This window comes from Rhodococcus sp. NPDC058532 (assembly GCF_042719255.1).
Taxonomy (GTDB): domain Bacteria; phylum Actinomycetota; class Actinomycetes; order Mycobacteriales; family Mycobacteriaceae; genus Rhodococcus_G.
The window spans coordinates 57,672-173,014 of record NZ_JBHXNU010000005.1 but is presented as its reverse complement, the minus strand read 5'-3'; the positions used below and the strand labels follow the sequence as shown (position 1 = coordinate 173,014).

The 115,343-nt window shown below is 71.8% G+C and carries 92 protein-coding genes, 1 pseudogene and 1 riboswitch (2 of these 94 cut by a window edge); of the genes and pseudogenes, 42 read left to right on the top strand and 51 right to left on the bottom strand.

All coding sequences use genetic code 11. The annotated features are described in order from the left end of the window. The 6 genes from ACFWQG_RS08620 to ACFWQG_RS08595 all read left to right on the top strand — a co-directional run. Nucleotides 1-800, top strand: partial view of a flavin-containing monooxygenase gene (locus ACFWQG_RS08620; protein ID WP_378507177.1) — the 3' portion only. It extends 646 nt beyond the left edge of the window; 800 of the gene's 1,446 nt are visible here — the last part of the coding sequence; the start codon falls outside the window, past its left edge; the stop codon is at nt 798-800. After that, nucleotides 793-1,590, top strand: a complete 798-nt coding sequence (locus tag ACFWQG_RS08615; protein WP_378507176.1) for an MBL fold metallo-hydrolase — start codon at nt 793-795, stop codon at nt 1,588-1,590. Before ACFWQG_RS08620 ends, ACFWQG_RS08615 begins: the two co-directional genes overlap by 8 nt. Nucleotides 1,591-1,713: 123 nt before the next feature. Beyond that, complete coding sequence (locus tag ACFWQG_RS08610; protein ID WP_378507175.1) at nt 1,714-2,067, top strand: chorismate mutase family protein; 354 nt, start codon at nt 1,714-1,716, stop codon at nt 2,065-2,067. Between the two features lie 9 nt (nt 2,068-2,076). Then, nucleotides 2,077-4,152, top strand: a complete 2,076-nt coding sequence (gene pabB, locus ACFWQG_RS08605; RefSeq protein ID WP_378507174.1) for an aminodeoxychorismate synthase component I — start codon at nt 2,077-2,079, stop codon at nt 4,150-4,152. Next, the gene (locus tag ACFWQG_RS08600; protein WP_378507173.1) at nt 4,149-5,021 is read left to right on the top strand and encodes a prephenate dehydrogenase dimerization domain-containing protein; all 873 of its coding nucleotides are present in this window, start codon (nt 4,149-4,151) and stop codon (nt 5,019-5,021) included. Before pabB ends, ACFWQG_RS08600 begins: the two co-directional genes overlap by 4 nt. Continuing rightward, on the top strand, nt 5,018-5,962 hold the full coding sequence (locus ACFWQG_RS08595) for a diiron oxygenase (protein ID WP_378507172.1): 945 nt from the start codon (nt 5,018-5,020) through the stop codon (nt 5,960-5,962). The genes ACFWQG_RS08600 and ACFWQG_RS08595 overlap by 4 nt, the downstream gene beginning before the upstream one ends. A 9-nt stretch (nt 5,963-5,971) precedes the next feature. On the opposite strand, the gene ACFWQG_RS08590 is transcribed toward ACFWQG_RS08595, so the two are convergent. The 8 genes from ACFWQG_RS08590 to ACFWQG_RS08555 all read right to left on the bottom strand — a co-directional run bounded on the left by ACFWQG_RS08590 (nt 5,972) and on the right by ACFWQG_RS08555 (nt 36,708). Further along, on the bottom strand, nt 5,972-6,424 hold the full coding sequence (locus tag ACFWQG_RS08590) for a VOC family protein (protein ID WP_378507171.1): 453 nt from the start codon (nt 6,422-6,424) through the stop codon (nt 5,972-5,974). Between the two features lie 78 nt (nt 6,425-6,502). Then, entirely contained in the window at nt 6,503-6,859 is a 357-nt protein-coding gene (locus tag ACFWQG_RS08585; RefSeq protein WP_378507170.1) for a hypothetical protein, read from the bottom strand. Beyond that, on the bottom strand, nt 6,856-7,335 hold the full coding sequence (locus ACFWQG_RS08580) for a hypothetical protein (protein WP_378507169.1): 480 nt from the start codon (nt 7,333-7,335) through the stop codon (nt 6,856-6,858). The genes ACFWQG_RS08585 and ACFWQG_RS08580 overlap by 4 nt, the downstream gene beginning before the upstream one ends. A gap of 58 nt (nt 7,336-7,393) precedes the next feature. After that, nucleotides 7,394-7,933: a hypothetical protein gene (locus ACFWQG_RS08575; RefSeq protein ID WP_378507168.1), complete on the bottom strand. Its 540-nt coding sequence runs from the start codon at nt 7,931-7,933 to the stop codon at nt 7,394-7,396. A 72-nt stretch (nt 7,934-8,005) separates the two neighbouring features. Further along, nucleotides 8,006-8,644: an RES family NAD+ phosphorylase gene (locus ACFWQG_RS08570; RefSeq protein WP_378507167.1), complete on the bottom strand. Its 639-nt coding sequence runs from the start codon at nt 8,642-8,644 to the stop codon at nt 8,006-8,008. Nucleotides 8,645-8,652: 8 nt separating this feature from the next. Then, nucleotides 8,653-9,249 carry a hypothetical protein gene (locus ACFWQG_RS08565; protein WP_378507166.1) on the bottom strand — a complete coding sequence of 199 codons (597 nt, stop codon included), beginning with the start codon at nt 9,247-9,249 and terminating at the stop codon, nt 8,653-8,655. Between the two features lie 47 nt (nt 9,250-9,296). Beyond that, a complete protein-coding gene (locus tag ACFWQG_RS08560; RefSeq protein ID WP_378507165.1) occupies nt 9,297-36,194 on the bottom strand; it encodes a non-ribosomal peptide synthase/polyketide synthase in 26,898 nt (8,965 codons plus the stop codon). Between the two features lie 190 nt (nt 36,195-36,384). Then, on the bottom strand, nt 36,385-36,708 hold the full coding sequence (locus ACFWQG_RS08555) for a hypothetical protein (protein WP_378507284.1): 324 nt from the start codon (nt 36,706-36,708) through the stop codon (nt 36,385-36,387). Nucleotides 36,709-37,023: 315 nt separating this feature from the next. On the opposite strand from ACFWQG_RS08555, the gene ACFWQG_RS08550 reads away from it, so the two are divergent. After that, nucleotides 37,024-37,362, top strand: a complete 339-nt coding sequence (locus tag ACFWQG_RS08550) for an RNA polymerase-binding protein RbpA (RefSeq protein ID WP_378507164.1) — start codon at nt 37,024-37,026, stop codon at nt 37,360-37,362. A gap of 62 nt (nt 37,363-37,424) precedes the next feature. On the opposite strand, the gene ACFWQG_RS08545 is transcribed toward ACFWQG_RS08550, so the two are convergent. The 5 genes from ACFWQG_RS08545 to ACFWQG_RS08525 form a co-directional block, all read right to left on the bottom strand. Further along, nucleotides 37,425-38,201, bottom strand: a complete 777-nt coding sequence (locus ACFWQG_RS08545; RefSeq protein ID WP_378507163.1) for a polyprenol monophosphomannose synthase — start codon at nt 38,199-38,201, stop codon at nt 37,425-37,427. After that, nucleotides 38,198-39,880 (bottom strand): apolipoprotein N-acyltransferase, encoded by a 1,683-nt coding sequence (gene lnt, locus ACFWQG_RS08540; RefSeq protein ID WP_378507162.1) that lies wholly within the window; start codon nt 39,878-39,880, stop codon nt 38,198-38,200. Before lnt ends, ACFWQG_RS08545 begins: the two co-directional genes overlap by 4 nt. Next, the gene (locus ACFWQG_RS08535; protein ID WP_378507161.1) at nt 39,870-41,447 is read right to left on the bottom strand and encodes an amidohydrolase; all 1,578 of its coding nucleotides are present in this window, start codon (nt 41,445-41,447) and stop codon (nt 39,870-39,872) included. Before ACFWQG_RS08535 ends, lnt begins: the two co-directional genes overlap by 11 nt. A 6-nt stretch (nt 41,448-41,453) precedes the next feature. Then, entirely contained in the window at nt 41,454-42,014 is a 561-nt protein-coding gene (locus ACFWQG_RS08530; protein ID WP_378507160.1) for an FxsA family protein, read from the bottom strand. 187 nt (nt 42,015-42,201) lie between these two features. Next, nucleotides 42,202-42,561, bottom strand: coding sequence for an Rv2640c family ArsR-like transcriptional regulator (locus tag ACFWQG_RS08525; RefSeq protein ID WP_378507159.1), 360 nt, complete (start codon nt 42,559-42,561; stop codon nt 42,202-42,204). Nucleotides 42,562-42,655: 94 nt separating this feature from the next. Here ACFWQG_RS08525 and ACFWQG_RS08520 point away from each other — a divergent pair, with 94 nt between their 5' ends. After that, nucleotides 42,656-43,150 carry an ArsI/CadI family heavy metal resistance metalloenzyme gene (locus ACFWQG_RS08520; protein WP_378507158.1) on the top strand — a complete coding sequence of 165 codons (495 nt, stop codon included), beginning with the start codon at nt 42,656-42,658 and terminating at the stop codon, nt 43,148-43,150. Nucleotides 43,151-43,199: 49 nt separating this feature from the next. Here ACFWQG_RS08520 and ACFWQG_RS08515 read toward each other — a convergent pair whose 3' ends face one another. The 8 genes from ACFWQG_RS08515 to ACFWQG_RS08480 form a co-directional block, all read right to left on the bottom strand. Continuing rightward, on the bottom strand, nt 43,200-43,613 hold the full coding sequence (locus tag ACFWQG_RS08515) for an arsenate reductase ArsC (protein WP_378507157.1): 414 nt from the start codon (nt 43,611-43,613) through the stop codon (nt 43,200-43,202). Between the two features lie 4 nt (nt 43,614-43,617). After that, nucleotides 43,618-44,718, bottom strand: a complete 1,101-nt coding sequence (arsB, locus tag ACFWQG_RS08510) for an ACR3 family arsenite efflux transporter (RefSeq protein WP_378507156.1) — start codon at nt 44,716-44,718, stop codon at nt 43,618-43,620. Then, complete coding sequence (locus tag ACFWQG_RS08505) at nt 44,715-45,104, bottom strand: ArsR/SmtB family transcription factor (RefSeq protein WP_378507155.1); 390 nt, start codon at nt 45,102-45,104, stop codon at nt 44,715-44,717. Before ACFWQG_RS08505 ends, arsB begins: the two co-directional genes overlap by 4 nt. 61 nt (nt 45,105-45,165) lie before the next feature. Next, on the bottom strand, nt 45,166-46,239 hold the full coding sequence (locus tag ACFWQG_RS08500; protein WP_378507154.1) for a hypothetical protein: 1,074 nt from the start codon (nt 46,237-46,239) through the stop codon (nt 45,166-45,168). Nucleotides 46,240-46,736: 497 nt separating this feature from the next. After that, nucleotides 46,737-47,498: an alpha/beta hydrolase gene (locus ACFWQG_RS08495; protein ID WP_378507283.1), complete on the bottom strand. Its 762-nt coding sequence runs from the start codon at nt 47,496-47,498 to the stop codon at nt 46,737-46,739. 231 nt (nt 47,499-47,729) lie between these two features. Further along, nucleotides 47,730-48,341, bottom strand: coding sequence for an AAA family ATPase (locus ACFWQG_RS08490; protein ID WP_378507153.1), 612 nt, complete (start codon nt 48,339-48,341; stop codon nt 47,730-47,732). Between the two features lie 49 nt (nt 48,342-48,390). Further along, nucleotides 48,391-49,239 carry a trypsin-like serine protease gene (locus ACFWQG_RS08485; RefSeq protein WP_378507152.1) on the bottom strand — a complete coding sequence of 283 codons (849 nt, stop codon included), beginning with the start codon at nt 49,237-49,239 and terminating at the stop codon, nt 48,391-48,393. Nucleotides 49,240-49,324: 85 nt separating this feature from the next. Next, nucleotides 49,325-50,410 carry a heparan-alpha-glucosaminide N-acetyltransferase domain-containing protein gene (locus ACFWQG_RS08480; protein WP_378507151.1) on the bottom strand — a complete coding sequence of 362 codons (1,086 nt, stop codon included), beginning with the start codon at nt 50,408-50,410 and terminating at the stop codon, nt 49,325-49,327. 103 nt (nt 50,411-50,513) lie between these two features. Here ACFWQG_RS08480 and ACFWQG_RS08475 point away from each other — a divergent pair, with 103 nt between their 5' ends. From ACFWQG_RS08475 to ACFWQG_RS08450, 6 genes are all read left to right on the top strand, one after another. Then, nucleotides 50,514-51,185, top strand: coding sequence for a response regulator transcription factor (locus ACFWQG_RS08475; protein WP_378507282.1), 672 nt, complete (start codon nt 50,514-50,516; stop codon nt 51,183-51,185). A gap of 4 nt (nt 51,186-51,189) precedes the next feature. Further along, on the top strand, nt 51,190-52,341 hold the full coding sequence (locus ACFWQG_RS08470) for a sensor histidine kinase (protein WP_378507150.1): 1,152 nt from the start codon (nt 51,190-51,192) through the stop codon (nt 52,339-52,341). Nucleotides 52,342-52,538: 197 nt separating this feature from the next. Then, nucleotides 52,539-53,603 (top strand): integrase, encoded by a 1,065-nt coding sequence (locus tag ACFWQG_RS08465; RefSeq protein ID WP_378507281.1) that lies wholly within the window; start codon nt 52,539-52,541, stop codon nt 53,601-53,603. Nucleotides 53,604-53,742: 139 nt separating this feature from the next. Further along, nucleotides 53,743-54,042, top strand: a complete 300-nt coding sequence (locus ACFWQG_RS08460; protein WP_378507149.1) for a hypothetical protein — start codon at nt 53,743-53,745, stop codon at nt 54,040-54,042. A gap of 37 nt (nt 54,043-54,079) precedes the next feature. Further along, nucleotides 54,080-54,775, top strand: a complete 696-nt coding sequence (locus ACFWQG_RS08455) for a response regulator transcription factor (protein WP_378507148.1) — start codon at nt 54,080-54,082, stop codon at nt 54,773-54,775. Beyond that, a complete protein-coding gene (locus tag ACFWQG_RS08450) occupies nt 54,772-56,187 on the top strand; it encodes a sensor histidine kinase (protein WP_378507147.1) in 1,416 nt (471 codons plus the stop codon). The genes ACFWQG_RS08455 and ACFWQG_RS08450 overlap by 4 nt, the downstream gene beginning before the upstream one ends. Here the strand turns inward: ACFWQG_RS08450 and ACFWQG_RS08445 are convergent. Then, nucleotides 56,146-57,198: an alpha/beta hydrolase gene (locus ACFWQG_RS08445; protein WP_378507146.1), complete on the bottom strand. Its 1,053-nt coding sequence runs from the start codon at nt 57,196-57,198 to the stop codon at nt 56,146-56,148. The two genes, ACFWQG_RS08450 and ACFWQG_RS08445, sit on opposite strands and share 42 nt — an antisense overlap. 148 nt (nt 57,199-57,346) lie before the next feature. On the opposite strand from ACFWQG_RS08445, the gene ACFWQG_RS08440 reads away from it, so the two are divergent. After that, entirely contained in the window at nt 57,347-57,934 is a 588-nt protein-coding gene (locus ACFWQG_RS08440; protein ID WP_378507145.1) for a dihydrofolate reductase family protein, read from the top strand. Between the two features lie 13 nt (nt 57,935-57,947). On the opposite strand, the gene ACFWQG_RS08435 is transcribed toward ACFWQG_RS08440, so the two are convergent. Further along, nucleotides 57,948-59,975 (bottom strand): TerD family protein, encoded by a 2,028-nt coding sequence (locus tag ACFWQG_RS08435; RefSeq protein ID WP_378507144.1) that lies wholly within the window; start codon nt 59,973-59,975, stop codon nt 57,948-57,950. Between the two features lie 234 nt (nt 59,976-60,209). Between ACFWQG_RS08435 and ACFWQG_RS08430 the strand changes: the two genes are divergently transcribed. From ACFWQG_RS08430 to ACFWQG_RS08395, 8 genes are all read left to right on the top strand, one after another. Next, a complete protein-coding gene (locus tag ACFWQG_RS08430) occupies nt 60,210-60,983 on the top strand; it encodes a TSUP family transporter (protein WP_378507143.1) in 774 nt (257 codons plus the stop codon). 21 nt (nt 60,984-61,004) lie between these two features. Continuing rightward, complete coding sequence (locus ACFWQG_RS08425; protein ID WP_378507142.1) at nt 61,005-62,519, top strand: TldD/PmbA family protein; 1,515 nt, start codon at nt 61,005-61,007, stop codon at nt 62,517-62,519. Then, a complete protein-coding gene (locus ACFWQG_RS08420; protein WP_378507141.1) occupies nt 62,516-63,901 on the top strand; it encodes a metallopeptidase TldD-related protein in 1,386 nt (461 codons plus the stop codon). The genes ACFWQG_RS08425 and ACFWQG_RS08420 overlap by 4 nt, the downstream gene beginning before the upstream one ends. Then, nucleotides 63,898-64,299 (top strand): YchJ family protein, encoded by a 402-nt coding sequence (locus ACFWQG_RS08415; RefSeq protein ID WP_378507140.1) that lies wholly within the window; start codon nt 63,898-63,900, stop codon nt 64,297-64,299. The genes ACFWQG_RS08420 and ACFWQG_RS08415 overlap by 4 nt, the downstream gene beginning before the upstream one ends. A 73-nt stretch (nt 64,300-64,372) precedes the next feature. Continuing rightward, nucleotides 64,373-65,245, top strand: a complete 873-nt coding sequence (locus tag ACFWQG_RS08410) for an SGNH/GDSL hydrolase family protein (protein WP_378507139.1) — start codon at nt 64,373-64,375, stop codon at nt 65,243-65,245. Nucleotides 65,246-65,311: 66 nt separating this feature from the next. Then, nucleotides 65,312-66,742 carry a lipase maturation factor family protein gene (locus ACFWQG_RS08405; RefSeq protein ID WP_378507138.1) on the top strand — a complete coding sequence of 477 codons (1,431 nt, stop codon included), beginning with the start codon at nt 65,312-65,314 and terminating at the stop codon, nt 66,740-66,742. A 21-nt stretch (nt 66,743-66,763) separates the two neighbouring features. Then, nucleotides 66,764-67,144: an RNA-binding S4 domain-containing protein gene (locus ACFWQG_RS08400; protein WP_378507137.1), complete on the top strand. Its 381-nt coding sequence runs from the start codon at nt 66,764-66,766 to the stop codon at nt 67,142-67,144. A 120-nt stretch (nt 67,145-67,264) separates the two neighbouring features. Further along, nucleotides 67,265-68,140, top strand: a complete 876-nt coding sequence (locus ACFWQG_RS08395) for a hypothetical protein (protein WP_378507136.1) — start codon at nt 67,265-67,267, stop codon at nt 68,138-68,140. A 72-nt stretch (nt 68,141-68,212) separates the two neighbouring features. On the opposite strand, the gene ACFWQG_RS08390 is transcribed toward ACFWQG_RS08395, so the two are convergent. Continuing rightward, entirely contained in the window at nt 68,213-68,593 is a 381-nt protein-coding gene (locus tag ACFWQG_RS08390; RefSeq protein WP_378507135.1) for a PPOX class F420-dependent oxidoreductase, read from the bottom strand. Between the two features lie 227 nt (nt 68,594-68,820). Between ACFWQG_RS08390 and ACFWQG_RS08385 the strand changes: the two genes are divergently transcribed. Next, nucleotides 68,821-70,185, top strand: coding sequence for an MFS transporter (locus ACFWQG_RS08385; RefSeq protein ID WP_378507280.1), 1,365 nt, complete (start codon nt 68,821-68,823; stop codon nt 70,183-70,185). A gap of 71 nt (nt 70,186-70,256) precedes the next feature. Here ACFWQG_RS08385 and ACFWQG_RS08380 read toward each other — a convergent pair whose 3' ends face one another. Then, complete coding sequence (locus ACFWQG_RS08380) at nt 70,257-73,907, bottom strand: cobaltochelatase subunit CobN (RefSeq protein WP_378507134.1); 3,651 nt, start codon at nt 73,905-73,907, stop codon at nt 70,257-70,259. A gap of 66 nt (nt 73,908-73,973) precedes the next feature. After that, a riboswitch (cobalamin riboswitch) is annotated at nt 73,974-74,039 on the bottom strand. An 81-nt stretch (nt 74,040-74,120) separates the two neighbouring features. Between ACFWQG_RS08380 and cobG the strand changes: the two genes are divergently transcribed. From cobG to ACFWQG_RS08355, 5 genes are all read left to right on the top strand, one after another. Next, nucleotides 74,121-75,269, top strand: coding sequence for a precorrin-3B synthase (cobG, locus tag ACFWQG_RS08375; protein ID WP_378507133.1), 1,149 nt, complete (start codon nt 74,121-74,123; stop codon nt 75,267-75,269). Nucleotides 75,270-75,287: 18 nt separating this feature from the next. Next, nucleotides 75,288-75,914: a precorrin-8X methylmutase gene (locus ACFWQG_RS08370; RefSeq protein WP_378507132.1), complete on the top strand. Its 627-nt coding sequence runs from the start codon at nt 75,288-75,290 to the stop codon at nt 75,912-75,914. Then, entirely contained in the window at nt 75,914-77,401 is a 1,488-nt protein-coding gene (gene cobJ, locus ACFWQG_RS08365) for a precorrin-3B C(17)-methyltransferase (protein ID WP_378507131.1), read from the top strand. Before ACFWQG_RS08370 ends, cobJ begins: the two co-directional genes overlap by 1 nt. A gap of 128 nt (nt 77,402-77,529) precedes the next feature. Continuing rightward, nucleotides 77,530-77,886 (top strand): YciI family protein, encoded by a 357-nt coding sequence (locus tag ACFWQG_RS08360; protein WP_378507130.1) that lies wholly within the window; start codon nt 77,530-77,532, stop codon nt 77,884-77,886. Nucleotides 77,887-78,016: 130 nt separating this feature from the next. Continuing rightward, complete coding sequence (locus ACFWQG_RS08355) at nt 78,017-79,297, top strand: RNA polymerase sigma factor (RefSeq protein WP_378507279.1); 1,281 nt, start codon at nt 78,017-78,019, stop codon at nt 79,295-79,297. 1 nt (nt 79,298) lies between these two features. On the opposite strand, the gene ACFWQG_RS08350 is transcribed toward ACFWQG_RS08355, so the two are convergent. Beyond that, on the bottom strand, nt 79,299-79,967 hold the full coding sequence (locus ACFWQG_RS08350; RefSeq protein ID WP_378507129.1) for a TetR/AcrR family transcriptional regulator: 669 nt from the start codon (nt 79,965-79,967) through the stop codon (nt 79,299-79,301). 116 nt (nt 79,968-80,083) lie between these two features. Here ACFWQG_RS08350 and ACFWQG_RS08345 point away from each other — a divergent pair, with 116 nt between their 5' ends. The 3 genes from ACFWQG_RS08345 to ACFWQG_RS08335 are packed head-to-tail and all read left to right on the top strand — an operon-like array spanning nt 80,084 to nt 83,012. After that, entirely contained in the window at nt 80,084-80,932 is an 849-nt protein-coding gene (locus ACFWQG_RS08345) for an SDR family oxidoreductase (RefSeq protein WP_378507128.1), read from the top strand. After that, on the top strand, nt 80,929-82,062 hold the full coding sequence (locus tag ACFWQG_RS08340) for a hypothetical protein (protein WP_378507127.1): 1,134 nt from the start codon (nt 80,929-80,931) through the stop codon (nt 82,060-82,062). Before ACFWQG_RS08345 ends, ACFWQG_RS08340 begins: the two co-directional genes overlap by 4 nt. Further along, nucleotides 82,059-83,012 (top strand): alpha/beta hydrolase, encoded by a 954-nt coding sequence (locus ACFWQG_RS08335; protein WP_378507126.1) that lies wholly within the window; start codon nt 82,059-82,061, stop codon nt 83,010-83,012. The genes ACFWQG_RS08340 and ACFWQG_RS08335 overlap by 4 nt, the downstream gene beginning before the upstream one ends. Nucleotides 83,013-83,042: 30 nt before the next feature. Here ACFWQG_RS08335 and ACFWQG_RS08330 read toward each other — a convergent pair whose 3' ends face one another. Further along, nucleotides 83,043-83,201 carry a hypothetical protein gene (locus tag ACFWQG_RS08330; RefSeq protein ID WP_378507125.1) on the bottom strand — a complete coding sequence of 53 codons (159 nt, stop codon included), beginning with the start codon at nt 83,199-83,201 and terminating at the stop codon, nt 83,043-83,045. Nucleotides 83,202-83,255: 54 nt separating this feature from the next. On the opposite strand from ACFWQG_RS08330, the gene ACFWQG_RS08325 reads away from it, so the two are divergent. Both ACFWQG_RS08325 and ACFWQG_RS08320 read left to right on the top strand, forming a co-directional pair. Beyond that, nucleotides 83,256-83,663, top strand: coding sequence for a MerR family transcriptional regulator (locus ACFWQG_RS08325; RefSeq protein ID WP_378507124.1), 408 nt, complete (start codon nt 83,256-83,258; stop codon nt 83,661-83,663). 56 nt (nt 83,664-83,719) lie between these two features. Then, complete coding sequence (locus tag ACFWQG_RS08320; RefSeq protein WP_378507123.1) at nt 83,720-84,973, top strand: erythromycin esterase family protein; 1,254 nt, start codon at nt 83,720-83,722, stop codon at nt 84,971-84,973. 105 nt (nt 84,974-85,078) lie between these two features. Here ACFWQG_RS08320 and ACFWQG_RS08315 read toward each other — a convergent pair. From ACFWQG_RS08315 to ACFWQG_RS08285, 7 genes and pseudogenes are all read right to left on the bottom strand, one after another. Beyond that, nucleotides 85,079-85,984: pseudogene (locus ACFWQG_RS08315) on the bottom strand (alpha/beta hydrolase fold domain-containing protein); the annotation flags it as partial. A 6-nt stretch (nt 85,985-85,990) separates the two neighbouring features. Continuing rightward, the gene (locus ACFWQG_RS08310; RefSeq protein WP_378507122.1) at nt 85,991-86,203 is read right to left on the bottom strand and encodes a DUF4287 domain-containing protein; all 213 of its coding nucleotides are present in this window, start codon (nt 86,201-86,203) and stop codon (nt 85,991-85,993) included. A gap of 68 nt (nt 86,204-86,271) precedes the next feature. Continuing rightward, nucleotides 86,272-86,853, bottom strand: coding sequence for a dihydrofolate reductase family protein (locus tag ACFWQG_RS08305; protein ID WP_378507121.1), 582 nt, complete (start codon nt 86,851-86,853; stop codon nt 86,272-86,274). A gap of 34 nt (nt 86,854-86,887) precedes the next feature. Next, nucleotides 86,888-87,658 carry a cobalt-precorrin-6A reductase gene (locus tag ACFWQG_RS08300; RefSeq protein ID WP_378507120.1) on the bottom strand — a complete coding sequence of 257 codons (771 nt, stop codon included), beginning with the start codon at nt 87,656-87,658 and terminating at the stop codon, nt 86,888-86,890. A gap of 27 nt (nt 87,659-87,685) precedes the next feature. Beyond that, nucleotides 87,686-88,435 (bottom strand): precorrin-4 C(11)-methyltransferase, encoded by a 750-nt coding sequence (cobM, locus tag ACFWQG_RS08295; RefSeq protein WP_378507119.1) that lies wholly within the window; start codon nt 88,433-88,435, stop codon nt 87,686-87,688. Further along, nucleotides 88,432-89,646: a precorrin-6y C5,15-methyltransferase (decarboxylating) subunit CbiE gene (gene cbiE, locus ACFWQG_RS08290; protein WP_378507278.1), complete on the bottom strand. Its 1,215-nt coding sequence runs from the start codon at nt 89,644-89,646 to the stop codon at nt 88,432-88,434. The genes cobM and cbiE overlap by 4 nt, the downstream gene beginning before the upstream one ends. Then, nucleotides 89,646-90,383: an SDR family NAD(P)-dependent oxidoreductase gene (locus ACFWQG_RS08285; RefSeq protein ID WP_378507118.1), complete on the bottom strand. Its 738-nt coding sequence runs from the start codon at nt 90,381-90,383 to the stop codon at nt 89,646-89,648. The genes cbiE and ACFWQG_RS08285 overlap by 1 nt, the downstream gene beginning before the upstream one ends. 45 nt (nt 90,384-90,428) lie before the next feature. On the opposite strand from ACFWQG_RS08285, the gene ACFWQG_RS08280 reads away from it, so the two are divergent. After that, nucleotides 90,429-90,842 carry a pyridoxamine 5'-phosphate oxidase family protein gene (locus tag ACFWQG_RS08280; RefSeq protein ID WP_378507117.1) on the top strand — a complete coding sequence of 138 codons (414 nt, stop codon included), beginning with the start codon at nt 90,429-90,431 and terminating at the stop codon, nt 90,840-90,842. An 88-nt stretch (nt 90,843-90,930) separates the two neighbouring features. Beyond that, entirely contained in the window at nt 90,931-91,377 is a 447-nt protein-coding gene (locus tag ACFWQG_RS08275; protein WP_378507116.1) for a hypothetical protein, read from the top strand. A gap of 6 nt (nt 91,378-91,383) precedes the next feature. Here the strand turns inward: ACFWQG_RS08275 and ACFWQG_RS08270 are convergent, their stop codons facing one another. Further along, nucleotides 91,384-92,340 carry a R2-like ligand-binding oxidase gene (locus tag ACFWQG_RS08270; protein WP_378507115.1) on the bottom strand — a complete coding sequence of 319 codons (957 nt, stop codon included), beginning with the start codon at nt 92,338-92,340 and terminating at the stop codon, nt 91,384-91,386. 75 nt (nt 92,341-92,415) lie between these two features. Then, nucleotides 92,416-93,552 (bottom strand): M24 family metallopeptidase, encoded by a 1,137-nt coding sequence (locus ACFWQG_RS08265; protein WP_378507114.1) that lies wholly within the window; start codon nt 93,550-93,552, stop codon nt 92,416-92,418. A 38-nt stretch (nt 93,553-93,590) separates the two neighbouring features. On the opposite strand from ACFWQG_RS08265, the gene ACFWQG_RS08260 reads away from it, so the two are divergent. After that, nucleotides 93,591-94,544 carry a 5'-3' exonuclease H3TH domain-containing protein gene (locus tag ACFWQG_RS08260; protein ID WP_378507113.1) on the top strand — a complete coding sequence of 318 codons (954 nt, stop codon included), beginning with the start codon at nt 93,591-93,593 and terminating at the stop codon, nt 94,542-94,544. A gap of 12 nt (nt 94,545-94,556) precedes the next feature. Here ACFWQG_RS08260 and ACFWQG_RS08255 read toward each other — a convergent pair whose 3' ends face one another. Continuing rightward, nucleotides 94,557-95,252 carry a MerR family transcriptional regulator gene (locus tag ACFWQG_RS08255; protein ID WP_378507112.1) on the bottom strand — a complete coding sequence of 232 codons (696 nt, stop codon included), beginning with the start codon at nt 95,250-95,252 and terminating at the stop codon, nt 94,557-94,559. 114 nt (nt 95,253-95,366) lie between these two features. Here ACFWQG_RS08255 and ACFWQG_RS08250 point away from each other — a divergent pair, with 114 nt between their 5' ends. Next, nucleotides 95,367-96,569 (top strand): erythromycin esterase family protein, encoded by a 1,203-nt coding sequence (locus tag ACFWQG_RS08250; RefSeq protein ID WP_378507111.1) that lies wholly within the window; start codon nt 95,367-95,369, stop codon nt 96,567-96,569. Nucleotides 96,570-96,575: 6 nt separating this feature from the next. Here the strand turns inward: ACFWQG_RS08250 and ACFWQG_RS08245 are convergent, their stop codons facing one another. The 7 genes from ACFWQG_RS08245 to pafA all read right to left on the bottom strand — a co-directional run bounded on the left by ACFWQG_RS08245 (nt 96,576) and on the right by pafA (nt 104,968). Further along, entirely contained in the window at nt 96,576-97,394 is an 819-nt protein-coding gene (locus ACFWQG_RS08245; protein WP_378507110.1) for a DUF4333 domain-containing protein, read from the bottom strand. A gap of 130 nt (nt 97,395-97,524) precedes the next feature. Further along, nucleotides 97,525-100,227, bottom strand: a complete 2,703-nt coding sequence (locus ACFWQG_RS08240) for a DEAD/DEAH box helicase (RefSeq protein ID WP_378507109.1) — start codon at nt 100,225-100,227, stop codon at nt 97,525-97,527. 79 nt (nt 100,228-100,306) lie between these two features. Continuing rightward, complete coding sequence (tatC, locus tag ACFWQG_RS08235) at nt 100,307-101,227, bottom strand: twin-arginine translocase subunit TatC (protein ID WP_378507108.1); 921 nt, start codon at nt 101,225-101,227, stop codon at nt 100,307-100,309. A 65-nt stretch (nt 101,228-101,292) separates the two neighbouring features. Beyond that, complete coding sequence (tatA, locus tag ACFWQG_RS08230) at nt 101,293-101,550, bottom strand: Sec-independent protein translocase subunit TatA (protein ID WP_378507107.1); 258 nt, start codon at nt 101,548-101,550, stop codon at nt 101,293-101,295. A 72-nt stretch (nt 101,551-101,622) separates the two neighbouring features. After that, the gene (locus ACFWQG_RS08225) at nt 101,623-102,591 is read right to left on the bottom strand and encodes a helix-turn-helix transcriptional regulator (protein WP_378507106.1); all 969 of its coding nucleotides are present in this window, start codon (nt 102,589-102,591) and stop codon (nt 101,623-101,625) included. Then, nucleotides 102,588-103,574, bottom strand: coding sequence for a helix-turn-helix transcriptional regulator (locus ACFWQG_RS08220; RefSeq protein WP_378507105.1), 987 nt, complete (start codon nt 103,572-103,574; stop codon nt 102,588-102,590). The genes ACFWQG_RS08225 and ACFWQG_RS08220 overlap by 4 nt, the downstream gene beginning before the upstream one ends. A gap of 35 nt (nt 103,575-103,609) precedes the next feature. Continuing rightward, nucleotides 103,610-104,968 carry a Pup--protein ligase gene (pafA, locus tag ACFWQG_RS08215; protein ID WP_378507104.1) on the bottom strand — a complete coding sequence of 453 codons (1,359 nt, stop codon included), beginning with the start codon at nt 104,966-104,968 and terminating at the stop codon, nt 103,610-103,612. A gap of 72 nt (nt 104,969-105,040) precedes the next feature. On the opposite strand from pafA, the gene ACFWQG_RS08210 reads away from it, so the two are divergent. Next, nucleotides 105,041-106,510, top strand: a complete 1,470-nt coding sequence (locus tag ACFWQG_RS08210) for a phosphatase PAP2 family protein (protein WP_378507103.1) — start codon at nt 105,041-105,043, stop codon at nt 106,508-106,510. A 31-nt stretch (nt 106,511-106,541) separates the two neighbouring features. On the opposite strand, the gene prcA is transcribed toward ACFWQG_RS08210, so the two are convergent. The 6 genes from prcA to ACFWQG_RS08180 all read right to left on the bottom strand — a co-directional run bounded on the left by prcA (nt 106,542) and on the right by ACFWQG_RS08180 (nt 111,841). Then, nucleotides 106,542-107,312, bottom strand: a complete 771-nt coding sequence (gene prcA / locus ACFWQG_RS08205) for a proteasome subunit alpha (RefSeq protein WP_378507102.1) — start codon at nt 107,310-107,312, stop codon at nt 106,542-106,544. After that, nucleotides 107,309-108,193: a proteasome subunit beta gene (gene prcB / locus ACFWQG_RS08200; protein ID WP_378507101.1), complete on the bottom strand. Its 885-nt coding sequence runs from the start codon at nt 108,191-108,193 to the stop codon at nt 107,309-107,311. The genes prcA and prcB overlap by 4 nt, the downstream gene beginning before the upstream one ends. Further along, a complete protein-coding gene (locus ACFWQG_RS08195) occupies nt 108,190-108,384 on the bottom strand; it encodes a ubiquitin-like protein Pup (protein WP_378507100.1) in 195 nt (64 codons plus the stop codon). The genes prcB and ACFWQG_RS08195 overlap by 4 nt, the downstream gene beginning before the upstream one ends. A gap of 134 nt (nt 108,385-108,518) precedes the next feature. Continuing rightward, nucleotides 108,519-110,018, bottom strand: coding sequence for a depupylase/deamidase Dop (dop, locus tag ACFWQG_RS08190; RefSeq protein ID WP_378507099.1), 1,500 nt, complete (start codon nt 110,016-110,018; stop codon nt 108,519-108,521). A 177-nt stretch (nt 110,019-110,195) separates the two neighbouring features. Further along, entirely contained in the window at nt 110,196-111,443 is a 1,248-nt protein-coding gene (locus ACFWQG_RS08185; RefSeq protein WP_378507098.1) for a hypothetical protein, read from the bottom strand. Beyond that, on the bottom strand, nt 111,440-111,841 hold the full coding sequence (locus ACFWQG_RS08180) for a nitroreductase family deazaflavin-dependent oxidoreductase (RefSeq protein WP_378507097.1): 402 nt from the start codon (nt 111,839-111,841) through the stop codon (nt 111,440-111,442). The genes ACFWQG_RS08185 and ACFWQG_RS08180 overlap by 4 nt, the downstream gene beginning before the upstream one ends. 34 nt (nt 111,842-111,875) lie before the next feature. Here ACFWQG_RS08180 and ACFWQG_RS08175 point away from each other — a divergent pair, with 34 nt between their 5' ends. Together ACFWQG_RS08175 and ACFWQG_RS08170 are read left to right on the top strand one after the other, a co-directional pair. Next, nucleotides 111,876-112,421 carry an NUDIX domain-containing protein gene (locus ACFWQG_RS08175; protein WP_378507096.1) on the top strand — a complete coding sequence of 182 codons (546 nt, stop codon included), beginning with the start codon at nt 111,876-111,878 and terminating at the stop codon, nt 112,419-112,421. A gap of 120 nt (nt 112,422-112,541) precedes the next feature. After that, nucleotides 112,542-113,195, top strand: a complete 654-nt coding sequence (locus ACFWQG_RS08170; RefSeq protein ID WP_378507095.1) for a TetR/AcrR family transcriptional regulator — start codon at nt 112,542-112,544, stop codon at nt 113,193-113,195. Between the two features lie 65 nt (nt 113,196-113,260). Here ACFWQG_RS08170 and arc read toward each other — a convergent pair whose 3' ends face one another. Next, complete coding sequence (gene arc, locus ACFWQG_RS08165) at nt 113,261-115,036, bottom strand: proteasome ATPase (RefSeq protein WP_378507094.1); 1,776 nt, start codon at nt 115,034-115,036, stop codon at nt 113,261-113,263. A 185-nt stretch (nt 115,037-115,221) separates the two neighbouring features. Here arc and ACFWQG_RS08160 point away from each other — a divergent pair, with 185 nt between their 5' ends. After that, a protein-coding gene (locus tag ACFWQG_RS08160; protein ID WP_378507093.1) for a nuclear transport factor 2 family protein crosses the window boundary here: on the top strand, nt 115,222-115,343 show its 5' end (the start). The gene runs 376 nt beyond the window's last position; the window shows 122 of its 498 coding nt (coding positions 1-122); the start codon lies at nt 115,222-115,224; the stop codon falls past the right edge of the window.

Sequence of the window (115,343 nt, the reverse complement as noted above, 5' to 3'; positions counted from 1 at the left end):
CGCGGGACACGCTGGCGCGGCGGCTGCGGACGGTGCTGCCGGACAGGTGGGTCTACCCGCTGATCCGGTGGAAGAACGTGCTGCGGATGGCGGTGTTCTACGAGCTGAGCAGGCGCAGGCCGGAGGTGGTGAAGGGGCTGCTGCGCAGGGGGGTGCGGTCGGCGCTCGGACCCGGCTTCGACCTGCGGCACTTCACGCCGCGATACGACCCGTGGGATCAGCGGATGTGCTTCGTCCCGGACGGGGACCTGTTCGCGGCCCTCCGGTCGGGGTCGGCGTCGGTGGTCACCGACACCGTCAAGTCGTTCACCGAGACTGGGATCCGGCTGGGGTCGGGTGCGGAGCTGCCCGCGGACGTGGTGGTGACCGCGACCGGGCTCGACCTGTTGCCGCTCGGCGGCCTCACCCTGACCGTCGACGGGGCGGAGGTGGCGTTGTCGTCGACGGTGGCCTACAAGGGCATGATGATCGGCGGGGTGCCCAACCTGGCGTTCTGCATCGGGTACACCAACGCGTCGTGGACCCTCAAATGCGATCTGACGGCCACCTACGTCTGCCGGCTGCTGGCCCACATGAGTGAGCACGGGTATCGGCGCTGCACGCCCGGCACCGGGGATCCCGCGATGCGGCGCCTGCCCGCGATCGACTTCAGCTCCGGGTACATCCGGCGCGGCATCGACCGGTTCCCCCGCCAGGGCGACCGCGCGCCGTGGCGGCTGCACCAGAACTATCCGCTCGACGTGCTGGCGTTGCGGTACGGCCCGGTGACAGACGAGGCGATGGTGTTTTCGCGTGACTGACCGCGCGGCGGGAGCGTCCGCGCGCGGTCCGTCGGCCGCGGTCCGGTGGGTCGGGCACGCGACGGTCCTGCTCGAGGACGGGCCGACGACGCTGCTGACCGACCCGGTGCTCACCTCCCGCGTCGGGCATCTGCGGCGGCGCCGCGGACCGGACCCGCTGCGCGGGGCGGATCCCCCGACCCGGCCGGACGCGGTGCTGCTCTCCCACCTGCACGCCGACCACACCCACGTTCCGTCGCTGCGGCTGCTCGACGGGCGGGTCCCGATCGTGGTGCCGCGCGGGGCGGTGGACGCGTTTGCCGGACTGCGCCGATTCGGGGATCGGCTGGTCGAGTTGGCGCCGGGCGAGCAGGCGACGGTGGGCACGGTCACGGTGCGGGCGGTGCCCGCCGACCACGACGGGCGGCGGTGGCCGCGGGGTCCGCGGGTCCGGGCGGTCGGGTACGTGATCGAGGGGGCGGTGACCACCTATTTTGCCGGCGACACCGCGCTCGATCCGGGGATCGCGGCGTGGGTGCCCGCCTGCGATCTCGCGCTGCTGCCGGTGGGCGGGTGGGGGCCGAATCTCGGTCCGGGACATCTGGATCCGGCGTCGGCGTCCCGGGCGGCGCGGCTGGTGTCCGCGGCGTTGACGGTGCCGGTGCACTTCGGGACGCTGTGGCCGATCGGGATGGACGCGGTTCGGCCGCGCCGGTTCACCGAGCCGGGCGGCGACCTGGTCCGCCGGGTCGCCGCCGAGGGCATGAGGGCGGTGGAGTTGGCGCCGGGGCAGCGCCTGCGGGTGCGGTGACCGCGCGCAGGGTTTGCGAATCGTGACCTGGGGGTAACCGGCTCGGGCCGCGGCCACCGGGAAACGGTGGCAGCATCGAACTGGTCGGGAATCTGTTTCGGACAGCGCAAGGTGGTACCGAGCATGAGTGATTCGGCCGGTGTGAATGCTCGTCCCGGAGACGGTGAGCTGGCGGGCCTGCGGGCCGAACTGGACGGCGTCGACGACCGACTCCTCGACACGATCCGGGAGCGAATCGAGATCTGCACCCGGATCGCCCTGGTGAAACGGCGGCATTCGATCCCGGTGGTGCAGCCGCACCGGATGGGGGCGGTGCACGAGCACGCGCGCAGCTACGCAGCGCGCCACGACCTGTCGCCCCAGTTTCTTCGAGCGGTGTACGACCTGCTGATCGCGGAGACCTGCCGGGTCGAGGACCGGGTGATCGCCGAGGCGGCACCCGGCTCGGTCCTGGTGCCGGAGTCCGATCGGGACTGAGGGGGCGCGATGCGGACCTTGCTGATCGACAACTACGACTCGTTCACCTACAACCTCTACGCGCTGCTGGCCGAGGTGAACGGGCAACCGCCGACGGTGCTCACAAACGACGCGTCCTGGGCGTCGGTGCGGCTGTCGGACTTCGACAATGTGGTGATCTCGCCGGGGCCGGGCCGGCCGGACCGATTCCGGGACTTCGGGATCAGCGCGCAGGCGCTGCGGGAGAGCGGCCTGCCGGTGCTCGGGGTGTGCCTCGGGCATCAGGGGCTGGTGCACCTGTTCGGGGGGCGGGTGATCGCGGCGCCGGAGCCGCGGCACGGGCGGATCAGCGTGATCCGGCACGACGGTAGCGACCTGTTCGCTGGCCTCCCGTCGCCGTTCCGTGCGGTGCGCTACCACTCGTTGGCGGCGGTCGACCTGCCGCCGGACCTCGCGCCGACGGCGTGGGCGGAGGACGGCGTGCTGATGGGCGTGCGGCACCGGGAGCGACCGCTGTGGGGGGTGCAGTTCCATCCGGAGTCGATCTGCACCGAGCACGGACGCGCCCTGCTCGGCAACTTCGCGGCGCTGACACCGATCCGGTCGCGGCCGCCAGCCCGCCCGCCCGATCCCGAGCCCGCCGCCGCGGTGCCCGATCACCGGTACCGGGTGCGCAGCGTCCGCGTCGACCGGGCCGTCGACGCGGAGGCGCTGTACGCGCGGCTCTTCGCGGCGGGGCCCAACGGATTCTGGCTCGACGGGTCCGCCGCGGCCTCCGCCGACGGCCGGTTCTCCGTGCTGGGCGATGCCTCCGGACCGCGCGCCGAGTACGTCACCTACCGGGTGACGGAAACGACGGTGCGGGTGCATCGTTCGGACGGATCGACGGAGGAGGTGCGGAGCACCCTGTTCGACTACCTCGAGGAGCAGTTGCGGGTGCGCGCGGTCCCGCCCCGGTCGGACCTGCCGTTCGGCTTCTGCCTCGGCTACGTCGGCTATCTCGGGTACGAGCTGAAGGCCGACACCTGCGGTCAGCTGGCGCACGCCTCCGAACGGGACGACGCCGCCGTCGTGTTCGCGGACCGGGCGGTGGTCGTCGACCACGACGGTGGGTGCGTGCACCTGCTGGCCCTCGACGACGGGACCGCCGACCCCGACACCGACCGCTGGCTGCGGAAGACGGCCGCGACCGTCGTCGACGTCGCCGACGGCGGCGGTGCGGGCGGTGCCCCCGCGGCCGCTCCCCCGCTGGTGCCCGCGGCCGCGGACGTGCCGATCGTGTTCCGGCACGACCGGGACACCTACCTGCGGTTGATCGAGCAGTGCATGTCGGAGATCCGGTCCGGCGAGACGTACGAGGTGTGCCTGACCAACGCGGCGACCGTGCACCGCGCCCTCGACCCGCTGGCCGGGTACTCGTGCCTGCGGGAGATCAGCCCCATGCCGTACGGGGCGTTGCTGCAGTTCGCGGGCGCGTCCGTGCTCAGCGCGTCCCCGGAACGCTTCCTGCGGGTGCGGGCGGACCGGACGGTGGAGTCGAAACCGATCAAGGGCACCCGCCCCCGCTCGGCCGACCCGGACCTGGATCGCGCGCTGCGCCGCGACCTGCTGCTCAGCGAGAAGGACCGGGCCGAGAACCTGATGATCGTCGACCTGGTTCGCAACGACCTGTCCCGGGTGTGTGTTCCGGGGTCGGTGCACGTGCCGTCGCTGTTCGACGTCGAGACGTACACCCCGGTGCATCAGCTGGTGTCGACGGTGCGCGGCACCCTGCGCGCGGGGACGTCGACGGTGGCGTGCGTGCGGGCCGCGTTCCCCGGCGGGTCGATGACCGGGGCGCCGAAGGTGCGGACGATGGAGATCATCGACAAGCTCGAGGCGGGCCCGCGCGGGGTGTACTCCGGTGCGATCGGCTACTTCTCGCTGTCCGGGACCGCGGACTTCTCGATCGTGATCCGCACGATGGTCGCCGCGGGCGCGACGGTGACGTTCGGGGTCGGCGGCGCGATCGTCGCGCTGTCGGACCCGGAGGACGAGTTCGAGGAGACGATGGTGAAGGCGCTGTCGATGCGGCGGTGCCTGTCCGTGGCCGGCGAGGGGCCGTGACCGGTCCGGCCGCGGGCAGGACCGTGGTCGTCGCCGGCGGTGCGGGTGCGGTCGGGGCGCTGCTGGCGCGCTCGTGGACCGGGGACGGCGCGTCGGTGGTCGCGGTCGACGTCCGGGACGGTCCCGGCGGCGACATCCGTCGCCCGCCGCCACCGGTGCAGCGGCTGATCCGCTCGGCGGACGTGCTGGTCCTCGCGGTCCCGGAGGGGGTGGCGCTGGCGGCGGCCGCATCGGTGGCCCCGCTGCTGCGGCCCGGGTCGGTGCTGGTGGAGACCCTGTCGGTGAAGTCCCGGTTCGCCGACCGGGTCGATTCCCTCCCCTGGGGCGACGGGGTCGCGGTGCTCGGGATCAACCCGATGTTCGCGCCGTCGTTGGCGATGCCGGGACGCCCGGTCGCGGCCGTGATCCACCGCGGCGGCGGCGCGGCGGACACGGTGCTCGCGGAGCTGCGGTCGTGGGGCGCGCGGGTGCGGCCGACGACCGCGGACCGGCACGATCGGGTGTGCGCGGCGATGCAGGCCCTCACCCACGCCGCGGTGCTCTCGTTCGGGTTGGCGCTGGCCGACCTCGGGGTGGACGCCGACGAGACGGCCGCGTTGGCGCCGCCGCCGTTCGCGGTGCTGTCGGCGCTGCTCGCGCGGATCACCGGCGGCACCGCAGAGGTGTACCGGGACGTGCAGGTCGCGAACCCGGGCGCGGCGGCGGCGCGGGAGGCGTTGGCGCGGGCGGTGTCCCGGCTGTCGGCCGCCGCGGCGGCCGACCCGGGCGACTTCGCCGGCCTGCTCGCCGACGCGGGCGCACCCCTCGCCGACCACGCCGCCGGGTACGCCGACCTGTGCGCGCGCCTGTTCGAGGGGACGGTCCGATGACCGGCAGGCTGCCCGCCCACGATCCGGCCGATCCGGTGGAGACGGCGGTGATCCGCGGCCTGGTCCGGAGCTGGCCGCGGCGGGCGACGGTGCGGCGCACCGAACCCGACCTGGACGGGCCGACGATGGACGACCTGTTCGACCCGGCCCGCGCCGACTACCCGGCGGCGCTGCTGCCGTTCACCGGGCATCCGGTGTACGAGGGGCTCGACGGGACCGCGCGGGCGCGGATCCGGTCGTGGGCGTGGATCGCCTACAACAAGAACGTGATGGACGTCGAGCAGGACGTGGTGACACCGGGTTTCGGGTTGCTGTTCCGGGATGCGTTCGGCACCGGCCTGTCCGACACGGCGCGGGCATCGGTGCTGCAGGCGATGGTCGACGAGGAGTATCACACGCTGATGCACCTGAACGGGTCCGCGCTGGTCCGGCGCAGGCGCGGATGGCCGCTCCCGGACGCGGCGCTCCCCGACGCGCTGCTGGTGCGCAGGCACCGGGACGCGGTCGCCGCGGCGGACACGCCCCGCGCCGCCGCGTTGACCACACTGGCGTACGCGACGGTCGCGGAGACGTCGATCGGCGACTACCTGGCGTTGATTGCCGACGACGACACGGTCCAGCCGGTGCACCGGGCGACCATCGCGCTGCACCGCCGCGACGAGTGCGCGCACGCGTCGGTGGCGGCGGAGCTGCTCGTGCTGGTGCACGCGGGGCTCGACGCCCGCGACCGGGGCACGCTGATCGCGGCGCTGCGCGCCGGTGTCGACGCGTTCACCGCCACCGACCTGTCGGTGTGGTCGGCGATCCTGCACGCCGAGAACGTGACCGGCGCCGACGCGATGCTGCGCGAGGTCGCCGCCGACCCCGACCGGCGCCGATTCCTGCAGGACTGCACCGCGATTGACCGCCTGCTTGACCGGTTCGCCGTGCCAGGTCCGTGATCGGCACGCTCAGGAGTCGCGGGCGGCGCTGCGCGTCAGGTCCTCGGCGAGCATCACGATGATGCCGCTGGGGCCGCGGACGTAGGTCAGCCGGTAGAGATCCCGGTAGGTTGCGACGCCGCGCAGGGGGTGGCAGCCGTGCCGGGCGGCGGTCGCGAGGGCGGCGTCGAGGTCGTCGACGGCGAACGCGACGCGGTGCATGCCGATCTCGTTGGGGCGGGTGGGTGTCGTCTCGATCGGATCGGGGTGCAGGTACTCGAAGAGTTCGAGGCGTCCGGTGCCGTCGGGGGTGTGGAGCATCGCGATGCGGGCGTGGTTGCCGTCGAGGCCGACGGCGGTGTCGGTCCACTCGCCGCTGACCGTGTCCCGCCCGAGGACGGTCAGGCCGAGGTCGGTGAAGAAGCCGACCGCCTCGTCGAGGTCCCGGACCGCGATGCCGACGTTCTCGAGTCGAATGGGCATACCTGTAGGCTAACGCGTCTGTGCTGCTTGCGTTCCCGGCATGCCGTGGGCGCCGTGCCCCACGGCCTGGAGATCGTCCTACTCCGTGGCCTTGGGGTGTCCGGTGCCCGCGGCCTTGAACCACAGGGTGCGCCGACCGGGATCGACGAGATACCACAAGCGGCCGCCGGCAGTGACCTCGTACTGCCACTGCTCCATCACCGACCCACCGTGCACGGCGGTCGCCAGCGAGCCCTTGAGCTGATGGTGTCGCGAGGTCGGGGCGGGAGTGTCCGGACGCGACCGCAGCTCGCGCCAGCAGGCGAGGGTGTTCGCCTGCGCCTGCTGACACAGCGCCTCCCAGCCCTTGACCGCGTCGGTGGTGGCGAACCGCAGCTCCCACCCGCCGGCCGGGTCCGCTGGCGGGGCGACCCGGTCGCCGCGTTTCGGGCTCACGCAGCGTCGCCGGGCGCGGGAACCTCGCCGAGGTCGTCGCCGGTGTCCGCGGCCAGGATCGCGGCCAGCTCTGGGTCGGCGAACGCTTCGGCGGTGTGCCGCCAGGCGTCGATCACGTGCACCACCGGGGTCGGGTTGTCGAGCGACTCGGCCGCCCGCAAAGTGGCGACCAGCTCGACGATGAACTCCTGCACGTCGTCGCGGGGCAGGAACGCCACCCACGGGAACACCTCGGGCAGCACATCGGTCACCACCTCCCGTGCCCGCGGGTCACGTTGCATCACCGCCACGAACATCCGCGTCGTCACCGACGCCGCGGTGTGCTCGAGCTCGGCCCGCGCCGCCGTGGTCAGTACCAGGTCCTCGGCGTCGCGACGGCGCACCAGCAGCGACTGGGCGGTCGAACGCCGCAACCGTTCGACCGTCGCCTTCCCTCGCAGTTGCAGGTCGGAGAACGACACTTCATCCACCGTCATGCATCTAAACTACTTCTAAAGTCTGCGGAAGTCGAGCTTCCGACAGGATCGGCCATGGTCAGCCGCGCCCCGGCACCACCGCGATCGTGCCGGTGCACACCGCGTTCTGCGGATTGACGAACCACCAGCCCGCGCCGGTCTGCACGGTGACGGTGAAGTCGACGGTCCCGACGCCGGTCCAGGTGCGGTTGATCGGGATGCCCGGCTTCTGCTGCCAGGCGGCCTCGTCGCTGACGCTGCGGCCGGACGCGCCGGTGGTGGTGTTGCGCCAGTCGACGAGGACGCGGGTGCCGTACCAGTTGGGGCCGATGCTCGGGATCAGGCCGCCGGGCGGCGTCGGCAGTTCGTTGCCGCCGCTGAGCAGGATCGCCGGTTCCAGTTCGCCGCCCGGCGGGCGGGACTCCCCCGACGCGGCGTGCACGGTCCAGGTGAACGGCGGCGCCCAGAACAGCGGATTGGCGCTGGAGCAGGTCATCGTCGTCGAGGTCGGTGCCGGGTCCGCGGCCGCAACCCCGCCACCCCCGACGACGGTCGCGGTGGCCAGCCCGGCAGTGACGGCGGCCGCGGCGGCCGCCCGGCGCACGAGTCGAGTACTCATCATGTCCTCCCCTTGGTCATGAAGCATGGTCCTGCCAGGTTATTCGTTCGCGCAACGGAATTCATTACGGCGTCAGGGTGCGAGCGCGGCGTTGTGCGGGGTGAGCAGGGCGCCGAGCAGGTGGTGGCCGTCGGCCGAGTCCAACGGGATGACGCCGCCGACCGCGACGACGGCCGGATGCGAGGGCACGTCCGGGGGTGCGGCGAGCATCCAGGACAGCGTGTTCTCGTCGTGTCGGGGCCGGAACCCGATGCCGTCGGCGTCCGGGTTGGCGGCGAGAATGGCCGCAGCCCATCGCCGGGTGTGGAGGTAGCCGGACGGATCGCATTTGGTGAGCCACACTTCGGCGTTGATCCGGGCGGCTCCGGTCCCGGTCAGGTCGACCACCCGCACCGCGCGGGTGGTCTGCAGTTCGCTCAGCACCCGGCCCGCGATCCGCACGCGCGGGATCAGTCGGGGTGACTGGCCGACGGGCAGGCTCCGGCACAGCGTCTCGGCGACGGCGGCCGCCGGACTGTCGCCCACGTACAGGTAGGCATACGAGCCGTCGAGACTGTCGTACCGGCCTCCGACGCGTGGTCGCGGCCGGGGGGCGGGATTCAGGTCGGCCGCGCCGCGGGCGGCGCTGTGAATCCGCCAGAGGGAGGTACCCGCCGCGATCGTCGTGATCCGGGCGGCGGGAAGCGGTACGGGTGGATCCGGGTAGGTCACGCCGCGGCTCAGTCTGCGGTCAGGTCGTCGGCCATGTCGCGCAGGTCCTCGTCGTGCCCGCCGGCGGCGGCGAGCTCGGCGGGCGGGCGGGGGTCATCGGCGAACGCGGTCGGGGTCAGCCACCAGGAGGCGACGCCCCACGGGTCATCCTTCGCGCCGAGGCGGGCATTGATCTCGGCGACGATCGGCAGCACCCGCTTGCGCGCGGCATCGAATTGGAAGGCCGGATAGAGCTTCTGCCCGCCGACGGGCAGCGCGACGACGGTGCCCGACGCGGCAAGGCGACTTGCGGTGTTGCGGCTGGTGGCGGATCGGCCGAGCACCCGGCTGACGGTCGTGGAGTCGAGCATCTCGTTGGCGTCGACGATCGCGCCGAGGGCGTCGGTGACGATTCGGGTGCGGGCGACGGCCGCGGCCGCGGGATTGGTCACCACCCGCTCGTGGTGGAGCGCGAGCGTCGGGCTCATCGCGAGCAGCGCCGTGACGTCGTCGCGGACCGGTCGCAGGGTCGGCCGCCGGGAGATCTCCGCGGCAACGAGCTCGACGAGGTCCTCGTCGGACAGGGCGTGGATGGAGTCGCGGACGCGATCCTTGTTGGCGAGCATGGCGGCCTCCTCGGGTGCCACCACTGTATCGCGTACCTTCCGTGTCGTCACGGCGCGTGGTGCGTCGCCAGATACTCGTCGAGCACGGGCCCGACGACGGCGAGGACCTCCGGTTCGATCATCTGGTTGTGCTCGCAGTCCACCTCGACCTCCCGGATGCCGCCGGTGACGGCGCCGCGCCACTCCTGCGGCGAGTGGTCCCCGGTCGCGGACCGGCTCGCGCGGAAGAACAGCAGGTCGCCGTCGAACACGTCGGGCCGGAACGCCCGCATCAGGCGCGTCGAGTCGGTGAATCCGGCGTTGATCCGCTGCAGGTGCTCCGCGGTCAGGCCGGTGTCCTGGCCGAACGATTCGTCGAGCAGCTCGACCGCCCGCTCGTAGGTCAGGTCGTCGTCGCCCGCGGGCAGGTCCTCGATGCCGAGGCCGTGCAGCAGTTCCCCGACGGTGAGGGTGTCGGGGGTGTCGTCGTCGGCCTCGACGTAGCTGTCCATGATCGCCAGCGTCGCCACCTCCTCGCCGCGCGAGCGGAGTTCGACCGCGACCGCGTGCGCGATCACCCCGCCGAGGGACCAGCCGAGCAGGTGGTACGGCCCGTGCGGCTGCACCGCCTGCAGCTCCCGCACGTAGCGGGCCGCGAGGTCGGTGACCGAGGTGATGTGCGGGCCGCCGCTGAGGACGGGCAGCTGCAACCCGTACGCGGGGCGGTCCGCGGACAGGTGCCGCATCAGCCCGGAGTAGCCCCAGGACAGCCCGATCCCGGGATGGATGCAGAACAGCGGCGCCTTGCTGCCCTGGGTGCGCAGCGGAATCAGCACGCTGAGGGCCCGGTCGACGGGAGCGGAACCGCCGGGTTCGTCGACGGCGAGCGCGATCCCGCGCGGCGTCGGGTCCAGGAAGACCGCCTGCAGCGGCAACCGCACACCGAGCCGGGACTGGATCTCCGCGACCAGGCGGGTCGCGACGATCGAGTTGCCACCGAGGTCGAAGAAGCTGTCCACCGCCCCCACCCGCTCGACCTCAAGAACCTCCTCGAAGATCCGGACGACGGCGCGTTCGGTTGCGGTGGCGGGCGGCTGGTACAGGTCGGTGCGGGAGCCGAACTCCGGCGCGGGCAGCGCGCGACGGTCCAGCTTGCCGACCGGGGTCATCGGGACCCGGTCCAGGACGGTGACGGCGGCGGGCACCATGTGCGCGGGCAGCCGCGCCGCGGTGTAGGCGCGCAGCTCCCCCGGGTCCGGGCGCAGGCCGTCGACGCCGACGACGTACGCGGCGAGCATCGTCGCGCCGGACGGTCCGGTGTAGCCGAGGGTGGCGGCGAAGCCGACCGCCGGATGCCCGGACAGGACGGTGTCGATCTCGCCGAGCTCGATCCGGAACCCGCGCACCTTCACCTGGAAGTCGCTGCGGCCCAGATACTCCACCACGTACCTCGTCGCCCCGTCGGCCCCGGCCGTGCCGTCGGTCGCCGGGCGGTCGGGCACGGCCCGCCACCGGACGACGTCGCCGGTGCGGTACATCCCGGTGCCGGGTTCGCCGAACGGGTTGGCGACGAACCGGCCCGCGGTCAGCCCGGGGCGATGGTGGTAGCCGCGGGCCAGGCCCGGCCCGGCGATGTACAGCTCGCCGGGCACCCCCACCGGGACCGGGTGCAGCCGGGTGTCGAGGATCATCTCCTCGAACCCGATCGCGGGGCGGCCGATGTCGACGGCCCGGTCGGCGCTCATCGGTTCGCTGACGCTGGCCTGAATGGTGGTCTCGGTGGGGCCGTAGCCGTTGAACATGTGCCGGTTCCGGGCCCACTTGGCGACCAGTTCGGGCGGGCAGGCCTCGCCGGCGACGGCGAGCACGGCGAGGTCGTCGAGCCCGTCGTCGTCCATCGACGCCAGCGCGGTCGGGGTGATGAACGCGTGCGTGACCCGTTCGCGGCGCAGCAGGTCCGCCAGCTCGGTGCCGCCGAACACGGTGGGCGGCACGATCACCACGTGCGCGCCAGCACCGAACGCCATCATCAACTCGAACACGGAGGCGTCGAAGCTGGGCGAGGCGAGGTGCGAGACCCGGGAGTCCGGTGTCACCCGGAACCGGTCGTGTTCCTCGGCCGTCAGGTTGGCGATGCCGCGGTGGGTGACGATGACACCCTTGGGCAGGCCGGTGGACCCGGACGTGTAGATCAGGTACGCCGGGTGCGCCAGGTGCAGCGGGGCGACGCGGTCGGCGTCGGTGACCGGGTCCGCGGAGAGGGCGCCCAGCTCCCGGCGCAGCGCGTCGTCGTGGACCAGCCACGACACCGTGTCGGGGAGCCCGTCGCGGTGGTCGGGGACGGTCAGGCCGAGGACCGCGGCGGAGTCCCGCAGCATGTACTCGATCCGGTCCGTCGGGTACGTCGGGTCCACCGGGACGAAGCCAGCACCGGCCTTCGCGACCGCCCAGATCGCGAGCACCTCCTCCAGCGACCGGGACAGCCCGAGCGCGACGAAGGTCTCCGGCCCGACGCCGCGGGCGATCAGGGCCCGGGCGAGACGGTTGGACCGCTCGTCGAGTTCCCGGTAGCTGACCCGGCGGTCCCGGAACGTCAACGCAACGGCGTCGGGGTCGACGGCGGCCGCGTCGGCGAGCAGGTCCGGCCACAGCCGGGGGGTGCCGCCGGTCCGCCCGTGCGCGGGCGCGTACTCGGCCAGTTCGACGGCGCCGAGCAGGCCGACGTCGCCGACCGGGCAGGCCGGGTCGGCGGTGACCGCGCGCAGGATCCGCAGGAACCGGTCCGCGAGCGCGCGTACCGTCGCCGGGTCGAACAGGTCGGTGGCGTAGTCGAACGCCGCGGTCATGCCGTCCGGGGTGCCGTCGTCGTCGAACCGTTCGGCGAGGATCAGCTCCAGGTCCTCCTTCGCGACCCGGGTGGACAGGTCCATCGCCTCCGCGGTCAGCCCGGGCAGCTCCAGGTGCGGGGTCTCGGCGTTCTGGAACTCGAGGGACACCTGGAACAGCGGCGAATAGGACGTGGACCGGGGTGGGTTCAGCTTCTCCACCAGCAGCTCGAAGGGCAGGTCCGCGTTGGCGAACGCGTCGAGGTCGAAGTCCTTGACGCGGGCGAGGAAGTCGGTGAACGACTCCGCAGCGTCGATCCGGGAGCGCAGCACGAGGGTGCCGACGAACATGCCGATCATCTCGTCGAGCGCGGCGTCGCCGCGGCCCGCGATCGGGGTCCCGATCGCGATGTCGTCGGTGTCGCCGAGCCGGGCCAGCATCAGCGCGTAGGCGGCGTGCACGGCCATGAACACGGTCGCGCCCTCGCCGCGGGCCAGGTCGGTGACCGCGCGGTGCAGGTCGGCGGGCACCGCGAACTCGACCCGGTCCCCGCGCATCGTCTGCTGCAGCGGCCGCGGCCGGTCCGTGGGCAACGCGATCACGTCCGGCAGGCCGTCGAGCGCGTCCCGCCAGAACCGCCACTGCCGGGCGAGCAGCGACTGCTCGTCGTCCTCGGAGCCGAGGACGCGATGCTGCCAGAGCGTGTAGTCGGCGTACTGCGCGGGCAGCGGCGCCCACGCCGGGGCCCGGCCCGCGCTGCGGGCGACGTACGCGGACATCACGTCCCGGGCCAGGGTGGCGAGCGAGACGCCGTCGGCGCTGATGTGGTGCACCACCACGACCAGGGCGTGGTCGTGCGGGGCGAGGGTGTACAGCGCGGCGCGGACCGGGACCGCGGCACCGACGTCGAAGCCCCTGGCCGCGAATTCGGTGATCCGCGACGGGAGGTCGCCCGGTGTCGAGTGCTCCAGGCTGAACTCGGTCAGCGCCGCATCGGTCCCGACGATGCGTTGCGTCGGCCTGCCGTCGACGACCGGAAACAGGGTGCGCAGCGACTCGTGCCGGTCCAGCACGTCGGTGACCGCCGCGCGCAGCGCCGCGACGTCGAGGGTGCCGGTCAACCGGACGGCGAGCGGAATGTTGTACGCCGGTGAGGTGGTGTCGAACTGGTTGAGGAACCACATCCGCTGCTGCGCGAGGGAGATCGGGATGTGGTCGGGGCGGGGGCCCGCGGTCAGCGCGGGCCGGGCGCGGTCGCGGTCGCCCGCCTCGATATGGGCGGCGAGGGCCCGGACGGTGGGCGCCTCGAACAGGGCCCGGACCCCGACCGTGGCGCCGACGGCGCTCGCGAGGCGGGCGGTGACCCGCGTCGCGATCAGGGAGTTGCCGCCGACCTCGAAGAAGTCGTCGTCGATGCCGACCCGGTCCACGCCGAGGACGTCGGCAAACACGTCCGCGATGGACCGCTCAAGGGGGGTGGTCGGGGCGACGTACCCGCCGGTGGTGGTCGTGAATTCCGGCCGGGGCAGCGCCGCCCGGTCCAGCTTGCCGACCGGGGTCAGCGGGATCTCGTCGAGGACGGTGATCGCGGCGGGCACCAGGTGCGCGGGCAGGCGGTGCGCGAGTCCGGCGGTCAGGTCGGCGGGGTCGAGGCGGTGCCCGGTCGCGGGCATCACGTAGCTGGCGAGGGCGGTGTCCCCGGACGGGCCGGGCACCGCGACGGTTACCGCGAACCCGACGCCCGGGTGCGCCATGATCGCGGCGTCGATTTCGCCGAGTTCGATCCGGAAGCCGCGGATCTTCACCTGGAAGTCGCTGCGGCCCAGGTATTCGAGGGTGTAGTCGCCGGTGCCGACGCTGCGCGTCCAGCGGACGATGTCGCCGGTGCGGTACATCCGCTCGCCGGGGGCGTACGGGTTGGCGACGAACCGTCCCGCGGTGAACCCGGGCCGGTCGTGGTAGCCGCGGGCCAGCCCGAGTCCGCAGATGTACAGCTCGCCCGGCGCGCCCACCGGCACCGGTTGCAGGTGCGCGCCGAGCACCAGTTCCTGCACGCCGCGGATCGGGCCGCCGAGGGTGATCGGCCGATCCGGGGACATCGGGTCGCTGATGTTCGACATCACCGTCGTCTCGGTGGGGCCGTACGCGTTGTGCAGCAACCGCTCCGGTGCCCAGCGGGTGACCAGGTCCGGCGGGCAGGCCTCGCCGCCGAACACCACGTGCGTGAACTCGCCGAGCCCGTCGGGGTCGACGGTGGCCAGGGCGGCGGTGGTGACGAACGCGTGGGTGATCCGTTCCGCCTTGATCAGCTGCGCGAGCTCGGTGCCGCCGTAGACGGTCGGCGGGGCGAGGACCATCGTCGCGCCCGCCCCGAACGCCTGCAGGTACTCGAACACGGAGCCGTCGAAGCTCGGCGTCGAGAAGTGCAGGGTCCTCGATCCCGGCGCCGCGGCGAACCGGTCGAGCTGGTCGCGGGCGAAGTTGTCGAGGCCAGTGTGGGTGACCACGACACCCTTCGGGGTGCCGGTCGAGCCGGACGTGTACACCAGGTAGGCGGCGTTCGCGAGGGCGATCGGGGCGCGCCGGTCGGCGTCGGTGACCGGGGCGTCGGACTCGGCGGCGCACCGGTCCGCGACCGCGTCGGAGTCGAGGTACAGCCACGGCACCGACTCGGGCAGGGTGCCGCGGTGCGCGGTCAGCGCGAGGCCGACGGTGGCACCGGAGTCGGTGAGCATGTGGGTGATCCGCTCCGGCGGATAGTTCGGGTCCACCGGCACGAACGCGGCGCCGGTCTTCGCGACCGCCCACATGCACAGCACCGACGACGGGGACCGCGCGATGCCGACCGCGACGAACGACTCCGGTCCGGCGCCGAGCCCGATCAGGACCCGCGCCAACCGGTTCGACTCGAGGTCGAGGTCGCGGTAGGTGGTGGTGTGCCCCTCGTAGCTCAGGGCGGCGGCGTCCGGGTCGAGGGCCGCCGCGTCGGCGAGGATCTGCGGCAGGGTGCGCACCGAGCGGCCGGTCGGCCCGGACACCGGCAGCAGTTCGGCGAGCTCGACCGCGTCGAGGGCGTGGGCCTGCGCGACGCCGGTGTCGGGGTGCAGCGCGAACAGTCGCAGCACCCGGTGCACCCGGTCCGCGATCACCGCGACCTCGCCGCGGCCGAACGCGTCGGAGTACTCGAATTTCAGGTTCAGGCTGTCGGTTTCGGAGGCGACCAGCGCCAGCGGGTAGTGCGCGGAGTCGCGGCCGTCGACGCCGGCCACCCGCATCCCGGCGATGTCGGTGTCCTCGCTCAACCCGGCCCGGTCGACGGGATACGACTCGAAGACGGTGAGGGTGTCGAACACCGACCCGGGGCCCGCGGCCTGCGCGATGGCGGGCAGCCCGAGCAGGTGGTGGTCGAGCAGGCCGGCCTGCTCGGCCTGGAGGGTCTCGAGCAGCTCGGCGAGGGTGTCGCCGGGGCGCAGGGTCACCCGCACCGGGATGGTGGTGATGAACAGGCCCACCATCTCCTCGATGCCGGGGATCTGCGGCGGCCGCCCGGAGACGGTGGCACCGAACACGACGTCGTCGCGGCCGGTCAGCGCGCCGAGCACGACGCCCCACGCGGCCTGCACGACGGTGTTGACGGTGACGCCGCAGGCGCGGGCCGTTTCGTGCAGCGCCGCGGTGTCCTCGGCGGGCAGCCGCAGGGAGTACTCGCGGGACCCGGCGGGGGCGGGCTGCCCCGGCGCGGTCGGCGCGAGCAGCGTCGGATCCCCCAGGTCGCCGAGATAGTCGCGCCACACCTGCTCGGACCCGGACCGGTCGCGGCGGGCGAGCCAGTGCAGGTAGTCCCGGTAGTGCCGCACCCGCGGCAGCACCGACGCGTCGCCGTCGGTGGCGTACAGGGTGAGCAGGTCCCGCAGGATCAGTGGGGTGGACCAGCCGTCGAGCAGGATGTGGTGATTGGTCAGGACCAGCCGGTACTCCCCCGGCGCGATGGTCACCAGCAGCATCCGCAGCAGCGGCGGCGCGGTCATGTCGAAGCCGGTGGTGCGGTCGGTGTCGAGGATCCGGACGAATTCGGCCTCGGCGACGCCGCGGCGCATCGTGGACAGGTCGACGACCCGCCACGGCAGCGCGGCCCGCGCGGGTACCACCTGGACGGCGGTGCCGTCCGGTTCCACCTCGAACGCGGCCCGCAGGTTCGGGTGCCGCTGCAGCAGCGCCTCGCCAGCGCGGCGCAGCCGGTCGGCGTCGACGGTGCCCCGCAGGTCCAGGGTCAGCTGCACGACGTAGGGGTCGACGGTGTGCTCGGTGAGCCGGGCCTGGAACAGCAGCCCGGCCTGCAGCGGCCCGAGCGACCAGATCTCCGTCAGCTGCGGGTAGCGGCGCTCGAGCCGGTCGATGGTGGGCTGGTCCAGGTCGACGAGTGGCACGTCGGACGGGGTGAGGCCGCCGGAGGCGGGGTCGGTGGCGTGCCGGGCGACGGCGGTCAGCGCCTGCACCCACAGGTCGGCGAGCAGGGTGACCTCCTCCGCCGACAGCACCCCGGACGGGAAGTCCCAGGTGGCGCGCAGGCGGGGGCCGTCGGGGCCGGCGAGGGTGACGGCGTTGACGTCGAGGACGTTCGCGACGGGCAGGGCGGGGTTCGGGGCGTCGTCCAGGTCGACGTCGGAGACCGGCATCCAGCCGTCGTCGGTGTCGGTGCTCGCGCCGCCGCCGAGCCTGCCCAGGTAGTTGAAGCCGACCTGCGGGGTCCGGGCGTCGGCCAGCGGCGAGTCGCCGGCCGCCGGGTACCGCAGCATCCCGAAGCCGATGCCATGCCCGGGGACGGCGAGCAGCTGTTCCTTGACGGCCTTGATCGCGGCGCCCGCGGCGGGGCCCGCGTCGAATGCCTCGTCCAGGTCGATGCCGGTGAGGTCGAGGCGGACCGGGAACATGGTGGTGAACCAGCCGACGGTCCTGGCCAGGTCCGCGCTGCCCGCCGACCCGGCGCCGACGGCGTCCTCCTCGCGGCCGTGGCCCTCGAGGGTGATCAGTGCGTCGGCGTGGAACTGGCCGCGGTCCGCGCGCCAGCGGGTCAACGCCAACGCGAGCCCGGTCAGCAGGCCGTCGTTGATGCTGCCGTGGAACGATTCCGGGACCGCGGTCAGCAGCGCCTCGGTGACGTCCGGCGGCACCTGCACCCGGACCCGCCGGGTGGTGGCGGCCACGTCGACGGCCGGGTCGATGGCGCGGGCACCGAGCAGCGGGTCCGGTCCGGCGAGCACCGACGCCCAGTGGTCGAGTTCGGCGCTGTGGTCGGTGCCGGCGAGGGCGTGCGCCCAGGTCCGCATCGACGTGCCGGTCGGGGCCAGGTCCGGTTCCGTCCCGGCGGCGAGCTGCGACCACGCGATCGCCAGGTCCGGGACCAGCACCCGCCACGACACACCGTCCACGGCCAGGTGGTGCACGACGAGCAGCAGCCGCCCGGCGCCGGTCGGCGGGTCGAACCACACCGCCCGCAGCACGATGCCGCGTTCCGGGTCCAGCCGCCCGGCGGCGTCGCGCAGCGCCAGCGCCGCGCCCGATTCGAAGCCGGGGCCGGTGACGGCGTCGACGGGCACCCGGGTCACCAGCGTGGCGGGGTCGACGGTCGCCGGCTCCGGCACCACGACGGTGCCGGTCGCCCGGTCGAGCCGGGCCCGCAGCATGTCGTGCCGGTCGAGCACCGCGCCGAGGACCCGCTCGAGCCGCTCCCCGGTCGCGTCCGGGGGCAGCGTCAGCAGCGCCGTCTGGGTGTACCGACCCAGATCGGCGGTGCCGCTGGCCCGGTCGAGGAACCACCGGGTGATCGGGGTCGCCGGGAACGCGCCGATCCCGCCGCCGGGCAGCTCCGCGAGCACCGCGCCGTCGTCCGCGGACGCGAGCTCCGCGACCTCCGCGAGCGCCGCCACCGTCCGGTGCTCGAACACCTGGCGCGGCGTCAACGTCAGCCCGGCGTCCTTCGCCCGGGCGACCAGCTGGATCGACATGATGCTGTCGCCGCCGAGCGCGAAGAACGAGTCGTCGACCCCGACATCCCCGGTCCCGAGGACCTCCGCGAACAGGTCGGCGAGGGTCGCCTCGGTGCCGCTGGCCGGGGCCCGGCCCGCGCCAGCGAGGGCGCCGAAGTCCGGTTCCGGCAGGGCCTTGCGGTCCAGCTTCCCGTTCGCGGTCAGCGGCAGCCGGTCCAGCGCGACGAACGCGGCGGGCACCATGTGCGACGCGAGTTCGGCGGCGAGGTGCTCGCGCAGCACGGCGCGGTCCAGGGTGGTGCCCGGCTCGGGAACCGCGTAGCCGACGAGCCGGGTCCGGCCCGCGCCGTCGTCGTGGACCGAGGCGACCGCGGCGGCGACGCCGGGGACGCGGAGCATCTCGGCCTCGATCTCCCCCAGCTCGATCCGGAAGCCACGGATCTTCACCTGCATGTCGCTGCGGCCCAGGTATTCGAGTTCGCCGCCGCGGCTCCAGCGCGCCAGGTCGCCGGTCCGGTACATCCGGGTGCCCGGCGTCCCGGCCGGGTCGGCGACGAACCGTCCCGCGGTCAGGTCCGGGCGGCCGAGATACCCGCGGGTGAGCTGATCGCCCGCGACGTACATCTCCCCGACGACGCCCGGCGGCACCGGGCGCAGCCGCCGGTCCAGGATGGTCACCCGCAGGCCGGGAATCGCGCGTCCGACGACGCTCGCCGAGGACGCCGCGGCGAGCGCCGGGGTCAGCGGCAGCCGGGTCACGTGCACGGTGGTCTCGGTGATCCCGTACATGTTCACCAGTTCCGGCTGTGCCGCTCCGTGCCGGGCGTACCAGCGGCGCAGCTGCGCGAAGTCGAGGGCCTCCCCGCCGAAGATCACGTACCGCAGGCCCGACAGCAGGTCGGCACCGCCGTCCGCCCCCGTGTCGGCGCCGCCGACGGTCCGGTCCGCCTCCGCGAGTTGGTAGAACGCGGTCGGGGTCTGGTTCAGGACCGTGACCCGTTCCCGCTCGAGCAGGTCGAGGAACCGTTCCGGGGAGCGGGCGGTGTCGTGGTCGACGACGACGAGCCTGCCGCCGTGCAGCAGCGGACCCCACAGTTCCCACACCGAGAAGTCGAAGGCGAAGGAGTGGAACATCGTCCACACGTCCGTCGGCCCGAAACCGAAGCTGTCGCGGGTGTTCTCGAACAGGGTGAGCACGGTGGCGTGCGGAACGAGGACACCCTTGGGGCGGCCGGTGGACCCGGAGGTGTAGATGACGTAGGCGATGGACTCCGGGGCCAGGGGTGCGCGGCGGTCGGCGTCGGTGACCGGGTCCGCGGACGCGGCGGCCACCCGGGCCGCCACCGCGGGGTCGTCGAGCAGCAGGGTCGGGACGTCGCCCGTGGGCAGCCGGTCCAGGTCGGTGGACGCCGTCAGGGTGCACACCGGCGCGGCGTCGGCGAGCATGAATGCCAGCCGGTCCGGCGGGTAGCTGACGTCCAGCGGCAGGTATCCGGCGCCGGACTCGATCACCGCGAGCAGCGCGACGACCAGGTCGATGCCGCGGGGCAGCGCGACCGCGACCAGGGTGTCCGGGCGGGCGCCCGCCGTGACCAGCACCCGGGCCAGCCGGTTCGCCCGTTCCCGCAGCTCCCGGTAGGTGAGGGTGTCAGAGCCTGCGGTGACGGCCGCCGCGTCCGGGTCGGCCTGCGCGGCGGCGGTGAACGCGTCGGCGAGGGTGGTCCGGGGCGTCGGCCTGCCCGGCAGGTTCCAGTCGGCGGCCATCGCGTCCCGCTCGGCGGCGGTGCGCAGGTCGATCTTGGACACGGCCCGGTCCGGGTGGGCGCGCAGCGCCGTCACCAGCCGCCCGAAGCGGTCGACGATCGACGCCGCGGTCGCCTCGTCGAAGACGTCGCTCGCGTAGGTGAGGGCGCCGGTGATGCCCGCCGGGGCGCCGTCCTCGGTGAACGTCTCGGCGAGGGTCAGCTGCAGGTCGAACTTGGCGACCGGCAGGTCGGGCTGGATCGGGGTGACGGTCAGCCCGGGCAGCGTCAGCGTCGGCAGCTCGTTGTTCTGGAACTCGAGGAGCACCTGGAACAGCGGCGTGTGGCTGGTGGAGCGGTCCGGTGCGAGCGCGTCGACGAGCACCTCGAACGGCAGATCGGTGTGCTCGAACGCGGCGACGTCGCGGGCCCGCATCTCCCCGATCAGTTCCCGGAAGGTGCGCTCGGCGGGGACCGGGCTGCGGAGCACCAGGGTGCCGACGAACATGCCGACCATCTCGTCGAGCGCCGCGTCGCCGCGGCCCGCGACGGGAGTGCCGATCGCGAGGTCGTCGGCGCCGGTGAGCTTCGCCAGCAGCACCGCAAGCGCCGCGTGCATCGTCATGAACATCGTCGCGCCGCCGGTGCGGGCCAGCTCGGCCAGCGTGCGGTGGGTGTCGGCGTCGAGGCGCAGCGGGACCCGGCCGCCGCGCAGGGTCCGCTGCGCGGGCCGCTGCCGGTCCGTCGGCAGCGCGAGCACCTCCGGCAGCCCGGCGAGTTCGGTGGTCCAGAAGTCGAGTTGGGCGGCGTGCCGCGACTGCGGGTCGGCGGGGTCGCCGAGCAGCCGCCGCTGCCACAGCGCGACGTCCGCGAACTGCACGGCGAGCGGCTGCCCGCCGGGAGCCGTTCCCGCGGCGCGGGCGCCGTACGCGGCCATCACGTCCCTGGCCAGCGGGGTCATCGAGAAGCCGTCCGCGCAGATGTGGTGCACGACGATCGCGAGGACGTGCTCGGTGGATACGTCCTCGAGCGGGGTGGGCGCGACCGCGAACAGGGCCACCCGGACGGGGACGGCCGCGGTCACGTCGAAGCCGTCGCCGACGAAGTCGGCGAGCCGCGCGGCGAGGTCCTCCTCGGTGACCGGCCGCACCGGCAGCTCGGCGGGGGCGTCGTCGACGCCGAGCACCACCTGTTCGGGCTCGCGGTCCGCCCCGAGCGGGTACACGGTGCGCAGGGTCTCGTGCCGGGCCCGCACGTCGCGCAGCGCTGCCGCGAGCGCATCGACGTCCAGGTCGCCGGACAGGCGGACGGCGAGCGGAATGTTGTATGCCGGTGAGCCGGTGTCGAACTGGTTGAGGAACCACATCCGCTGCTGCGCGGCGGACAGCGGCACTCGCTCCGGCCGGGGCCCGGCGACGAGTGCGGGGCGGTCGGCGCCGCCGGTGCTGTGCGCGATCAGGTGCGCGACCTCCCGCACCGTTCGCGCCTCGAACAGGGCCCGCACTCCGACCGGGCTGTCGAGGGTCGCGGCGAGCCGGGCCGCGACCCGGGTCGCGATCAGGGAGTTGCCGCCGAGGTCGAAGAAGTCGTCGTCGGCGCCGACCCGGTCGACGCCGAGCACGTCGGCGAAGACATCGGCGACGGTCTGTTCGATCGGGCTGGACGGCGGAACATACTGTGCGGCAGCAAAATCTGGTGCGGGGAGCGCGGAGCGGTCCAGCTTCCCGACCGGGGTGAGCGGGATCGCGTCGAGGAACGTGACGGTCTCGGGAACCATGTGCGCGGGCAGCCGGTCGCGGACGAACTCGCGCAGGGCCGCCACCGACGGCCGGGTGCCGTGCGTCGTGACGTACGCGACGAGATGGGTGGCCTCCCCCACCTGGTGGGCGAGGGTGACCGCGAAGTCGACGTCCGGGTGCGCGGCGACGGCGGAGTCGATCTCACCGAGCTCGATCCGGAAGCCGCGGATCTTCACCTGGAAGTCGGTGCGGCCCAGATACTCCAGCTGGTAGATGAGGTCCCCCGCCGTCGATGTCACCCCGACCACGTCGCCCGCCTCGGCGGGATCGGCGGGGATCCAACGCACCAGGTCCCCGGTCCGGTACATCCGCTCCCCCGGACCGCCGAACGGGTTCGCGACGAAGCGGCCCGCGGTGAACCCGAGCCGATGGTGGTAGCCGCGGGCCAGGCCGGGACCGCACAGGTACAGCTCGCCGGGCACCCCCGGCGGCACCGGCTGCAGCCGGGTCCCGAGCACCACCTCGGACACCCCGAGCAGCGGTCCGCCGATGCCGACCGGTCGGCCGGGCTGCAGCGGGCCGCTGATGTCGGCCATGACCGTCGCCTCGGTCGGCCCGTAGCCGTTGAAGAACCGTCGGGTCGGTGACGCCTCGACCCAGCGGGTCACCAGTTCCGGCGGGCAGGCCTCGCCGCCGACCACGACACCGGTGAACTCGTCGAGGCCCGCCGGGTCGACCGTCTCCAGCCCGGCGGTCGTCACGAACGAATGGGTGACGTGCTCGCTCGCGAGCAGGTCGGCGAGTTCCGCGCCGCCGTACACGGTGGGCGGGGCGATCACCATCGTCGCGCCGGGACCGAACGCGAGCAGGTAGTCCAGGACCGAGCCGTCGAAGCTCGGCGACGCGAAGTGCAGGGTGCGCCCGTGCTGGTGGGTGCGCAGCCGGTGCTGCAGTTCGCGGGTGAAGTTGTCCAGGCCGCGGTGCGGCACCACCACCCCCTTCGGGGTGCCCGTGGACCCGGAGGTGTAGATGACGTACGCGGTGTCGTCGAGGCGCAGCGGCGCCCGGCGGTCCGCGTCGGTGACCGGGGCGGCGGACACCGAGCCGAGCAGCTCGGCCGCGTCCGGGCCGTCGTTGACCAGCCAGATCACCCGGTCCGGCAGCCGGTCCACGGTGGCGGTGTCGGTGATGCCGAGGACCGCGCCGGAATCGGTGAGCATGTGGGTGACGCGGTCGGGCGGATAGTTCGGGTCCACCGGGACGAAGGCGGCACCGGACTTGGCGATCGCCCAGATCGCGGTCACCGACTCCACCGACCGGGCCAGGCCCATCGCGACGGCCGTCCCCGGGCCCGCGCCCCGCGCGATCAGCAGCCGCGCCAGCCGGTTCGATGTCGCGTCGAGGTCCCGGTAGCTGACCGAGCGGCCGCCGCCGGCGCCGGGATCGCGCAACGCGATCGCGTCGGGGTCGATCGCGGCCGCGTCGGTGAGGATCCGCGGCAGGGTGCGGTGGGGGGTCGCGGGCAGACCCCTGGCCGGGACCAGGTCGGCGTTCTCGTCGGCGGTGAGCAGCCGCAGCCGCGCCAGCGGCAGGTCGGGGGTGGCGACCAGGGTGGTGAGGATGCGTTCGACGCGGCGGCCGAGTCGTTCGACGTGTGCATGATCGAACAGTTCCGGGAAGTACTCCACCTTCAGGGTCAGCGCGTCGTCGTCGGACGCGATCAGCGCGAGCGGGTAGTGCGCGGTGTTCGCGGTGTCGTGGATGCCGGTCACGTGCATCCCGGCGATGTCGGTCGCGGCGGTCAACGCGTCCCGGTCGACGGGGTACGACTCGAAGACGGTGAGGGTGTCGAAGACGGCGCCGGGACCGGCCGCGGTCTGAATGTCGGACAGGCCGACATGATGGTGGTCGAGCAGATCGGCCTGCTCGGCCTGCAGCCGGGTGAGCAGTTCGAGCAGCGTCTCGCGTGGGTCGAGGGTCACCCGCACCGGCAGCGTGTTGATGAACAGGCCGACCATCGTCTCGATGCCCCGCACCTGCGGGGGCCGGCCCGCCACCGTGCCGCCGAAGACGACATCGTCGCGGCCGGTCAGTTCGCCGACCAGGATTCCCCATGCGGCGCGGATCATCGTCGACACGGTGGTGCCGCGGTCGCGGGCCAGGGTGCGCAGCGCGGACGCGGTGTCGGCGCCGAGGTCGATGCGCACCTCGTCGGCGGTCGGTCCGGTGGGGCGGCCCCGCCCGAGCAGGGTCGGTTCGGTGACCCCGGCCAGCGCCTCCCGCCAGGCGCGCACGGACTCCTCCCGCGGGCGGCGGGCCAGCCACCCGAGGTAGTCGCGGTAGGACGGGACCCGGGGCAGCTGCCGGTCGTCGCCGTCGGTGACGTACAGGGTCAGCAGGTCCCGCAGCACCAGCGGCATCGACCAGCCGTCGAGCAGGATGTGGTGGTTGGTGAGCACGATCCGCTGCTCGTCCGGTCCGAGCCGGATCAGCATCAGGCGCAGCAGCGGCGCGGTGTCCATGTCGAAGCCGCGGGCCCGGTCCTCGGTCATCAGCCGGTCCAGCGCCCTGGCCTGCTCGGTGGGCGGATGCCCGGTCAGGTCGATCTCCGTCCACGGCAGGTCGACGTGCCGGTGCACGATCTGCACCGCGCGGCCGGTGTCGTCGGCGACGAACGCGACCCGCAGGTTCGGGTGCCGGTCCAGCAGCGCCTGCCCGGCGCGACGCACCCGCGCCGGGTCCGCGCCGCGCACCTCGAGGGTCAGCTGCACCGTGTACGAGTCGACGGCGCGCTCGCCGGCCGCGTCCTCGCCGTCCCTGGCGCTCGCGGCGTGGAACAGCAGCCCGGATTGCAGCGGCGACAGCGACCACACGTCCTGCAGGTCCGGGGTGCGTCGTTCGAGCCGGTCGATGGCGGGCTGGTCGAGTTCGACCAGGTCCAGGTCGGTGGGGGTGAGGCCGCCCGCGTCCGGCCCGGCGACGTGGTCGGCGAGCGCGGCCAACGCGGCCGTCCACAGGTCCGCGATCTCCCGGACGTCGGCATCGTCGAGGACCCCCGACGGGTACGCCCAGGTAGCCCGCAGCACCGGGCGGTCGTCGACGAGGGTGGTGACGGCGTTGACGTCCAGCGCCGCGGCGACCGGGCGGTCGTGGTCCTGCGCCCGCTGCATGTCGACGTCCGCGGTCGGGGTCCACATCGCGTCCGCGCCGTCGTCGGTGAGGTCGGTCGCGAACCGGCCGAGATAGTTGAAGCTGACCTGCGGGGCGCGGTGCCCACGCAGCTCCGCCCCGGCCTCCCGGTCCAGGTAGCGCAGCAGCCCGTAGCCGACCCCGTTGTCGGGGACGGCGAGCACCTGCTCCTTGACGGCCTTGAGTGCGGCGCCCGCCGCGGCCGCCCCGGCGAACGCGGCGTCGAGGTCGAGGTCGGGCAGCCGCAGCCGCAGCGGGTGGATGGTGGTGAACCAGCCGACGGTCCGGGACAGGTCGGCGCCGCCGACCACCTGGTCCTCCCTGCCGTGCCCCTCCAACCCGATCAGGGTGTCGGCGTCCACGTCCCTGCCGTGCCGCCGGTGCCAGCGGGTCAGCGCCATCGCCAGTGCGGTGAGCAGTCCGTCGGTGACACTGCCCCGATAGGTGTCCGGGATCGCGGTCAGCACCGCCTCGCTGACAGCCGGGGGCACCTCGACGGTCACCCGCGCGACCGTCGACTCGACATCGACGTCGGGGTCGAGGGGCCGCGACCCGAGCAGCGGGTCGGGCCCGTCGTGCATGCCGCGCCACAACGCCAACTCGTCGCGGCGGCCGGTCGCCGCGTCGACGAGGGCGTGCGCCCACCGGCGCATCGACGTGCCGACCGGGGCCAGCGCCGGCTCCTGCCCCGCCGTCACGTGCGCCCACGCGACCGCGAGGTCCGGGACCAGGACCCGCCACGACACGCCGTCGACGACGAGGTGGTGCACGACCACCAGCAGCCGGTCCTCCCCGGTCGCCGAGTCCAGCCACACCACCTGCAGCATCACCCCGCCCGCCGGGTCGAGGCGGTCCTGCGCGGCGTCGAGGACGGCGAGGACCGTCGCCGCGTACTCGTCGGTCCCCGGTGCCGCCTGCACCGCGACGCGCCGCACGCAGGTCGCGGCGTCGACGGCGCCGACCGGCCGCACCTCGAGCACCGGGTCGCCGTCGGCGGCCCCGTCCACGATCCGCAGCCGCGCCCGCAGCATGTCGTGCCGGTCCACGACCGCCTGGACCGTGGCGATCAGCGGTTCCAGGGAGGTCAGGCCCGCCGGGGCGCGCAGCAGGGTCGGCTGCGACATCCGCTCGAAGCCGCCGCCGCGTTCGAGCAGCCACCGCACGATCGGGGTCGGCGGCATGTCCCCGACCCCGCCGCCGGGCAGTTCCTCGAGCGCGGGCGCCGGGACGTCGCCGGTCTCCGCGGCCGCGGCGAGGGCGGCGACGGTCTTGTGCTCGAACACGTCCCGCGGGGACAGATAGACGCCCGACTCCTTGGCGCGGGCGACGAGCTGGATGGACATGATGCTGTCGCCGCCGAGCGCGAAGAAGGAGTCGTCGACCCCGACCTCGTCGGCCCCGAGGACCTCGGCGAACAGCCCGGCGAGCACCGTCTCGACCGGCCCGTCCGGGGCGCGGTGCGTCGCGGCGCGGGCGGTGAAGTCGGGTGCGGGCAGCGCCCGGCGGTCGAGCTTGCCGACCGGGGTGACGGGCAGGTCGACGAGCACCATCAGCGCGGCGGGCACCATGTACGGCGCCAGCAGTGTCTCGGCGAACGCCAGCACCTCCCCCGCGTCGACGGTGGCGTCGGCCCGGGGCACCACGTAGCCGACGAGGCGGGTGCGGCCCGTGTCGTCGACGTGCGGGGTGACCACGGCCCGCGCCACCGACTCGTGCCGCATCAGCGCGGACTCGATCTCGCCGAGCTCGATCCGGAACCCGCGGACCTTCACCTGGAAGTCGCTGCGGCCCAGGTATTCCAGTTCACCGGACCGGTTCCACCGGACCAGGTCCCCGGTCCGGTACATCCGCTGTCCCGGATCGAACGGGTCGGGGAGGAACCGTTCGGCGGTGGTGCCGGGCCGGTTCCGGTAGCCGCGGGCCACGGCGGGCCCGGTGACGTACAGCTCGCCGGTCACCCCGGCGGGCACCGGGTGCAGCCGGTCGTCGAGGACGGTGACCGCGCCGCCGGTCGGGGGGCGGCCGATCGTCACCGGCCGGTCCGGGTGCATCGGGCCGGTCACCGACGCGACGACGGTCGCCTCGGTCGGGCCGTACGCGTTGAACATCGACCGGCCGGGCACTCCGTGCGGTACGGCCCACTGCCGGACCAGCTCCGGCGGGCAGTTGTCGCCGCCGGTGACGACGCACTGAAGGTCCGGCAGCGCGTCCGCGTCCACCGACCCGAGGGCGGCGGGGGTGACGAACGCGTGGGTGACGCGGCGGCGGCGCAGCAGATCGGTGAGTTCGGCGCCGCCGACGACCTGCGGCGGCGCGACGACCATCGTCGCCGCGGCACCGACCGCGAGGAACAGTTCCAGGATCGACGCGTCGAAGCTCGGGGACGAGAAGTGCAGGGTGCGGGAGTCGGGGGTGACGGCGTACCGGACGCGTTCGTCGGCGCCGAAGTCCGCCAGCCCCCGGTGGGTGACCATCACCCCCTTCGGGACGCCGGTGGATCCCGAGGTGTAGATCAGGTAGGCGGTGTGGTCGAGGCGCAGCGCGGCGGTGCGGTCGGCGTCGGTGACCGCGGCCGCGGGCCGGGCGGCGACGTCCGCGGCGGTGGCCGCGTCGTCGAGGGCGACGGCGGTCACCCCGTCGGGCACGATGCCGCGGTGGGCGTCGAGGGTGACGGTGATCGCGGCACCGGAGTCCTCGAGCATGTGCAGGATCCGGTCGTGCGGGTAGTGCGGGTCGACGGGGACGAACGCGGCCCCGGTCTTCGCGACCGCCCACACCGCGAGCACGGACCGCAGCGAGCGGGGCACCGCGACCGCCACCACCGCTTCCGGGCCCGCGCCGAGACCGATCAGCAGCCGCGCCAGCCGGTTCGATTCGGCGTCCAGGTCGCGGTAGCTGCGGGTGGTGTCGTCGGTGTCGATCACCGCGGCCCCGTCCGGGTTGGCAGCCGCCGCGGCGGCGAGGAGTTCCGGCAGGGTGCGGGCCCGCACCCCGGCGGGTCCCCGGACCGGGGCGAGCGCGGTGACGGTGTCGGGGTCGAGGACCGTGACGTCGCCGACCGGCGCGTCGGGGTCGGCGGTGACACCGTCGAGGATGCGCAGCAGCCTGCGCGCCATCTCGTCGATGGTGTCGGGGTCGAACAGGTCGGTGGCGTAGGTGAATCCGGCGTCGATGCCCGCGGGTGCGCCGTCCGAGTCGAACTGTTCGGTGCAGGTCAGTTGCAGGTCGAAGTTGGCGATCGTGACGGCCTGCTCGACCGTGCTGACCGTCAGCCCGGGCAGTTCGAGGTGCGGCCGCTCGTTGTTGCGGAACTCGAACATCACCTGGAACAGCGGCGAGTGCGCGGTGCTGCGGCCGGGGGCGAGCGCGTCGACGAGACGCTCGAACGGCAGGTCCGACTGGTGGAATGCCTCGAGATCGCGGTCCCGCACCGACGCGAGCAGGTCGGTGAACGAGCGGTCCCCCGGCACCGCGCTGCGCAGCACCAGGGTGCCGACGAACATGCCGACCATGTCGTCGAGTTCGGGTTCGCCGCGGCCGGCGATCGGGGTGCCGACGACGATGTCGGAGGTCCCCGTGGACCGGGCGAGCAGCACCGCGAGGACGGCGTGCATCGCCATGAACACGGTGGTGCCGCGGTCCCTGGCGATCGCGACGAGCCGTCGGTGCAGGTCGGCGTCGATCCGGAACGGAGCTTCGGCGCCGTGCAGGGACTGCGTCGCGGGCCGCGGCCGGTCGGTGGGCAGCGGAAGCAGATCGGGCAGGCCGTCGAGGGTGGCGGTCCAGTACTTCAGTTGCCGCGCCATCAGCGACTGCGGGTCGTCCTGGTCGCCGAGCACCCGCCGCTGCCAGGACGCGTAGTCGGCGTACTGCACCGGCAGCGGCGCCCACTGCGGGACCAGTCCCGCCGTGCGCGCGCCGTACGCGCCCATCACGTCCCGCGCCAGCGGCGCCATCGAGAAGCCGTCCGCGCAGATGTGGTGGACGACGATCACCAGCACGTGCCGGTCGGCGCCGGTGCGGAGCAGTCGGGCGCGCAGCGGCGGCGCGGCGGTGACGTCGAAGCCGACCCCGGTGAGGTCGGCGATCCGACCCTCGAGGTCGGTCTCGGCGACCGGTTCGGGTGTCAGATCCGGGGTGACGGTGTCGGTGGGGCGCACCTGCTGCACCGGCGTCCCGTCGACGAGCGGGAACCGGGTGCGCAGCGACTCGTGCCGTTCCAGCACGTCCGCGACCGCGGCCGTCAGCGCTGGCACGTCCAGGTCGCCGTCGAGGCGGATCGCCATCGCGATGTTGTAGGCGGGTGATGCGGTGTCGAACTGGTTGACGAACCACATCCGCTTCTGCGCCAACGCCACCGGGGCCGGGTCGGGGCGGGCGGTCCCCGATTCCGGCCGCAGCGGCGGGCGGTCCACCGCGGCCGCGGTCGCGGACGCGACCCGCAGCGCCAGCGTCGCCACCGTCGGCGCGTCGAACACCTCCCGCACCCCGATCCGGGCACCGAGCGCGCCGTTCACGCGGGCGACCAGACGCGCCGCGATCAGCGAGTTGCCGCCGAGGTCGAAGAAGTTGTCGTGCACCCCCACCCGGGTGGCGCCCAGCAGGTCGGCGATGGTGGCGCAGAGGATCTCCTCGACCGGGTTGCGGGGCGCGACGAACTCCGCCGACGCCAGCACAAACTCGGGTTCGGGCAGCGCCCGGCGGTCCAGCTTCCCGGAATGCCCGAGCGGGAACTCGTCGAGGACGAGGATCTGCGCGGGCACCATGTACGCGGCCAGCTCGGCGGCCGCCGCCGCCCGCACCGCCGCCGGGTCCACGTCGACGCCCGGCTCCGCGACGACGTACCCGATCAGGGAGTCGCCGGTGATGTCGTCGTGGTGGGTGACGGCCACCGCCTGCGCGACGCCGGGCGCCGCGAGGAGGGCGGCCTCGACCTCGCCGAGTTCGATGCGCTGCCCGCGCAGCTTGACCTGGAAGTCGGTGCGGCCCAGGTAGTCGAGGACGCCCGCGCTGGGGTGCCCCGGGGCGCGGCTGGGGCGTTCGAGCCAGCGCACCACGTCGCCGGTGCGGTACATCCGCTCGCCCGCGCCGCCGAACGGGTCGGCGACGAACCGGTCCGAGGTCAGGTCCGGGCGGCCGACGTAGCCGCGGGCGATCTGCACGCCCGCCAGGTACAGCTCGCCTCGCACCCCCACCGGGACCGGGTGCAGCCGCGAATCGAGCACGTACAGGCGGGTGTTCCACACCGGCGCCCCGATCGGGATGTCGGTGGTGTCGGCGGCGGACACCTCCCATGCGGTGACGTCGACCGCCGCCTCCGTCGGCCCGTACAGGTTGTGCAGGGCGGCGCCGCAGAACCGGCGGAACACCTCGGCCGTCGCGGGCGGCAGCGCCTCGCCGCTGGTGAACACCCGCAGCAGCCCCGCACATTCCTCGGGTCGGGCGGCGGACAGGAACGTCGCCAGCATCGACGGCACGAAGTGCACGGTGGTGACGTGCTCGGCGGCGATGACCCGGGACAGGTAGTCGGGGTCGCGGTGCCCGTCGGGGGCGGCGATCACCAGCCGGGCACCGGTCATCAGCGGCCAGAACAACTCCCACACCGACACGTCGAAGGTGACCGGCGTCTTCTGCAGGACCACATCGGACCCGTCGAGCGGGTAGCCGTCCTGCATCCACCGCAGCCGGTTGACGATCGCCCGGTGCGTGATGGTGACCCCCTTCGGGGTGCCGGTGGACCCGGACGTGTAGATGACGTAGGCGGCCGAGTCCGGGTGCGGCACCGGGAAGTCGGCGGCGGCGGTGTCGGGTGCGGTGAGGGTGTCGAGGTCGAGCACGTCCACGGTGTCGGGCAGAACGCCGCGGTGCTCGCCTGCGGTCAACACGCACACCGGTGCCGCGCTGTCGAGGACATGCCGGGTGCGGGCGGGCGGATGATCCGGGTCGAGCGGCACGTAGGCGGCGCCGGCCCGGATCACCGCGTGGATCGCCAGGAGCAGGTCGTCGGAACGGCGCAACGCCACCGCGACCCGGGACTCCGGCCCCACCCCGCGGGTGCGCAGCACGCTGGCGAGCGCATCGACCCGGTCCGCGAACGCGGCGTACGTCCAGGACCGGTCCCCGAAGACCACCGCGACCGCGTCGGGGGTCCGGTCTACCTGCTGCCGGAGCAGTTCGGGGAGGGTGCGGGCGCCGTCGACGGCGACGGCGGTGTCGTTCCAGTCCTGCACGACCCGACGCCGCTCGTCCGCGCCGACGGTCCGCAGGTCCCCGACCAGGGCCTCCGGGTCCGCGGCCACCTCCTCGAGGACGCGAACGAACCGGTCGGCCATCGACGACATCGTGGTGTGATCGAAAAGGTCACGGGCGTAGGCGAACTGGGTGTCGAGGGGGCCCGGTTCCCCATCGCTGCCGGTGTGCTCGGTGGCGATCACCTGCAGGTCGAACTTCGCGGTGCCGGTGTCCACATCGGTGACGTCGGCGTCGACGCCGGGCAGTTCGAGGTGCGCCTCGACCGCGCCCTGCAGCACCAGCATCACCTGGAACAGCGGCGAGTGCGCCGTGGTCCGGGTCGGGTGCATCGCGTCGACGAGGATCTCGAACGGTAGGTCGGTCCGCCCCATCGCGGCCAGGTCGCCGGCGCGGACCCGGTCCAGCAGCGCGGTGAACGGTTCGGCGGGGTCGACCTGTGCCCGCAGCACCAGGGTGCCGACGAACATGCCGACCAGGTCGTCGAGGCCCGCCTCCCCCCGCCCCGACACCGGCGATCCGATCGAGATGTCGGATTCTCCGCTGGACCGGGACAGCAGCACCGCCAGCGCCGCGTGCAGCACCATGAACAGGCTAGTGCCGTGCCGGTGCGCGAGAGCGTGCAGCCGCCGGTGCAATACCGGATCGACGGTGACGTCGACGGTGCCGCCGCGCATCGACGCCTGCGCGGGCCGCGGCCGGTCGGCGGGCAGGGACAACACCTCCGGGGCGCCGTCGAGGGCGTCGGTCCAGTACCGCAGCTGCCGGGACATCAGGCTGTCCGGGTCGTCGACGGACCCGAGCAGGGCCCGCTGCCACAGCGCGTAGTCCGCGTACTGCACCGGCAGCGGCGCCCAGTCCGGCGCCGCGCCGGCAACCCGGGCGGCGTACGCGGCGAGCACATCCCGGGACAGCGGCCCCATTGACAGGCCGTCGGCGGCGATGTGGTGCACCACCAGCACCAGCACGTGCGTGGTCGGGTCGATGCGCAGCAGCGTCGCGCGCAGCGGGGTGGCGGCGGTGACGTCGAACCCGGCGGTTGCCAACGCCCGCACCCGCGGGCGCAGCCGGTCGACCGGCACGTCCACCGGCGTCAGGTCGGGGGTCGACTCGGCAGCGGACCGGACCTGCTGCACCGGCCCGGTCGGGGTGTTCGGGAAGACGGTCCGCAGCGTCGCGTGCCGCTGCACCACGTCCCCGAGCGCGGCGGTCAGGGCGGCCACGTCCAGGTCGCCGGTCAGGCGCACCGCGATCGGGATATTGTACACCGCCGACGTCGTGTCGAGCTGGTTGACCACCCACATCCGCTGCTGCGCCATCGAGACCGGCACCGGCCCGACGTGCTCCCGCGGCACCAGTTCCGGACGGGACGCGCCGCCCGCCTCCCCGGCGCGCCGCGCGAGCAACGCGACGGTCGGCGCCTCGAACAGGTCCAGCACCCCCAGCGAACTGCCGAGAGCGGCGTTGGTCCGCGCGATCACCCTGGTGGCGATCAGGGAGTCGCCGCCGAGGTCGAAGAAGCTGTCGTCGACGCCGACCCGGGCGGCGGTGAGGACGTCGGTGAACACGGCCGCGATGCGGCGCTCGGTGTCCGTCGACGGCTCCCGGTACTCGGTGCCGGTCGCGTCGAAGCGGGGCTCCGGCAGCGCCCGTCGATCCACCTTGCCCGCCGGGGTCAGCGGCACCCGGTCGAGGACGACGATCGCCGCGGGCACCATGTGCGCGGGCAGGGCGTCCGCGGCGCGCGCCAGCAGGGCCGCGGTGTCGACCGCCGCGCCGTCGGCGGGAAGGACGTACCCGACGAGTGCCGTGTCCCCGGACGGCCGGGCGTGCCCGGCGGTGACCGCGAACGCGACGGCCGGGTCGCCGCGCAGGACCGAGTCGATCTCGCCGAGCTCGATCCGGAATCCGCGGATCTTGATCTGGAAGTCGCTGCGGCCCAGGTACTCGAGTTCCCCGAACCGGTTCCACCGCACCAGGTCCCCGGTCCGGTACATCCTGCTGCCCGGCCGGAACGGGTCGGCGACGAACCGTTCGGCGGTGGTGCCGGGCCGGTTCCGGTAGCCGCGGGCCAGGCTCGGGCCCGTCACGTACAGTTCGCCGGTCACCCCGACCGGCACCGGGTGCAGCCGCTCGTCGAGCACCATCGAGCCGCTACCGAGGGAGGGGCCGCCGATGGTGACCGGGCGGTCGGGGTCGAGCGGGGAGCTGATCCCCGCCACCACCGTCGACTCCGTCGGTCCGTACGCGTTGAACAGCACCCGGCCGGGCACTCCTCGCGGACTCGGGGTATGTGGGACAGCCCACTGCCGGACCAGTTCCGGCGGGCACACGTCGCCGCCGGTGATCACGCAGCGCAGGGCGTCGAGCCCGGTCGGGTCGACGGACGCCAGCGCGGCCGGGGTGATGAACGCGTGCGTGACCCGGTTGCGGCGCAGCAGCTCGGCGAGCTCGGCGCCGCCGTAGATGGCGGGCGGCGCGATCACCATCGTCGCGCCGGCGCCGACGGCGAGCAGCAGCTCCAGGATCGACGCGTCGAAGCTTGGGGACGAGAAGTGCAGGGTGCGGGAGTCGGGGGTGATCGTGAACCGCTCCCGGACGTCCTCGGCGAGGTTCGCCAGACCCCGGTGGGTGACCACCACGCCCTTCGGGACGCCCGTCGAGCCGGACGTGTAGATCAGGTAGGCGGCGTCGTCGAGGCGGGTCCCGTGCCGCGGTCCCGCCGCGCCGCCGTCGGGTGCGGGGCTGTCGGGTGCGGCGGCGGCGAGCCGGTCGAGGTCGTCGACGTCGAGCCAGTCGACCAGGTCGGGGACCTGCCGCCGGTGGTCCCGCGTGGTCAGTCCGAGGGCGGCGCCGGAGTCGGTGAGCATGTGCTCGATCCGGTCCGCCGGATAGTTCGGGTCCACCGGAACGAATGCGGCCCCGGTCTTCGCGACCGCCCACACCGCGGTCACCGAGTCAACGGATCGGGCGATCGACAGCGCGACGACGGAACCCGGGCCCATCCCGCGGGCGGCGAGCAGCGCGGCGAGGGAGTCGGACCGGGAGTCGAGTTCCCGGTAGTCGAGGGTGCGGTCGCCGTCGACGACGGCGACCCGGTCGGGTCCGGCGGCGACGGCGTCCGCCAGGATCCCGGCCAGGGTGCGGTCCGGGGCTGGCGCACCACCCCACACCGGGGTCAGGGCCCCGGCCTCGGTCGCGGACATCAGCGGCAGGTCGCCGCACGGCCGGTCGGGTTCGGCGACGGCGCGGGTCAGGACCCGGTCCAGGCGGGCGACGAGCGCGGCAACGACCTCGGGAACGGCCACGTCGTTGGCGTGGTGCACGACCAGCGACGGGGGCAGGTCCGGCGCGGTCGGCTCGCGGAACTGCAGCACCAGGTCGGCGTCGTCGGGCGCGGGCTCGGATTCGGGCGCGGTGATCGCGACCGGGAGGGTGGGGAGGTCGAGGTCGGCGGCGATCCGGGTGCCTGCCGTGCCGCCGTGGTCGGCGGCGCGGCGATACCGGTCGGCGACGGCGCTGACGAGGTCGGCGAACGGGGCGGCCCCATCGAGGACGGTGCGGATCGGGAGGCCACCGCCGCCCGCCGCGGCGACGTTGGTGGTGATCGCAACATCGTCGGTGCCGGTGAGGCGTCCGACGAGGACCGCAACGGCGGCGTGGCATACCGCGGCGTCGGGAACGCCCAGCGCCGCGGCGACACGGCGCACCCCGGCGACGGTGTCGGGATCGAGATCGAACTCGGTGGTGGTGTAGCCGGGTTGCCGCAGGCCGGGGTCGACGCCGGGCAGGGTGGGCGCGGTGGGCAGCCCGGCCAGCTCGGTGCGCCAGAAGTCGACGTCGGCGGCCGCCCGCATCGCCTCGGCGCCGACGGCCGCCGACTCGGGGTGGATCGTCGTGATCGGGGTGTCCCGGCCCGCGGCGAGGAACTCCTCGGTGAGGGCGACGAAGCTCTGGTGATGGTCGTGCAGTTCGTCCGATCCGTACCGGTTCGGGTTGCCGCGGAAGTCCACCAGCGTCCGGGCGGGCGATCCGCTCTGGTAGATGTTCACCAGCAGGTCCTGCACCGGGCCGGAGGTGACGATGTGGTACTCCCCGACCACCGACCCGAGGGTGATCTCCTGCCGGAACAGCATCACGTTGACCATCGGTCCGGACAGGCCCTGGCGGGCGCCGGTGAGTCCGGCGTCGCGGCGGATGTCCTCGATCGAGCATCGCTGGTGCCGCAGCGCGCCCATCAGTTCCAGCTGCACCCGCTGCACCAGGGTCCCGACGGTGTCGTCGTCGGCGACGGTGATGTTCAGCGGTGCGACGTTGACCAGCATGCCGCCGGAGCGTTGCAGCGGTGCGGTGGTCCGCGCCGACACCGGAAGGTTGACCAGCACGTCGCGGCGCCCGGTCATCCGGGACAGGTAGCACGCGAACGCGGCGATCAGCACCGCGGCCGAGGTGCCGCCGTATCGGTCGTCGGACGCGCCGAGGCGGTGCAGGCCCTCGAGTGAGAGGGCGGCACTTTCGAGGCGGCTGCGCGCGGACACCGGACCCTCCCGCCCGGCGAGGGTGGATCCGTTCTCGATGCCGCGCACGTGCTCCGCCCAGTACTCGCGGTCGGAGGCGAATCTGCCCGATTCCCGGTACTTGACGTCCAGGTCGTACACCTGACGCAGGTCCAGCGCCCGGCTCGGCTCCGGTTCGACGCCCTTCGCGGCCGCGGTGTACAGCGCGGCGATCCGGTTGACCATCGTCATGCCGCTGTAGCCGTCGAGCGCGACGTGGTGAATCCTGGTGTACCACAGGTAGTCGCGGTCGCCGACCTGGAGAATCGTCATCTCCACCAGGCGGTCCCTGGTGATCCGGATCGGCGTCACGTAGTCGGTGTCGATCCAGGCGTGCGCCGCGGCCATCGGGTCCCGTTCGCCGCGGAAGTCGAAGAACCCGATCTGGGTGTCGATCGACGGGTCCACGATCTGCCGCGGCTCGCCGTCGATCTCGACCAACGTCAGGAACGGCGATTGGAACTCGTGCGCCGCGGTGAGCGCGGCCTCCCGCAGCAGCGGTATGTCGATGTCCCCGTGCAGTTCCACGTACTGCGCGATGAATGTCGGCACGGTGGGGTTGAGCTGCTGGGAGAACCACATCGTCCGCTGGACCGCGGACAGTGGGAAGGCACCGGACGCGCCCGACACGGCGGAGTCTGCGTCGCGGCCGGGATCAACAGAGGAAGAATCCTTCATCGTAATCCTCACGCAAAGGGATAGTTGCGATGCGGTTTCGGCGTGTTCTCAGATTCAACGTTGTGTTCAGCGTAATGGGCGCCGTACACCGCCGCCTGTGTAATTGTTCGTCTGTGGCTTTGTCGAGACCACGGACACCAGCGTTACCCGAACGGGCCCCTGTACAGGGCTTTTACAGGTGACGAAAAGGTCACCGAAGCCGTTCGGCGTTCCGGGCCAACCCGACCAGGGTCGCGCACAGTCGAGCGATCTCCTCCGGATCCGCGCCCTCCGCCGCCGCGGTGGCGACGTCCTCGGCGGCGCAGCGCACCTCGAACATCCGATCCATCGCGGCCTCGGCCTCGGCGGCGGTGAGGATCGTCGAGTCCGGGGCGATCGTCGTGCCCTTCACCGCCGACCGCTGCTCATATGCGCGCTGCCGACAGGACTGCCTGCAGTAGCGGCGCCGACGGCCGACACCGGCGTCGGGAACCTCCCTGCCGCACCACACACATGATTCGAGGCGACGGGAGATGGGCACGCGTCCCACCCTACTCGCGGGTAGGAGGAGGTGCGGACGGTGCCGTCGGCACGTGTCGTCTCGGCAGTTCATGGGGGCTCCTGCGGATGCCGGTGGGGTGGCCTGTCACGGGTCGACACTGCCGCAACCGGACGCTGGCCGGGAGTCACCCTTGGGGTGGGATCCGCCCACCCCACCGGTAGGATGGCGGTTGATTCTGCGCTCAGCGCGGGAACCATTCGGGAGTACGTGTCGTTGTAGTGGAGTGAACGCCCAGGGCCCACCGGCCCAGGCGTGCTCGCGTGACGACCGAGGAGAGGAATCACCACCATGGCAGATCGCGTACTTCGGGGCAGCCGTCTCGGTGCGGTGAGCTACGAGACCGACCGTGATCACGATCTCGCGCCCCGACGGATCGCCCGGTACCGCTGCGACAACGGCGAGGAGTTTGACGTCCCGTTCGCCGACGAGGCCGAAATCCCCGGCACCTGGCTGTGCAAGAACGGGCTGGAGGGCACCCTCCTCGAGGGTGCAGCGCCCGAGGCGAAGAAGGTCAAGCCGCCGCGCACCCACTGGGACATGCTGCTCGAGCGCCGCTCCATCGAGGAGCTGGACGAGCTGCTCAAGGAGCGCCTGGAACTCCTGAAGACCAAGCGCCGCGGCGCGTAGCGGACATCGACGAGAACGGCCCCGGAGGGTGATCCTCCGGGGCCGTTTCTGTCCGCTGCGGCCTACCTGCCGACCAGGGCGCGCAGCTTGCGCCACCGGTTGGTCATGCCCCAGCCGAGGACCTTCGTGAACGCCTCGGTGATGATGTTGCCGGACATCTTCGATTCGCCGAGCTCGCGCTCGGTGAACGTGATCGGCACCTCGACCATCGTGAACCCGGCCTGCAGTGCCCGCCACCCCATGTCGATCTGGAAGCAGTAGCCCGCGGACTCGATGGCGCCGAGGTCGAGGGTCTCGAGGACGGTGCGCCGGTAGGCCCGGTAGCCGCCGGTGATGTCCTTGATCTTCACGCCGAGCGCGAGCTGGGAGTAGATGTTGCCGCCGCGGGAGAGGATCTCGCGGCGCTTGGGCCAGTTGACGACGCTGCCGCCGGGCACGTACCGCGAGCCCGCGACGACGTCGGCGCCCGCGTCGATCTTGTCGAGCAGGCGGTGCAGCTGTTCGGGGGCGTGGCTGCCGTCGGCGTCCATCTCGACGATCACCTGGTAGTCCCGTTCGAGGGCCCACCGGAAGCCGGCGATGTATGCGGCGCCGAGACCGTTCTTCTCGGTGCGGTGCATGACGTGGATGCGCCCGGCGGTGTCGTCGGCGGCGAGCTTGTCGGCGATGTCGCCGGTGCCGTCGGGGCTGCCGTCGTCGGCGACGAGGACATGGGTGCCGGGCAGCGCCGCGTGCAGCCGCCCGATGATCAGTGCGATGTTCTCCCGCTCGTTGTACGTCGGGATGATCACCAGGGTGTGGGAGCTCGGCGTGTCCCCGGTCGGCGTGCCCGCGCTCATTCGATCCTCTCCCCCAGCCGAGGCTGGTTCTTTCCGTGAACATCCACACCGTCAGTTGAGGGTGCGGCCTGCCGCGCCCGCCTCTGCGCTGCGGAGTGCAGCGCGGCGGCGAGCAGGGCCAGGGCGGCGCCGACGCACAGAGCGAACTCCGGGATCGGGCCGAACCGAGTAGCCAGCGTAGTGGAGTCGCGCAGCGGAACCTGCGCCACCAGGGTCGTCGGGGTGAAAAGTGACGAAGATTCCTGCACGGTTCCGTCGGGGCCGACGATCGCGCTGACGCCGGAGGTTGCGGCGACGACAACGGTCCGGCCGTGCTCGACCGCCCGCAGCCGCGACATCGCGAGCTGCTGGTAGGTCATCTCCGTGTCCCCGAACGTGGCGTTGTTGGTGGGGACGGCGATGAGCTGGGCGCCGCCCCGCACGGCCTCGGTCAGGGCCCGGTCGAAGGCGACCTCGTAGCAGGTGGCGACGCCGACCGGGATGGTGGTCGGCTCCCCCGAGCCCCGGCCGGTGGTCACCTGCACGACGCCGTCCCCGTCGCCGGGGACGAAGTTGCCCGCGCGGTCGGCATATTCGGAGAAGTGCCGGAAGAAGTCGCGGTACGGCAGGTACTCGCCGAACGGTTGGATGATCTTCTTGTCGTGCCGGTCGCCGGGGCCGGTGGCGGGGTCCCAGACGATGACCGAGTTGGTGGTGGTGCCGTCGCCGTTGACGAGCACTGTGCCGACGAGGATGGGGGCGCCGACGGCGCGGGCGGCGGCGGTGATCGCGGCGGCGGCATCACGGTTGCGGAGGGGGTCGATGTCGGAGGCGTTCTCCGGCCAGATGACGATGTCCGGCCGGGGCACGTCCCCGGCGTCGACGTCGGTGGCGAGGTCGAGTGTCTCGGCGACGTGGTTGTCGAGGACGGCGCGGCGCTGCGCGTTGAAGTCGAGGCCGAGGCGTGGGACGCCGCCCTGGATGGCGGCGACGGTGATCGTGCCGGTGTCGGTGAGGTCGCTGTCCGCGGCGTCCATGCCCGGCAGGGTCGGCGACAGCGCGGCCGCGAGGACCGGGGCGATCAGGGTGAGCGCGGCGGCCGGTGCCCAGCGTCGCGGCGTTCCGGTCAGCCCCGCGACCAGGGCGGCAAGGCCGGTGCCGGTCAGCGCGACCGCGAAACTGACCAGCGGCGCCCCACCGATGCTCGCGAGGGACAGCAGCAGGCCCTCGGACTGGCCGAACGCCAGCCGGCCCCAGGGGAATCCGCCGAACGGCACCGATGACCGCAGCCATTCGGTCATCGACCAGGTGCAGGCGATCCACAGCGGCGCGAGCGGCAGCCGTGCGACCGTGACCGCGAGCGCACCGAACAGCCCGACGAACAGCGCCTCGACGGCGGACAGCGCAAGCCACGGCACCGGGCCGACGTACACGCCGATCCACGGCAGCAGGGGCAGCAGGAACCCGAGCCCGGCGAGGTAGCCGTACCCGAACCCGGCCCGCATCCGGCGCGGGCCGCTCCCCCATCCGGTGAGGACGAGGACGAGCAGCCCGATGCCGACCGGGGCCAGGAACCACAGCGGCCGCGGCGGGAAGCTCGCGAACAGCAGCAGCCCGGCGACGACCGCGGCGACGGAATCCCGCAGGATCGGCGCCGCCCGCCGCAGCAGGCCGGGCGCCGCGTCGACGTCAGCGCTCATGGATGGTGACGCCGCGGTGCACGGTGCGCAGGCACACCGGGTTCGGGGCGTCGTCGTCGAGCCGCGGCATCGCGGGCACCCGGGACCGCGGGTCGGTCGACCACCGTTGCACCGTGTCCTTCGCCGCGGTGACGACCAGGTCGCCCGCCTCCCACACCGCGTACGAGGCGGGGGCGCCGGGAACCAGGGTGCCTGCCAGCCCGTCCCGCACGCCGCCGGCCCGCCACGCACCGCGGGTGGCCGCGGCGTACGCGGCACGCGGCGAGATGCCGGCGCCCTCGGTGCGGTGGTGGGCGGCCGCGCGCAGCGAGTCCCACGGGTTCAGCGGCGTGACCGGGGCATCGGAGCCGATCGCGAGCGACACCCCGGCCGCGGCCATCGCCGCGTACGGGTTCATCGCGGCCGCGCGGTCGGCGCCGAGCGCGCGGGCATACATGCCGTCCGGTCCGCCCCACTGGGCGTCGAATCCGGGCTGGACGCTGGCAACGACACCCCACGCGGCGAGCTTCGCGGACTGCTCGGCGTTGATCATCTCGACGTGTTCGAGGCGGTGCCCGCAGGACGCGACCGCGGGCCCGCCGAGTTCGGCGACGACCCGCTCGATGCCCGCGACGGCGGCGGCGACGGCGGCATCGCCGATGACGTGGAATCCGGCCTGGATCCCGGCCTCGGTGCAGGACCGCACGTGCGCGGCGATCGCGTCGACGTCGAGGTGGGCGGTGCCGGTGTGCGGCCGGTCGGCGTACGGCTGCGACAGCCACGCGGTGCGGGAGCCGATCGCGCCGTCGACGAACAGGTCGCCGCCGAGGGCGTGCGCCCCGGTCTCGGCGATCATCGCCCGCGCTTCGTCGGGGCTGGTGACGGCCTGCCCCCAGTAGGCGCGGACCTGCACGCCGTGGTCGGTGGCGAGCAGTTCGGCGAGGTCGGCTCGGCCCGCGATGTCGGGCCCGGCGCATTCATGGACCGCGACGATGCCGTAGGAGGCGGCCCTGTCGAGGGCGGCGGCCCGGGCGGCGGCCCGTTGCCCCGCGGTGAGCAGGTCGCGGGCGGCGGCCCGGACCCGATGGTGCTCGTCCGCGGTGACGGGCGTCTCGCCGGGGACGCGGGCGGCGCTGCGCAGCGGCGTCGAGCAGGCGGCGGAGTGCGCGTCGATCCGGGACAGGTAGACGGCGCGGCCGGGGGCGGCGGCGTCGAGTTCGGCGGTGGTCGGTCCGCGGTCGGCGTCGGGCCAGCCGGTCTCGTCCCAGCCCTGCCCCCAGATGACGGCGTCGTCGTGCTCGGCGGCGTGGGCCCGCAGCAGGTCGAGGCATTCGCGCAGGGACCGGGCGCCCGCCACGTCCAACCCGGTCAGGGTGAGACCGAGGGCGGTGGTGTGGACGTGCGTGTCGACGAAGCCGGGGGCGACGAACGTGCCGTCGAGGTCGACGATCTCCGCGTCCGGGTGCAGGGCCCGCCCGGGCCGGTCCTCACCGACCCAGACGACGGTGCCGTCGGTGACCGCCATGGACGTCGCATCCGGTGCCGACGGGCTGTAGATGCGGCCGCCGACCAACAGTTGGGTACTCACGGGTTCTCAGTGTGCCCGCCCGCCCGTTCCGGGGTGTCGACGGGGATCGGGAAGGACCACCTCGCCCTCGATCGCGAGCGGGTCGGTGATCCGGGTCGGGGTGTCGGCGCCGTGGTCGACCACGACGTCCTCCACGATCACGCCGTCGACGACGGTGGTGCGGCGGGTGCGGGCATACATCCCGGCGCCCGCGGCGCCACCGGCGGTGGCCATCGCGAGCCTGCGCCCCCCGAGCAACACCGCAAGCGGGCGCAGCGCCCACCGCGTCGGCGGCATCAGCATCAGCAGCCCGAGGACGCCCGTGACCAGGCCGGGCACGACAAGCAGCACGGTGCCCGCGGTGACAAGGGCGCCGTCGGCGACCGCGCCGCCGACCGCGGCGGTGTCCTGGCCGGCGTCCCGGAACTGCGCGAGCACCCGGCGGAACTGCGAGCGGACCAGCCACAGGCCGACGGCCCAGATCGCGAGGAACAGCAGAATGGTCCAGCCGACGCCGATGGCGCTGCCGATCCAGACCACCGCCGCGACCTCGACGACGAGGTACAGCACGAACAGCGCGGGGATCATGTCGGTCCTTTCGATGGAAGCGCCCGTCACGGGAGGCTCTCGTCCTGTCAACGTCCGAGGCGCCCGATTTTCTCCCGGGCCGGGGACGGAAGACGTCACACGCGAGTTGGTTGTTTTCCCGTGATTCGGCGCCGGATCGGTGGGGAAACGACCAACTCGCGAGCGGCGGGCGCCGCCGATCCCCCGGTCAGGCGCAGCAGTGCGGGTCGAGGACCAGGCGCAGGGCGTCGAGGGAGTCGGCGCGGGGGCGGTGGAAGACGTTCATGCCGCGCCGCTCGGACTCGACCATGCCTGCCCGCTTGAGCTGGCCGAGGTGGTGGCTGACGGTGGACTCGGCGAGGCCGACGCCTGCGGCGAGGTCGCACGTGCACACCTCGCCGTCGGCGGCGGTCAGCAGGATCGACATCAGCTTGATGCGGACCGGATCGGCGAGCGCCTTGAGGCGCAGTGCCAGGTGCAGGGCGTCGTCGTCGCTGATCGGCGCGGCGGACACCGGTGCGCAGCAGATCGGTGCGCTGACGTCGATGACCGGCAGGGCTTTCGGCATGACGCCGATCCTACCTAGGCTCTTGACTTATGTCGAAAAGGTGGCGCACTCTGTAGTCGGAACACTTCGACATATATAGAAAAGGTAGGCGGTCATGTCACGCGCACAACTCGCACTCAACGTCGACGACCTGCAGGAGGCGGTCACGTTCTACTCGAAACTGTTCGGCACCGCACCCGCGAAGCTGAAGCCCGGGTACGCGAACTTCGCGATCGCCGAGCCCCCGCTCAAACTCGTGCTGCTCGAGAACCCCGGTAAGGGCGGCACGATCAACCACCTCGGGGTGGAGGTCGAATCGTCGGAGCGGGTGCACGCGGAGATCGCGCGGCTGACCGAGGAGGGACTGTTCACCGACGAGGAGATCGGCACCACCTGTTGCTTCGCCACCCAGGACAAGGTGTGGGTCACCGGCCCCGCCGGTGAACGGTGGGAGGTCTACACCGTCCTCGCCGACTCGGACACCTTCGGCACCAGCCCGGCGCATCTCGACGGCCCGCGCGGCGCCGACGGGGGCGTCTGCTGCGGCACCGGCGCGCCCGCGGACGAGCGTGTGGACGAGGACGCGGCGGCAGGACGCGGCTGCTGCTGAACGCCGGCGACCCGCGTCGGCCGCCCCGGGCAGCGGCGGCCGACGCGGGTCAGTCGGTGACCGGCTGCACGGTCAGTTCCGCGACAAGGGCCTCGACCCTGCCCCGGATCGCGTCGCGGATCGGCCGCACCGCCTCGACACCCTGCCCCGCCGGGTCGTCGAGGGTCCAGTCCCGGTAGGACCTGCCGGGGAACACCGGGCAGGTGTCGCCGCACCCCATCGTGATCACCACGTCCGACGCCTCGACGGCGTCGGCGGTCAGGATCTTCGGGTTCTCGGCGGAGATGTCGATGCCGACCTCGGCCATCGCCTGCACGGCGGCCGGGTTGACCCGATCCGCGGGCGCGCTGCCCGCGGACCGGACCTCGATGCGGTCGCCGGCCAGCGCGGCGAGGAAACCGGCGGCCATCTGGGAGCGGCCGGCGTTGTGGACGCAGACGAACAGCACGGACGGTGTTGCCATCGGGTCAGGACTCCTTCACCGGCGCCGCGGCGCCGATCGTCGGTGCCGGTGCAGCGAAGCGCCGACGCAGGGCGAGTGAGACGTACACCAGCGCGACCAGGACGGGCACCTCGATCAGTGGCCCGACCACCCCGGCCAGTGCCTGCCCCGACGTGGCGCCGTAGGTGGCGATCGCGACGGCGATCGCGAGTTCGAAGTTGTTGCCCGCCGCGGTGAACGCGAGGGTGGTGGTGCGCTCGTACCCGAGACCCATCGCCGCGCCGAGCAGGTAGCCACCGCCCCACATGACCGCGAAGTACGCCAGCAGCGGGATCGCGATCCGGACCACGTCCACCGGGTTGGAGGTGATCTGCTCGCCCTGCAGGGCGAACAGGATCACGATCGTGAACAGCAGCCCGTACAGCGCCCACGGCCCGATCCGCGGCAGGAACGTCGACTCGTACCACTCGCGGCCCCTGGCCTTCTCCCCGTAGCGGCGGGTCACGAACCCGGCGAGCAGCGGGATGCCGAGGAAGATCAGCACCGACTTCGCGATCTGCCACGGCGAGGCGTCGATCGTGGTCTGCTCCAGACCCAGCCAGCCGGGCAGGACCGAGAGGTAGAACCAGCCAAGGACCGCGAACATGATCACCTGGAACACCGAGTTGATCGCGACCAGGACGGCCGCGGCCTCGCGGTCCCCGCAGGCGAGGTCGTTCCAGATGATCACCATGGCGATGCAGCGGGCCAGGCCGACGATGATCAGCCCGGTCCGGTACTCGGGCAGGTCCGCGAGGAAGATCCAGGCGAGCGCGAACATCAGGGCCGGGCCGAGGACCCAGTTGAGCGCGAGCGATCCGATCAGGAGCCTGCGGTCGCCGGTGACGGTGTCGAGGCGGTCGTAGCGGACCTTCGCGAGCACCGGGTACATCATGATCAGCAGGCCGAGGGCGATCGGCAGGGAGATGCCGTCGATCTCCACGGCGGACAGGACGTCGCCGAGGCCGGGGATTCCCCTGCCGAGCAGCAGTCCGGCAACCATCGCGACGCCGATCCATACCGGCAGGAACCGGTCCAGGGTCGAGAGCTTGCCAACAACAGCGGGGTGGGCGGCGGTATCGGTCACCGGGATGCCTCCGCGGACCCGCAGGCCGAGCCAGCGACGACGCCGGACTCGGAGGACAGCACGGCCGACAACTGCGCGAGCGCGGACGGGATCACCCGGTAGTACACCCAGGTTCCGCGCCGCTCGCAGTCGAGCAGGCCAGCCTCACGCAGCACCTTCAGGTGGTGGGAGATGGTCGGCTGGGACAGGTCGAACGCGGGCGAGATGTCGCAGACGCAGGCCTCTCCCCTCTCGTGGCTGGCGATCAGGCTCAGCATTCGCAGCCGCACCGGATCCCCGAGTGCCTTGAACATTCGGGCCAAGTCCCCGGCCCAGTCCTCGGTCAGGGGCTCGCTCGTCAGCGGTGAGCAGCAGAGCTCGCCGCCCGAACCATTGTATATCGACATACATCAATATTGACAGACGTCGAATCAGTGTTCAACGTGCGGGTGACCACTACCCCGGGGATCACCCGGCTGCCCGGTCGCGGTCACCGGTCGGTTTCCGCGGAGCGGCGGTCGCTGCGCGAAGGTCAGCCAGCTGCTCGCGGAGCGCGGACTCCGCGGTCCGCGCCTGCCCGGCGTCGACGCGGGACTGCTCGAGTTCGTCGCGGAGCGTGTCGACCCGGTGCCGGGCATCGGCGGCGGCGCCGCGTTCGTGCTCGACGGACTGCTCGAGCCGCGCGATGGTGGTGGCTGCGGCCGCGGCGGCCTTCTCGGCCGCCGACCGCAGCTCGACGATGCGCTGTTCCGACACCGCCGTGACCTGAGCGAGGTGTCGCGCGGCGGTCTCGCCGTCCTCGGCGGCCCGCTGCCGGGCGGTGTCGGCGGCCAGTTCGGCGGTCGCGGCCCGCTGGTGTGCCGCCTCCGTCCGCCCGTCGGACTCGCGCAGCCGGGTGCGCAGCGCCTCGATCTCCGCCGCTGCCGCGGCAAGTCGGGAATCCCGGTCCTCCTCGAGCGCCACGATCTGCTCGGTGGTCTCCCCCAGTTGGATCCGGTGTGCCCGTTCGAGATCGTCGACGACGCTGCGGTGGTCGGTCGTCAGCCGGTCGACCTCGGCCCGGTGGTCGGCCAGCGCCGCGGCCAGTTCGGCATCGACCGCCTCCACCGCGGCGTCCGCATTGGTTCGATCGTCGAGGGCGGTCTCGTGCCGGGCACGCAGGTCCTTCAGTTCGGTCTCGTAGGCCGCCTTCGTCTGCGCGAGTTCGATGCCCGCGCGGTGCAGGGCGCCGTCGATCGCCGCCGGATCGGTCAGCCGGTCGACCGCCGCGGTGATCTGGCGAGCGGCGAGCGTGAACTGGTCGAGCGCGGTGCCGGTGACCGTCCGCAGATCCGTCAGCGTGCGTTCGAGGGACCCGACCACCTCGTCGGGCGCCGCGGACGAGGTGGCGTCGATGTCTCCCTGCTGGTCGCGGGTCTTCTGGCGGGCGCGAAACGCGCGGACCCGGTCGGCGTCGCTGGCGTACTTGCGTGGGCGCCCCGGCCGCGCGCGAGGCGCGCTTCCGTCGGATTCGGGTGCGGATTCGGTGCCATCCTCGATCATGTTTCGTAACATTACATGACATGTTACGTAACATGTGCGGTTATGAAACGCGAGATTCTAATCGTCATAATCCCCCCTTATGGTGAGTTAGAAATCCGGCCCGGATCCGCTCCGAACCAGGCGTGATCCTGCCCTCGACGGGGGTGGCGGGCGACCCTGTGGCCCGCGAAGCCGGGATGCGAAAACTGGGATGGCCGCGGCGCCGGACCGGGAACTGCGGCATCGACACCGAGGACGCCTGTTGACGCGCGTCAACAGGCGGGGTGTTTCGCCGCCCTCGCGGCGGCCCGGCAGGATGGCGTCCTGCGCGAGCGACACTGGACCCCGGGGGCCTCGGTCAAAACGTCACTGTGACGGCAGATGTCTTGGCAACCGCGTCGTCTCACCCCGGCATCGGCGCACGGTTCAGCGCCGGAAGCCGCGTCCCGCTCCGGCCCTGACCGGCAAAAACGCGGTGGCGGTGCCCGGCACAACGCCGGACACCGCCACCGGTGACGTCAGCTCGCTGCCGGGCCTGCGCCCCGGCCGAGGTGGCGGACGAAGAGCGGCGCCGAGCAAGTGCGTTCGGGGTCGGGCACCTGATGGTGTCCACCCGAGTACGCGTGGAGGGTCTTGTCCGTCGACTCGAAGGCGTCGAACAACGACACAGCGGCCGCACGGTCGATGCCCTCGGCGTCCCACGGAATCCAGCATTCGACCGGGACCGTGACCTTCCGCCCCGCCTCGATCAGCGCGTCGTCCACGAACACCGCCCCGAGGCTGAGTGCCGCGATCCGGGAGTCGGCCGCCGCCAGCAGCATCCCGGTCACGGCCCCCAGCATGACGCCGCCGTAGCCGACCGGCGCCTCGGGACCGATCTCCGGCAGTGCCTGCAGGGCGTCGAGGGTTGCCCGCCATTCCGGTACCGCACGCTCGGCGACCGACCGGTTGAAATCGACAACGATCGGCGCGATCGGCTCGGATGCCGCCCGGGCCCGGTGGATCGCGTCGACCCACTGCTGGTCCCGTGCGTTGCGGGGGCGGTCGCCGTGCCCGGGTGCGTCGATGGCGGCGACGGTGAATCCGTGGGTGGTCACGCCGTGGAGTGCGGCGGCCACCAATCCCGGCGCCTTCTTGTGCATGCCGTCGCCGTGCCCCGACAGCAGCAGCGGTGCACCCGCGGTCCCGGCCGCCGGTGACCAGAGCACACCGGTGATGTCGCCGAGGGTGAAGTGTCGTTCGACGACGCCGTCCGCGGTCGTCTCCGACGTGACGTGCAGGTTCTCAGAGGTGAAGTGCATGGTGTTGCCTTTCGGGAGTGCCTCGTTTCGGGCGCTCCCGGCGACACCTACGTCGTTCGCCGAACCGTGAACACGAGTGGGAGCACCCACATGGTTACTGCGGTCATGGGTCTCACCTCCTGGCGTGATGTCACGGTCCCGCGCACGCTATCAACCCCGACGGAGGGGCGTCCACACAATTTCCGAGCGTGCGGGCAGGCGCGGAGGCCCTCACATCCTGATATGGCGGATCCCGACCGCCACCCGCCGGAGCCGGGAGCGGGCGCCGCTCAGGCGGGCGTGCGCGAGGTCCAGACCGGCGCGGGCCGCGATCTCCTCAACGACGTCGTCGACGGCTCGACCATCGGTCCCGACGTGTTCGTCGAAGCGCTCGGTCGCGAGTGCCCGAACGCAGCGAGGAATCTGGCGCATCGCCCAGGTGTCCTTGCGCCCGGTGGCACGGCCAGGCCAGTAGTCGCCGCGCGCCCGCAGCCTGCGGCGGAGGGTGTCCGGTGCAGCGACGAGGGCGAAGTGCCTGACCTCGACGTTCCTGTCGGAGAGTCCGGCCATGATCTCGTCGAAGTAGTCCGGATGCACGAGGGTCATCGGAACGAGGACGGGTCCGTCGTGGGCGGCCACCGCGTCGGCGAGCGTCTCGATCACCGCCGATCTCCACTGGGGTCGGTCCTGGAAGTCGCCCCGCGCCCCAGCGGGCAGCATCTTGTGGATCGCGAACCCGATGAGCTCGGGGTCGGCGACCAGCGAGTTCGGCAGGCGGCGATGCAGCTCGAACGCAGTCTGTGTCTTGCCCGCACCGAACGCACCGTTGATCCAGATGAGCATCGTGCCGAGTGTAGCGATACGCGTGCCGGGACAATCGACGCTGCGCCAGCTATCCCGCGTCGGACTTGCCGCGCCCGCGCAGGACCATGACCGACGCGCCGATCGCCACCAGCATGCCGCCACCACCGCCGACCAGCCAGGCCGCGTTGAGGTCACCGCCGCCGGACGTGCCCGCATTGGCGCCCTGCCTGCCGCCGATGGTCTCCATCACCCAGTCGTATTGCTCGGCGACGACCGCATACGCGGCAACATCGGACATCCCGTCCTTGTCGTCCCCCAGGGAGGCCGACAGCGTGCCGACCACCTTTCCGTCCACGAAAAGCGGGCCGCCGGAATCACCCGGCTGCGTCTTTCCGCCGTTGTGGGTGTCGACGTTGATCATCTGCTTGCCCTCGAACAGCGACATGTCCAAGAGTTCCGTGATCTCCCCCTCCGCGACCGGTAGCTTCGTTGTCTTGCCGCTGCCGTCCGGCGACCAGCCGTACAGCCGTGCGGCACCCACCCCGGGCACCGTGTCCGACACCGTCGGGTAGCTGGCCAACCCCATGTCCTCGACGGTGTGCAGCAGCGCGATGTCCCCCGCAGGGGCGGCCTCCCAGTGATCCACCTGCACCCGGCGCTGCTGGTCGCCCTGGCCCAACCGGACGCTGCCGCCCGGGGTCGGAAAGGGCTCGATGCAGTGCCGGGCGGTGAGCACCCAGTGCGGCGCGATCGCGGTGCCGGTGCAGTCGCCGTCGAGCGAACCGGTGTCGGCGATCTGCGCGGACACCACCGCAGCGGACTCGGCGTTGTCCGCGGCGAAGGTGTCGCTGTGCAGGGCATGCGCCGTTCCCACCGGCCCCAAGGTCGCGAGCGCGAACCCGGCGGCACCGGCGGCGAACAAACGGGAGGTGAACATGTTGATCCTTTCCATGGGCCGCGCATTCGGCGCGGCCACGAGTACGTAGCGGAATGTGATTGCGAGGGCGGATGCCGGTGGCGCGCTATCCGCGCGCGAGTGCGGGGCGTGGCGGCAACGTGCGGTCGGCGGCGCGCGCGCAGCAGCGCGCCATCACCCACTCGCACGGCCCCTGCCGGAACCAGAGCGACAGCAGGGTCGAACCGGCAAGCGCCGCCACGATGGTGGTCCACCCCAGCACCGGCAGCGATGCGGGTGCGCTCGGGGTCGAGAACGGTCCGGCGGAGACGAGGTGGGCCACGTACACCGTGAGCGACATCGAGCCCATCGCCTGCAGCGGCCGCGTCCAGCTCACCGGCCCGCGGCACACCAGCAGGCACAGCGCCAGCGCCGCGAGCGCCCCGGCGGCGACGGTGACGGTATCGAGCAGTCCCCCGCTGTGCGGGGCTGGGTCGACGAGGGCAACGCCGATGAGCCCGTTGCGATCCCGGGCGGCCCGCGTGGCCTCGTAGTCGATCGCACCGTTGCGCAGTGCCGCACCGGCGATCGCGATGGCGGCGCCGACGACGAGCGTCCACACCTGCGCCGCGGTGGAACCGAGAAGATGGCGGTACGTCAGGATGCCAGCCACGGTCAGCGCCGCCCACACGGTCACCGGGTACGGCGGCAGCAGAGGGACGGGCAGCGCCGTGACACTGGCCACCGCGTGGAGGACGGCCGAGGCCGCGACCAGCCACGCCGCAAGCACCGCAAGCGTTCTGGTGCGCCACCGCGGCGCGCAGGCCAGCGCGATGTAGCAGATGCCGATGGTCTGCAGCACCACGAAGATCGTGCCCGACACCGGGGCCACCAGTTGTTGGAGCGCGATCAACAGCACGCCGCGAACCATCAGGGCGTGGCGGCTGCCTGCGAGTTCGTCACCACCCGAACGGATGCCGCGGTCGGCCATGATCGCCAGCGAGACACCCGACAGCACGGCGAACAGTGCCGACGGGAATCCGAGGAATAGCCGCCCCCACGCGCCCTCCGGCGGCATGAGATGGGACACGATCATGCCGATGAGGGCGAGGGCGCGCGCAACATCGACGGCCACGATGCGCGCGCGACCGCCGCCGCCGGCTGTCGGCGGTGACTGTGCCGCGGCGGCGGCGAACGACTGGGTATCGAGCATGGGCACAACGCTACGAACGGCGGTGTTGTCATAGTGTTAAAGGACGTCGTCCGCTGCGACCAGCAGCCGCCGAGCTGGGCGGCCACCGTATCGAGGAGTCACCATTCGCGTCCTGGTTGTCGAAGACGAGCCCTATCTGGCGCAGGCGATCGCCACCGGCCTGCGACGTGTGTCGATGGCGGTGGACGTCAGCGGCGACGGCGCCGAGGCACTCGACCTGATCGCGTTGACCGACTACGACGTCGTGGTGTTGGATCGCGACCTGCCGACGGTGCACGGTGACGACGTCTGCAGGCACATCGCCGCCACCCACCCGGAGGTCCGTGTCCTGATGCTGACCGCCGCGCACGCGCTGGCCGAACGTGTCGAGGGTTTCGAGATCGGTGCCGACGACTATCTCGTGAAGCCGTTCGAGTTTCCCGAGCTGGTGGTGCGCCTGCGCGCGTTGGAGCGGCGCAGCCAGCCCGCGCGGGCACCCATTCTGGACGCCAACGGGGTGCGCCTGGATCCGCTGCGGCACGAGGTGTGGCGCGATGGTGAGCCGGTGCGGCTGAGCCGCAAAGAGTTTGCGGTGCTGCACACCCTGATGAAGGCCGCCGGTGACGTGCTGTCGGCGGAGACCCTGCTGGCGAAGGCGTGGGACGCGAACGCCGATCCGTTCACGGCGTCGCCGCGGGTCACCATCTCCCATTTGCGCAAGCGGCTCGGCAAACCGTGGGTGATTCAGACGGTGGTCGGCGTTGGCTACCGTTTCGGGGCGGCAGAGGAGGACTGACGCCGTGCATGTCCATGGTTTCGCCGCGGCCGCGCCGCAGACGCCGATCGGCCGGGCCCGCCGGTTGACCATTCGCGCCCGGCTCACCCTCACCTATGCCGCTCTGGTGACGGCCGTGGGCGCGGCGCTGATCGCGATCGTCTACCTATTCATGTACGTCATGTCGATCAACTTTCAGTTGGCGGTGCCCGCGACCCCCGACGGCGTTCTCGAGGTGGATGTCCCGCTCACGGCGATGACGAACTTCCTGGACACCATGCTCGTCACCTCGATCGTCACGCTGGCCATCCTGGCCTTGGCCTCCGCGGCCGTTGGCTGGTACGTGGCGGGGCGGATGCTCGCTCCGCTGGCGGCGTTGAACGCGGCCGCGACCCGCGCCGCCGCCGGCGATCTGAGCCAGCAGCTCGCGCTGAGCGGCCCGCGTGACGAGCTACGCGACCTGGCCGATACGTTCGATCGGATGCTGACCGCTCTCGCCGAGTCGATGGACTCGCACCGCCGTTTCGCGGCGAACGCGTCGCACGAGCTGCGCACGCCGCTCGCCGCGACACAGACGATGATCGACGTTGCGCTCGCGGACCCGCGGGCCACCGCGGCGGAACTGCGGACGCTCGCCGAACGCATCCGGGACATCAATCGGACGAACGCCGACACCGTGACCGCGCTGCTCGAGTTGGCCAAGTCGCAGTCCGGTCTGCTGACACGCGAGGAGGTCGATGTGACCGCCCTCGTGCGCGACAGCCTGACGGTGGTTGCGCCCGAGGCCGCCGCGGTAGGGGTTGCCCTACCGCCGCCCCCGTCGCGGCCTGCGACGGTGAACGGCGACCGGGTGCTGCTGCGGCAGGCCGTGATCAATCTGCTCCGCAACGGGATTCGGCACAACAGGCCCGGCGGTGCCGTGCAACTGGGGTGCGAGGTCGATGCGGCGGCGGTACGCATCCTGGTGCGCAATGACGGCCCACCGGTGCCGGCCGAGCTGCTGGCAACGCTGACCGAGCCGTTCGTGCGCGGCAGCGGCCGCGCCCGCACGAACGACCGCGGCCACGGGCTGGGGCTGGCGCTCGTGGCGGCGGTGGCCAGGGCGCACGCCGGCGAGTTGACCCTCACCGCGAATCCCGGCGGTGGCTTGACCGCGCTGTTGCAGGTGCCGCGCTAGCCTGCGCCCTGACCCGCCCCGCCGCGGCGGACGCACGCGCCGCCACGATGTCCCCGGCGGACCGTATCGTCACGGAGGTGGCAACCGCGGCGGGACCGGAGAAGAGGAACGAGATGGGCGATGTCGGTGAGTGGCCCGCGCGGGCGGGCGCCCTGCCCGCCCCGGTGACCCCGGTCCCCGAGGACGTCGCGGCGGCGATGCACCGGCTCCGGTTCGAGTCGGTGTCCGCGAACACCCGCGCCGCGCAGATCAGCGACTGGACGATCTTCACCCGCTGGTGCGAGCGGGTCGGGCAGCGGCCGCTCCCGGCCACCCCGGACCTGCTCGGGTGGTTCCTCACCGAGAAGTCGGCGGAGGTGCGTCCGGACGGGCGTCCCGCATACGCGCCGTCGACGATGACGCGGTGGGTGGCATCGATCAACACGATCCACTCGCTGGCCGGGCACCCCAAGCCGGGGCAGGCCGCGGCCGTCCGCGAGATCCTGCGCGGCATCGCCCGCACCCGGGCAACGCCACCCGCACGACGGGAACCGCTGCTGACCGACGACGTTCGGGTGATCGTCGAACAGATGCGCACCCGGGCCTCGGCGGCGGCGTGGCCGGATCGGGTTGCCGAACGCCGGGATTCGGCGTTGCTGCTGATCGGGTTGACCGGGGCGATGCGACGCTCCGAACTCGCCGGACTGCTGGTGTCCGACGCCCGACCGCACCGCGCAGACGGGCTTTACGTGACGATCCGCCGGTCGAAGACCGACCAGGCCGCGGCCGGGCGCACCGTGACCCTCCCCTACGGGGCCTCGCCGGTGACCTGCCCGGTCTGCGCGTACTGGCGGTGGCGGGAGGTCGTCGACGCCTGGGACGGCGGGGGCAGGCCCGCGGTCGCGGCGCTGCTGTCCGGCCCGGAGGACGGGCACCCCGAGCACCGGTGCCGGGGGGTCTCCGGATCCCCGGACTCGGAGCCGCGGCCGCTGTTCCGGCGGGTGCACCGCACCGGTGGGCTCGGCGCCACCGCGCTGTCGGGGCAGGCGATCGCGTCGATGATCCAACGCCGCGCCAGGCAGGCGGGCTACGCGGAGGAGTTTGTCGCGATGCTCGGCGGGCACAGCCTGCGGGCCGGGTTCGTCACCCAGGCCGTCCGCAATGCGGCCTCCGCCGAGCAGATCATGACGCAGAGCGGGCACACCGACCAGCGGATGATCGCCCTCTACTCCCGGCAACACGCCGGCCTGCACGGCAACGCGGTCACCGCGCTCGGCCTCTGACCGGCCGCCGCCCGACTCTCACGGAGTTCTCATTCGCCGGCAATCAATCCCCCACGCTCTCCACCTAACCTTGAGGGCATAGAGGTTTCGGGAATCGAATCCCGCTGGGAACCAGGATGTTTCGAGGATGGGAGATGTCATGTCGAGCATTCGGAGGGCTGGTCGGGAGCGGCGGTGCATCACAACGACGACCGCCGAGCTGCGCAGCAGGGGCCTCGCCGTGATCGTCGCCGCCGAGCCGCAGTGCGGTGAGGTCCTCGTCACCGAACCCGGCCGCGGATGGATGGCGTCCGTCCTTCCCGGCGCAACGCCCGACGACGAGGCCGATGTCCTGCTGTTCGCGACCGAACCGGCACAGCAGTGGACCGAGGACTACCGAGCCTGGGCCGCCGCGATGGAGTCCCTGCTGAGCCGGGGAGCGGCGGGCGAGGCGGCATGACCCGGCGGCAACCGGCGTCACCCGGCAAGATGAGGGAGTGGTCGCTGTCCACCGGGTACTGATCGTCGAGGACGACACCGACGTCCTGACCGCGCTGCGGCGCGGTCTCGAACTGTCTGGGTTCGAGACCGTCACCGCGGAGGACGGGGCGGCCGCCCTGCGTGCCGTCAACGAGCACGATCCGGACCTGATCGTGCTGGACCTGAGCCTGCCCGTCCTCGACGGGGTGGGGGTGGTGACCGCCCTGCGGGCGTTGAACAACGACGTGCCGGTATGCGTGCTGTCCGCGCGGAGCGCGGTCGGCGACCGGATCGCGGGCCTCGAGGCGGGCGCGGACGACTACATGGTGAAACCGTACGAGTTCGGTGAACTGGTCGCGCGGATCCGCGCCCTGCTGCGCCGCAGGCCTGATCCGACCGCGCAGACGCAGGCCGGGACGGTCCGCGTCGGACCGGTCACCGTCGACCTGCCCGGCCGCCGCGTCGGTGTCGCCGGCCGGGCGGTGCACCTGACCAAGCGGGAGTTCGACCTGCTCTCGGCGTTCGCCGAGAACCGCGGCATCGTGCTCACCCGCGAGGGGCTGCTCGAATCGGTGTGGGGGTACGACTTCGAGACGGAGACGAACGTGGTGGACGTGTTCGTCAGCTACCTGCGACGCAAGCTGGAGGCCGACGGCGCACCCCGGGTGCTGCACACCGTTCGCGGCGTCGGCTTCGTCCTCCGGGACCCATGACCACGCCGCGGGCGGGGACCGGGCGCCGGGGGCCGGTGTCGCTGCGGGCGCGGGTGACCGCGGCGGCGGCGCTCGGGACCGCGGTGGTCGTGCTGCTGCTCGGCGCGGTCGCCTGGATCGGGATCGAACGGCAGGTCACCGCGCAGCTCGACGCGAAACTCGACTCCGTCGCCCAGGTGACGGCCGCCAACCTGACCAGCCTGCGCGTGCTGCAGGGCCCGCTGCCGCTGCCCCCGGACTATGCGGGGACGGTGCGCGCGGGCGGGATCGTGCTGTCGACGACCGCCGCGACCCTCCCCCCGTCCCCCGAAGGCTGGAGCGACGCCACCGTGGACGGGACGCCGTATCGGGTGCGGACCGTCGTGGTGATCAGCGGGCTGGACGCGACGATCTCGGTCGGCGCGCCGACCGAGCCTGCCCGGGCGACGATCACCGGTCTGCACCGGTGGACGGTGGCGATCGGTGTCGCGGCGGTTCTCGTTGCCGCCGGGCTCGGGTGGCTGTTCGCCGGGGTCGCGGTCGCGCCGCTGCGCAGGCTCGCCGAACAGACCCGGAGGCTCGGTGCCGACCCCGCGGCGCCGCCGCCGCAGGGGTCGGGGGCGCGGGAAGCGGAAGAGCTGGCCGCGGCGCTGCGGCAGCTGCTCGCCGCCAACGCGGACGAGCGGGCCCGCACCGCGTCGGCTCTGGAGACGGCCCGCGACTTCGCGGCCGCGTCCGCGCACGAACTGCGCACCCCGCTGACCGCGATGCGCACGAACCTCGAGGTCGCGACGACGATGGACCTGCCAGCCGACACCCGCGACGAGATTCTGGCCGACACGCTGCGCACCCAGCGGCGCGCGGAGGGCACCCTCGGCGCGCTGGAACGGCTCGCGGCCGGTGACCTGACGTCGGGAGCCGACTTCGAGCCGGTCGATCTGGCCGAACTGTTGGACCGCGCCGCGCAGGACGCGGGCCGCGCCCACCCGGGGGTCGACATCCGGCTCGATGTGCCGTCCGCGCTCGCGGTCGTCGGGCTGCCCGCCGGGCTGCGGCTCGCGGTGGACAACGCCGTCACCAATGCGGTCCGGCACGGTGGGGCCCGGGTGATCGAGATCGGTGCCAGGGACGGGTGGGACGCGGTGTACATCGCGGTGACCGACGACGGTGCTGGGGTGCCCGTGGGCGAGCGCGAGGCGCTGTTCGAGCGGTTTCGGCGCGGCAGCGGCGCGGCGCCAGCCGGATCGGGTCTCGGTCTGGCGTTGATCCGTCAGCAGGCCCAGTTGCACGGGGGCACCGCATGGTTCGAGGACAGTCCGCTCGGCGGTGTCCGGTTGGTGCTTCGGCTGCCCCGCCCGCCCGCGGGATCCGGACGCCGCGCCGAGGCCGGGTCACCCGCCCGAATGCAACGCCGCCAACAGCATCGGCAGTGAACGGTGCAGTTCCCGTTCCCAGTACGGCGGGCTGTGCGTTCCCGCCGTGAAATGGGTGACCGGCTCGGCGCCAAGCGCGCGCAGCCGATCCGCAACGGCGCGACTGCTCTCGTGCATCACCGCCTCGGTCAGGTCCACCACGCCGGGCGGGAACTCCGCGGCCAACCGGTCGAGCTCGGGAAACAGCGTTTCCGCTGCCGTGCCGGGCGGGTCCAGATCGCCGACGGTGCCGTCACCGCTGGACAGATACACCGGCAGCCCGGTCAGCGCCTCGGCAAGGTGGTAGACGTCGTTCGCCTCCCACACCGCGCGGTCGCGCACCGGATCACCCCAGAGGCCGCGGTCGTCGACGCCGACGAACCGGGCCGCGGCCAGCACCACCTCGGCACGCCGCAGCGGGGCCAACCATCCGCTGTAGCTCGCGGCGGCCCGGAACATCCCCGGCCGCTGCGCCGCATACACCAGCGCACCGTATCCGCCCTGCGACAGGCCGGCGATCACCCGGTCCTGTCCGGCCCCGTAGTCGCGTTCGAGCAGCGGGACCAACTCGTCGAGATGGAATGACCGCACCGCGGGCGGCCCGCCGCGCCCCTGGTTGTACCGGTCGCTGTAGAAACCGAACATCGGCATGCCCGGCACCACCACCAGGACGTCCCGCAGTTCCGGAAGGGTCGCGATGTTGCTGTCGCTGGTCCAGCTCAGGTGATCGCCGTCGCCACCGGGCAGCAGGTAAAGCACCGGCCAGGTGCGGCCGGGCGCCCGTTCACCCCACCCGTCCGGGGTGAGCAGGCGGACCTGGGCCGGGCCGCCGAGCGCGGGCGAGTCGACGGTGAGGTCGACCACCCGATCACCGATCTGCTGTTGCTCGGTCACCGCGGCACCCGACGCACCCGCGGCGGGCGTCGGTGCAGGGTGTCCGGTGTCCGTCCCGCACCCGGCCACCAGTGATGCCGTCAGCAGCAGGCCGGCCAGGCCTGCTCCGAGCTTGTTTCCGCGTTGTCGATCAACCATGCCTCGACGCTAGGGAAGTTGGCCCGTCCCCACATCGGGGCCAACCCTGATCTGTCCCCGGACCTGCGCACCCGTTTCGCGCGGCCGATGAGTTCCACGGTCGGGGACGGTCGGTACGGAGGTCAGCACACACAGAAGGAGGTCCACGATGGGCAAGGTGTTCAGTCACATGACGATGTCACTCGACGGGTTCGTCGCGAACCCGGACGACGAGGTCGGGGAACTGTTCGAGTGGTACGAGGGCGGCGAGGTGACCGTGCCGAACCCGAACGAGACCGTCTCGTTTCGGGTCGACGATGCGGGCGCTCAGGCGCTGCGCGAGTTGACCGAGAACTGCGGAGCACTCGTCGCGGGCCGACGCCTGTTCGACATCGCGCACGGCTGGGGCGGCACCCACCCGGCGGGCGCCCCGGTCGTGGTGGTCACCCATCGTGCGCCGGAGGACGCTGCAACGGCCTGGCCGACAACGACCTTCGTTGACGGTGTCGCCGCCGCGGTCGCCCGTGCCAGGGAGATCGCGGGCGGCAGGGACGTCACCATCGCGAGCGCCGCGATCACGCAGCAGGCACTCGACCTCGGCCTGGTAGACGAGGTGTGCGTCAGCATCGTTCCGGTGCTGTTCGGCGAGGGCATCCCCTATTTCGCGGCCCTGGCCCGCGGCCATCAACTGCTCGAGGATCCGTTCGTGATTCAGGGACGCCGCGCCCTGCACCTGCGGTATCCCGTGCGCCGCTAGGTGTCCTGACGGCCTACGAGGGTTGTTCGTCGGCCGCCTCGGGAGCCGCAGGCTGGGTTTGCTTCGGTGCGGCGGGCACCCACTCGCGCAGCTTCTGGACCACCCCTCCATAGAAGGCGTCGGTCGATGAAGTGACGCTCGTGACGAAGTTCGCCGCGGTTCCCGTGCGCCGCCCACTCATCGGGAAGGTCTGTTCGAGACTGAAAGACACGATGTCGCCGGACCGATTGTCGGTCAGAACCTTCGGATTCCCGCGCACCACATCCAGGTATTCGCATGTCTCGTTGCCGCGTTCGGAGAACACCGCTTCGACCTGGACATCGCCGGGAACGTCCTTCAACTGCTTCAGAAGCCACGCCACCCTGCGGCTCGACGTTCCTTCATTCGGGGCGTCCACCGTGGTGCGGCAGCGGATCTTGCTGGTACGGACATCCGCGATCACGGTGAGATCGCCAGCGGTCTCGGGGATTCGGAGCACGGCCTCGAATACTCCATCGCCCGCCAACCGATCCACGACAGACGCGTTTCGTGCCGCAGGATCGTTGTTGTATCGACGAGCAACGATGTGCTTGACGGTGACACCGAGTTCAGCGGTCATCCGCAGGGCGAGGTGCCGCGACAGGGCCACCCACGACTCGGCCACCGTCAGCGCCTTCTGATCGCCTGAGCGGAGGGTTCCTGCCGTCACCGCGTCACGGATGGTGACCCAGTGACGACCCATGTCGACGAACTCGGTCGCACCGGACCGAGGGTGATCGAGATACCGGAGGAACTCGCTCAAAATCCAGGCATGGAGTGCATTATCGATGTCTCCGTGTGAGAGGAGCATCCGTGCCTCGTGCGCCACTTCGGCCCACGACAGATGTCGGAGGGCAACCTTGGCCAGCTTGCGCCGGTCGACCTCGACGGGGAGTTCTCCGGCACTGGCGGGGACGTCATTCGACAGGCTGACGACCACGTCGTACTTCTTCCTGCGGGCCACGTCGAGGTAGCTTTCAAGCTGCTCTCGTTTGAGCTTGCCGTTGCCGGTTTTGACCTCGAGCAGCCCGGTCCATTGACGGGTTCCGCGGGCGACCTTGAGGACGGCGTCGGGGATCACTTTCGTCTCCCCCCGTTCGTACTGAACCTCGACGTAGCCTTCGAAATTGCCAGCAGGCGCGCCCATCCGTGCACACAGTGCGCGCGCGAAGGGACGCACTGCCTGCATGGTGGCCATCAGGGCCGATGTCGCGCGGCGTTCCTGCTCCTCCCCGGCGCCGACTCCGATGACCGAGAACAGCCGCGCTGGCTGCCAGGTGTCGTGCTCGGCAAGCGTGAACTCGATCGGTTTCGACTTCTTCACCACCCGCTTCGCGGTCCGCACGCCGCGCCGGCTCGCTTTCGCCGATCGGTCCGTGGTGGGTGTGGGCGGATCCTGCGGGACCCGGCCGGAGGAACCGCTACCTGCCGACGCGGGTTCCGCGTCGGCAGAGTCGGTTTCGAGGGCGTCAGTGGGGTGAGGGTCCGCGTCGTCGTCGATGTCCACGCCGAAATCCGCGGCGAGTCCGGGCAGCCCCGATTCCCAGCCCTGGCCGACCGCCCGCACCTTCCACTCAGTGCCACGTCGATACACCTCGCCGAAGACGAATGCGGACTCGGTGGTGGCGTCGGCCGTGACGTACTCCGCGAGCGAGTGTCCCGTTCCGTCGACCAGTCGGAGGGTGAGTTTGCCGAGGTCACCGAAGCTTCCGGTGCCGACGCTACCGACGAGTGCCACGGTGCACACGTCATCGGCAATGGCGGGCAGATCGATCGCGATGCGGGCCTGAGCGCCGTCCTCGGTCGCACCCGTGCCGAGGAACCTGATCGACCCGTCGGCGGATTCCGGCTGGTTGTAGAAGACGAAATCGTCATCCGACCGAACCTTGCCATCTGTGTTGAGCAGCAACGCCGACGCATCCACGTCGATCTCCGACTCGGTCCAGCCGATGACCACGTCGACCTGCACCACGTCGGTCGGGAGGGGCAAGTTCTGCCCCTTGGACAGCATCGGAATCGTCATCGGACACCTTTGTTTGACTTGGAGACGTAGTCGCATGCACGGCCGACCACGGCTGCGGCGACCGGCGCGTCAGACGGCATCCTAGTTGGGTACGGACCCCGGTCATGACCTGTCCTTCAGGTGAACGACACAGGCGGACAGGCGAAAACGACTTCTTCGGCCGCTCCCGGACGGCCCGAACATGAAGACGAGGCCGACACCCGCGGGGCAATACGTCTGCCATGTGGTTGGGTCATGTTCGTGGTGTGGACCGACTGGGGTGTCCTGATGGCTGCCGCGCTCGCGGCGGGCTGGGTGGACGCCGTGGTCGGGGGCGGAGGGCTGATCCTGCTGCCGGTGATCCTGCTGACGATGCCGCAGATGTCGCCGCAGGAAGCGTTGGCCACCAACAAGTTGACCGCCGTCAACGGCACCGCCGCCGCCGTCGTCACCTTCGCGCGGAAGGTTCGCCTCGAATGGCGGCTGATGGTGCCTGCCGCACTGCTCGCCGCGGCGCTGTCCGCGGCGGGGGCGGCGACCGTGTCCCTGATCGACAAGGACCTGTTCATCCCGATCATCATGGGGTTGCTGATCGCGGTGGCGGTGTTCGTCACCGTACGCCCTACCGTGGGCACCACCCTCGCCCGGCACCGGCCGTCCCGGCCGAGGATCGTCACCACCGTCCTCGTCGCCGCGGGCGCTCTCGGCTTCTACGACGGACTGTTCGGCCCCGGGACCGGCACGTTCCTGATCATCACGTTCGCGGTGCTGCTCGGCACCGAATTCGTGCGCAGCGCCGCGATGGCGAAGGTGATCAACCTCGGCTCGAATGTCGGTGCGCTCGCCTACTTCGCGGCCACCGGCCACGTGTGGTGGGCGCTCGGCCTTGCGATGGCGGTATGCAACGTGATCGGTGCGGTCCTCGGTGCCCGCACCGCGCTGGCGCGGGGCGCGGGGTTCATCCGGATCGTGCTGCTCGTCGTCGTGGTGGTGATGGTGGTCCGGCTCGGGTGGCAGCAGTTCGGGTGAGAGTTCGGATAGGTTGACCGGGTGGCCGCACACGACGTCGATCCGGACTTCCTCACCCTGCCGTTGTCGGCACTCACCGACGCGGCGCTGACGGCGGCGCGGGCCGCGGGCGCCACCCACGCCGACCTGCGGGTGCATCGGCTGCGCACCCAGTCGATCCGGCTGCGCGACGGCGCCGTTCAGTCGGTGTCCGACGCGGACGAACTCGGGCTGGCGGTCCGCGTGATCATCGACGGCACCTGGGGTTTCGCGTCGCACGCCGAGCTCACCGCGGACACCGCGGCCCGGACGGCGAGGCGGGCGGTGGAGGTCGCGCTGGCGCTGCGATCCCTGAACCGGGACCCCGTCGACCTCGCAGACGAACCGGTGTACCGGGACGCCGTGTGGGTGTCGGAGTACGACGTCGACCCGTTCGCGGTGCCGACCGCCGACAAGGTGGCCCTGCTGGCCGACTACTCGGGGCGACTGTCCGCCGCCGCGGGCGTCGACCACGTCACCGCCAGCGTGTTGCAGGTCAAGGAGCAGACCTACTACGCGGACCTGGCCGGCTCGCGGATCACGCAGCAGCGGGTGCGGCTGCACCCGGAACTGGAGGCGACCGCGGTCGACGCGGCGGCGGGTAGCTTCGAGACGATGCGCACCCTCGCTCCCCCGGTCGGCCGCGGGTGGGAGGCCCTCACCGGCACCGGCTGGGACTGGGACGACGAGCTCGCCCGGATCCCGGAGTGGCTGGCGGAGAAGGTGACGGCGCCGACCGTGACGGCGGGGCCGACGGACCTGGTGATCGACCCCAGCAACCTGTGGCTGACCATCCACGAATCCATCGGGCACGCCACCGAATACGACCGGGCAATCGGCTACGAGGCCGCCTACGCGGGCACCTCCTTCGCGACCCCCGACCTGCTCGGCACGCTGCGGTACGGAACCCCGGTGATGCAGGTGACCGCGGACCGCACCGAGGCGCACGGGCTGGCCACCGTCGGCTACGACGACGACGGTGTGGCCGGGCAGCGTTGGGACCTGGTCCGGGACGGTGTCCTCGTCGGCTACCAGCTGGACCGGGTGTTCGCGCCGCGGCTCGGGTTGTCCCGGTCCAACGGCTGCTCCTACGCCGACTCCCCGCATCACGTGCCGATCCAGCGGATGGCGAACGTGTCGCTGCGACCCGACCCCGACCGGGACACCAGCACCGCGGATCTGATCGCCCGCGTCGAGGACGGCATCTACGTCGTCGGCGACAAGAGCTGGTCGATCGACATGCAGCGCTACAACTTCCAGTTCACCGGCCAGCGGTTCTACCGGATCCGTGACGGCAGGCTGGACGGGCAGCTGCGCGACGTCGCCTACCAGGCGACGACCACCGACTTCTGGGGGTCGATGGAGGCGGTCGGCGGGCCGTCGACGTGGCGGCTCGGCGGCGCCTTCAACTGCGGCAAGGCGCAGCCCGGACAGGTGGCCGCCGTCAGCCACGGCTGCCCGGCCGCGCTGTTCCGCGGCGTCAACGTGCTCAACACCCGAACCGAGGGGGGCCAGTGATCGCCGCACAGGAGCTGATCGAGCAGGCGTTGGCCCTGGTCACCGTCGACGAGGCGATCGTCCTCGTCACCGACGCCGCCGAAACCTCGCTGCGGTGGGCGGGCAGTTCGATGACCACCAACGGGGACGCACGCTTCCGCAGCTGGACCGTCGTCGCGATCGTCCGCGACGGCGGCACGGCCCGCGTCGGGTCCGTCACCTCGTCCAGCGTCGACGCCGACGCCGTCGCAGCGGTCGTGCGGTCCGCGGAGGAGGCCGCCCGCACGGCCCGGCCGGCCGAGGACGCGATGGACCTGATCGGCCCGTCCGGCACCCCCGACCCCGGCTGGGCCGACGGACCTGCCGTCACCGGGGTCGAGGTGTTCGGTGGGCTCGCGGACGCGTTGGCCGCGGGATTCGACCGCGGGACAGCCGGATCCGATGCGGCCGACCGCCTGTACGGCTTCGCGCACCACCAGCTGCACTCCACCTGGCTGGGCACCACCACCGGGCTGCGGCGCCGGTTCACGCAGCCGACCGGGTCGGTGGAGATCAACGGCAAACGCGGCGACGCCAGCGCCTGGGTCGGGGCGGGCACCGTCGACTTCACCGACATCGACGTGCCGAACCTGTTGGCGCAGTTGAGCACCCGCCTCGACTGGGCGGGCAGCACCGTGGACCTGCCCGCCGGACGCTACGAGACGCTGCTTCCGCCGTCCGCGGTCGCGGACCTGATGATCTACCTGATGTGGACGATGGAGGGGCGCGGCGCGCAGGAGGGGCACACCGCCCTGTCCCGGGCCGGCGGCACCCGGGTCGGGGAACGCCTGACCGGGCTGCCGCTGACCCTGTTCTCGGACCCGCACTCCCCCGGACTCGAGTACACACCGTTCGTCACGGCGGCCGGATCGAGTGAGTCGGTGTCGGTGTTCGACAACGGCATGGATGCCGGGCGGGTCGACTGGATCCGGGACGGGACGATCACCGCGCTCGCCTATCCGCGGCACGCGGCCCGCGAGTTCGGTGCGCCGGTCGCGGTGCCCGGCGAGAACCTGCTGCTGACCGGCGGCTCCGACGCGACGATCGACGCGATGATCGCCGGCACCGAGCGCGGCCTGCTCCTGACCACCCTCTGGTACATCCGCGAGGTGGACCCGGCGACCCTGCTGCTGACCGGCCTGACCCGCGACGGGGTGTACCTCGTCGAGGACGGGCGGGTGACCGGCGCGGTGAACAACTTCCGGTTCAACGAGAGCCCCCTCGACCTGCTGCGGCGGGTCACCGAGGCGGGCGCAACCGAGGCGACGCTGCCGCGGGAGTGGAAGGACTGGTTCACCCGCACCGCGATGCCGCCGCTGCGGATCCCGGACTTCCACATGTCCTCGGTGAGTGCCGCGCAGTGAGTATCGAGATCCGGCTCGCCGACGACGCCCGCTGCCCGTGCCTGAGCGGCGAGACCTACGGGAACTGCTGCCGTCGCTACCACCGCGGCGGGGTCGACGCGCCGACCGCGGAAACGCTGATGCGGTCCCGGTATTCCGCGTTCGCGGTCGGGGACGCCGACTATCTGCTGCGCACCTGGCATCCGAGCACCCGTCCCGCATCGCTCGACCTCGACGGCGAGCAGCGGTGGCTGCGCCTCGACATCCTCGGCAGGTCCGGGGGTGGCCCCCTCGACTCCGCGGGCACCGTCGAGTTTGAGGCGCACTACCGGTACGGGCGGGCGCGGGAGTCCCTCCACGAGCACAGCCGGTTCGTCCGCGAGCATGGGAAGTGGTGGTACGTCGACGCGTTGGCGTGACGGCGGGCACGCTGTCGTTCGACACGGCAACCACCTCCCCGCCGTCACCGCGTTTGTCGCGGATACTGGCGCCATGAGTTGGTCCGCTGGAGTTCGCGCCGCCATCACCGCTGCGATCGTCGCGACCGCCACCGCGGTGCCGCCGGTGCTCCCGGCCGCGGCCGCCGCCCCGGCGCAACCCGCGGTGCGATACGTCGCGCTCGGCGATTCCCGCGCCGCCGGGCCGTCGCTGGATCGGGTCGCGGACACCAACGGGTGCCAACGCTCGGACCTCGGCTATCCGAACCTCGTCGCGCGGGGGCTGAACACAAGCTCGTTCCGCAACCTGTCCTGCACCGGCGCCCGCACCGAGCACGTGACGACGACGCCGCAGCCGACGTCGGGTGGTGCGGTGCCCCCGCAGATCGCGGGGCTGCCGCCGGACACCACCCTGGTGACCCTCAGCATCGGCGGGAACGACATCCGCTGGCCCACCCTGGTTTCCCGGTGCTACGCGGCGGCCCCCGGCGGTGACGCGGGCTGCCGCACCGATCCCGCCCTGGCGCGCGATGCGATGGCGGCGCTGGCGGACCTCGGCCCGAGGGTGTGGTCGACGCTCGCCGCGATCCGGGCGAAGGCGCCAGCCGCCCGCATCATCCTGGTCGGGCACGGCGGGATCGTCGGGGACCGCGGATGCTGGCCGAGCCTCCCGATCAGCGACCCCGACGCCGTCTGGGTCAATGGATTCTTCGCGATGCTGGGCGGGGTGCTGGCGACGGCGGCAGCGACGGCCAGCGCCGAGTACGTCGACGTCGCCGTGTCCTCGCGCGGGCACGACGGGTGTGCCGCACCCGACCAGCGGTGGTTCGAGGGACGCCAGGCCGGCCCGTCCGCGAGCCCGCTGCACCCGAACGCCGCGGGGATGCGGCACATGGCGGATCGGGTGCTTGCCGTGGTGCGCGGCTGAGCATTGCGCCCGCCTGCCGCGTCGCGGGGACCGGAGTAGCGTTCGAATCGGTCGCGGCAGGTGGTGATGGACTGGTTCGGCGTCGGGTATCTCGGCCGGTGGCTCTTCACGGAGGGGCTCGCGGTCATCTACCTCGTCGCGTTCGTCTCCGCGGCGCGCCAGTTCCGGGCGCTGCTCGGCAGCCGGGGCATGCTGCCGATCCCCGACCACCTGGCTCGATCGTCGTTCCGCCGGACGCCGAGCATCTTCCACTGGTACTACTCGGACCGCTGGTACGCGGCGGTCGCGTGGGCGGGGGCCGCGCTGGCCGCGGTCACCGTTGCCGGGGTGACCGCGGGACTGCCGCTGCCGCTGTGCATGGCGGTGTGGCTGCTGATGTGGGTGGCGTACCTGTCGATCGTCAACGTCGGCCAGCTCTGGTACGGCTTCGGGTGGGAGTCGCTGCTGCTCGAGGCGGGGTTCCTGGCGATCTTCGTCGGCAACGCCGACATCGCGGCGCCGATCACGATGATGCTGCTGGTGCGGTGGCTGCTGCTGCGCCTCGAGGTCGGTGCCGGGCTGATCAAGATCCGCGGCGACCCGTGCTGGCGGCGCCTGACCTGCCTGTACTACCACCACGAGACGCAGCCGATGCCGGGACCGCTCAGCTGGTACTTCCATCACCTGCCGCGACCGTTGCACCGGGTGGAGGCGGCGGGCACTCACCTCACCCAGCTGGTGGTGCCGTTCCTGCTGTTCGCGCCGCAGCCGATCGCCGCCGGAGCGGCGGGCGTGCTGATCGTGACCCAGTTGTGGTTGGTGGCGAGCGGCAACTTCGCGTGGCTGAACTGGCTGGCGGTGGTCCTCGCCTGCTCGGTGCTGCCGGACGAGGTGCTCGGTCCGATCCTGCCGATCGACGTCCCCGAGCCTGCCCCGACGCCGACGTGGTTCACCGCGAGCACCCTCGTCGTGGCCGCGGGGGTGGCGGTGCTCAGCTGGTGGCCGGTCCGCAACATGGCGGGGCGCCATCAGCTGATGAACGCCTCGTTCAGCCCGTGGCATCTGGTCAACACCTACGGCGCGTTCGGCACGGTGACCCGGGTGCGTACCGAGATCGTCGTCGAGGGCACCGCGGACGACGCCGTCACCGACACCACGGTATGGCGCGAGTACGAGTTCCGGGGCAAGCCCGGCGACCCGCGCCGCAGGCCCCGGCAGTACGCGCCGTATCACCTGCGGCTGGACTGGCTGATGTGGTTCGCCGCGATCTCGCCGAGCTACGGGGACCGCTGGTTCGGCGGGTTCGTCCGGCGCCTGCTCGAGAACGACCCGGACACGCTGACGCTGCTGCACCGCAACCCGTTTCCCGACCACCCGCCGCGTCTCGTGCGGGCCCGGCTGTTCGAGTACCGGTTCACCGACCGCGGCACCCGGCGCGCCACCGGGCGCTGGTGGGAGCGGGAGCTGATCGGCGTGTGCCTGCAGCCGGTGAGCCTGGCGCGTTTCGGGCGTTCCTGACCGCGTCGGTAACCTGGCGGTGTGTCAGATTCCTCGGGTGTGCGTCTCGACAGCTGGGTGTGGTCGGTGCGGCTGTTCAAGACCCGCTCCGCGGCCGCGGCGGCCTGCCGGTCCGGGCACGTCCGGGTCAACGGGTCGTCCGCCAAGCCCGCCCAGCTGGTTCGGGTCGACGACGAGATCCGGATGCGGGTCGGGGGCCGGGAACGGATCGTGGTCGTTGCCCGGCTGATCCGGAAGCGGGTCGGGGCACCCGAGGCCGCGCTCTGCCTGATCGACCGGTCTCCCCCACCGCCGCCGCGTGAGGTGCTGCTCGCGGTGCCGCAGCGGGACCGCGGAACCGGCCGCCCGACGAAACGTGAACGGCGCGAACTAGATCGGTTGCGCGGGTTCAACGAGGACTAGGCGCACCGTCGAGCGCAATCATTCGCCCATTTCGTCACTCCTGGACCCGTGTCCATGTCATGCTTCCCGCCGCCGCTGGCGCCCGCCGCGGCATGGACGGCAGTGAGCGAGGTGCGGTTGATGTTCGATCAGGTCGGCAGTCGACGGGAGCGGAGGCGCGGACCGAGGCCGGTGCGCGCGGCCGCGGTGGTGGCTGCCGCGTGCACCGCGACCGGGATCCTCGGCGCGGGCGGGGTGCACGCCCAGCCCACCGCGAGCACCGGGTGCGGCGTCGCGAACGGGCACACGACGTGCGCGTACGACAGCCTGCACGGGATCGAGGAGTACTTCCTCGACATTCCGGCGGACGTGGTGTCGGTGCATGTGATCGCCGAGGGCGGCAGCGGTCGGGGCGCGCAGGGCGGTCGCGGCGCGATCGTCGAGGGCGACGTGTCCGTCACCCCCGGCTCGAAGCTTTACGTGGTGATCGGTGACGGCGGCGGCACCGGGGCGAACAGCGGCGGCGGCTACTCCGCGGTGAGCACCGTCCCCCTCGACGAGGGCCCGGCCGCGCTCGCCGCCCGCCTCGTCGTCGCCGGCGGTGGCGGCGGATCCGGCACCGGCGCGGGCGGCGATGCGGGCGCCACAGCTCCCGGTGGCGGATCCGCGGGCACCGACGCCGCGGGCGGGGCGGCCGGCCCCGGCGGCACCGCGGGCGCGCTCGGCGCGGGCGGCACGGGCGGCACGGGCGGTGGCGGTGGCGGTGGCCTGTACGGCGGTGGCGGCGGCACCGCGGGCGGCGGCGGTGGATCGTCGCTGGTTCCCGACGGCGGGTCGATCAAGCTGTCCGCGCCCGGGTATCGCGCCAAGCTGTCGATCTCGTACACCTCGGAGTCCGCCCTCGGGAGCAGTTCCGGAAGCGCCGACTCCGGCAGTGCGGGCAGCTCGGATTCGGGCAGTGCGGGCAGCTCCGGCACCGGCAGCGCGGGCAGCTCCGACCTGTTCGGCAGCAGCTGACCCCGGACCGCACCGATCGACCGCGGCCGCCATCCCCCTGGGTGGCGGCCGCGAGGCGGTTACGTGCACGGGTCAGGCGGCGGTGACCGCCAATCCGACCGTGCCGGTTCTGCCCCGGCGCAGCAGGCTGCCCTTCATCGTCAGCCACCCGAGGATCCCGTACCGTTTCGCGATGGCGTCGCGCGCATGGTCGCTGCCCGAGAGGTCGAGGATTTCGGCGCTCGCCTCGACGGCCGCGCCCTTCGGGTTGCCGCGGGCGTCGCACGCGGCGACCGTGACCCGGGGGTTGCGCCGGATCCGCTTGACCTTCCACGACTCGGTGACCGTCCACATCAGCAGCCGGTCCCCGTCCGCCGCCGCCCACAGCGGGGTCGGCACCGGCGTACCATCGTTGCGGAACGTGGTGAGCAGGACGTACTTCGCCGCGGCGACGTCGCCGAATGAGGCACTCATGACAGCATCCTAGGGGCTGTGGTCCCGGTCACCGGGACGCCGTCCGTGTGAGATTCCGTAAAACCCTACTTTGGCCAGGTGCAGGCGTGGGGGTTTCGGCTTGCGGGAATTTCCTTTGACTGACGGCAGACGGGTATCACGTGACAACAACAGACCAGATCCGGGCCGAGGAGGCGCCGGGCAGCGGCCGCCGCAGCGGCTGGTATGACCGGCAGCGGCCGGCCTGGGTGATCATCGCGGTGCTCGTCGCGGTGGAAATCATCAGCGCGTTCGAGACCTCGATGGTGTATGCCGCGATCCCCACGTTCATCACCGAGTTCAACAGTGACGCCGCGACCGTCGGCTGGGCGGTGACGGCGTTCCTGCTGGTGGCGGCCGCGTCGGCGGCGGTCTGCGGGCGCCTCGGCGACATGTACGGTCGCGAACGCGTGCTGGTCGTGCTGCTCGCCGCCGCCGCGGTCGGGTCGGTCGTCAGCGCCGTCGGCGACAGCATCGGCTGGATCATCGCCGGGCGCGCCATCCAGGGTGTGGCCGGTGCGATCCTGCCGCTGTGCATCGGCCTGGCCCGCGAACACCTGCCCGCGGCGCGGGTCCCGGTCGCGGTCGCGATCATCTCCGGTTCCGCGGTCGCCGCCGGTTCCGCCGCGCTGCTGATCGCGGGCATCATGCTCGACCACGCGACCTGGCACATGATCTTCGTCGTCGCCGCGGTGTACGCGGTCGGCGCGATCGCCCTCGTCGTGTTCGTGCTGCCGTGGCGCAGGCCGACCGGGACGCGGGAGACCGTCGACTACGTCGGCGCCGTCGCGTTCGTGCCCGCGATCGCCGCGGTCCTGCTCGGTGTCAACAAGTCCACCACCTGGGGGTGGACCGATCCCGCCACGCTCGGCCTGGTGCTCGGCGGCGTCGCGGCGCTGGTGCTGTGGGTGCTGTGGGAACTGCGCACCACCTCGCCGATCGTCAACATCCGGCAGTTCTCGAACCGCAAGTTCTCGCTGACGATGCTCGCGACGTTCGCGATCTCGATCGGCCCGATCGGCGTGACCACGATGATCATCCCGATCGTCCTGCAGTCCCCGACCGACGCGCCGATCGGTCTCGGCCTGACCCCGACCAACGCCGGATGGCTGTCCTTCGCCGGGTCGATGTTCGGATTCGTCTGCACCCCGCTCAGCGGCCGGATCGCCGCCGCCGTCGGCGCCCGCGCCTCGATGCTCCTCGGCAGCGTCCTGTTCCTGATCGGCAACCTGATGCTGTTCGTCTTCCACGATTCCGTCGTCGGCATGATGATCATGGTCATCACCGTGTCGGTGGCGACGGCCTTCGCCTACACCGCGCTGCCGAACCTGCTCGTCGAGGCGGTCCCCGAGCACTCCACCAGCGAGGCCACCGGAACCAACGCCGTCATCCGCACCGGCGGCAGCGGCATCGGTGTGTCGATCGCGACGATGATCCTCACCAGCACCGCACTCTCGAGCGGCCTGAACACGACCAGCGGCCTGAACGCGATCGTCGCGATGCTGACGGTGACGTCCATCGCCGCGATCGGCTTCACCCTGCTGATCCGCCGCGGCAAGGCGACCATCGCCTGACGCCGTGGTGTGACCCGAAAAGGGGCCGAACCGGAATTCCGGTTCGGCCCCTTTCGGCTGTGTCCGCCGGGTCAGCGGTCCTCGAGGTCGCCCTCCGACTCGAGGTACACCTGCCGCAACCCGGCGAGGACCTCCGGATCGGGCTCCTCCCACATCGTCCGCTCCACCGCCTCGAGCAGACGCTCGGCGATCCCGTGCAGCGCCCACGGGTTCGACTTCTCCATGAACTCGCGGTTCTGCTGGTCCAGCACGTACGTCTGCGCCAGCTTCTCGTACATCCAGTCCGCGACGACATTGGTGGTGGCGTCGTACCCGAACAGGTAGTCCACCGTCGCGGCCATCTCGAACGCGCCCTTGTAGCCGTGCCTGCGCATCGCCTCGAGCCACCGCGGGTTCACCACCCGTGCCCGGAACACCCGGGCGGTCTCCTCGGACAGGGTGCGGGTGCGGACCGCGTCCGGCCGGGTGCTGTCCCCGATGTACGCCTCCGGATCCTTCCCGGTCAGCGCGCGGACGGTGGCGACCATGCCGCCGTGGTACTGGAAGTAGTCGTCGGAGTCGGCGATGTCGTGCTCGCGGGTGTCGGTGTTCTTCGCGGCCACCGCGATCCGCCGGTACGCGGTGCGCATGTCGTCGCCCGCCGGGGCACCGTCGAGGCCGCGACCGTACGCGTAGCCGCCCCACGTGGTGTACACCTGCGCCAGGTCGGCGTCGTCGCGCCAGTTCTTCGAATCGATCAGCTGCAGCAGGCCCGCGCCGTAGGTGCCGGGCTTGGACCCGAAGATGCGGGTGGTGGCGCGCCGCTCGTCGCCGTGCTCGGCGAGGTCGGCCTGCGCGTGCGCGCGGACGAAGTTCCGATCGGCAGGCTCGTCGAGGGCGGCGACCATCCGGACCGCGTCGTCCAGCAGGGCGAGGACGTGCGGGAACGCGTCCCGGAAGAAGCCGGAGATGCGGACGGTGACGTCGACTCGCGGGCGACCCAGCTCGTCGAGCGGAATCACCTCCAGCGAGGTGACGCGCCGCGACGCCTCGTCCCACACCGGCCGCACACCGAGCAGCGCGAGCACCTCGGCGATGTCGTCGCCGGAGGTGCGCATCGCGGAGGTGCCCCACACGCTCAGGCCCACCGACGTCGGGTACGCGCCGTGGTCGGCGACATACCGGGCCAGCAGCGATTCCGCCATCGCCTGCCCGGTCTCCCACGCCAGCCGCGACGGGACCGCCTTCGGGTCGACGGAGTAGAAGTTGCGGCCGGTGGGCAGCACGTTCACCAGCCCCCGCAGCGGCGACCCGGACGGCCCGGGTTCGATGAACCGGCCGTCGAGGGCGCGCAGCACCTGCTCGATCTCGCGTCCGGTCCCGCGCAGCCGCGGCACCACCTCGGTGGCCGCGAACTCGAGCACCGCGACCACGTCGCCGCCGTGCTCGGCACCGATCTCCTTGGCCCGCGCGGGATCCCAGCCGGCCGCCTGCAGGGCGGCGACCAGGCCGTGCGCGGTCTCCTCGATCTCGTCGACCCGGCCGCGGTTCTCGTCGCCCGCCTCGCTGAGGCCGAGCGCCTCCCGCAGGCCGGGGACGGTGCGCTCGCCGCCCCACATCTGCTTTGCCCGCAGCACCGCCAGCACCAGCTCGACCTCGGCGTCCCCGTCCGGGGCCTGCCCGAGGATGTGCAGCCCGTCCCGGATCTGCACGTCCTTGATCTCGCACAGCCACCCGTCGACGTGCAGCAGCATGTCGTCGAAGACGTCCTCCTCGGGGCGTTCGGCGAGCCCGAGGTCGTGGTCCATCTTCGCCGCCCGCATCAGCGTCCAGATCTGCTGCCGGATCGCGGGCAGCTTCGCCGGGTCGAGCGCGGAGATGTTGGAGTGCTCGTCGAGGAGTTGCTCGAGCCGGGAGATGTCGCCGTACGACTCGGCGCGCGCCATCGGCGGGATCAGGTGGTCGACGAGGGTGGCGTGCGCGCGGCGTTTCGCCTGGGTGCCCTCGCCGGGGTCGTTGACCAGGAACGGGTAGATCAGCGGCAGGTCGCCGAGGGCGGCGTCGGTGCCGCAGGAGGCGGACATGCCGAGCGTCTTGCCGGGCAGCCACTCCAGGTTGCCGTGCTTGCCGAGGTGCACGATCGCGTCCGCCCCGAACCCGCCCGCCGCGGTCTCCGCGGCGAGCCAGCGGTACGCGGCGAGGTAGTGGTGGCTGGGCGGCAGGTCCGGGTCGTGGTAGATCGCGACCGGGTTTTCGCCGAACCCGCGCGGCGGCTGCACCATCAGCACCACGTTCCCGACCCGCAGCGCGGCGATCACGATCTCACCCGCCGGGTCGGCCGACCGGTCCACGTACAGTTCACCGGGCGCGGCACCCCAGTGCTCCTCGACGCCCTCCCGCAGGTCCGCGGGCAGGGTGGCGAACCACTCCCGGTAGCGGGCCGCGGAGATCCGGATCGGGTTGCCCTCCAACTGCTCCGCGGACAGCCAGTCGGGGTCCTGTCCGCCCGCGGCGATCAGCGCGTGGATCAGCGCGTCGCCGTCGCCGGACTCCAGTCCGGGCAGCGCGTCCTCGCCGTCGCGCGGCCCGAGGTCGTAGCCGGCCTCCCGCATCGCGGTCAGCAGCGCGATCGCGCTCGCCGGGGTGTCCAGGCCGACCGCGTTGCCGATCCGGGCGTGCTTGGTCGGGTACGCGGACAGCATCAGCGCGATCTTCTTGTCGGCGTTGCGGAGGTGCCGCAGCCGCGCGTGCCGCACCGCGATCCCGGCGACCCGGGCGGCGCGCTCCGGGTCGGGGACGTAGGCGGTCAGGCCGTCCTCGTCGATCTCCTTGAACGAGAACGGCACCGTGATGATCCGGCCGTCGAACTCCGGCACCGCGACCTGCGTCGCCACGTCCATCGGGGACAGTCCGTCGTCGTTCGCCTCCCACCCGTCGCGGCTGCCGGTCAGGCACAGGCCCTGCAGGATCGGGATGTCGAGCGCGGCGAGCGCGGTGACATCCCACGACTCGTCATCCTCGCCGGCGGACGCTCCCGCCGGCTTGGTGCCGCCAGCGGCGAGGACGGTGACCACCATCGCGTCCACCGTCGACAGCAGTTCGAGCAGCTCCGGTTCCGCGGTGCGCAGCGACGCGCAGAAGATCGGCAGCGGGGTCGCGCCCGCGTCCTCGATCGCCCGGCACAGCGCCTCGACGTACGCGGTGTTCCCGGCCAGATGCTGCGCCCGGTAGTACAGCACCGCCACCGTCGGCGTCCCCGCCTGGTTCCCTAATGTCACATTGGGGTCCGTCAAGTGACCCGATGTGACATTAGGGACCGTGCGGTCGAGGACACCCCAGTTAGGCAGGTGCACGGCAGGCTCGAAGCCGTGGCCGGTGAGCAGCACGGTGTCGGACAGGAAATGGTGCAGCTGGCGCAGGTTCTCGGCGCCGCCCTCCGCGAGGTAGGTGTGCGCCTCCGCGGCGATGCCCGCCGGGACCGTCGAGCACTCCATCAGCTCGGCGTCCGGGGCGAGCTCGCCGCCGAGCACGACGGTCGGCAGCCCGGACGCGAGGACCGCGTCGATGCCGTCCTCCCAGGCCCGGCGGCCGCCGAGAATCCGGACCACCGCGAGGTCGACGCCGTCGAGCAGGCCGGGGAGGTCGTCCACGAGCAGCCGGGCGGGATTCGCCCAGCGGTAGTCGGCGCCGCTGGCACGGGCGCTGAGCAGGTCGGTGTCGGATGTCGACAGCAGCAGGATCACGCAGGCCTCCTCGGGGTTTCGCGCCCCGTTCGGATTCGGTTCGGTTCGGTTCTGCGGCAGTGGAGGGTCTGACTTCCCGGCCGGGTGACCGGGTCACAGTGGCGCGACCGCACCGGAGTTCCACCGGCTTCCTCGTGCACTGCCGCATTCGCCGGTGATGGTACCGGCCCACGCCGCTCGCCCCGCAGGCTCCGCCCCGTACCCTGGACGGCGATGTCCGGTTCCGATGATCCCCGCTCCCGCCCCGACGCCTGCCCGGGAGCGCTCCAGGTGCACCGGGCCGCGGACGGCGCCCTGTCCCGGGTCCGGTTGCCCGGCGGCACGATCACAGGCCCGCAGCTCCAGGTCCTCGCCGACGCGGCCCGCGACCTCGGCGCCGGTGAACTCGAACTCACCTCCCGCGGCAACATCCAACTGCGGGCCGTCACCGACCCCGACGCGTTCGCGGACCGGCTCGCCGCGGCGGGGCTGCTGCCGTCGGTCAGCCACGAGCGGGTCCGCAACATCCTGGCCACCCCGCTGTCCGGGCGGATCGGTGGGTTCGTCGACGTCCGCGGCTGGGTGGCGGACCTCGACGCCCGGCTGTGCGCCGACCCCGACCTCGCGGACCTGCCGGGCCGGGTGCTGTTCACGCTCGACGACGGGCGCGGCGACGTCACCGCGCTGGGCGGCGACCTCGGCCTGCACGCCGTCACCCCGGCCGAGGTGGCGCTGATCCTCGCGGGCCGCGACCACGGGATTCGCCTGCCGGTCGGGGACGGGGTCGCGACCTTGACCGCCGCGGCGCGGGTGTTGCGGGAGATTCGCGGAACCCGGTGGCGGCTGCACGAGGTCGACGACGGGCCGCGCCGCGTGCTCGATCTCCTTGGCCTGGCGCCTGCGGCGGCGGCGCTCGACCTGGCAGCCGACTCCCCCGGTCCGATCGGGTGGCTCGACCAGCCCGACGGCCGGGTCACGCTCGCGGCGGGCCTGCGGTACGGGGTGCTGCCTGCGCGGTTGGCGGACTTCCTGGTCGCGGTCGAGCATCCGATCTCGGTCACCCCGTGGCGGTCGGTGCTGCTGCACGACCTCGACGAGGGTGTCGCCGAGCAGGTGGTTCGGGTGCTCGCGCCGATGGGGCTGATCTTCGATGCCGAGTCGCCGTGGCTGCAGGTCACCGCCTGTGCGGGACGCCCCGGCTGCGCGAAGTCGCTGGCCGACGTCCGCGGCGACGCGACCGCGGCGGTGCAGTCCGGTGACCTGCCCGCCCCGGGCCGCCAGCACTGGTCCGGGTGCGACCGCCGGTGCGGCCGCCCCCGCGGTGAGGTGACCGACATCGTCGCCACCGGTGACGGCTACCGGGTGGATCCCCCGACACCCTGACCCCATATCGTGGAACACATGACCGAGTACATCCGCGACGGCGCCGAGATCTACCGCCAGTCGTTTGCCACGATCCGGGCCGAAGCCGACCTGACGGGGTTTCCCGCGGATGTCTCGCAGGCGGTCGTGCGGATGATCCACGCCTGCGGTCAGGTCGATCTGACCACCGATGTCGCGTTCACCCCCGGTGTGGTGTCCACGGCCCGCCGGGCGCTGCGCACCGGCGCGACGATCTTCTGTGACGCCACCATGGTCGCGTCGGGGGTGACCCGGAAGCGGTTGCCCGCCAAGAACGACGTCGTGTGCCTGCTCGGCGACCCGCGGGTTCCGGTGATCGCCGAGCGACTCGGCAACACCCGGTCGGCGGCCGCGCTGGAACTGTGGGGACCGAGGCTCGAGGGCGCGGTCGTCGCGATCGGCAACGCACCCACCGCGCTGTTCCACCTCCTCGACATGATCGACCAGGGCGCACCGAAGCCGGCGGCGATCATCGGCTGCCCGGTCGGGTTCATCGGCGCCGCCGAATCCAAGGAGGACCTGATCGCCCGCGCCGGCGACATCGACTACCTGGTGGTGCGGGGCCGGCGCGGGGGCAGCGCGATCACCGCCGCCGCCCTCAACGCGATCGCCAGCGAGGTCGAGTGATGGCCGGCACCCTCTACGGCATCGGACTCGGGCCCGGCGACCCGGAACTGGTGACGGTCAAGGCCGCCCGGATCATCGGCGAGGCCGACGTGATCGCGTTCCACTCCGCCAGGCACGGCCGCAGCATCTCCCGCGCCGTCGCCGCCCCGTACCTGCGGGACGGGCAGATCGAGGAGCACCTCGTCTACCCGGTGACCACCGAGACCGTCGACCATCCCGGCGGCTATCAGGGCGCCATCGACGACTTCTACGCCGAGGCCGCGGCGACCCTCGCCGCGCACCTTGCGGCGGGTCGCACCGTGGCGCTGCTCGCGGCGGGCGACCCGCTGTTCTACAGCTCCTACATGCACATGCACAAGCGGCTGTGCGACCGGTTCGACGCGGAGGTGATCCCCGGCGTCACCTCGATCAGCGCCGCGTCCGCGGCGCTGGGGGTGCCGCTCGTCGAACGCGACGAGGTGCTCACCGTACTGCCCGGCACCCTGCCCGCGGAGGAACTCACCCGCCGACTCCGGGAGACGGACTCCGCGGCGATCCTCAAGCTGGGGCGCACCTTCCCGACCGTGCGGCGGGCCCTCGCCGATGCCGGTCGGCTCGCGGAGGCGTCCTACGTCGAACGTGCCAGCACCGCCGGGCAGCGGGTGCAGCCGCTCGCCGACGTCGACGAGACGGCGGTCCCGTACTTCTCGATCGCGATCGTGCCCAGCCCGTCGAACAACCCGGCCGCGCAGATCCGTCCGGGCTCCGGTGAGGTCGTGGTCGTCGGGCTCGGGCCCGGTGATGACGCGTGGACCACCCCGGAGGTGCGGGACGCGGTCGCCGGCGCCACCGACATCGTCGGCTACACCACCTACGTGAACCGGGTGCCGGTGCGGCCCGGGCAGCACCGGCACGCCAGCGACAACAAGGTCGAATCGGAGCGGGCCGCGATGGCCCTCGATCTCGCGAAGCGCGGCGCCCGCGTCGCCGTCGTGTCGTCCGGTGACCCCGGCGTTTTCGCGATGGCAGCGGCGGTCGTCGAGATGGCGGGCGACGAGCAGTGGCGGGACGTGCCGGTGCGGGTGCTGCCCGGGTTGACCGCCGCGCACGCCGTCGCCAGCCGGGTCGGCGCCCCCCTCGGCCACGACTACGCGATGATCTCGCTGTCGGACCGGCTCAAGCCGTGGGACATCGTCGCCCAGCGGATCTCCGCGGTCGCGGCCGCCGACATGGCAATGGCGATCTACAACCCGGCGTCCCGCTCGCGGACCTGGCAGGTCGCGGCGATGAAGGACCTGCTGCTCGAGCACCGCTCCCCCGACACCCCGGTGATCGTCGGCCGCGACGTCGCGGGCCCCGAGGAGAGCGTCCGGATCGTGCCGCTCGGCGACCTCGAACCGTCCGAGATCGACATGCGGACCCTGCTGATCGTCGGCTCGTCGCAGACGGCGGTCGTCGAGTCGGGCGGTGAGCGGAAGGTGTTCACGCCGCGCCGCTACCCGGGCTGAGCGGGCCCGGCGCCGTCTCGCCGGCGGCCCGGGAAGAATTTTTCCGGGCGGTGTCGAATCCGGTGGGCGCCGTTCGACTCACAGGTAGACGGCGGGGACAGGCCCCGCCGGACACCCAAGGAGTCATCATGCCCCGCTACCTGTCCCTCATCCGCGTCGACGAGCGCACCAGCCCGGCCGACGGTCCGAGCCCCGAACTGATGGAACGGATGGGGGCGCTGCTCGAGGAGATCACCAAGGCCGGGGTCATGCTCGAGACCCAGGGCCTGACACCGAGCTCGGAGGGCACCCGCGTCACCTGGTCCGGTGGTCAGCTCAGCTACACCGACGGCCCGTTCACCGAAAGCAAGGAGGTGGTCGGCGGCTACGCGATCATGCAGTGCAAGGACAAGGCCGAGGCACTCGAATGGTCGCGGCGATTCCTGCAGGTTCATGAGGAGTATTGGACGATCACGCTGGAGCTGCGGCAGATCGCCGAGGAGTGAGCTTGCGAACTCCGCATTTGCACCGAGGAGTGAGCTTGCGAACTCCGCATTTGCACCGAGGAGTGAGCTTGCGAACTCCGCGTTTGCACCGAGGAGTGGGCTCTTGACCGGTCCCCACGGGTCTGCTGTCATCGGACCCGTGGGGACGCCGCCGGTGCACGAGGTCGTCGAGACGGTGTTCCGGATCGAGTCGGCCCGGATCATCGCGGCCGCCGCCCGGATCGTGTGCGATGTCGGGCTGGCCGAGCAGGTCGCGCAGGACGCCCTCGTCGCCGCGTTGGAGCAGTGGCCGGTGCGCGGGATTCCGGATCAGCCGGGTCCGTGGCTGATCTCCACCGCCCGGCATCGCGCCGTCGACCTGGTGCGCAGGGAGCAGAACTATGCCCGCAAGCTCGCCGAGGTCGGGCGGACGCTGGACGAGCAGTGCGCGCCGGAGCCGACCGACCCGGACGCGATCGATGACGACCTGCTGCGGCTGATCTTTGTTGCCTGCCATCCGGTGCTGTCGACGACGGCCCGGATCGCGCTCACCCTGAAGCTGCTCGGCGGTCTGACCACCGGTGAGATCGCCCGCGCGACGCTCAGCGCCGAGGCGGCGGTCGCACAGCGGATCGTGCGGGCCAAGCGTGTTCTTGCGGCGCGTCGGGTGCCGTTCGAGGTGCCGACGGGTGCCGAGCGCGCCGCCCGGCTGTCGTCGGTGCTGGAGGTCATCTACCTGATCTTCAACGAGGGCTACTCGGCGACCGCCGGTGACGACCTGCTGCGGCCTGCGCTGTGCGAGGAGTCGCTTCGGCTGGCCCGGGTGCTGGCGGCGTTGCTGCCCGCCGAACCCGAGACGCACGGGCTGCTGGCGTTGCTGAGCCTGCAGGCGTCCCGCAGCGGCGCGCGGGTCGACGCCGCCGGGGCGCCGGTGCTGCTCGCGGACCAGGACCGGGGCCGCTGGAATCGGCTGCTGATCCGGCTCGGCATGGAGTCGTTGCTGCTGGCGGGGACGGGACCGTATTCGCTGCAGGCGGCGATCGCAGCCTGCCATGCCAGGGCCGCCCGCTTCGAGGACACCGACTGGGCGACGATCGCGGTGCTGTACGAGCGGCTGTACGCGGTGTCCCCGTCCCCGGTGGTGCTGCTGAACCGGGCGGTCGCGGTGGCGCAGGCGGACGGGCCGCGGGCGGCGCTGGTGCTCGTGGACGCGCTCGCCGACGACCCGGCGCTGCGCGGCTATCACCTGCTGGCCAGCGTCCGCGGCGACCTGCTCGCCCGGCTCGGACGCGACGATGCCGCCCGCGCCGAGTTCGTCCGGGCCGCCGACCTGACCCGGAATCGGGCCGAGCGTGCCCTGCTGCTGCGGCGCGCCGATGCGGTGGGCGATGCCGACGGTCGGGGCCGGTCGGGCGGGGCGGGTGTGCGCTGAGTCAGGAGGGCGCGGCGCTGCCGTCCCAGTGGGCACGGGCGGCGGCGAACAGGTTGACGCACACCGCGACGAGGTCGTCGGGGTCGTCGCGGCTGCCGTCCATCAGCCAGTCGACGAGGAGGTGGTTGACGCCGCCGACCAGGGCCGTCGCGGTCAGCTGCTGGGTGCGTCCGGGCGGTTGGGTGCCGCCGGCCGCCCAGATGGTCAGCACGGTGTCCACGAAGTCGCGCAGCACGCGGTGGCGGCGCCGCTCCATGTCCGGTGAGACGCCGACGACCTCGATGAGCACCACCCGCGCACGGCGCGGGTCGACGGTCAGGTGTCGGATGAAGGCCTCGAGTCCGGCCGCGGTGAGTGCGTCGAGATCCGGTCCCTCCTTGCCGAGTGCGGCGAGGGTCGCCGCGTGCATCGCCGCGGACAGGTCGTCGTACAGCGCGGCGAGGCAGACCTCCTTGGTGGGGAACGACTCGTAGAAGGAGCGCTCGGTGACGGCGGCGCCGCGGCAGATCTGCTTGATCGACGTCGGCGCATAGCCTGCGGTGCCGAACTGCTCCAACGCGGAGTCGAGGATCGCGGACCGGCGTGCCCGTTGCCGTTCGTCGGGGGCGAGACCGGAGTACCGGCGGCCGGGTGGTTTCGGGTCCGGGTGCGTCACGTCGGATCCTGTCATGGGTCTTCCCTTCCTGCCGACGAGGTGCAATGCTAGCCGCCAGACCATTGTGACAATCTGGATTGTCGGATGCCCGGGCGGGCATGCGGGCGATCCGAGAGGTGGGGCGGCACGTCATGACGACAACACTGGCCGGGCGCATCGTTGCGGTCACCGGCGGCGCGCAGGGCATCGGGCGGGAGATCGCGCGCCGACTGGCGGCGGACGGCGCGCGGGTGGCGATCGGCGACCGTGACCTCACCGCAGCCCGTGAGACCGCCGCGGCGCTGCAGGGGCAGGTCCGCGCCTTCGCCCTCGACGTGACCGACACCGAATCGTTCCAGGGGTTTCTGGCCGAGGTCACCGAGGCGTGGGGGCCGCTGGACGTGCTGGTGAACAACGCCGGGGTGATGTGGGTGGGAGCCTTCGACACCGAACCCGAGGCCGCGACCGACCGGATGCTCGCGGTGAACCTGCACGGGGTGATCCGCGGTGTTCGCCTGGTGGCGCCGGGGATGCGCGCCCGGGGCAGCGGCCACATCGTCACCGTCGCCTCGGCCGCGTCCCGGCTCGCACCTCCCGGCGAATCCACCTACGCCGCAACCAAGCACGGCGTCCTTGGCTACCTCACCGGCGTTCGCGAGGAGTTGCGGGGCAGCGGGGTGCAGGTCTCGGTGATCATGCCCGGCGTCGTCGACACCGAACTCGCCGTCGGCACCGACAGCGGCGCAACCGCCCGACTGCATCCCGGCGACGTCGCCGCTGCCGTGGCGCGGGTGCTGCGGCGGCCGCGCTTCGAGGTCACCCTCCCGGCCACGATCGGGTTGCTGGTCCGGGTCACCGGGCTGCTGCCGCAGGCGCTGCGCGACCGGGTGCTGCGCCGCACCGTCCCCAACCAACTGAGGGCCGCGCGCCGCCCGGGCATCCGCGAGAGCTACGAACGCCGCGCCCTGACCACCAGCAACGACCCGGAAGGCACCCGATGAGCAGCTCCGACTCCGCCGCGCTCCGTCCGATTCCCGAGTTCGACGGCGTCCACCAGATCTGGCCGCGCGGCAAGCGACTCGAGGCGATCCGCGACGCGGCGTCGACCTACCGGGAACGCTTCCTGAACCAGGGGCAGGTGCGTGCGGTCAAGAGTGTCGACATCGCCGCGGCACCGTACCCGGCGCGCTTCGCGTTCCAGGGGTACTCCGTCAACGTCAACCCGTTCATCTCGATCATCAACCGGATGTTCGTGATCCAGTTCGACGGCTTCGACGGCACGCTCAAGACCCTGGTGTGGGAGCCGACCGTGGCGGCGGGGTCGGCCGAGGCGCCGTTTTACGACAAGCTGCAGCGCTTCGCCCGCCGGCTCGGCCTGGAGTCGGCATTCGTCGACTACTACAACGACCCCGACCAGGTTCTGCCCCGGCTCGGGCTGACCAACGCCGACGTGGACTACATCAGCTTCGACCACCTCCACGTCCAGGACCTGCGCATGATCCTCGGCAGCAGCGAGCCGATCGACGGCGAGACGGCGCCACGACAACCGCTGTTCCCCAACGCAAAACTGCTCGTCCACCGCAAGGAACTGGGCACCTTCGACGCCATGCACCCGATGCAGTGGGCCTGGTACGTCGAGGACGGCATGCGCGGCGTGCCCGAGGACCGCCTCGAGGTCTTCGACGGCGACGTCGAGCTCGGTGTCGGCGTCAGCCTGCTGTGGACGCCCGGCCACACCGACGGCAACCACTCGCTGGTCGTCAACACCCCCGACGGGGTGTGGGTGTCGTCGGAGAACGGGATGGCCGCCGACAGCTGGCAACCCGAACTCTCCCGGATCCCCGGCGTGCGCCGCACCGCCGCGTTCTACGGCCGTGAGGTTGTCCTCAACGCCAACACCCTCGAGGACTCCCTCGACCAGTACGACTCGATGGTCAAGGAGAAGACGCTGGCCTCCCCCTCCCCGCGCAATCCCCAATGGCGGCAGGTCATCCCGTCCTCGGAGTGCGCGAACCGGAAGCGGCAGTGGCCCGTCGTGCCCACCTACAGTCACGGTGGGCTCGACTACGGCACCATCACCGTCCCCGCCCGACCTACGACCGTGCCGGGCACCGCCCCGGAACCCGGGTGATCGCGGTGCCGCGCTCGTTCGCGGCGTCGGCGACGATCTGGGCGTCCCGGGTCTTCGTGCGGCCGACGCTGTGGCTGCTGCCGTTGCGTTCGTCGGTCGGGGTGCTCGGCTATCGGTTCACGCAGGTCGTCGCGTGCCGGATGTGGCGTGCCCCGATGCTCCCGCACACGCCGGTCGATGCCGCCGGGCCCGGAGGCAGGACCGCCGGAGAATGGGTGGGCGGGCAGCCGGCGCCCGGCAACCGGCTGATCTACTACATCCACGGCAGCGGCTACATCAGCTGCAGCCCGGCGACGCACCGCGGCCTGGTGTCGGAACTGTCCCGCAGGCTGCGTCGCCCCGCCTACGCGGTCCGCTACCGGCGCGCGCCGAAACACCGCTTCCCCGCCGCCCACAACGACGTGCTCAACGGCTACCTGTGGTTGCTCGACCAAGGGCACCGGCCCGGGAACATCGTCGTGATGGGCGATTCGGCGGGCGGCCACCTCGCCCTCGGGCTCTGTGTCCAACTGCGCCACCTCGGCGTCGACCAGCCTGCCGCGGTGATCGGATTCTCCAGCCTCGTCGACCCGACCTGGCAGCTGGCCCGGGCCAACGGCAGGCACGTGTGGGACCAGTTCGTCTCGGCGCGCACCGGTCGGCGGATCACCCACACCTACCTGGTCGACGCGGACCTCGGTGATCCGCGCCTGGACGTGCTGAGCGCGGTCGGACCGGATCTGCCGCCGATGCTGCTCCAGGCGGGCGGCAGCGAGATTCTCGGGTCGGACTCCGCGCACTATGCAGCGGCCCTGCGGGCATCGGGCGGGCGATGTGAACTCGAGGTGTGGTCCGGGATGTTCCACGTATTCCAAATGGGATATCCGCGGCTGCCCGAGGCACGCAACGCCCTCGACCGGGTCGAGCGGTTCGTCGAGGGTATCGACGCCTGCGACGGTGTGCCGGCCTGACGATCACGCATCACGCCCGGCGAACTCGCATCAGCAGGCCCGCGGGCCCGCCGAGCGAAGGTGGGTGACGCCGCCGACGACGTGCCCGCGGCCGCCAGCACCACTGCAGCGGGTGGATTGGATGGGGCGGGTCGCTGACACCGCCACGTCGCTCGACTCGAGGTCCATCCAGACGAACCGGTTCCTCATCGGTCTTCCATTCTGCTGCGCTACCCGACCACCCGGTGGGTCTAACGTGAGGCGATGACATCAGACGCCCTGCTCGACCACGCCGGAACGGATGCCCATCTCACCGTCCGGGAGGTCGCCATCGAAAGCGGCGTGACGTCGTCCGCCGTCCGCTTCTACGAGAAGCACGGCGTCATCCGTGCGGTGCGCACGGCGGGCAACCAGCGCCGGTTCGATGATTCCGCGGCCTGTCGCATCCTGGTCGCCAAGCTCGCGCAGCGCGTCGGGCTGACGGTCCGGGAGATCGCCGAACTCTTCGAACAACTGCCCGTGGACCGCCATCCCGACGCGCGCGACTGGGATCGGATCGGCGCCAAGCTGGTCAACGAAGCCGAGCACCGCGTCACCCGCCTCAAGTCGCAACTCGCCGGCCTGAAATCCGACACCACCCTGTGCGAGATGGGTGCGCACACTGACGGGTGACGCTCGCGCGGAATGGGCTTGACTTCAACATATGTTGAACCTGCATCGTCTTCTGCATGAACGAACAGCGACCTGATGCACGTGGTACGGCCTCACCTGCTGACGTGATTGCCACCGGAGTTGATCCCGGCTTGCCGCCGGACATGATCGCGGACCTCGCCCGTCACGCTTCGATCATCGGGCTGGGAATGAGTACTCGCGAGGCACACGAGGTGCTCGCGTGTGTCTTCGAGACCACTCGGTCGCTCGTCGACGACGGCTTCACGACGATCGCGATCCTGGATTCCCCGCGCGTCGTCGCAGAATATGACGGGTACGTCATCGGGCAGCCGGTCGACCTCGAGCACACTCTCGATCAGGCGTGGGGGCCGTGGCGGAATGCGCAGTTCCGCGACGAGCTGATCCGCCTTCGGGCCCTCAACGCGACCCGACCGGTTGAGCGCCAGATCAGGTTCATCGGCATCGGCGCGTCCACGGTCGTCGCCGCCGACTACGACACCGTCGTCGAACTGCTCCGTGGCGTCGACCGACGCATCGCCGACGATGTCGAGCGGCTCCTCGACGTCATCCGCGTCGCCCACGACGGCGGTGAGCACGTGCAACGCGCCCGGGGGCTGCACCCGGGAGTGCCCTTCGTAGACCACGCCCGTGCCGCCCGAGCCGCGGCGCTCGGTGCACCTGACGGGCCGGCGCGCCGTGAGGCGCTGGCGCTGCTCGACGAGATCGTCGACCACCACGCTCACGCGCCCGGCTCGCCGCAGCGTGTCGCCGCTGAGCCCGATGCCGCTGAGCCCGACGGCGAGGCTGGCACTGCGCAACCAACGTTGTCCGTCGGGGGCTACGACATGGCGAGTGGCGAACGTGCGGCAGCGGAACGACTCATGCACTATCACGAGCGCACGGGAGCCCGAATCATCCTCTGGGAAGGGACGGCCCACATCGCCGCGCAACCGGCGGTCGCTCTCGGTCCCATGCTGGGCACGCACCTGCGTGCAGCACTCGGCAGCAAGTACGTCGCCGTGAACGTCAGCTTTGGGCGGGGCCGGATCGCCAGAGCCGACATCCCCGCACCGCAGGACGGATCTATCGACGCCCTACTCGATGTGGGCGGCACCGCCCGCGGCCTCATCCTGGGCACTGCGGCCCCGTTCGACGGTTCATGGGCAACCCGGATCATCTCCGGGTTGTATGACCCGACAGCCGACGGTGACCACTACATCCAGTTTCCTTCGCTACGCGAATCCTTCGACGCCGTCATCCACATCCCGACCGTCACCCCGACAGCACCCTTGCGCAGCGACTCCGTGTGAGCGCCGTGGTCCGCTTGCGGGGGAGGAAGAACCGCCGTTGCCGCGACCGTTCGACGTGAGGCCCATCCAGGCGAACCGGTCTTCCTCCCTGCTGCGCTGCCCGGTCAGGCGGTGCAGCAGCCACGAGCGTATTCCGGCGACGGCGCCGTCGGCCAGCGCGGTGGGGTGGCCGGTAAATCCGTGCGGGGCACCAGGATAGACCCGCAAGTCGACCTCGTTTCCCGCGGCGGCCAGCCGGGCCGCCATAGCGAGGTTGTCCTCCAACAGCACATCATCACCCCCGACCACCAGCAGCGTTGGGGGCAGACCCGACAGGTCGGCGTAGATCGGCGAGACGTCCGGTGCGGTGCGGTCCGCGACGGGGCCGAGGTAGGCGTCGAGGAAATACTCGTCCGCGATCCGGCCGCCCGCCGGGGTCCGCCCGCTCAGGTCATAGGTGCCGAACTCGAGCGCGGCACCGGCGTATCCGTCGACGACGCCGGCATCCCGCAGCCGGAGCAGGGTGGCCAGCGCGAGCGTCGCCCCGGCAGAGCTTCCGCCGATCGTGAGCCGGGACGTACCGAAACGATCCGCGGCATTGTCGAGCAACCACAGCGCGACCGCCGCGCAGTCGTCGGGTGCCGCCGGCCACGGATCCTCCGGCGCCAGCCGATAGTCCACGCCGACCACCGCCACCCCGAGGGCGTCCGCGAGCACGCGGTTGCGTACGTCCCGGTGCGCGGCGGAATCCAGGTAGAAGCCGCCGCCGTGAATGTCGAGGACCACGCCCCGCGGCGCCCCGATGGACGGGGTGAGGATCCGGACCGGGACCTGAACACCGGCGCCGTCGACGACCTCGGTGACGGCGGACGGGTCGGTGGGAGCAGGCGCGGACCTGCGGGCCCTCGCTTCGCGCAGCTCGTCCGGGCCGTTCGGCCCCCGACCGGACGGCCGCACCGCGTAAAACGCCCGCGCCTGGGCGAGGTGCTCAGCGGGGACGTCGACGCTCAGGGCATCCAGCGTGAACCGCACCCCGGGTCAGCTCGCGGAGTCCTGGTCGAGGGTGTACTTCACGAGGGCATTGGCGTGGCCATGCCCGAACCCGTGCTCGGCCTTGAGCCAGGCGACGAGGTCCATGTGCTTGGTCAGCTCGGAGGCGCGAATCACGGACTGCCACTCGCTGATCGGGCGGCCGTACTTCGCTTCGATCGACGGGAAGTAGGACGCCGGACCCTTCACCTGTTCGCTCATGGACGCCACCGTAGCCGCGGGGACCGACAGACACCGGCAACGCGCAGGCGCGCCCGGTGGCGGGTCGGTCAACGGCGCACCCGATAGCGCAGGTGGAGAACCCGGTTGCCCTGAATCGCCACGTCGGGATCCTTCAACAGGTGCTGTGCGTCAACCGACCCGAAGTAGCGCTTGCCGGACCCGAACACCACGGGAACGACGTCCATCCGCACCTCGTCGATCAGGCCAGCGGCAAGCACCTGGCCACCGACGTCGCCAGCGGCGACCTCGACCACACGGTCGCCGGCAAGCTCCTGCGCCGTCGCCACGGCCGCCTCGACACCGTCGACGAAATGAAACGGTGACTGGGGGTCCCACCCCTCGGGCGCGGGCCGGTGGGTCACGACGACCACGTGGTCGATTCCGCTCGGCGGCTTCCCGTCCCAGCCGCCGGTCATGTCGAAGACGTGGCGGCCGACGATTGTCACGCCGATCCGGTCCCAGTACGCCCGGGTGTAGTCGTGGGACGCCTGCGACACCGTCAGCGCGCCACCCTCGTCCAACGGGACGTCCCCGCTGGACAACCAATCGAACAGCGGTCCGGGCTGGTCCTTCTCGTTCGCGATGAAGCCGTCCACCGACACCGAGCTGTACATGACCACCGTGCCCACGGGGCTCTCCTCTGTTCTGGGGTGCCCCCCCAAGTTAGCGTGTCGTGGGCCGTCGCTCGTGGGGACAAGCAACGGGCCCGCGCGCCCACTCGGCCGCGACGGCGACATCCGAGGTCGATGCGATCCCGGCCGGGATCGGGGTCCGCGCGACCATCACCACCGGCAACCCGAGTTCGCGGGCGGCCTCGAGTTTCGCGGAGGTCAGTGCCCCGCCCGAGTTCTTCGTCACCACCACCTCGATGCGCCGTTGCCGCATCAGGGCGATTTCGTCGGAGACGGTGAACGGCCCACGCGCCAGCAGAGTCTCGGAGTCCGGCGGTACCGCCACCTCGGGCGGGTCGATCGCGCGGATCAGGAACCAGCCGCCGGACCCGGCGAACGCGTCCACGCCCTGCCTGCCGATGGTCAGGAACACCCGCGACCCCAATCCCGGTAGGGCGGCCGCGGCGGACGGCAGATCGGGCACCACCTGCCACCGGTCCCCCGGCCGCGGCGTCCACTCCGGCCGCCGCAACACCAGCAGCGGGACACCGAGACTTTGGGTGGCCGCGGCCGCATTGGCGGTGATCCGGGCCGCGAACGGGTGCGTCGCGTCGACGACGGCGTCGATGCCGTTGCCACGCACCCACTCCGTGAGCCCGTCGACGCCGCCGAAACCGCCGACCCGGACCTCACCCTCGGGCAACCGCGGATCGTTCACCCGCCCGGCCAACGAGGACACCACCTCGACGTCCGGCGCACCAACCAATTCGGCGGCCACCGCTCGGCCCTCCGACGTGCCGCCGAGCACCAGAACCCGACGCACGTCAGGCCCCGATTTCGATGCTGCGCATCAGTGCGTCACGCGGCGCCGGGCAGGCGAGTACAGGTAGCTGCCCGGGAAGCCCTCCGCCGCGAGCACCCGGCCGACGACGATCACCGCCGTCTTCGTCACCCCCGCCTCGTGCACCTGCGCGGCAATCGAATCCACGGTCCCGCGCAGCACGATTTCGTCCGGGCGGGACGCGTACGCCACCACCGCGACCGGGCAGTCCCCGCCGTACGGGCCGCGCAACTCGTCGGCGACCTGCTCGATGCGATGCGCGGCCAGGTGGATCACCAGTGTCGCGCCGCTCGCCCCGAACGTCGCCAGGTCCTCGCCGTCGGGCATCGCCGTCGACAGTGTCGACACCCGGGTCAGCACGATCGACTGCGACACCCCCGGCACCGTCAGTTCCCGGCCCAGCGTCGCGGCCGCCGCAGCGAAGGCGGGGACACCGGGCACGATCTCGTAGTCGACGTCCGCGGCGTCGAGGCGGCGGACCTGCTCGGCGACCGCACTGTAGATCGACGGGTCCCCCGAGTGCAGCCGCGCGACATCCTTGCCGGCCCGGTGCGCGGCGACCAGCAGGTCGGTGATCTCGTCGATGTCCAGGCGGGCGGTGTCGACGATCTCGGCGCCGTCCGGGCACCGCTCGAGCAGTTCCGCGGGCACCAGGCTGCCCGCGTACAGGCATACCGGGCTCTGTTCGAGGATCCGGGCGCCGCGGAGGGTGATCAGGTCGGCGGCGCCGGGGCCGGCGCCGATGAAACGGACGGTCACGCGTCCTCCTTTTTGGTGACGACCCACTGGGCGACGGGCAGGTGCGGCCGCCACGCGGTGAATCCGCCGAGGGATTCGCCGCGGTAGATCTGGAACTTGCGCAGCCGACCGCCGTGCGCGGCATGCTGGGACAGCAGCAGCGCCTCGGATTCGGCGGTGACGGCGTTGACGACCATCCGGCCACCGACCGGAAGGGCAGCCCAGCACGCCTCGAGCAGGCCCGGTGCTGTGACTCCGCCACCGACGAAGATCGCGTCCGGGGTCGGCGCGCCGGCCAGCGCATCGGGTGCGGCGCCGCGCACGTCGAGGACCGGCACCCCGAGCCCGGTCGCGTTGGCGGCCATCCGGTCCCGGCGGACGGCGTCGCGTTCGAAGCCGATCGCCCGGCAGGACGGGTCGGTGCGCAGCCATTCGATGGCGATCGAGCCGGAGCCGCCGCCAACATCCCACAGCAGCTCCCCCGGCTCCGGCGCCAGCGCGGCCAGGGTCAGTGCCCGCACCTCCTGTTTGGTCAGCTGCCCGTCCGAAGTGAACGAGTCGTCCGGCAGCCCGGGCATCCGGGTGCGGCGCGCCGCGTCCGGGTCGCGGCGGCAGGTCAGCGCCAGCAGGTTCAGCGGGTCGCCGGGCGCCCGGTCCCAGTCGGCGGCAACACCGGAGGAGACGGATTCCCGCGGTCCACCCAGCTGTTCCAGCACGGTGAGATCGGTGCCGCCGAAACCGTTCTCCCGCAGCAGTGCCGCCACCGCGGCCGGGGTGTGTCGATCCCGGGAGAGCACCAGCAGGTGCCTGCCGTGCGCCAGGTGCGGGAGCAGGGTCTCGGCGGGCGCGGTCACCAGCGACACCACCGGCGTCTCGTGCAACGCCCAGCCGAGCCGCGCGCACGCCAGCGACGCCGACGACGGCGCGGGCAGCACCCGCACCCGGTCGGCGCCGAGCAGCCGGATCAGGGTGACGCCGATGCCGTGGAACATCGGATCCCCGCTGGCGAGGACGCAGATCCGGCTGCCCTCGTGGTCGGTGAACAGGCCGGGCAGCGCCGGCACCAGCGGCGTCGGCCACACCGCCCGCCGCGCGGCCGACGCGGGCAGCAGGTCCAGTTGCCGCGCCGAGCCCATCAGCACCTCGGCGGCCTCGACGGCGCGGCGGGCGTTCGCGGACAGCCCGTCCCAGCCGTCGGCGCCGATCCCGACGACGGTGACCTGATGGCCCATCAGCGCGGCATCCGGCGCCAGATCCACTGCGGCAGCAGCCGCATCACGACGAACACCGGTCCGAGCCTGCCGGGGACCGCGACCCGCTCGCGGCCCTTCGCCAGCGCCGCGACGACCGCGTCCGCCACCTGTCCGGGGGTGCTCGACATCGGGGCCGGGGACATGCCCTCGGTCATGCGCCCGATCACGAAGCCGGGCCGCACCAGCAGCAGGGAGACGCCGCTGCCGTGCAGGGCGTCCCCGAGACCGCTCGCGAACCCGTCCAGCCCGGCCTTCGCCGAGCCGTACACGTAGTTCGCGCGCCGCACCCGCACCCCGGCGACCGACGAGAACACCACGATCCGGCCCGACCCCTGCGCCCGCAACAGCTGCGCCAGGTGCGTCAACACCGACACCTGCGCGACGAAGTCGGTGTGGATGACGTTCACCGCGTGCTGGGCGTCCGCCTCGGCGCGCTGCTGGTCGCCGAGCACACCGAACGCGAGGACCACGGTGTCGATCGGGCCGAGCTCGGCGATCTCCGAGAGCACCCGCGCGTGGTCGGAGACCCGGTCGGCGTCGAACTCGACGGTGTGCACCTCGGACGCACCCGCCTCCCGCAGCGCCGCGGACTCGTCCGTGAGGTCCACGCTGCGCCGGGCCGCGAGGACCACCGAGCGACCCGACGCGAGACGGGTCGCGACCTCGAGACCTATCTCGCTGCGCCCACCGAGAACGACCACCGAACCGACACTCATGTGTCCAGTGTGCCGGGCCGAGCGGGCATGTCCTAACGTCGGGTCATGGCCCGCACCCCCTTCGACCCCGCCGACCTCACCGAGGATGCGCTTGCGTTTCTCACCGATCGGCATCTCGCCTCGCTGACCACCCTGCGCCGGGACGGAACCCCGCACGTCGTCGCGGTCGGATTCACCTGGGACCCGGATCGGCGGTTGGCGCGGATCATCACCAACGGCGGATCCCAGAAGGCCCTCAACGCCGAACGCGGGGGTTATGCCGCCGTCACCCAGATCGACGGCCCGCGCTGGCTGACACTTGAGGGCGCGGCGCGGGTCAGCGCCGACCCGGGCGACGTTGCCGAGGCCGTCGCCCGGTACGCCAACCGATACCGGGCGCCACGGGAGAACCCGACCCGGGTCGTGATCGAGATCAGCGTCCGACGCGCGCTGGGCGTCGCGGGGCTGCTCGGCCGCTGACACCCTCGACGCGGCCCCACGGACCGGCATAGTGTTGTACGGAGCACAGGTGCACGGATCGCGGGGAATCCCAACTCGAGGGGCAGCCATGACACGCACAGCACTCCGACTCTCCGTCCTGGCGGGAACGGCGGTGGCCGCACTGCTCGCGGCCGGTCCGGCGCAGGCCGGGCCGCCGCACCCATTCGGCCCGCCCGCGCTGACGATCGGCTGCCCGAACCAGGGCAGCCTGATGTCGTTGACCGGCGCCACCGGACAGTCCGGGCCCGAGCCGGGGATCGCACCCGGCGAGATCCGCTTCCAGACCTTCCCCGCCGCGCCGCCGATCCCCGCCGCGGGCCAGGTCACCGTCGCCTGGGTCAACTTCGACACCGGACAGACCGGTATCGCGAACCTTGAGGGCGTCTACCCCTATTACTCGAAGACGGTATACACCGGGCACGGCAACGTGATGGCGACGGTGTTCGGGTCGATCAACCTCGGCAGCATGCCGCTGTGCCAGTCGAATCCCACCTTCGGCAACTTCATCGTCTGAACCCCGTCAGCTCGTCGCCTCCTCGAACGCCGCCGCGTCCTCGGCGCCGAACCGATCCTCGAGCACCTCGGGGCTGTAGTCGAGGTCGATCTCCTCGACCGGGCGGCCGCGCGCCGACTCGATCGCACCGAGCCGGCGCTGCGCCCGATCCGCGGCGTACGCGACGAACTCCTGGTCGTCGAGACCGAACGGTTGCACCTCGAACTGATCGTTCACCCAGTTGATCATCCCGAGGGCCATCGGCATCAGTTCCGCCATCCGCTGCTGCACCACGCCCCAGTTGGCGTCGTCCGCGGCGACATGCCGCCTGCAGGTGAACGTGCCCCACGCCATGTGCCTGCGCTCATCGTTGCCGATCAGCCGGATCAGCTCCACCATCCCGGGCAGGATGTTCCACTCGGTGCACACCTTCTGCCACGCGTAGTACCCGGTCAGCGCGAGGCTGCCCTCAATCACGTGGTTGTAGGTGACCGACGCCCGCACCTGATTCGCCGGGCTCGGATCGGACTCCAGGATCCGCAGCGATCCGGGCAGCTCCTCGTAGAACAGCTGCCGGTAGTAGGGGTTCTCCGCGACGTACGGGTGCAGGTCGCCGGTCAGTCCGACCGCGTCCATCCACAGCCGGAACACCTGGGTGTGCTTGGCCTCCTCGAAGCAGAACTGGGTCAGATACATCTCGTCGCCGAGCCTGCCCTCCGCGGACATCGCCTTCATGAACGGCTGGATGTCCTCGGTGACCGCCTCCTCGCCCGCGATGAACTGGGTGCACAGGTAGGTGGCGCTGCGTCGCTGCTCATCGGTCAGCCCCTCCCAGTCCTGCGCGTCCCGACCGAAGTCGATGGACAGCGGATCCCAGAAGTGCGCGTTGCCCTTCGCGAACAGGCGCAGCGGGAAGGCGTCCCAGTTGAGCCCTCCCGCCCTGAGCGACCCGAAACCCTGCCTGGTGAGCGGTGTAGCGGTCATGTCGGCGCATCCTCACGACGAAGTGAACGGGTGATCCCCATCACACTGTAGGTCCGTTCGGTGCCGCCGCGCCGACTACAGCGCGGTGAGTCCGTGCGGACGGGTGTTCATCGGCTCGCACCCGTCGGCGGTGACGACGACGATGTCCTCGATCCGCGCACCCCAGCTGCCCCGGAAATAGATGCCCGGCTCGATGCTGAACGCCATCCCCGCCACGAGTTCGATGCGGTTACCCGCGACAATGTACGGCTCCTCGTGCACGGACAGCCCGATCCCGTGGCCGGTGCGGTGCACGAACGCCTGCGCCAACCCCACGCCAGCGAGTACATCCCGCGCCGCGGCGTCCACCGACTCGGCGGTCACCCCCGGCCGCACCGCGTCCACCGCCGCCCGCTGGGCCCGCTCAAGCGCCGCGAACCGCTCCGCGACCTCCGCGGTGGGCTCGCCGATGCTGTAGGTGCGGGTGCTGTCCGAGTTATAGCCGGGCGCAACCGGACCCCCGATGTCGATCACCACCACGTCCCCGTCCGCGATCACCCGATCCGACACCTCGTGGTGCGGGTCCGCGCCGTGCGGGCCCGACCCGACGATCACAAACTCCGCCGCGGTGTGCCCCTCCTCGACGATCGCCGCCGCGATGTCGGCCGCCACCGCGGCCTCGGTCCGGCCCGCCCGCAGCCACTCCCCCATCCTGGCGTGCACCCGGTCGATCGCCGCCCCGGCCCGCCGCAGCGCGTCGATCTCGGCCGCGTCCTTGACCATGCGCAACTCGCGCAGCACCCCGGTCGCCAGCACCGGGGGCGCACCGAGCGCCGCGGACAGCGGGATCACGTGCAGCGCGGGCATCGCCTCGGCGACCGCGGTCCGCCCCGGCGTCGGCAGCAGCGACCCCACCAGCGCGTACGGGTCGACGCCGTCCACCCAATCCCGCACCGACAGACCGAGATCCGCGACCGCGGACTCGCCGAGACCGGCCAGCTCGAGCGTCGGGACCACCACCGCCGGGGTGCCCCCGTCCGCGGGAATCACCAGGCAGGTGAGCCGCTCGAACGACGCGGCCCCCGACCCGACCAGGTATTTCAGGTCCGGTCCCGGCGTGATGAGCAGTGCATCGAGGCCCGCTGCCGCGGTCAACGCGGCGGCACGACGCAGACGGTCGGCGTAGACGGCGGTCGGGAAGCGGGCTGCCGATGACTCGCTCGATGCACTCATGGGAGTCAACCCTAGTTCTCTTTGGCAGGATGGGCCGCATGACCGGACCCCTCCTTCTCCTCGACGGCGCGAGCCTGTGGTTCCGCGCGTATTACGCACTCCCCGAATCGTTCACGGCCGCCGACGGCCGCCCGGTCAACGCGGTGCGGGGGTTCACCGACATGGTCGCGTCCCTGATCACCCGGCACCGGCCGGGGCGGCTGGTGGTCTGCCTCGACCTCGACTGGCGCCCCGGCTTCCGCGTCGACCTGGTGCCGTCGTACAAGGCGCACCGGGTCGCCGAACCGCACGAGGCCGGACCGGACGTCGAGGAGGTGCCCGACACGTTGACCCCGCAGGTCGACATGATCATGGACGTTCTCGCCGCAGCGGGGATCGCCACCGCGGGCGCCGTCGGCTACGAGGCCGACGACGTGCTCGGCGCCCTCGCCGCCCGCGAACGCGACGACACGGTGGTGGTGGTCAGCGGCGACCGGGACCTGCTGCAAGTGGTCTCCGACGATCCGGTGCCGGTGCGGGTGCTGTACGTCGGGCGCGGGCTGGCGAAGGCCGAACTGTTCGGCCCGGCCGAGGTCGCCGAGAAGTACGGTGTTCCCGCCGACCGTCCCGGACCCGGCTACGCCGAACTGGCATTGCTGCGCGGCGACCCGTCCGACGGGCTTCCCGGCGTCCGGGGGGTCGGCGAGAAGACCGCGTCCGCCCTGCTGCAGCAGTACGGATCCGTCGCAGCCCTCCGCGCCGCAGTCGACGACCCGGACTCCGGTCTTGCGAAGGGGATTCGCGGCAAGCTCGCGGCGTCCGCCGACTATCTCGACGCCGCGCTGCCGGTGGTGCGGGTTGCCACCGACGCGCCGGTCGACCTGTCGGGTCCCGATGTTCTGCCCGCCGACCCCGTCGACCCCGACCGGCTCGCCGCGCTCGCCGAGGAGCTCGCGATCGGCGCGTCGATCGGGCGGCTGACGACGGCGATGGCCGCGTCCCGGGCCGAGTAGGGCGGCCGTGTCCTACCGCCGGTTCCGCAGGGTGAGGTAGGCGTCGAGCTGCGCCGCGCCCGCGAGCAGGTCCCGCCCGCGGGTCGTCAGCCGCTCCTGCCAGGAGTCGAGGAAGACGCTCAGCGCGTCCGCGCCACCGGCCTCCCGAAGCGACTGCACGAACCGGGCGATCCGCGGCAGCGGGTAGCCGCCGCGACGCAGCGCTCGCGCGATTTCCGCCTCCCGAACGCGGTCGGGTCCGTAGCGGCGGTATCCCGTCACCCGGTCCCGGTCGGGGTGGACGATGCCCGCACTCTCCCAGGCCCGCAGTGTCGCCGCATGGACGCCGATCCGGTGCGCGAGCTCCCCGACGGTCAGCGGCGGGCCCGGCACCGGCTCCGGCGCCGAGGACGACAGCGCCCCGAGCGTCGCCGCAACCTCGAATCGGGTCTCGCGTTCGGTGAGCAGCGCCGCGTGGGTCGCGTCGACGAGGCGGAAGACCGACTCCGGATCGTCGCGGTGGGTGGCGCGCATGATCTCGACCGCGCGGCGATGCCCGTGACCGCGACGCAGAGCGAGGAAGGCGCGCAGGGCCTGCGCGTGCAGCGGCGTGTAGCGCCGGTGGCCTGCCGCCGACCGATCGGCTGGCGGCAGCGCCCCGGCGTCCTCGTAGTTGCGGATCGCCTGCGCCGACACCCCGTGTTCCCTGGCCAGATCGACGGGTCGCACAGCGCACCCCCTGTTTGAGGTTTTTGGGCCATCAGGCCAGGTGATTGTGGCCAAACTTCACACGAATCTTCAACGATACCGTCGAGTGCACCACTACGAGAATGGGGTGCACTCATGTTCGATGCCACCGCGCTGCGCGGGATCGGCAGGCCGCTCGACGATCCGGCAACCCTGGGACGAACCGTCGACGACCTGCTCCGCGGCCGGTCCGCTCCGCCCACCCTGCTCGCCCTTGGCGAGCCGACTCACGGGATCGACGCCTTCCCGGCGCTGCGCAACGACCTGCTGCGGCACCTCGTCGGGCGGGGATTCCGGTCGATCGTGCTGGAGACCGACATCTTCGCCGCCGGCGTCGTCGACGCCTTCGTGGCCGGTGCGGACGTCGATATCGACACCGTCCTCGCCACCGGATTCAGTCACGGCTTCGGCACGCTCCCGGGCAACCGAGAGCTCCTCGACTGGCTCCGCGGCCACAACGCCGGTCGCGCGCCCCACGACCGGGTCCGGTTCCACGGCTTCGACGCGCCGCTCGAGTTCGCCAGCGCGCCGAGCCCCCGGCACTCGCTGTCCGTCGCCGTCGACCACCTGCCCGCGGCGCTGCGACCGGAGGCCGTCCGCGACCTCGACGGATTGCTCGGCGACGAGGCGGACTGGACCAACGAGGCCGCGATGTACGACCCGACCGTATCCGTCGGCGGCACCGCCCGAGCCCGAACACTGCGCGGCGTTGCCGACGCCGTCGCCGACGCGCTGCACCACGCGGCGCCCGACCCGGACTCCGCCGGTCACGATCTCGCGGTCGCGCATGCCCGCACCGCGCGGGGACTGCTGCGCTATCACGCCGCGATGGCAACGCCGTCCCCCGACCGGATCGCGACCCTGCTCGGGATCCGGTCGGAGCTGATGGCGGCGAACCTGCTCGCGATCGTCGCGCGGGAGCAGGGGCGCGGCCCTGGCCTGGTGTTCGCGCACAACGCCCACCTCCGGCGGGCGCCGTCCGAGACCCTGGCCGACGCCGCGGCCGGGGCCGGGGCGGGTGAACTCGTCGGACGCGCGCTCGGCGACCGGTACCTGTTCGTGGCCGCCGACGCCGCGCCGGACAACGCACCGGGCACCCTGCAGGGCATGCTCGCCGCGGCGACCACCCGCCGCTCCCTGTTCGCCGCGCCTGCGCTCCGGGCCGCCCTGCCGCCCACGGTGGAGGCCGGGGATCCGATCGTCCGCGGCCACCTCCCGCTGACTCGGGGCGACCTCGATCGCGCCGACGCGGTCGTGTTCGTCGCCGACAGCGACGGCGCGCAGCATCGCTACTGGTAGCACGCCCTACCCGGCGGTCGGGCGGCTCACCTCGTAGGTGCCGTCGTCGTCGGTGAACGTCACCGTGACCTTCTGCGGCTCACCGTCGACCTCGAGCGTGCAGGTGAACGTCGCCCCGGCGGCGACCTTCTGATCGGCCGGGCACACCACGTCCGCCACGTCGGTGAGACCGTACGACCCGGTCAGCACCTGCGCGACGCCCTTCTGCGCGGCGGTCCGATCGAGGGTGGCGCCGCCGACCATCTGGACCGCAAGGACCGCCACCGCGACGACGACCGCCGCCCCGATGCCGACACCGATCCACATCGGCAGCTTCGACTTCGGGGCGGCCGCCGCCTGCTGCGGGTACGGCGCCTGCGGGTATCCCGGTTGCTGCGGGTATCCCGGTTGCTGCGGGTACCCGCCGGGCGGCGGATACTGGCCGGGCTGCGGGTGCTGCATGAACTGGCCGGACGGCGGCGCCTGCGGGTACTGCGGCGGCGCCGGATACTGCTGACCCGGGTACGGCGGCGCGGGGTACTGTCCGCTGGGCTGCTGTCCCGTCGGGTACCCGGACGGGTACGGGGCGGGATACTGGCCGTACTGGGCCTGCGGATACTGCACCGGGTACTGCGGGGGGACGTACTGCTGCTCGGCGCTCCACGCCTGCTGGCTCCACTGCGGCTGCGGCTGCTGCGGCAGCGCGGTCGTCGCCGACGGGGTAGCGGGTTCCGGTCCGGTGGCCGGCGGTGTCGGTGGCTGTGGTGTCGCCTCGGGCGCCGGGTCACCGTTCTGGCGGTCGTCGCCGACCCCGCCGTCGGTCCCTCCGTTGTCCGGACCACTCATCTGCCGCCTCCACTCGTCGCTGCTCACACGTCACGAACCCCCGTCTCCACCCTCGTTGCACGAACCCCCGGGTGGCGGCAGAGCGCGACCAAATCCAACCACACGGCCCCGGCCGCCCCGGCGGCGCCGGTCAGGCCGCGTCGATCGCGACCACCCCGCGCCGGATCGCGCCGACCGCCTTCGCCGCCGCCGACCGCACCTCCGGATCCGGCGCCGTCTGGTGCACCTGGTCGAGCAGATCGATCACCTGCCTGCACCAGCGCACGAAATCACCCGCGGACAGCGCCTGGCCGCGGTCGCCCGCCGCGAGCAGCGCATCGACGAGGGGTTCACCGCGCGCCCACAGGTGGATCGCGGCGACGAACCCGAAGTCCGGTTCCCGGGTCAACGGAAGCTTGTGCCGGACCTCGTCGGTCCGCAGCGCCGACCACAACTGCACCGTCTCGCCGAGCGCATGCCGAATCGGCGCGGTCGGGCCACGATCGGTCGTCGACGCGTCCTGCCGGGACTCGAACACCAACGCCGACACGACCGCGGCCAGTTCGGCGGGCGCCAGACCCTTCCAGGTGCCGCGCCGCAGGCACTCCGCGACCAGCAGGTCACTCTCGGAGTACAGCCGCATCAGCCGGTGCCCCTGCTCGGTGACCGCCCCCGCATCGGTGTACCCCCGCTCGGCCAGCAACCGGAGGATCCGGTCGAAGGTGCGGGCCAGCGAATTCGTCGTCGCGGCCACCTTCTGCCGCTTCCCGTCGAGGTCCCTGGCCAGCGTGTTGTACCGCTCCCCGATCCGGCTCAACCGGTCCCGGTCCGGTGCGGTGTGGCAGGGATGGGCCCGCAGCGCCCGACGCAGCGCGGCCAACTCCCCGTCGTGCGCCGCGGCCGACCTGCGCTTCGGGTGCCTGCCGGGGGCGACGATCCCGGTGCTGCGCAGCGCCGACGCCAGATCGCGCCGGGTACGGGCGGTGTTGTGCTGGACGTGCCGCGGCAACCGCATCGTGCCCAGCGCCTTCGCGGGCGCCGGGAAGTCCGCCGCCGAGATGCGGCCAGCCCACTTGTCCTCGGTCAGCACCAGCGGCCGCGGATCGGTCGGGTCCGCGTCGGGTTCGAGCACCACGGCAAGACCCGATCGGCGGCCGGCCGGGATGGCGATCACGTCGCCGCGCCGCAGCGTCGTCAGCGCAGCAACCGCGTCCCGGCGGCGATCGGTGCGGCCCTGCCGTTCCAGCTGCCGTTCCCTGGTCCGAACCCGCTCCCGCAGCTGCGCGTACTCGAAGAACTCGCCGTCCTCGCCGCCGAGTTGATCCCGCAGCCCCGCGAGCGCCTGCTCGTCCCGCTCGATCGACCGGACCAGGCCGACGACCGACCGGTCGGCCTGGAACTGTGCGAACGACCGCTCCAGCAGCGACCGCGACTCGGCCGCGCCCATCCGGTCGATCAGGTTGATCGACATGTTGTAGGACGGTCGGAACGAACTGCGCAGCGGGAAGGTGCGGGTCGACGCGAGCCCCGCCACCTCGGTCGCCTCGACGCCGGGCTGCCAGAGCACGACCGCGTGCCCCTCGATGTCGATGCCGCGCCGACCCGCCCGGCCGGTCAGCTGGGTGTACTCGCCCGGCGTCAGCTCGGCGTGGGTCTCCCCGTTGTACTTCACGAGGCGTTCGAGGACCACGGTCCTGGCGGGCATGTTGATGCCCAGCGCCAGCGTCTCGGTGGCGAACACCGCCCGCACCAGCCCCTTGACGAACAGTTCCTCGACGGTGTGTCGGAACGCGGGCAGCATCCCGGCGTGGTGACCAGCGATGCCCCGTTCGAGACCCTCCCGCCATTCCCAGTACCCCAACACCGCCAGGTCGTGTTTGGGCAGGTCACCGGTGTGCCTGTCGATGATCGCGGCGATCTCCTCGGCCTGATCCTCGGTGGTCAGCCGCAACCGGGACCGCAGGCACTGCGTCACCGCGGCGTCGCACCCGGCGCGGCTGAAGATGAACGTGATCGCCGGCAGCAGCCCCTCCTCGTCGAGGCGGGCGATCACCTCCGGCCGGGGCAGCGGCCGAGTCGCGGAACTCGGTGCCGGGCCGCGACCCCGACCGCGGGGCTGCCAGGTGTCGTGGCGGTCAAGGGCCTGACGCTGCTTGAGATGCCGCACCAGGTCCCGGTCGATGACCAGTCGGGCCGCCGGGTCGGCGGACTGCGAGGTGGTGTCGAAGAGGTCGAACAGGCGACGGCCGACCATCATGTGCTGAAACAGCGGGATCGGCCGCACCTCGTCGACGACGACCTCGGTGTCGCCGCGGACGGTGCCCATCCACGCGCCGAACTCCTCCGCATTGCTCACCGTCGCGGACAGGCTGACCAGCCGCACCTCCTCCGGAAGGTGCAGGATCACCTCCTCCCACACCGCGCCGCGGAACCGGTCGGCGAGGTAGTGCACCTCGTCCATCACCACGTGGGAGAGCCCGCGCAGCGTCGGCGAGTTCGCGTACAGCATGTTCCGCAGCACCTCGGTCGTCATCACGACCACCGGTGCGTCGGAATTGATGCTGACGTCGCCGGTGAGCAGCCCGACCGACGCCTTCCCGTAGCGGTCGACCAGGTCGGCGTACTTCTGATTGCTCAACGCCTTGATCGGGGTGGTGTAGAAGCACTTGCGACCCGACACCAGGGCCAGGTGCACGGCGAACTCGCCGATCACCGTCTTGCCCGCACCCGTCGGCGCGCAGACCAGCACCCCGTGCCCGGATTCGAGCGCGCGGCAGGCCTCCAGCTGGAAGCCGTCCAGCGGAAAGTTCAGCAGGCTCGCGAAGACGTCCAGTTCCACACCGTCAGGTTGCACACCGTCAGGCTAACGACAGACACCGACCGCGCCGCGGCGGGCGTGGTCGGTGTCCGATGGTTGTCGCGGTCGGTGACGGTCAGAGGGTGTCCGAGTAGTCGACCCGCGCGGGCGACGCGATGTCGGCGGCGTCGTCGAGGGGGGACGCCTCGTCGTCGTCGAGTGCTCCCCAGCCTGCCGAGGCCTTGCGCTGCTTGCGCCTGTCGTTGAGGCGGGCGACCTGGATCGCGACCTCGAGCAGCACGGTCAACGCGAGCGCAAGGACCAGCATCGAGAACGGGTCCTGCCCCGGCGTCGCGATCGCCGCGAACACGAACATCGCCATGATCAGCCCGCGCCGCCACGACGACAGCTTCTCGTAGGTGAGGATGCCGACCGCGTTGAGCGCGACGATCAGCAGGGGGATCTCGAAGCTGACACCGAAGATGATCAGCAGGTTGATCAGAAACCCGAAGTACTCCGCGCCGCCGAGCGCGGTCACCTGCACGTCCCCGCCGATCGTCAGCAGGAAGTGCAGGGCCTTCGCCACGATCAGGTACGCCAGCACCGCGCCGCCGACGAACAGCGCCGCCGCCGAGGCGACGAACCCGATCGCGTAGCGACGTTCCTGGTTGTGCAGACCCGGAGTGATGAACGCCCACAGCTGGTACAGCCAGACGGGGCAGGCCAGCACGATGCCTGCGGTGAACGCGACCTTGAACCGAAGCATGAACTGCTCGAACGGGGCGATCGCGAGGAGGCGGCACTCGCCGTCGTCGGTCAGGTCCGCGCGGGCCTCCGACGGCAGCGAACAGTACGGGCCGCGGAGGATGTCACCGAGGCTGTCCATGCCGAAGATCTGGTGCGAATACCAGAAGAAGCCGAAGGCGGTCGTCACGAGGATCGCGAGGATCGACCACAGCAGCCGCGTGCGCAGCTCATACAGGTGGTCGATCAACGACATCGTGCCGTCGGGGTTGACCCGGCGCCTGCTGCGCCGCGGGTCGAAGGGGATACGCACTGATGGGGCCCTTGGTTCTGCTCAGCAGTGAACCGGGGCGGGTCCGCCCCGGTCGCACGGTCGGACTAGGACGCCTTGGGCTCCGTGCGTACTGCGTCGGTCGCCGTGGCCTGCGCGTCGGGGGCCGAGGCGGGCAGCTGCGAGGGAGCGGCCGGGGCGGCGGCAGTGGAGGCGCCGTCGTTCTGCATCTCCTTGACCTCGCTCTTGAAGATGCGCAGGGAGCGACCGAGGCCGCGGGCCGCGTCGGGCAGCTTCTTCGAACCGAACAGGATCACGACGACCAGCGCCACAATGGCCCAGTGCCAGGGGCTCATTGCACCCATTTTTACCTCCAGGAATCAGTTGGCACGATGCTACCGGACGCTCGGCGGTCCTGAGGGGTGGAATGCCCGGACTCACGTGCCCGTCGAGTGTCGGTACAGGTCGAGGGCCGCGCTCGCCCTGGCCCGAATGGACTCCGACAATTCCGGCGGACCGATCACCCGGACCCCCGGACCGAACCCCGCCATCAGCCGGGCCATCCACGCCGACGACGCGTACCGCATCGACGCCTCGACCACGCCGTCCGCGCCGACCACCACGTCCGTCATCGGGTAGTAGTCCAGCACCCAGGCGTGGTCCGGTGCGATCGCGAGCCGCGCCTGCGGGAGCGTCGCGTCGTCGTGGAACAGTTCCAGCGACGCCGACACGTCGTACCCGTCCCCCGGCGGCCGCGCCTGCTCGTCAAGCTCGGTGGCCGCGTCGATCCGGTCGTATCGGAACAGCCGCACCCCCCCTGCCTGCCTGCACCACGCCTGCAGATAGCTGTGGTTGTCGACAGCGACCACCCGGATCGGGTCGACCACCCGCTCGGTCACCGCGTCCCTGGACGCCGAGAAGTAGGTGATCCTCAGCGCGTTTCCCCGGCGCACCGCGGACCGGACAGCAGCGACGACAGGGCTCTCCGGCCCGGGGTCGGCCACCGACTGCGTCAGCACGCCCCCGGCCGCGACACCAGCAGCCGATTCGATCTTCGCGATCGCCCCCTGCACCGAGGAGGGGTCCGCGGTCCCCGGCAACTCCCCTACCGCCCGCAACGCGATCAGCAGCGCCGTCGCTTCCGTCGAGGTCAGCCGCAGCGGCCGATCGATCCCGGCCGCGAAGGTGACCGCGACCGTCTCCTCCTCGAAGGACAGGTCGATCAGGTCACCCGGCCCGTACCCGGGCAGCCCACACACCCACAATTGGTTCAGGTCGGTCGTCAACTGCGCCACCGACACCCCCAGCTCGGCGGCGGCCGCACTCTTCGTGATCCCCGGATTGGCAACAAAGTACGGAACCATGTTCAGCAGTCGCGAGAGCCGCTGTGTCAGCCGCTGGCTCATCGGGCCCCTCCCGCGGCGACCGTGAGGCGGGCGATCACGTCGGACCGCAACGACTCCGGTTCCAGCACCAACGCATCCTCCCCGTAGCCGGCGATCAGTCGCGAGATCCAGTCCCGGGACCGCACCGGGACGTCGAGCACCACCCCGTCCCGCCCGGCGACCGTCATCGGGCGCAGCGGGCGGCCGAGGCGGCGCAGTTCGTGGGCACGCCCGTCCCGCACCCACACCGTCGCGGCGCCGGACACCCCCGCGGTGCCCACCGCACGCCCGACCAGTGCACGCAGGTCCGCCCCGTCCGGTTTGCGCACCGCACCCCGCGGCCCGACCGGGACGACCTCGTCCCCGATCCGCGACAGCCGGAAGGTGCGCGTGGCGTCCCGGTCGACATCATGTCCGACCACGTACCAGCGGCCGTCATGGGTGACAACACCCCACGGCTCGAGATGCCTGGTCGTGACCGGCGCGGTTCGCGCGGAGCGATGCTCGAAACGGATCGCGCGACCGGCCTCGATCGCGGCGAGCACCGCCTCCAGGGCAGGTTCCGACCCGCGGGCCCGCGCGGGCAGCGCCGTGAACAAGGCCGCCGCGGATTCCCGATCGACGGCCACTCCCGCCGCCCGCAGCTTCAACACCGCCCCCTGCGCGGCCGACCCCAACTCCGGGGACTCGAGCAGCTGCACCGCGATCGCGACGGCGGCGGACTCCTCGCTGGTCAGGTCGATCTCCGGCAGCGCGTACGCCTCGGGGCTGATCCGGTAGCCCTCAACCGTGCCGAACCGGGACGCCTGCCCCACCTCCAACGGAACCCCCAGGTCCCGCAGCTCGTTCTTGTCCCGCTCGAACATCCGCGAGAACGCCTCGTCGCTCGCCGATTCGTCGTAGCCCGCAACGCTCTGACGGATCTTGTCCGCCGTCAGGAACTGTCGGGTCGAGAGCAGGCAGATGACGAGGTTCATCAGCCGCTCGACTTTGCTGGTCGCCACGGATCAGCAGCCTAGGACATGCCCCGACGGCACCACTACATTGATGCGATCAGACGCTCGACGCGCTCGTCGACAGACCGGAACGGGTCCTTGCACAGCACGGTTCGCTGGGCCTGGTCGTTCAGCTTCAGGTGCACCCAGTCCACGGTGAAGTCCCGGCCCGCGTCCTGGGCGGCGGCGATGAAGTCGCCGCGCAGCTTCGCCCGGGTGGTCTGCGGTGGGGTGTTCACGGCGGCGTCGATCTGATCGTCCTCGGTCACCCGCTTCGCCAGACCCTTGCGCTGCAGCAGATCGAACACCCCGCGGCCGCGCTTGATGTCGTGGTAGGCGAGGTCGAGCTGCGCGATCCGCGGATCGGCGAGCTCCAGATTGTGCTTGTCCTGGTACCGCTGGAACAGCTTCCGCTTGATCACCCAGTCGATCTCGGTGTCCACCTTCGCGAAGTCCTGGGACTCGACCGCGTCGAGGATCCGCCCCCAGAGCTCAACGACCTGCTCGACCTGGGGGTCGGGCTCACGGTTGCGGAGATGCTCGACCGCCCGCGCGTGGTATTCGCGCTGGATGTCGAGGGCACTGGCCTGCCGCCCCCCGGCGAGCCGGACGGGCCGCCGTCCGGTCATGTCGTGACTGACCTCGCGAATGGCGCGGATCGGGTTGTCGAGGGCGAAGTCACGGAACGAGACGCCCGCCTCGATCATCTCCAGCACCAGCGCCGCGGAACCGACCTTGAGCATCGTGGTGGTCTCGGCCATGTTCGAATCGCCGACAATCACATGCAGGCGACGGTACTTCTCGGCGTCCGCGTGCGGCTCGTCCCTGGTGTTGATGATCGGCCGGGACCGGGTGGTCGCGGACGAGACGCCCTCCCAGATGTGTTCGGCGCGTTGCGACAGGCAGAATGTCGCCGACTTGGGGGTCTGCAGGACCTTCCCAGCTCCGCAGATCAGTTGGCGGGTCACCAGGAACGGCAGCAGGACATCCGAGATGCGGGAGAACTCCCCGGCCCGAACCACGAGGAAGTTCTCGTGGCAGCCGTAGGAGTTGCCCGCCGAATCGGTGTTGTTCTTGAACAGGTAGATGTCCCCGCCGATGCCCTCCTCGGCGAGCCGCTGCTCGGCGTCGACGAGCAGATCCTCGAGGACCCGTTCCCCGGCCCGGTCGTGGGTGACGAGCTGAGCGAGCCCGTCGCACTCGGCGGTCGCGTACTCCGGGTGCGATCCCACGTCGAGGTACAGGCGTGCGCCGTTCCTGAGGAACACATTGGAGCTCCGCCCCCACGACACGACCCGGCGGAACAGGTACCGGGCCACCTCGTCCGGGCTCAACCTGCGATGCCCGTGGAAGGTGCACGTCACCCCGAATTCGGTCTCAATTCCCATGATTCGCCGCTGCACACCTCGACAGTACAACGCCGGAGGTCTCCGATACGGTGTTCCTCGTCGGCCTTCCCGCCGTAGCGTGGGAACGTGGCCGAAGTGAGACCTTCCGCGGAAAGTACCGACCGGATCGTCATGCGGTGGATCGCCGACCGACCACCGTCCCCGGTGGACCCCGGGATGCGCGCGCTGAGCACCCTGGCGAACCACGGGGTGCTGTGGTCGGGGGTCGCCGCTGGCCTCGCGGTGTGCGGGCGACGGCCACGCCGGGCCGCGGTGCGGGGCCTGCTGTCCCTCGCAGGCGCGAGCGCGCTGTCGAACGCGGTGCTCAAGCCGCTCTGCCCCCGCAGGCGTCCGCCCGCGGACCTGCCGGAGTTCCCGCGGGGCCGCGGGCTGACCGCCCCGAGCTCCTCCTCGTTCCCGTCCGGGCACGCCGCATCCGCTGCCGCGTTCGCCACCGGTGTCGGACTCGAATACCCGCTGGTGGGGGTCGTGGTCGCGCCGCTGGCCGCGGCGGTCGGATACTCCCGCGTGCACACCGGCGTGCACTGGCCGTCCGATGTCGTTGCCGGCCTGGCCGTCGGCGCCGCGGTCGCGGTCGCCACCCGAGCATGGTGGGCGGTCCGGGACCAGGAGCCGGCGACCCTTGGCCCCGACCGGGCGACGCACGCACTGCCCCGCGGCGCCGGGATGATCGTCTTCGTCAACACCGGATCCGGCGCCGGACCGGATCCCACCCGCACCGAGATCGAGCGGCGGCTGCCCGCCGCGACGGTCGTCGAACTCGACCCCGGCGCCGACTTCGGCGCGCGGATCGACCGGACCATCAGCACCCTCGACGCCAGGGCGCTCGGCGTGTGCGGCGGCGACGGCACCGTCGTGACCGTGGCCGAGGCCGCCGTCCGGCATGCCCTGCCGCTCGCGGTGTTTCCCGGCGGCACCCTGAACCACTTCGCGCGGGACGCCGGGGTCGGCGATGTCGAATCGACCGCAACAGCGATCGAGCGCGGCGCCGCCGAACTGGTCGACCTCGGCGCGGTCCGCGTCGACGGAGGACCGGAGCGTCCGTTCGTTAACACCGCCAGCCTCGGTGGATACCCCGATGTGGTGCGCCTGCGCGAGCGGTGGGAGCCTCGGCTCGGCAAGTGGCCCGCAGCGGGACTCGCGATGATCCGCGTCCTCGCCTCCGCCAGCCCGTTGCCGACCAGGATCGACGGGATCGCACACTCGGTATGGATGCTGTTCGTCGGGAACGGCCGCTACACGCCCCCGGACCAGGTACCGATGTCGCGCCCCGACATCCACCGCGGAACCCTGGACGTGCGCTACCTGCTCGCCGATCACCGATGGTCACGCCTGCGGTTGATTGGCGCGGCACTGACCGGGACGCTGGGTGGCTCCCGCGCCTACGCTCACCGGGACACCCCAACCCTGGCCGTCGAGATCGCCGGGGATCCGGTCGCGTTGGCGACCGACGGCGAGGTGGTCGCCGACGGTCGCCTTTTCGAGTTCCGCAGCAGGCCGCACAGCGTCGTGCTCTACCGCGGGACCGGGCCGTAGCCGGGCCTCCTGCGTGCCGCCCGGGTCGGGCCTATTCCGTGCCGCCCGGGTCGGGCTGTTCCACCGGTTCGGTGCCGGGCGCGGCCGGGTCGACCGGCAGCAGCGCCTCGAGGGCACTGCCGGTGATCCGGCGGAACGCGCGCCGCGGCCGCGACTGATCGAGGACCGCGACCTCAAGGCCGGACACCCCGATCACGCGACGCTCACCCTCACCGTTGGCTGCCGCGGTGCCGTCCCGGAGCGCATCGACAGCGAGGGTGACCGCGGTCGCGAGGTCGGTTCCCGGCCGGTACGACTCCCGCAGGGCCGTGACGATCGGTTCCGTCGCGCCGCCCATCACGACGAACTGCTGCTCGTCGACGATCGACCCGTCGTAGGTGATGCGGTACAACTGCGCGTGATGGTCCTGGTCCGCCCGCCCGACCTCCGCGACGCACAGTTCCACCTCGTACGGCTTCGGCTGCTCGGTGAAGATGGTGCCGAGCACCTGCGCGTACGCGTTCGCGAGGGAGCGGCCGGTGACGTCACGGCGGTCGTACGAATACCCGCGCATGTCCGCGTGCATGATGCCCGAGCGGCGCAGGTTCTCGAACTCGTTGTACTTGCCGACCGCCGCGAATCCCAGCCGGTCGTAGAGCTCGCTGACCTTGTGCAGCGACGAGGACGGATTCTCCGCCACGAAAAGCACGCCGTCCGCATAGGTCAACACGATCACGCTGCGACCCCGCGCGATCCCCTTGCGGGCCAGCTCCGAGCGGTCCCGCATGATCTGCTCGGCGGAGGCGTAATACGGCATGGTCACGGCGTGCCACCTGCTTCCTTGGTGCGGTCGGCGACGACCGTGCGGGCGAGATCGGCCAGCCGATCCGCGGACACAACGGCGGCCCCGCCATCGGTGATCACGACCGCGGTCGGGTAGATGCCGCGGGTCAGGTCCGGGCCACCGGTGGCCGAATCGTCGTCGGCGGCGTCGTACAGGGCCTCGACCGCGGCACGCAGGGCCCCGGCCTCGTCGGCCGCCGGGTCGAAGGTCTTCTTCAGCGCCGACTTCGCGAACAGCGATCCCGATCCGACCGCGTGGTATCCGGCGCGTTCCTCGTAGCGACCGCCGACGACGTCGTAGGAGACGATCCGCCCCGCCTTCGCCGGGGTGGACGCGTCCAGGTCGTATCCGACAAGGAGCGGGACGACGGCCAGCCCCTGCATCGCGGCGCCGAGGTTGCCCCGCACCATCGACGAGAGCCGATTCGCCTTGCCGTCGAACGTCAGTGGGACGCCCTCGATCTTCTCGTAGTGCTCCAATTCGACGGCGAACAGCCGCACCAGTTCGATCGCGACGCCCGCCGTACCCGCGATCCCGGCCGCCGAGTAGTCGTCGGTCACGTACACCTTCTCGACGTCCCGGCTGGCGATGACGTTGCCCATTGTCGCGCGCCGGTCGCCCGCGATCAGGACGCCGCCGGCGAAGGTCAATGCCACGATCGTCGTCCCGTGCGGCGCGATGTCCGATCGGGTGGTCATCGGCTCACCACTTCCACCGCGAGAGCCGAGGTCGAACCGGTTCTCCGGCAACAGTTCCGGCGCATGAACACGCAGGTGCTCGGCGAACGAGGACAACTGCGCGTCGAAGCGCAGCCCCCCGCCTCCGAGCACCATGCGCGCCGCCGGGGAATCCGGCGTCACTGGCCGCCCTTTTGCACGTACGCGCGAACGAAGTCCTCGGCGTTCTCCTCGAGCACGTCGTCGATCTCGTCGAGCAGGTCGTCCGTGTCCTCTGCGAGCTTCTCGCGACGTTCCTGACCCGCACCGCCATCACCGACGGCCGCGTCGTCGTCGTCGCCCCCGCCACCGCGTGTGGTCTGCTCCTGCGCCATAGCCGCCGACCTCCTCATTCCTCGCACTGCACCGTGTCCGTGCACGCACCGTCGGTGACCGTTCGTGCTCGGACCTTCACCCTACCGATCGGCGACGACACCGGGACGATTCGTCGTCGTGTCGCGCGCGATTGTCACGTCGTCAACTGATCGACCAGGTCAGCCGCCGAACTCGCCGCCTCAAGCAGCGCTCCCACGTGCGCCTTGCTGCCCCGCAGCGGCTCGAGGGTGGGAATCCGGACCAGGGAGTCGCGACCCAGGTCGAAGATCACCGAGTCCCAGCTCGCCGCGGCGATGTCCGCCCCGAAGCGGCGCAGGCACTCACCCCGGAAGTAGGCGCGGGTGTCGGTCGGTGGGGTGTGCACCGCGTCAAGGACCTGCTGCTCGCCAACCAGCCGTTCGATCGAACCGCGCGCCACCAGCCGGTTGTACAGGCCCTTGTCCAGCCGGACGTCCGAGTACTGCAGATCGAGCATGTGCAGTTTCGGTGCCGACCAGGCCAGGCCCTCCCGATTACGGAACCCCTCGAGGATTCGCAGCTTCGCCGGCCAGTCCAACAGGTGCGCGCATTCCATCGGATCCCGCTCAAGCAGATCGAGCACCGTCGCCCACTTCGTGAGCACGTCTGCGGCGCGCGCGTCGTCCGGGCTGTCCCGCTCGACCAGCTTCGCCGCACGCTGGTGGTACTCCCGTTGCAGCGCAAGGCCGGTCATCTCGCGTCCGTCGGCGAGCGCAACCGTCTGCCGCAGCGTCGGATCGTGACTGATCTGATGCACCGCGGTCACCGGGCGCGCCAACTGCAGGTCCGACAGGTCCACCCCGGCCTCGATCAGATCGAGAACGAGCGCCGTGGTCCCGACCTTCAGGTAGGTGGACCACTCGGCGAGGTTCGCGTCGCCGATGATCACGTGCAGCCTGCGGTACTTCTCGGCGTCCGCGTGCGGCTCGTCGCGGGTGTTGATGATGCCCCGCTTGAGGGTCGTCTCGAGTCCGACCTCGACCTCGATGTAGTCCGCCCGCTGGGAGAGCTGGAAGCCCGCTTCGTCACCCGACTGCCCGAGCCCGACCCGGCCGGAACCGCAGATCACCTGGCGGGACGCGAAGAACGGCGTCAGGCCAGCGATGATCGCCGAGAACGGCGTGTCCCGCGAGCACAGGTAGTTCTCGTGCGTTCCGTAGGACGCACCCTTGCCGTCGACGTTGTTCTTGTACAACTGGAGTCGAGGGGCGCCGGGCACGCTGGACGCGTGCCGTGCCGCGGCCTCCATCACCCGCTCCCCCGCCTTGTCCCAGATCACGGCGTCGAGCGGATCGGTGACCTCCGGGGCTGAGTACTCGGGGTGGGCGTGGTCGACGTACAGCCGGGCGCCGTTGGTGAGGATCATGTTGGCAGCGCCTACCTCGTCCGCGTCGATGACCGGTGCGGGCCCGTTGAACCGTCCCAGGTCGAAGCCGCGCGCGTCGCGCAGCGGCGATTCAACCTCGTAGTCCCAGCGGGTCCGCTTCGCGCGGGGAACGCCCGCGGCGGCCGCGTAGGCCAACACCGCCTGGGTGGAGGTCAGGATGGGGTTCGCCGTCGGCTCCGACGGGGACGAAATGCCGTACTCGACCTCGATACCGATGATCCGCTGCATGGCGTCGAGCGTAGAGCGTCCGGCGTGCGCGCATACCCCGGACGCCACCCGCCCGGTTCAGGGCGGGGTCTTTGGGTCGGGAGTTTCCGGGGGTCCGGCGCCGGATTAAGTGCCGATAACTTGCCTTATGACATTATTGCAGGTGACGTCCGCAGTTCACCATCCTGCTGACACCGGTCACTCCGCGCACACGGGAGCGCCGGGGAAGGGTGCCGCCCCGGCTCGGCAGCCCACCTCCGAGACCGCGGCCATCCGTGCGAGGGGGTCCCGGATCTCGAGTGCGGGCACCAACCCCCGATCCAGGACCGCCGTCCGTGCCTCGGGGGAACCCGCGTGTGCGTCGAGCACGCCGCGGGCCCGGGCGAAGGCGAGCAACTCGTCGTAGACCATCGCGAGGGCGGCCTCGGTCGTCCTGTCCCCCGGGGTGAGCGAGTCGAAGTCCTCACCCGTCTCGTACTCGTGGCGCAGCGCGTGCGGCCCCTGGTCGCAGGACGGCGTGTTCAACTCGACCCGGAACGCTGGCTGTTCCGGTGTCGGCGGCACGGTGGTTCCCGCGTCGACGCAGGCGTGGTGCGAGATCCGGTCGGCGAGCGCGTGCAGGTAGATCCCGATTCGTGCGTTCGCTGCCTGGTCACCGATCCACGAGTCGAACCGGTCGGACCTGACGTCACCGGAGACGACCTGCTCCCCCGTCGCGTTGGTGAACGGCACGGCGACGGGAGCGACAACGCTGTACTCGCCGTCGATCGGTACCGGCGACGGGTCCGCGTAGCAGGCGGGGCCGGTACCGAGATCGCCAGCGGCCGACGCGGTGGTGAACCCGCCCGTGCACAGCGGGGCGTCGCCGCCGGGACCGGCCATTGCCCAGCGGCGCAGGTGCGCGAGCATCACCTCGTGGCGCGGGTCGGTGACGTCCGGTCGTAGGCCCTCCTGCGGCGTCGACGGACCCAGGGTCGGCGGGAAGTGGAACAGGAACCCGCCGGTCGCGAAGTGCGTTCGCACCAGGCCACCGATGTCCCTGGTGGTCAGGGTGTCGGCGCCCGGCACGGGCCTGCCGTCGACGTCCCGCGGTGTGAAGGTGCCCAGATCGGTCGCCTCGTCGTAGGCCGCGATCCAGTACGCGTCTCGTTCGGGGAATCCGGCGGTGCGGGCCAGCAGATAGGTGGCGTCGGCGTGCACGAGACTGCGGCCGCCGAGGGGCTGACGCAGGGTGTAGCCGTACGCGAGGAAGGCCTGCAATCCGCACGCCGGAGCGGTCGGGATGTCCGTCGGGCACGGTGGCGGCAGCGGGCCGCAGTTGTGTGCGGGCACGCCCTCCTGCGAGTAGCAGACGTCCTCGGCGAAGGCATGTGCCGTTGGCGCGGGCGCAGCGGCGAACGCTGCCACGATGCAGGCGCACGCACACCGGCGGCCGAATGTGCTCATGGGACCGGCCCCTTCGACGTCGACGACAGGGTGCACTGCAGGTAGTCGCCCGCCCGGATCCGCCGCAGCACCGACCGCGCTGGCCACGGCGCCCACCGCGCCCCCGGGTCCGTTCCCCGGCGCGGATCGGTCAGGGTCAGCAGGCGGCCGCGGGAGGCGATGTCGACCCGACCCGCCGCGACGACATTGCGAACCCAGTCACTGTCGGGACCGTAGGTCAACGCGAATCGGTAGCCGCCGTCGACCCGGAAACAGTTGACCGGCGTCCGGTAGAGGCGGCCCGAGCGGCGGCCACGGTGCAGCACGATCGCGAATCCCGGCAGCCATCCGGCGACCGGGAGCACCAGGCGATTGGTCACCATCGCGTTGAAGCGGGCGAGCCGCCTCGGGAGAGGCACCCGGTCAGCCTAACCCGCCTGAGACGATGACCCGATGGAATCGGACCACGGACCCCGCCCGCCCATCCCCGCGCCGGACGAGGTGGTCGCCGTCTACGACAAGGCCGGACTGGTGATCGGTTCGGCGCCGCGGTCCCGGGTGTACGCCGAGGGCCTCTGGCACGCGAGCGCCGGGGTGCTGTTGCGCTCGACCGACGGGCGCCAGCTCTACGTCCACCGCCGCTCCCCCGACAAGTCCGTCTTCGCGGGCATGCACGACTGCCTCGCCGGTGGCGTCGTCGATCCAGGCGAAACCCCCGCCGCAACCGCAGCCAGGGAACTCGAGGAGGAGCTCGGGGTCCGCGGCATCGACCTCACCCCGCTGGCGCGGCTCGCCTGGGACGGGACGTGGGCGGGCAGGCCGCTCCGCTGCCACCTGTTCGCGTTCGAAGGCCGGTGGGACGGTCCGGTCGTACACCAGCCGAGCGAGGTCGTCGACGGCTGGTGGTGGACCGGCGACGCACTGCGCACCCACCTGGCCGACCCGGAGTGGCCGTTCGTTCCGGACACCAGGGCGCTGCTCGCCGACATCGTGCTGTGAGGGCGCCGCGGCTTCGCGGGTCGGGCCAGACCCGGTGCCGTGCCATTGTCATACCTGTAATATTGCAATGTTATGGCAGCGTATGAGAGCACAGCCGGGAGTTCACGGGACCGCGAGGCCGTGCGGGACGCCGTCCTGTCCGCGGCGATCGCGGTCGTCGTCGAGGAGGGGCCCTCCGCGTTGACCGTGCGCCGACTCGCGTCCGACGCGCACACCTCGACGATGTCGGTCTACACGCATTTCGGAAGCGTCGGCGGGGTCGTGGGCGCCGTCGTCGAGTACGGGTTCGGGTTGCTCGGCCGGACGATGGCGGCCGCTCCCCGATCCGGCGACCCCCTCGCCGACCTGTTCGGTATCGCGCTCACCTATCTGGCATTCGCGCGAGACCACCCGCGGCTGTACACGACGATGTTCCAGCACACCTCCTCCGACCGGGGCCCGGGCCGACGAACGGACGTCGTCGGGACGGGGGCACCCATCGAGGCGCACGGGGGCGGCGCGGCCTTCGCGACGTTCCTCGCCGCACTGTCCGGGACGGGTCCCGGTCGGCAGGCAGGCCCCGAGGAGCACGACGCGCAGCGGTTGGCCCTCGCCGCGGAGCTCTTCAGCGCGCTGCACGGCAACGCGATGCTGCGGATCGCCGGCCATCTGGACACCGCGGACGACACGGTCGCCCATTCACTTCTCGTCGCCCTCGCCGTCGGGAACGGCATGAATCGAGAGTCAGCGATCCGCGCGCTCGAACGGGCTCGGGCCGTCAACGGGAGGGCCTGACACGCAGGCGCGGTGGGTACGACGCCTCCGCCGCCCCCACCGCGCTCGGCGCTGACCGCCCTCCGCTACAGGTACTGACCGGTGTTCGACTCGGTATCGATCGCCCGGCTCGCGCTGGCGTTCTTGCCGGTGACCAGCGTGCGGATGTAGACGATCCGCTCCCCCTTCTTGCCCGAGATGCGTGCCCAGTCGTCCGGATTGGTGGTGTTGGGCAGGTCCTCGTTCTCGGAGAACTCGTCGACGATCGAGTCGAACAGGTGCTGCACGCGCAGGCCGGGTGCGCCGGTCTCGAGCACCGCCTTGATCGCGTACTTCTTCGACCGATCCACGATGTTCTGGATCATCGCGCCCGAGTTGAAGTCCTTGAAGTACAGGACCTCCTTGTCGCCGTTCGCGTACGTCACCTCCAGGAACCGGTTCTCGTCGCTCTCCGCATACATCCGGTCCACGACCCGCTCGATCATCGCCTTCACGCACAGCGCCCGATCACCGCGGAATTCGGCGAGGTCGTCGGCGTGCACCGGAAGCGTCTCGGTGAGGTACTTCGAGAAGATGTCCTGCGCGGACTCGGCGTCCGGGCGTTCGATCTTGATCTTCACGTCGAGCCTGCCCGGTCGCAGGATCGCGGGGTCGATCATGTCCTCGCGGTTCGACGCACCGATCACGATGACGTTCTCGAGGCCCTCCACGCCGTCGATCTCGCTGAGCAGCTGCGGAACCACCGTGGTCTCAACGTCTGACGACACCCCGGACCCGCGGGTCCGGAAGATCGAATCCATCTCGTCGAAGAACACGATCACCGGGGTGCCCTCGGACGCCTTCTCCCGCGCGCGCTGGAAGATCATCCGAATGTGCCGCTCCGTCTCGCCGACGAACTTGTTCAGCAGCTCGGGGCCCTTGATGTTCAGGAAGTACGACTTCGCGTCCTTGGCATCCTGACCGCGCGCCTCGGCGATCTTCTTCGCGAGGGAGTTCGCGACCGCCTTCGCGATCAGGGTCTTGCCGCAGCCGGGCGGACCGTACAGCAGCACACCCTTCGGCGGACGCAGTGCGTACTCGTGGAAGAGATCCTTGTGCAGGAACGGCAACTCGACGGCATCCCGGATCTGTTCGATCTGCCTACCCAAACCGCCGATGTCCCCGTAGTCGACATCCGGGACCTCCTCGAGCACGAGGTCCTCCACCTCGGCCTTCGGGATCCGCTCGAAGGCGTACCCGGCCTTGGTGTCGACCAGCAGCGAATCACCGGGCCGCAGCTTGCGGGTCGGTGAGTCGATGTCCTCGTCGTCCGGGTGCAACGTCTCATCCGAGGCAGCGACCGCCAGCGGATGCGCGAGCCAGACGACGCGTTCCTCGTCGGCATGCCCGACCACCAGTGCGCGTTCCCCGTCATCGAGGATCTCGCGGAGGCTGCAGATCTCTCCGATCCGCTCGAAGGTGCCCGCCTCGACGACCGTCAACGCCTCGTTCAGCCGCACCGTCTGCCCCGGCTTGAGCTCGTCGGTGTCGACGTTCGGCGAGCAGGTGAGCCGCATCTTCCGTCCCGACGTGAACACGTCGACCGTCTGGTCGTTGTGCGCGCAGATCAGCACGCCGTAGCCGCTCGGGGGTTGACCGAGGCGGTCGACCTCTTCCCGCAACGCGATCAGTTGCTGGCGCGCCTCCTTGAGCGTGTCCATCAGCTTCGAGTTGCGAATCGACAGGGAATCCACGCGTGACTCGAGTTCACGCACCTGCTCCGGAGACTGGGCAAGTTGTCGGCGAAGTGCAGCGGCCTCAAGCTTGAGGGCCTCGAGTTCCGCCCTGGCAGCCACCGAGTCCGGATTCTCTGTTGCGCTCATGTGCGACTCCTCCCAGTTCGATCCCTCAACGCTACCGCCGTGCCCACGAAAGTGTGTTGCGACACTTGGGACATCGCACAATCTGGGACGGTGCAGGTCACCACCGACACCCCACCAGCCATGTTAGCCTCACCTACATTGCTCCCGGTCCCGGCAGGAGCGCCCCTCACAGGAAAGAGTTCCCCGTGATCACCCGTACGACACTCATTGCCACCGGAGCCGTCCTCGTTGCACTCGGGCTCACGGCATGCGGTTCCGACGACGCCGCCGACACCCCGGCAACGAGCACCGCGAGCAGCACCGTCGC

Coding starts and splice junctions, on each gene's coding strand:
- ACFWQG_RS08485 (WP_378507152.1), bottom strand. CDS start 49,239: ATGTTCACCTCCCGTTTGTTCGCCGCCGGTGCCGCCGGGTTCGCGCTC.
- ACFWQG_RS08325 (WP_378507124.1), top strand. CDS start 83,256: ATGACATCAGACGCCCTGCTCGACCACGCCGGAACGGATGCCCATCTC.
- ACFWQG_RS08265 (WP_378507114.1), bottom strand. CDS start 93,552: ATGAGTGCATCGAGCGAGTCATCGGCAGCCCGCTTCCCGACCGCCGTC.
- ACFWQG_RS08440 (WP_378507145.1), top strand. CDS start 57,347: ATGGGCAAGGTGTTCAGTCACATGACGATGTCACTCGACGGGTTCGTC.
- ACFWQG_RS08505 (WP_378507155.1), bottom strand. CDS start 45,104: ATGTCGATATACAATGGTTCGGGCGGCGAGCTCTGCTGCTCACCGCTG.
- ACFWQG_RS08275 (WP_378507116.1), top strand. CDS start 90,931: ATGACACGCACAGCACTCCGACTCTCCGTCCTGGCGGGAACGGCGGTG.
- ACFWQG_RS08185 (WP_378507098.1), bottom strand. CDS start 111,443: ATGAGCACATTCGGCCGCCGGTGTGCGTGCGCCTGCATCGTGGCAGCG.
- ACFWQG_RS08195 (WP_378507100.1), bottom strand. CDS start 108,384: ATGGCGCAGGAGCAGACCACACGCGGTGGCGGGGGCGACGACGACGAC.
- ACFWQG_RS08465 (WP_378507281.1), top strand. CDS start 52,539: ATGCACCGGCTCCGGTTCGAGTCGGTGTCCGCGAACACCCGCGCCGCG.
- ACFWQG_RS08405 (WP_378507138.1), top strand. CDS start 65,312: ATGGACTGGTTCGGCGTCGGGTATCTCGGCCGGTGGCTCTTCACGGAG.
- cobG (WP_378507133.1), top strand. CDS start 74,121: ATGTCCGGTTCCGATGATCCCCGCTCCCGCCCCGACGCCTGCCCGGGA.
- ACFWQG_RS08445 (WP_378507146.1), bottom strand. CDS start 57,198: ATGGTTGATCGACAACGCGGAAACAAGCTCGGAGCAGGCCTGGCCGGC.
- ACFWQG_RS08245 (WP_378507110.1), bottom strand. CDS start 97,394: ATGAGTGGTCCGGACAACGGAGGGACCGACGGCGGGGTCGGCGACGAC.
- arc (WP_378507094.1), bottom strand. CDS start 115,036: ATGAGCGCAACAGAGAATCCGGACTCGGTGGCTGCCAGGGCGGAACTC.
- ACFWQG_RS08280 (WP_378507117.1), top strand. CDS start 90,429: ATGGCCCGCACCCCCTTCGACCCCGCCGACCTCACCGAGGATGCGCTT.
- ACFWQG_RS08590 (WP_378507171.1), bottom strand. CDS start 6,424: ATGCCCATTCGACTCGAGAACGTCGGCATCGCGGTCCGGGACCTCGAC.
- ACFWQG_RS08435 (WP_378507144.1), bottom strand. CDS start 59,975: ATGACGATTCCGATGCTGTCCAAGGGGCAGAACTTGCCCCTCCCGACC.
- lnt (WP_378507162.1), bottom strand. CDS start 39,880: ATGAGCGCTGACGTCGACGCGGCGCCCGGCCTGCTGCGGCGGGCGGCG.
- ACFWQG_RS08340 (WP_378507127.1), top strand. CDS start 80,929: ATGAGCAGCTCCGACTCCGCCGCGCTCCGTCCGATTCCCGAGTTCGAC.
- ACFWQG_RS08580 (WP_378507169.1), bottom strand. CDS start 7,335: ATGACGGTGGATGAAGTGTCGTTCTCCGACCTGCAACTGCGAGGGAAG.
- ACFWQG_RS08565 (WP_378507166.1), bottom strand. CDS start 9,249: ATGCTCGCCAACAAGGATCGCGTCCGCGACTCCATCCACGCCCTGTCC.
- ACFWQG_RS08330 (WP_378507125.1), bottom strand. CDS start 83,201: ATGAGGAACCGGTTCGTCTGGATGGACCTCGAGTCGAGCGACGTGGCG.
- ACFWQG_RS08430 (WP_378507143.1), top strand. CDS start 60,210: ATGTTCGTGGTGTGGACCGACTGGGGTGTCCTGATGGCTGCCGCGCTC.
- ACFWQG_RS08360 (WP_378507130.1), top strand. CDS start 77,530: ATGCCCCGCTACCTGTCCCTCATCCGCGTCGACGAGCGCACCAGCCCG.
- ACFWQG_RS08260 (WP_378507113.1), top strand. CDS start 93,591: ATGACCGGACCCCTCCTTCTCCTCGACGGCGCGAGCCTGTGGTTCCGC.
- ACFWQG_RS08530 (WP_378507160.1), bottom strand. CDS start 42,014: ATGATCCCCGCGCTGTTCGTGCTGTACCTCGTCGTCGAGGTCGCGGCG.
- ACFWQG_RS08410 (WP_378507139.1), top strand. CDS start 64,373: ATGAGTTGGTCCGCTGGAGTTCGCGCCGCCATCACCGCTGCGATCGTC.
- ACFWQG_RS08560 (WP_378507165.1), bottom strand. CDS start 36,194: ATGAAGGATTCTTCCTCTGTTGATCCCGGCCGCGACGCAGACTCCGCC.
- ACFWQG_RS08520 (WP_378507158.1), top strand. CDS start 42,656: ATGTCACGCGCACAACTCGCACTCAACGTCGACGACCTGCAGGAGGCG.
- ACFWQG_RS08175 (WP_378507096.1), top strand. CDS start 111,876: ATGGAATCGGACCACGGACCCCGCCCGCCCATCCCCGCGCCGGACGAG.
- ACFWQG_RS08515 (WP_378507157.1), bottom strand. CDS start 43,613: ATGGCAACACCGTCCGTGCTGTTCGTCTGCGTCCACAACGCCGGCCGC.
- ACFWQG_RS08550 (WP_378507164.1), top strand. CDS start 37,024: ATGGCAGATCGCGTACTTCGGGGCAGCCGTCTCGGTGCGGTGAGCTAC.
- ACFWQG_RS08460 (WP_378507149.1), top strand. CDS start 53,743: ATGTCGAGCATTCGGAGGGCTGGTCGGGAGCGGCGGTGCATCACAACG.
- ACFWQG_RS08370 (WP_378507132.1), top strand. CDS start 75,288: ATGACCGAGTACATCCGCGACGGCGCCGAGATCTACCGCCAGTCGTTT.
- ACFWQG_RS08345 (WP_378507128.1), top strand. CDS start 80,084: ATGACGACAACACTGGCCGGGCGCATCGTTGCGGTCACCGGCGGCGCG.
- ACFWQG_RS08350 (WP_378507129.1), bottom strand. CDS start 79,967: ATGACAGGATCCGACGTGACGCACCCGGACCCGAAACCACCCGGCCGC.
- dop (WP_378507099.1), bottom strand. CDS start 110,018: ATGCAGCGGATCATCGGTATCGAGGTCGAGTACGGCATTTCGTCCCCG.
- ACFWQG_RS08610 (WP_378507175.1), top strand. CDS start 1,714: ATGAGTGATTCGGCCGGTGTGAATGCTCGTCCCGGAGACGGTGAGCTG.
- ACFWQG_RS08395 (WP_378507136.1), top strand. CDS start 67,265: ATGTTCGATCAGGTCGGCAGTCGACGGGAGCGGAGGCGCGGACCGAGG.
- ACFWQG_RS08500 (WP_378507154.1), bottom strand. CDS start 46,239: ATGATCGAGGATGGCACCGAATCCGCACCCGAATCCGACGGAAGCGCG.
- ACFWQG_RS08480 (WP_378507151.1), bottom strand. CDS start 50,410: ATGCTCGATACCCAGTCGTTCGCCGCCGCCGCGGCACAGTCACCGCCG.
- pabB (WP_378507174.1), top strand. CDS start 2,077: ATGCGGACCTTGCTGATCGACAACTACGACTCGTTCACCTACAACCTC.
- tatA (WP_378507107.1), bottom strand. CDS start 101,550: ATGGGTGCAATGAGCCCCTGGCACTGGGCCATTGTGGCGCTGGTCGTC.
- ACFWQG_RS08225 (WP_378507106.1), bottom strand. CDS start 102,591: ATGAGCCAGCGGCTGACACAGCGGCTCTCGCGACTGCTGAACATGGTT.
- ACFWQG_RS08310 (WP_378507122.1), bottom strand. CDS start 86,203: ATGAGCGAACAGGTGAAGGGTCCGGCGTCCTACTTCCCGTCGATCGAA.
- ACFWQG_RS08250 (WP_378507111.1), top strand. CDS start 95,367: ATGTTCGATGCCACCGCGCTGCGCGGGATCGGCAGGCCGCTCGACGAT.
- ACFWQG_RS08285 (WP_378507118.1), bottom strand. CDS start 90,383: ATGAGTGTCGGTTCGGTGGTCGTTCTCGGTGGGCGCAGCGAGATAGGT.
- ACFWQG_RS08320 (WP_378507123.1), top strand. CDS start 83,720: ATGAACGAACAGCGACCTGATGCACGTGGTACGGCCTCACCTGCTGAC.
- ACFWQG_RS08390 (WP_378507135.1), bottom strand. CDS start 68,593: ATGAGTGCCTCATTCGGCGACGTCGCCGCGGCGAAGTACGTCCTGCTC.
- cobJ (WP_378507131.1), top strand. CDS start 75,914: ATGGCCGGCACCCTCTACGGCATCGGACTCGGGCCCGGCGACCCGGAA.
- ACFWQG_RS08525 (WP_378507159.1), bottom strand. CDS start 42,561: ATGCCGAAAGCCCTGCCGGTCATCGACGTCAGCGCACCGATCTGCTGC.
- ACFWQG_RS08575 (WP_378507168.1), bottom strand. CDS start 7,933: ATGAGTACTCGACTCGTGCGCCGGGCGGCCGCCGCGGCCGCCGTCACT.
- ACFWQG_RS08270 (WP_378507115.1), bottom strand. CDS start 92,340: ATGACCGCTACACCGCTCACCAGGCAGGGTTTCGGGTCGCTCAGGGCG.
- ACFWQG_RS08450 (WP_378507147.1), top strand. CDS start 54,772: ATGACCACGCCGCGGGCGGGGACCGGGCGCCGGGGGCCGGTGTCGCTG.
- ACFWQG_RS08595 (WP_378507172.1), top strand. CDS start 5,018: ATGACCGGCAGGCTGCCCGCCCACGATCCGGCCGATCCGGTGGAGACG.
- ACFWQG_RS08545 (WP_378507163.1), bottom strand. CDS start 38,201: ATGAGCGCGGGCACGCCGACCGGGGACACGCCGAGCTCCCACACCCTG.
- ACFWQG_RS08490 (WP_378507153.1), bottom strand. CDS start 48,341: ATGCTCATCTGGATCAACGGTGCGTTCGGTGCGGGCAAGACACAGACT.
- cbiE (WP_378507278.1), bottom strand. CDS start 89,646: ATGGGCCATCAGGTCACCGTCGTCGGGATCGGCGCCGACGGCTGGGAC.